At 68.0% G+C, this 93,341-nt stretch carries 80 protein-coding genes, 1 tRNA gene and 2 pseudogenes; 54 read left to right on the top strand and 29 right to left on the bottom strand.

The genetic code is table 11. The features are described 5' to 3' along the window. The 5 genes and pseudogenes from C492_RS01620 to C492_RS01600 all read left to right on the top strand — a co-directional run. Positions 1 to 653 (top strand): annotated as a pseudogene (locus C492_RS01620) (DUF354 domain-containing protein); the annotation flags it as partial. After that, positions 650 to 1,534 (top strand): polysaccharide deacetylase family protein, encoded by an 885-nt coding sequence (locus C492_RS01615; RefSeq protein WP_008419890.1) that lies wholly within the window; start codon positions 650 to 652, stop codon positions 1,532 to 1,534. The pseudogene C492_RS01620 and the gene C492_RS01615, both read left to right, overlap by 4 nt. Positions 1,535 to 1,693: 159 nt before the next feature. Next, entirely contained in the window at positions 1,694 to 2,065 is a 372-nt protein-coding gene (locus tag C492_RS01610) for an SHOCT domain-containing protein (RefSeq protein WP_008419888.1), read from the top strand. A 5-nt stretch (positions 2,066 to 2,070) separates the two neighbouring features. Then, positions 2,071 to 3,462, top strand: a complete 1,392-nt coding sequence (locus C492_RS01605; RefSeq protein WP_049892605.1) for a permease — start codon at positions 2,071 to 2,073, stop codon at positions 3,460 to 3,462. 143 nt (positions 3,463 to 3,605) lie between these two features. Then, positions 3,606 to 4,361: a sulfite exporter TauE/SafE family protein gene (locus C492_RS01600; RefSeq protein WP_008419883.1), complete on the top strand. Its 756-nt coding sequence runs from the start codon at positions 3,606 to 3,608 to the stop codon at positions 4,359 to 4,361. 3 nt (positions 4,362 to 4,364) lie between these two features. Here the strand turns inward: C492_RS01600 and C492_RS01595 are convergent, their stop codons facing one another. Then, on the bottom strand, positions 4,365 to 5,279 hold the full coding sequence (locus tag C492_RS01595) for a hypothetical protein (RefSeq protein WP_008419882.1): 915 nt from the start codon (positions 5,277 to 5,279) through the stop codon (positions 4,365 to 4,367). Between the two features lie 300 nt (positions 5,280 to 5,579). On the opposite strand from C492_RS01595, the gene C492_RS01590 reads away from it, so the two are divergent. Next, a complete protein-coding gene (locus C492_RS01590) occupies positions 5,580 to 6,797 on the top strand; it encodes a carboxylate--amine ligase (RefSeq protein WP_008419880.1) in 1,218 nt (405 codons plus the stop codon). Here C492_RS01590 and C492_RS01585 read toward each other — a convergent pair. Beyond that, on the bottom strand, positions 6,784 to 8,091 hold the full coding sequence (locus C492_RS01585; protein WP_008419878.1) for a twin-arginine translocation signal domain-containing protein: 1,308 nt from the start codon (positions 8,089 to 8,091) through the stop codon (positions 6,784 to 6,786). The two genes, C492_RS01590 and C492_RS01585, sit on opposite strands and share 14 nt — an antisense overlap. Positions 8,092 to 8,389: 298 nt before the next feature. Here C492_RS01585 and C492_RS01580 point away from each other — a divergent pair, with 298 nt between their 5' ends. From C492_RS01580 to C492_RS01565, 4 genes are all read left to right on the top strand, one after another. Beyond that, positions 8,390 to 10,270 (top strand): hypothetical protein, encoded by a 1,881-nt coding sequence (locus C492_RS01580; protein WP_008419876.1) that lies wholly within the window; start codon positions 8,390 to 8,392, stop codon positions 10,268 to 10,270. 245 nt (positions 10,271 to 10,515) lie between these two features. Continuing rightward, the gene (locus tag C492_RS01575) at positions 10,516 to 10,818 is read left to right on the top strand and encodes a hypothetical protein (RefSeq protein WP_049892610.1); all 303 of its coding nucleotides are present in this window, start codon (positions 10,516 to 10,518) and stop codon (positions 10,816 to 10,818) included. Then, entirely contained in the window at positions 10,819 to 11,844 is a 1,026-nt protein-coding gene (locus C492_RS01570; RefSeq protein WP_008419872.1) for a GNAT family N-acetyltransferase, read from the top strand. Between the two features lie 102 nt (positions 11,845 to 11,946). Then, positions 11,947 to 13,473 (top strand): lipopolysaccharide biosynthesis protein, encoded by a 1,527-nt coding sequence (locus tag C492_RS01565; protein WP_008419870.1) that lies wholly within the window; start codon positions 11,947 to 11,949, stop codon positions 13,471 to 13,473. 104 nt (positions 13,474 to 13,577) lie between these two features. Here C492_RS01565 and C492_RS01560 read toward each other — a convergent pair whose 3' ends face one another. Beyond that, complete coding sequence (locus C492_RS01560) at positions 13,578 to 14,453, bottom strand: hypothetical protein (protein ID WP_008419869.1); 876 nt, start codon at positions 14,451 to 14,453, stop codon at positions 13,578 to 13,580. Between the two features lie 352 nt (positions 14,454 to 14,805). Between C492_RS01560 and C492_RS01555 the strand changes: the two genes are divergently transcribed. Both C492_RS01555 and glmS read left to right on the top strand, forming a co-directional pair. Next, positions 14,806 to 15,741 (top strand): DUF1616 domain-containing protein, encoded by a 936-nt coding sequence (locus C492_RS01555; RefSeq protein WP_008419867.1) that lies wholly within the window; start codon positions 14,806 to 14,808, stop codon positions 15,739 to 15,741. A 257-nt stretch (positions 15,742 to 15,998) separates the two neighbouring features. Next, positions 15,999 to 17,795, top strand: a complete 1,797-nt coding sequence (gene glmS / locus C492_RS01550) for a glutamine--fructose-6-phosphate transaminase (isomerizing) (RefSeq protein ID WP_008419865.1) — start codon at positions 15,999 to 16,001, stop codon at positions 17,793 to 17,795. Here glmS and C492_RS01545 read toward each other — a convergent pair. The 3 genes from C492_RS01545 to cofD all read right to left on the bottom strand — a co-directional run bounded on the left by C492_RS01545 (position 17,782) and on the right by cofD (position 21,670). Continuing rightward, complete coding sequence (locus C492_RS01545) at positions 17,782 to 19,662, bottom strand: outer membrane protein assembly factor BamB family protein (protein WP_008419863.1); 1,881 nt, start codon at positions 19,660 to 19,662, stop codon at positions 17,782 to 17,784. The two genes, glmS and C492_RS01545, sit on opposite strands and share 14 nt — an antisense overlap. Before the next feature lie 264 nt (positions 19,663 to 19,926). Next, the gene (locus C492_RS01540) at positions 19,927 to 20,676 is read right to left on the bottom strand and encodes a tRNA-dihydrouridine synthase (protein ID WP_008419861.1); all 750 of its coding nucleotides are present in this window, start codon (positions 20,674 to 20,676) and stop codon (positions 19,927 to 19,929) included. A gap of 1 nt (position 20,677) precedes the next feature. Next, complete coding sequence (gene cofD / locus C492_RS01535; protein ID WP_008419859.1) at positions 20,678 to 21,670, bottom strand: 2-phospho-L-lactate transferase; 993 nt, start codon at positions 21,668 to 21,670, stop codon at positions 20,678 to 20,680. A gap of 288 nt (positions 21,671 to 21,958) precedes the next feature. Between cofD and C492_RS01530 the strand changes: the two genes are divergently transcribed. Then, a complete protein-coding gene (locus C492_RS01530) occupies positions 21,959 to 22,999 on the top strand; it encodes a zinc-binding dehydrogenase (RefSeq protein ID WP_008419858.1) in 1,041 nt (346 codons plus the stop codon). Positions 23,000 to 23,295: 296 nt separating this feature from the next. Here C492_RS01530 and C492_RS01525 read toward each other — a convergent pair whose 3' ends face one another. The 3 genes from C492_RS01525 to C492_RS01515 form a co-directional block, all read right to left on the bottom strand. After that, on the bottom strand, positions 23,296 to 24,096 hold the full coding sequence (locus tag C492_RS01525) for an aldo/keto reductase (protein ID WP_008419857.1): 801 nt from the start codon (positions 24,094 to 24,096) through the stop codon (positions 23,296 to 23,298). Positions 24,097 to 24,164: 68 nt separating this feature from the next. Beyond that, positions 24,165 to 24,668: a DsrE family protein gene (locus C492_RS01520; protein ID WP_008419856.1), complete on the bottom strand. Its 504-nt coding sequence runs from the start codon at positions 24,666 to 24,668 to the stop codon at positions 24,165 to 24,167. A 63-nt stretch (positions 24,669 to 24,731) separates the two neighbouring features. Beyond that, positions 24,732 to 26,294 carry a hypothetical protein gene (locus C492_RS01515; protein WP_008419855.1) on the bottom strand — a complete coding sequence of 521 codons (1,563 nt, stop codon included), beginning with the start codon at positions 26,292 to 26,294 and terminating at the stop codon, positions 24,732 to 24,734. 113 nt (positions 26,295 to 26,407) lie between these two features. On the opposite strand from C492_RS01515, the gene ligA reads away from it, so the two are divergent. Beyond that, entirely contained in the window at positions 26,408 to 28,204 is a 1,797-nt protein-coding gene (ligA, locus tag C492_RS01510; RefSeq protein WP_008419854.1) for an ATP-dependent DNA ligase LigA, read from the top strand. Between the two features lie 63 nt (positions 28,205 to 28,267). On the opposite strand, the gene C492_RS01505 is transcribed toward ligA, so the two are convergent. Together C492_RS01505 and C492_RS01500 are read right to left on the bottom strand one after the other, a co-directional pair. Then, the gene (locus tag C492_RS01505; protein ID WP_049892602.1) at positions 28,268 to 28,804 is read right to left on the bottom strand and encodes a DoxX family membrane protein; all 537 of its coding nucleotides are present in this window, start codon (positions 28,802 to 28,804) and stop codon (positions 28,268 to 28,270) included. A gap of 340 nt (positions 28,805 to 29,144) precedes the next feature. Continuing rightward, on the bottom strand, positions 29,145 to 29,810 hold the full coding sequence (locus tag C492_RS01500) for an FAD-dependent oxidoreductase (RefSeq protein WP_008419852.1): 666 nt from the start codon (positions 29,808 to 29,810) through the stop codon (positions 29,145 to 29,147). A gap of 134 nt (positions 29,811 to 29,944) precedes the next feature. On the opposite strand from C492_RS01500, the gene C492_RS01495 reads away from it, so the two are divergent. From C492_RS01495 to C492_RS01480, 4 genes are all read left to right on the top strand, one after another. Next, positions 29,945 to 31,702 (top strand): 2-oxoacid:acceptor oxidoreductase subunit alpha, encoded by a 1,758-nt coding sequence (locus C492_RS01495; RefSeq protein WP_008419850.1) that lies wholly within the window; start codon positions 29,945 to 29,947, stop codon positions 31,700 to 31,702. Then, positions 31,699 to 32,565 (top strand): 2-oxoacid:ferredoxin oxidoreductase subunit beta, encoded by an 867-nt coding sequence (locus C492_RS01490; protein ID WP_008419849.1) that lies wholly within the window; start codon positions 31,699 to 31,701, stop codon positions 32,563 to 32,565. Before C492_RS01495 ends, C492_RS01490 begins: the two co-directional genes overlap by 4 nt. Before the next feature lie 490 nt (positions 32,566 to 33,055). Further along, positions 33,056 to 36,076: a hypothetical protein gene (locus C492_RS01485; protein ID WP_008419847.1), complete on the top strand. Its 3,021-nt coding sequence runs from the start codon at positions 33,056 to 33,058 to the stop codon at positions 36,074 to 36,076. A gap of 102 nt (positions 36,077 to 36,178) precedes the next feature. Next, positions 36,179 to 37,861 (top strand): acyl-CoA mutase large subunit family protein, encoded by a 1,683-nt coding sequence (locus tag C492_RS01480; protein ID WP_008419846.1) that lies wholly within the window; start codon positions 36,179 to 36,181, stop codon positions 37,859 to 37,861. 15 nt (positions 37,862 to 37,876) lie between these two features. On the opposite strand, the gene C492_RS01475 is transcribed toward C492_RS01480, so the two are convergent. Further along, positions 37,877 to 38,320, bottom strand: a complete 444-nt coding sequence (locus tag C492_RS01475) for an NUDIX hydrolase (RefSeq protein ID WP_049892601.1) — start codon at positions 38,318 to 38,320, stop codon at positions 37,877 to 37,879. A gap of 218 nt (positions 38,321 to 38,538) precedes the next feature. Here C492_RS01475 and C492_RS01470 point away from each other — a divergent pair, with 218 nt between their 5' ends. Genes C492_RS01470 through mce form a run of 3 tightly spaced genes read left to right on the top strand, consistent with a single transcriptional unit; the run spans position 38,539 to position 42,519 of the window. Further along, positions 38,539 to 39,366, top strand: a complete 828-nt coding sequence (locus C492_RS01470; RefSeq protein WP_008419844.1) for an aldo/keto reductase — start codon at positions 38,539 to 38,541, stop codon at positions 39,364 to 39,366. A 44-nt stretch (positions 39,367 to 39,410) separates the two neighbouring features. After that, the gene (locus tag C492_RS01465; protein WP_008419843.1) at positions 39,411 to 42,101 is read left to right on the top strand and encodes a PAS domain S-box protein; all 2,691 of its coding nucleotides are present in this window, start codon (positions 39,411 to 39,413) and stop codon (positions 42,099 to 42,101) included. Between the two features lie 34 nt (positions 42,102 to 42,135). After that, positions 42,136 to 42,519 carry a methylmalonyl-CoA epimerase gene (gene mce / locus C492_RS01460; protein ID WP_008419842.1) on the top strand — a complete coding sequence of 128 codons (384 nt, stop codon included), beginning with the start codon at positions 42,136 to 42,138 and terminating at the stop codon, positions 42,517 to 42,519. Positions 42,520 to 42,558: 39 nt separating this feature from the next. Here the strand turns inward: mce and C492_RS01455 are convergent, their stop codons facing one another. Next, entirely contained in the window at positions 42,559 to 42,765 is a 207-nt protein-coding gene (locus tag C492_RS01455) for a hypothetical protein (RefSeq protein WP_008419841.1), read from the bottom strand. 155 nt (positions 42,766 to 42,920) lie between these two features. Here C492_RS01455 and C492_RS01450 point away from each other — a divergent pair, with 155 nt between their 5' ends. Beyond that, positions 42,921 to 45,092, top strand: a complete 2,172-nt coding sequence (locus C492_RS01450) for a glycoside hydrolase family 32 protein (protein ID WP_008419839.1) — start codon at positions 42,921 to 42,923, stop codon at positions 45,090 to 45,092. A 208-nt stretch (positions 45,093 to 45,300) separates the two neighbouring features. Next, positions 45,301 to 46,122 carry a DUF7344 domain-containing protein gene (locus C492_RS01445; RefSeq protein ID WP_008419837.1) on the top strand — a complete coding sequence of 274 codons (822 nt, stop codon included), beginning with the start codon at positions 45,301 to 45,303 and terminating at the stop codon, positions 46,120 to 46,122. A gap of 99 nt (positions 46,123 to 46,221) precedes the next feature. Here C492_RS01445 and C492_RS01440 read toward each other — a convergent pair whose 3' ends face one another. Next, on the bottom strand, positions 46,222 to 47,556 hold the full coding sequence (locus C492_RS01440) for a glycoside hydrolase family 68 protein (RefSeq protein ID WP_008419835.1): 1,335 nt from the start codon (positions 47,554 to 47,556) through the stop codon (positions 46,222 to 46,224). A gap of 57 nt (positions 47,557 to 47,613) precedes the next feature. After that, positions 47,614 to 48,765 carry an SPFH domain-containing protein gene (locus C492_RS01435; RefSeq protein WP_008419833.1) on the bottom strand — a complete coding sequence of 384 codons (1,152 nt, stop codon included), beginning with the start codon at positions 48,763 to 48,765 and terminating at the stop codon, positions 47,614 to 47,616. A 161-nt stretch (positions 48,766 to 48,926) separates the two neighbouring features. On the opposite strand from C492_RS01435, the gene hisC reads away from it, so the two are divergent. The 10 genes from hisC to C492_RS01385 all read left to right on the top strand — a co-directional run bounded on the left by hisC (position 48,927) and on the right by C492_RS01385 (position 56,251). Then, a complete protein-coding gene (gene hisC / locus C492_RS01430; RefSeq protein WP_008419831.1) occupies positions 48,927 to 50,051 on the top strand; it encodes a histidinol-phosphate transaminase in 1,125 nt (374 codons plus the stop codon). Next, a complete protein-coding gene (locus C492_RS01425) occupies positions 50,048 to 50,593 on the top strand; it encodes an adenylate kinase family protein (protein WP_008419829.1) in 546 nt (181 codons plus the stop codon). The genes hisC and C492_RS01425 overlap by 4 nt, the downstream gene beginning before the upstream one ends. Next, a complete protein-coding gene (locus C492_RS01420) occupies positions 50,590 to 51,201 on the top strand; it encodes a CDP-alcohol phosphatidyltransferase family protein (RefSeq protein WP_008419827.1) in 612 nt (203 codons plus the stop codon). Before C492_RS01425 ends, C492_RS01420 begins: the two co-directional genes overlap by 4 nt. A 96-nt stretch (positions 51,202 to 51,297) precedes the next feature. Continuing rightward, the gene (locus tag C492_RS01415) at positions 51,298 to 51,837 is read left to right on the top strand and encodes a multiprotein bridging factor aMBF1 (RefSeq protein WP_008419824.1); all 540 of its coding nucleotides are present in this window, start codon (positions 51,298 to 51,300) and stop codon (positions 51,835 to 51,837) included. Positions 51,838 to 51,894: 57 nt separating this feature from the next. Then, entirely contained in the window at positions 51,895 to 52,539 is a 645-nt protein-coding gene (gene tpiA, locus C492_RS01410; protein ID WP_008419823.1) for a triose-phosphate isomerase, read from the top strand. A 37-nt stretch (positions 52,540 to 52,576) separates the two neighbouring features. Continuing rightward, positions 52,577 to 52,963: a hypothetical protein gene (locus tag C492_RS01405; protein ID WP_008419821.1), complete on the top strand. Its 387-nt coding sequence runs from the start codon at positions 52,577 to 52,579 to the stop codon at positions 52,961 to 52,963. A gap of 63 nt (positions 52,964 to 53,026) precedes the next feature. Further along, positions 53,027 to 53,455, top strand: a complete 429-nt coding sequence (locus C492_RS01400; protein WP_008419819.1) for a DUF3054 domain-containing protein — start codon at positions 53,027 to 53,029, stop codon at positions 53,453 to 53,455. A gap of 353 nt (positions 53,456 to 53,808) precedes the next feature. Further along, complete coding sequence (locus C492_RS01395) at positions 53,809 to 54,024, top strand: hypothetical protein (RefSeq protein WP_049892608.1); 216 nt, start codon at positions 53,809 to 53,811, stop codon at positions 54,022 to 54,024. A 50-nt stretch (positions 54,025 to 54,074) separates the two neighbouring features. Then, a complete protein-coding gene (locus tag C492_RS01390) occupies positions 54,075 to 55,073 on the top strand; it encodes an ornithine cyclodeaminase family protein (RefSeq protein ID WP_008419816.1) in 999 nt (332 codons plus the stop codon). 170 nt (positions 55,074 to 55,243) lie between these two features. Further along, positions 55,244 to 56,251, top strand: a complete 1,008-nt coding sequence (locus C492_RS01385) for a DHH family phosphoesterase (protein ID WP_008419815.1) — start codon at positions 55,244 to 55,246, stop codon at positions 56,249 to 56,251. A 3-nt stretch (positions 56,252 to 56,254) separates the two neighbouring features. Here C492_RS01385 and C492_RS01380 read toward each other — a convergent pair whose 3' ends face one another. Continuing rightward, a complete protein-coding gene (locus C492_RS01380) occupies positions 56,255 to 56,707 on the bottom strand; it encodes an Hsp20/alpha crystallin family protein (RefSeq protein WP_008419814.1) in 453 nt (150 codons plus the stop codon). Positions 56,708 to 56,845: 138 nt separating this feature from the next. On the opposite strand from C492_RS01380, the gene C492_RS01375 reads away from it, so the two are divergent. The 5 genes from C492_RS01375 to C492_RS01360 all read left to right on the top strand — a co-directional run bounded on the left by C492_RS01375 (position 56,846) and on the right by C492_RS01360 (position 60,300). After that, the gene (locus C492_RS01375) at positions 56,846 to 57,526 is read left to right on the top strand and encodes a type 1 glutamine amidotransferase domain-containing protein (RefSeq protein WP_008419813.1); all 681 of its coding nucleotides are present in this window, start codon (positions 56,846 to 56,848) and stop codon (positions 57,524 to 57,526) included. A gap of 44 nt (positions 57,527 to 57,570) precedes the next feature. Then, positions 57,571 to 57,744, top strand: coding sequence for a hypothetical protein (locus C492_RS24400; RefSeq protein ID WP_008419812.1), 174 nt, complete (start codon positions 57,571 to 57,573; stop codon positions 57,742 to 57,744). An 87-nt stretch (positions 57,745 to 57,831) separates the two neighbouring features. Next, a complete protein-coding gene (locus C492_RS01370; protein ID WP_008419811.1) occupies positions 57,832 to 58,032 on the top strand; it encodes a hypothetical protein in 201 nt (66 codons plus the stop codon). 55 nt (positions 58,033 to 58,087) lie between these two features. Further along, positions 58,088 to 58,525: an RNA-binding protein gene (locus C492_RS01365; RefSeq protein WP_008419810.1), complete on the top strand. Its 438-nt coding sequence runs from the start codon at positions 58,088 to 58,090 to the stop codon at positions 58,523 to 58,525. Between the two features lie 41 nt (positions 58,526 to 58,566). After that, a complete protein-coding gene (locus C492_RS01360; RefSeq protein WP_008419809.1) occupies positions 58,567 to 60,300 on the top strand; it encodes a YcaO-like family protein in 1,734 nt (577 codons plus the stop codon). On the opposite strand, the gene C492_RS01355 is transcribed toward C492_RS01360, so the two are convergent. Then, positions 60,291 to 60,776: a hypothetical protein gene (locus tag C492_RS01355; RefSeq protein ID WP_152424783.1), complete on the bottom strand. Its 486-nt coding sequence runs from the start codon at positions 60,774 to 60,776 to the stop codon at positions 60,291 to 60,293. The genes C492_RS01360 and C492_RS01355 overlap by 10 nt on opposite strands. Before the next feature lie 308 nt (positions 60,777 to 61,084). On the opposite strand from C492_RS01355, the gene C492_RS01350 reads away from it, so the two are divergent. Genes C492_RS01350 through cmk form a run of 4 tightly spaced genes read left to right on the top strand, consistent with a single transcriptional unit; the run spans position 61,085 to position 64,305 of the window. Continuing rightward, positions 61,085 to 61,585 (top strand): hypothetical protein, encoded by a 501-nt coding sequence (locus tag C492_RS01350; protein WP_008419806.1) that lies wholly within the window; start codon positions 61,085 to 61,087, stop codon positions 61,583 to 61,585. After that, complete coding sequence (locus C492_RS01345; RefSeq protein ID WP_008419803.1) at positions 61,578 to 63,164, top strand: sodium/proline symporter; 1,587 nt, start codon at positions 61,578 to 61,580, stop codon at positions 63,162 to 63,164. Before C492_RS01350 ends, C492_RS01345 begins: the two co-directional genes overlap by 8 nt. Continuing rightward, a complete protein-coding gene (locus C492_RS01340; protein ID WP_008419801.1) occupies positions 63,161 to 63,634 on the top strand; it encodes a hypothetical protein in 474 nt (157 codons plus the stop codon). Before C492_RS01345 ends, C492_RS01340 begins: the two co-directional genes overlap by 4 nt. 59 nt (positions 63,635 to 63,693) lie before the next feature. Beyond that, entirely contained in the window at positions 63,694 to 64,305 is a 612-nt protein-coding gene (gene cmk / locus C492_RS01335; RefSeq protein ID WP_008419799.1) for a (d)CMP kinase, read from the top strand. A 93-nt stretch (positions 64,306 to 64,398) separates the two neighbouring features. Here the strand turns inward: cmk and C492_RS25485 are convergent, their stop codons facing one another. Then, entirely contained in the window at positions 64,399 to 64,524 is a 126-nt protein-coding gene (locus C492_RS25485) for a hypothetical protein (protein ID WP_275040314.1), read from the bottom strand. Between the two features lie 300 nt (positions 64,525 to 64,824). Here C492_RS25485 and C492_RS01330 point away from each other — a divergent pair, with 300 nt between their 5' ends. Beyond that, complete coding sequence (locus C492_RS01330) at positions 64,825 to 66,534, top strand: acyl-CoA synthetase (protein ID WP_008419797.1); 1,710 nt, start codon at positions 64,825 to 64,827, stop codon at positions 66,532 to 66,534. A 41-nt stretch (positions 66,535 to 66,575) separates the two neighbouring features. Here the strand turns inward: C492_RS01330 and guaB are convergent, their stop codons facing one another. Then, positions 66,576 to 68,075, bottom strand: coding sequence for an IMP dehydrogenase (guaB, locus tag C492_RS01325; RefSeq protein ID WP_008419794.1), 1,500 nt, complete (start codon positions 68,073 to 68,075; stop codon positions 66,576 to 66,578). A gap of 446 nt (positions 68,076 to 68,521) precedes the next feature. Here guaB and C492_RS01320 point away from each other — a divergent pair, with 446 nt between their 5' ends. Then, positions 68,522 to 69,526: a DUF5794 domain-containing protein gene (locus C492_RS01320; protein ID WP_008419792.1), complete on the top strand. Its 1,005-nt coding sequence runs from the start codon at positions 68,522 to 68,524 to the stop codon at positions 69,524 to 69,526. A 62-nt stretch (positions 69,527 to 69,588) separates the two neighbouring features. Then, positions 69,589 to 69,763 (top strand) — tRNA-Trp (locus C492_RS23390). Positions 69,764 to 70,224: 461 nt separating this feature from the next. Here the strand turns inward: C492_RS23390 and C492_RS23385 are convergent. Then, complete coding sequence (locus C492_RS23385) at positions 70,225 to 70,761, bottom strand: hypothetical protein (protein ID WP_152424782.1); 537 nt, start codon at positions 70,759 to 70,761, stop codon at positions 70,225 to 70,227. Positions 70,762 to 71,122: 361 nt separating this feature from the next. Between C492_RS23385 and C492_RS24395 the strand changes: the two genes are divergently transcribed. The 3 genes from C492_RS24395 (at position 71,123) to C492_RS24390 (ending at position 72,116) form a co-directional block, all read left to right on the top strand. Beyond that, the gene (locus tag C492_RS24395; protein ID WP_008419790.1) at positions 71,123 to 71,275 is read left to right on the top strand and encodes a hypothetical protein; all 153 of its coding nucleotides are present in this window, start codon (positions 71,123 to 71,125) and stop codon (positions 71,273 to 71,275) included. 247 nt (positions 71,276 to 71,522) lie between these two features. Then, positions 71,523 to 71,753, top strand: coding sequence for a hypothetical protein (locus C492_RS01315; RefSeq protein ID WP_008419788.1), 231 nt, complete (start codon positions 71,523 to 71,525; stop codon positions 71,751 to 71,753). Between the two features lie 210 nt (positions 71,754 to 71,963). Beyond that, entirely contained in the window at positions 71,964 to 72,116 is a 153-nt protein-coding gene (locus C492_RS24390) for a hypothetical protein (RefSeq protein WP_008419787.1), read from the top strand. A 402-nt stretch (positions 72,117 to 72,518) separates the two neighbouring features. Here C492_RS24390 and C492_RS01310 read toward each other — a convergent pair whose 3' ends face one another. The 4 genes from C492_RS01310 to C492_RS25770 form a co-directional block, all read right to left on the bottom strand. Beyond that, positions 72,519 to 73,286 (bottom strand): PKD domain-containing protein, encoded by a 768-nt coding sequence (locus tag C492_RS01310; protein ID WP_008419785.1) that lies wholly within the window; start codon positions 73,284 to 73,286, stop codon positions 72,519 to 72,521. A 5-nt stretch (positions 73,287 to 73,291) separates the two neighbouring features. Further along, positions 73,292 to 75,292, bottom strand: coding sequence for an FG-GAP repeat protein (locus C492_RS01305; RefSeq protein ID WP_049892597.1), 2,001 nt, complete (start codon positions 75,290 to 75,292; stop codon positions 73,292 to 73,294). Then, positions 75,289 to 78,039 carry a multicopper oxidase domain-containing protein gene (locus C492_RS01300; RefSeq protein WP_049892596.1) on the bottom strand — a complete coding sequence of 917 codons (2,751 nt, stop codon included), beginning with the start codon at positions 78,037 to 78,039 and terminating at the stop codon, positions 75,289 to 75,291. The genes C492_RS01305 and C492_RS01300 overlap by 4 nt, the downstream gene beginning before the upstream one ends. Before the next feature lie 132 nt (positions 78,040 to 78,171). Further along, on the bottom strand, positions 78,172 to 78,363 hold the full coding sequence (locus C492_RS25770; protein WP_008419784.1) for a twin-arginine translocation signal domain-containing protein: 192 nt from the start codon (positions 78,361 to 78,363) through the stop codon (positions 78,172 to 78,174). A gap of 1,517 nt (positions 78,364 to 79,880) precedes the next feature. Between C492_RS25770 and C492_RS01280 the strand changes: the two genes are divergently transcribed. From C492_RS01280 to C492_RS01270, 3 genes are all read left to right on the top strand, one after another. Next, complete coding sequence (locus C492_RS01280; RefSeq protein WP_008419778.1) at positions 79,881 to 82,319, top strand: ATP-binding protein; 2,439 nt, start codon at positions 79,881 to 79,883, stop codon at positions 82,317 to 82,319. A 45-nt stretch (positions 82,320 to 82,364) separates the two neighbouring features. After that, positions 82,365 to 83,144 (top strand): enoyl-CoA hydratase/isomerase family protein, encoded by a 780-nt coding sequence (locus tag C492_RS01275; protein WP_008419777.1) that lies wholly within the window; start codon positions 82,365 to 82,367, stop codon positions 83,142 to 83,144. A gap of 184 nt (positions 83,145 to 83,328) precedes the next feature. Beyond that, positions 83,329 to 85,593 carry a catalase gene (locus C492_RS01270; RefSeq protein ID WP_008419775.1) on the top strand — a complete coding sequence of 755 codons (2,265 nt, stop codon included), beginning with the start codon at positions 83,329 to 83,331 and terminating at the stop codon, positions 85,591 to 85,593. Between the two features lie 387 nt (positions 85,594 to 85,980). Here the strand turns inward: C492_RS01270 and C492_RS01265 are convergent, their stop codons facing one another. Beyond that, positions 85,981 to 86,430, bottom strand: coding sequence for a hypothetical protein (locus C492_RS01265; protein WP_008419772.1), 450 nt, complete (start codon positions 86,428 to 86,430; stop codon positions 85,981 to 85,983). Positions 86,431 to 86,580: 150 nt separating this feature from the next. On the opposite strand from C492_RS01265, the gene C492_RS01260 reads away from it, so the two are divergent. Both C492_RS01260 and C492_RS01255 read left to right on the top strand, forming a co-directional pair. Continuing rightward, positions 86,581 to 87,312 (top strand): GNAT family N-acetyltransferase, encoded by a 732-nt coding sequence (locus C492_RS01260; protein ID WP_008419771.1) that lies wholly within the window; start codon positions 86,581 to 86,583, stop codon positions 87,310 to 87,312. Positions 87,313 to 87,687: 375 nt separating this feature from the next. Then, positions 87,688 to 88,866, top strand: coding sequence for a redox-regulated ATPase YchF (locus C492_RS01255; RefSeq protein WP_008419770.1), 1,179 nt, complete (start codon positions 87,688 to 87,690; stop codon positions 88,864 to 88,866). 65 nt (positions 88,867 to 88,931) lie between these two features. Here the strand turns inward: C492_RS01255 and C492_RS01250 are convergent, their stop codons facing one another. The 4 genes and pseudogenes from C492_RS01250 to C492_RS01240 all read right to left on the bottom strand — a co-directional run bounded on the left by C492_RS01250 (position 88,932) and on the right by C492_RS01240 (position 91,208). Beyond that, on the bottom strand, positions 88,932 to 89,357 hold the full coding sequence (locus C492_RS01250; protein WP_008419769.1) for an EamA family transporter: 426 nt from the start codon (positions 89,355 to 89,357) through the stop codon (positions 88,932 to 88,934). A gap of 150 nt (positions 89,358 to 89,507) precedes the next feature. After that, positions 89,508 to 89,973: pseudogene (locus tag C492_RS01245) on the bottom strand (GNAT family N-acetyltransferase). Between the two features lie 92 nt (positions 89,974 to 90,065). Next, on the bottom strand, positions 90,066 to 90,239 hold the full coding sequence (locus C492_RS22015; protein ID WP_008419767.1) for a DUF1059 domain-containing protein: 174 nt from the start codon (positions 90,237 to 90,239) through the stop codon (positions 90,066 to 90,068). 108 nt (positions 90,240 to 90,347) lie between these two features. Then, a complete protein-coding gene (locus tag C492_RS01240; RefSeq protein ID WP_008419766.1) occupies positions 90,348 to 91,208 on the bottom strand; it encodes a UbiA family prenyltransferase in 861 nt (286 codons plus the stop codon). A gap of 156 nt (positions 91,209 to 91,364) precedes the next feature. Between C492_RS01240 and C492_RS01235 the strand changes: the two genes are divergently transcribed. Beyond that, entirely contained in the window at positions 91,365 to 93,056 is a 1,692-nt protein-coding gene (locus tag C492_RS01235; protein WP_008419764.1) for a thiamine pyrophosphate-binding protein, read from the top strand. The last annotated feature ends 285 nt before the right edge of the window (positions 93,057 to 93,341 follow it).

Genomic DNA, 93,341 nt, shown 5'->3' with positions numbered 1-93,341 from the left:
CCCACCACCGCCGGTACCCCGGCTACCACGAGCTGGCGTACCTCCACCCCGACCGGTTCGAACCCGACCCCGCGGTGCCGGCGGCGGTCGGCTCCGACGACGGTCCGCTGGTCGTGCTCCGGCTCGTCTCCTGGACGGCGGCCCACGACGTCGGCCGCGGCGGCGTGGGCGACCTCGAGCGGGTGATCGCCGGCCTCGAGCGCTTCGGCGCGACGGTTCGGATCTCCGCCGAGGGTCGGCTCCCGCCGGCGCTCGCGACGCGGCGCTTCGAGCTTCCGGCCCACCGGATTCACGACCTGCTCGCCCGCGCGGACCTGTTCCTCGGCGAGAGCGCGACGATGGCCGCCGAGAGCGCGCTGCTCGGGACCCCCGCGCTGTACGTCTCCGGGCTGCGAGCCGGCGTCCTCGAGGAACTCGAGCGTCGCTACCGCCTGCTCCGGTGGCTCTCCGAGGGGAGCCGCCCGGACGAGATCCTTTCGCACGCCCGCGAGCTCCTCGAGATTCGCGAGTCGACCCTGGCGAGCCGACGCCGTCGGCTCCTCGCCGAGCGCATCGACGCGACCGACCTCGTCGTCGCGGTCGTCGAGGACGCCGCCGGCGCCGCGGGGACGGCGACCCAGAAGCCGTCCGTCCCGGAGGTCGTCCGTCGGTGACCGACGCCTTCGAGGACCGCGAGTTCGCCCTCTGTCTCACCCACGACGTCGACCGCGTCTTCAAGACTTACCAGGCGCCGTACTACGCCGTCCGCGAGCGCGACCCTTCCCACCTCCGGTCGCTGGTCGCCGACGAGCGACCCTACTGGCAGTTCGAGGCGGTGATGGCCCTCGAGGACGACCTCGGCGTTCGCTCGTCGTGGTACGTCCTCAACGAGCGGTCGCTGCTGGAGCGCTCTCCCCGCGAGTGGCTCCGCCCCGAGAGCTGGACGCTCTACGCGGGACGGTACGACCCCACGGACCCGGAGCTGGTCGACGCCGTCCGCGCCCTCGAGCGGGGCGGCTGGGAGGTCGGCCTCCACGGCTCCTACGACTCCGCCGACGACCGGGAACGGCTCTGCTACGAGAAGCGCGTCCTCGAGGACGTCCTCGGCGAACCGATCGTCGGCGGTCGCCAGCACTACCTGAACCTCGTCGGGCGACGCACCTGGGAGCACCACCGCGCGATCGGACTGCGCTACGACGCCAGCTACGGCTCGAGCACGAACTACGGGTTCGACGGGCGCTACGACGTGCTCCGGCCGTTCGACGACGCCTTCGTCGTCTTCCCGCTGACGCTGATGGAGCGCGCGCTGGTCCCGTCGGCGCCCTCGCTCGAGTGGGCCTGGCGGGAGTGCCGACGGCTGCTCGAGGAGGCCCACGAGCACGACGCCGTGATGACCGTGCTCTGGCACCCCCGGTACTTCAACGAGGACGAGTTCCCGGGCTACCGCACGCTCTACGAACGGCTGATCCGCGAGGCGAAGGCGATGGGCGCCTGGATCGGCCCCTGCGGGGAGTGCTACGACCTGCTCGAGCGACGGCGGGAGGCGTCGTCGTGACGGTAGATCGATGTTCGGAATTACTCATGCAATGCCAAAGTAGATTGCATTTCAATGGTTGAGGAGGCATTAGCTTTGTCATCATAAGGGCAACGGCATTGAACGATGCTCCCGTAGCTATACCTGGGATCGCGTTTCGACGCAACTCGTAGGAAAATCATGACTACCGATACAACCGATCGGCAACTCGTCTGGGTCATCCTTGCAATCGCTGCTGCCCTCGTGGCCTTTCCTATGTTCGCCATGGGGTTCGGCATGATGGGGGCTGGACCGATGATGGACGGGACGTGGGGCACCGGCATGTGGGGTGTGGCTGGAGCGCCCGGATGGATGCTCATCGTCGGCGTTGGGATGCAGCTCCTCTTCCTCGCCGTCATCGTCGGGGCCGTCTACCTCGGCTATCGAGCGGTGACCGCGCAGGATGAAGCGTCTGACCCTGCACTCGAGGAGCTTCGGGCTGCCTATGCACGCGGCGACCTGAGCGACGAGGAATACGAACGACGGCGGGATCGACTCGAAACCGAACCGTAGTACCGATCGTGTTGGCGACACCGGGAACAGAGGTGTTCGAGGCCCTCCGGATTGGGATCGGCTTCCTCTGGACGGCGGCGTGGGCGATCATCACGGGGCTGGTGATCACCAGTTTCGTCCAGCTCTACGTCTCAAAAGAGCGAATGGCCGCCGTGCTCGGTGACGGCGACGTAGCCGGTATCACGAAGGCCACGCTGTTCGGCGCTGCCAGCAGCGGCTGTAGCTTCGGGGCCGTCGCCATCGGGAAAGGGCTGTTCAAGAAAGGTGCCCACGTCGTGAACTTTCTGGCGTTCATGTTTGCCTCGACGAACCTCATCGTCGAGCTCGGTTTGATGATCCTGATCCTGCTCGGCTGGGAGTTCCTCGTCGCCGAGTTACTGGGTGGCCTCGTCCTTATCGCCGTAATGGCGGTCATCGTCCATCTGACGCTTCCGGAGCCCCTCTTCGAGCAGGTTCGCGGCGAATTGAATCAGCGAGATCACGACCACGGCGTGACCGAGGATCCGACGTGCGGGATGGAAGGGAAAGACGAGTATTCGCTCGTCACAGGCGGCGGAGAAACGGTGAAGTTCTGTTCGAAGGGGTGTATGGAGACCTATCTTCAGGAGGCGGCCAGTAGCGGTGGCTGGCGGGACGAACTGCTGTCGTGGGGCGGCTGGTACAAGGTCGGCAACCAGTACCGCAAGGAGTGGTCGATGCTCTACAAGGATGTGATTGCGGGCTTCCTGATCTCAGGGTTCATCATCGTGTTCGTCCCACAGTGGATGTGGAACGCGCTCTTTCTCCAGGGAGACGGTTTGCTGGTCAGCGCCGAGAACGCGGTCATGGGCGTTGCCATCGCCATCATCAGTTTCGTCGGTAGCATGGGGAATGTCCCGTTCGCCGTCGCGCTCTGGGGTGGCGGTGTGAGTTTCGCTGGTGTCATCGCCTTCGTCTACGCCGACCTCATCACGATCCCGGTGCTCAACGTGTACCGGAAGTACTACGGCTGGAAGGTGATGCTGTACATTCTCGGCGTGTTCTTCGTGACGATGGCGTTCACGGGCTTTCTCATGGAACAGCTGTTCGACGTATTGGGGATCGTTCCCGATCTCGCCGGTGGCATGACTGCGAGCGAGCAGACCTATTTCGAACTGAACTACACGTTCTACCTCAACCTGATCGCGTTCTCGCTCTCGGGATTCCTCCTCTACGTGTACCGAAGCGGGCTGGGAGCTCCCGGCGAGTACCGGGATCCGGTCTGTGGGATGCGGACCGACGAGGGTGACCCAAGCGTCACTTACGATGACGATACGTACCACTTCTGTTCAGAGACCTGCAAGAGAACGTTCGAGAAAACGCCCGACGAGTTCGCTAGGATCGATCCGAACACCTCCGGTGCTCACGACAATCACTGACAGGTCGATGGCGCGAATCGTTTCGGAACCCGCCACCGCAGTGTGATCTCGTTGTCCGTCGACTCGCCCGAGCGAGTCGATCGACCGTTGACAGGCAAGGCCAACCCCTACCCGTCCCTGCAGAGTACGCCCGCTCGAGACACGTGGTCGTCGCTACCGAAGTGCTGATCGCGCTGGTCGTCCTGGCCTTCCTCGGCGGGATCGTCGTCGCCACGATCGGCCCCGGGGGCATCCTCATCGTCACCGGGCTCTACCTGCTGACCTCGCTGTCGGGCGCGGAGGTCGCGGGTACCTCGAGTGCCGTCTTCACGGTCGGCGCGGTGCTTGGCAGCCTCGTCTACGCGCGCTCGGGCGAGATCGACTGGTGGATCGCGGGCGTGGTCGGCGCCGCCGCCGCGGCGGGCACCTGGGTCGGCGTCCAGGCCAACGCCTACCTCTCGCGGGCGCTGTACGGGCTCGTGCTGGCGGCGCTGCTGGCCGTCGTCGGCGTCACGATCGTCTACCGCGAGCACCGCGACCTCGAGCCCCGCCTCGAGCTCGGCCGCGGCGGGTGGGACACCGCGGGGTTCGTCGCGGTCGGGCTCGTGATCGGCGTCGCGGGCGGCCTGCTGGGGATCGGCGGCGCGGCGCTGTCGGCCCCGGCGCTGGTGCTGGTCGGCGTGCCGATGCTCGCGACGATCGCGGTCACGCAGGTCGTCGTCGTGGCCACGGCGCTGTTTACGGCCGTCAACTACCTGCTGCTGGACGCGATCGTGACCTCGCTGTTCGTCCCGATCACGCTCGCCTACCTGGCCGGCGTCGGACTCGGCTGGTGGCTCGCCCACCGGGCCGAGCCGGGTCGGCTCAAGCTCGCGCTCGGCGTCGCGCTGATCGGGCTGGCGGGCTCGCTGGTCGTCTGAGTCCTACTCGAGCGCGCGCCGGGCTCGCTCGCGGCCCATCCCGAGGCCGATCTGGTGGTCGCCGTAGTAGAGCGCGCCGCCGCCGCTGCCGATCATGTAGCCGAGCGGACCGACGGCCTCGATGCGGTTGTCGTCGCTGGTGGTAAACCGCATCGACGCGTCCTCGAAGGCGAGCTCGCCGTTGACCCAGTAGCGCATCTCGCCGTCGGCCGCGGCCGTGCCGCCGTCGTAGGAGTTGGTGACGACGTGGCACTCGATCTCGTTCCAGGCGTCCATCTCCACGACGGCGTCGGTCATCTGGAAGTCGCTCGAGCCGTCCATGTGGTAGGCGTACGAGAAGAACTTGTACCCCTCCGGCGCGGGCGAGTCGTTCCGGTTGGCGAACCCGATGGCGTTCGACCAGCCGTTCTCGCCGGTGGCCGTGCCGCCGCCGGAGGAGCCCCCGCCGTTGGTCAGCGGCGCCCAGAACATCCGAACCGTGTCGTCGGCGCCCAGTTCGAACCCTTCGGGGTAGACGGTAAACCGGGTGTAGATCTCGTCCTGTTGCTCGCCGACGTGCTCGGGGAAGCGGTACTCGCAGTTCGCGATCTTCGAGTCGCCCGTGAACTCCGTCCGCAGCGACCGGTCGTGGCGCGTCGTCCGATCGGCGACGAACTCCGGGACGTACGACCCCCGAACGTCGTTGACGTCGTAGACCGCGTTCGGCTCGGCGTACTCGTCGTAGTCGACCCCGATCACCGACGAATCGGTCTCGGCCGCTGCGGTCGAGCTCGTTCCCGCGCCGACGCCCAGGGTGGCCAGCGCTCCCCCGGCCAGCCCCAGGTACGATCGCCGGCCGAGCGCGCGGTCGCTCCCCCCGCGAGCGCTCTCGGTGCGCGTCTCCTCGGATCGTCCTCGAGCCGGGTGCTGTCGTTCCATGCGCTCGGGAAACGGGCGACTACGTCTATAAATTTTCTCTTTCGATAGAATGTAAGAAAATCCGAAACTGATTCTGCCTGGCCGGATCCTGTGTAACGTTTGACCGGTGTGTCGGCCCAAATAGCTCGAGCGGAAACCTCTGATTACGAGGGCTCACCGCGCGGTTCACCGACCCAATCCGTCGTTACGAGCGCCGAGGGCTCGAGGGCGAGTCCGAGCGCGGCGGGCAACGTGCCGTTTCGCTCGGGCGGGCGGCGAGACGATCGCGATCCCTTTCCGCGGGGCCGTCGCCCTCGCGGTATGCGCTCGGAGCCGCGGGTGCTGGTGCTCGACGGCGACTACCCCACCTCGCTGGCGATCGCCCGGGAGCTCTCGGCGGATCTCGACGCGACGATCGTCGGCGCGGGGACCTCCCCCCACAGCCGACTCGCTCGCTCGCGGTACTGCGACGTCCCCGCCGCGATCCCGTCGCCGGACGATCCCCGCTACCTCGAGGGCGTCCGCGCCGTCCTCGAGGTCCACCGCCCCGACCTCGTGCTCCCCGTCGGCTACGGGTCCGCCGCCGCGCTCGAGTCGGCCCGCGGGGACCTCCCGGCGTTCGTCTCGACCTGTCTCCCCGATCCGGACGCCTTCGAGACCGCGGCCGACAAGCGGGAGACGGCGGAGCTGGCGACGGCGCTCGGGATCGACGTTCCCCGCGACCACTCGGAACTCGTCGCAACCCTCGATTCGGAGGGTCGGGAGCCGGGCGCGCTCGAGGCGCTCGCGTTCCCGGTCTTCTGCAAGGCCCGCCGGGAGGCCGGCGGCGGGGGCGAGACGACCGCGCGGGTCGCGGACCCGGAACGGTTCTGGACGGTCTACGACCGCCTCGCGGCCGCCTCGCCGACGGGGGAGGTGCTCGTTCAGGAGTCGATCGACGGCTCGGCGTCGACGTACGGCTGCGGGCTGTTCCGCCTGGACGGCGCGGTCGAACTCCGGATGGCCCACGAGGAGCTGCGGTCGGTCCCCCGCCGGGGCGGTAGCGGCACGCACCTCCGGCTGCGTCGGGATCCCCCCCTCGAGTCGGCGGCGACCGCGCTGCTCGGGGAACTCGAGTGGCGCGGGGTCGCCCTCGTCGAGTGCAAGCGCCGCGAGGACGGCGAGCTCGTCCTGATGGAGATCAACCCGAAGTTCTGGGCTTCCTACGCGCTGGCCAGCGCCCACGGCTACCGGTTCGCCTCGCGGCTGGTCGCGCGGACGCTCGGGCTCGAGGACCGCCTCCCCGACCGATCGCCCGAGCCGACGGGGGAGATGACGTTCCCGCTGCGGGAGCTGTACCACTACGCGCGACACCGCGAGGAGGAGCGACTGCTCGAGTGTCTGGGCGCGGTCGCGAGGCCGGGCGTCCCCTGGAACGTCGACCGATCGGACCTGGGGGCGTGGCTGACGCCGCCGGCTGCCGTCCTCGAGAAGCTACCGGGCGGGACCGCCGAGCCGAGCGACGCCGACCGCGAGGCGGTCGCGTTCACTCGTCGGTAGGCGACTCCGGGTAGTCGTCGGGGTCGACCTCGTCGCCGCCGACCCACAGCTCGTCGGGGGCGGGGTCGGCCTCGAGGGCGACGACCGCGCCGTCGAAGAGGTAGCCGTCGACGCTCTTCGGCGACGCGGTCGCCTCGGCGGTCGCGTACCCGCCCTCGGACTCGTCGGCCGGGACGATCTCGACGGTGTCGTTGTACGTCGCCTGGTGGTCGTCGGCGTTGCTCCAGTCGGTGTGGACGACCGCGCCGTCGACGAAGAGACGGTAGGTCGCGGGCTCCTCGCCGTTGACGTAGGTCACTCGCCCGTCGTAGTCGTCCATGTTCGCCGGGTCCTCGAAGTGAGGGTGGCGGTCGTAGGGCGGGATCTCCGGGACCTCCTCCGCGAGCAGCTCGTGCTCGTCGTAGTAGATCGCCAGGTCCGCCGGCGCGGTCTCGCCCCCGCCGTAGCGCACGAGCGCTCCGGCGTACTCGACGGCCTGTTCCTCGACCGTCGTCCACCGGAAGTCCGTTCGCTCGTAGGCCAGCTCGCCGTCGATCCAGCACCGGGCCTCGCCGTCGGGTACCGCCTCGCCGCCCTCGATCGAGTTCATCGCGACCGCGGTCTCGAGGGCGAACCACTCGTCGGCGGGCACCCGCGTCTCGGTCAGCTCGAACTCCCCGCTCGCGGACGGCTGATCGAGGTGGTAGGTGTAGGCCGCGAGCGCGTACCCGTCGGCCGACGGCTCCCCCCGGTTCGCGACCGCCAGCATGCTCGACCAGCCGTCGGTGCCCGAGGGCCGTCCGCGACCGCCCGAGCCCTGCACGCCGGCCTCCGTGTTCAGCCCGAGCGTCCAGAACCGACAGACGTCGTCCGTCCGCATCTCCCAACCGTCGCCGAGTCGAACCATCGCCCGCTGACGGACCGCACCGGGCTGGCCGTACCCGTTCTCGGGGAACCAGTAGGCGGCGTTGCTCCCGTTGTTCTCGCCGCGGGGAATCTCGCAGCGCAGCGCCTGTCCCCCGTCGAACGTGTGGTTGTCGACGAACGAGAACGACGCGGGGTCGCCCGTCCAGACGCGGTAGGCGTCGCTCGGCGTCTCGAGCCCGTCGTACTCGACGTCGACGAACGCGACGTCCTCGGCGTCGGCCCGATCCGCGAGCGAGTCGTCGAACCCGGTCGACCCGTCGTCCGCGGGCGGTTCCGACTCGTCGTCCCTCGGCTCCTCGGGATCCTCGTAGTCGCCCCTCGGACATCCCGCGAGCGCGATCGCCGCGGCGACGGCGCCGCCGGATTTCAGGACGGTTCGACGATCCACCCTCGGAGGCAGGGGACGACGGTGCTATAGCGTTCGCCACCGTCGCCGCGGGAAGTCAGAGATTGTCGTCGGCCGAGCGCGACGACGGCGCGATAACGCCGGGTTACCGCCGGCCCGACCCGAGGGCCGGACTCCGCGGACGGCGCCGTCCGTCGCGACGCAGCGACCGATTACCCGAGTCGGCGCCGTCGAACGTGCTGTACCATTTTTCGTCCCGGTTCGCGTAGCGGCGCCTCGATATGCGCCACCGTTCGGCGGCGTCGGCCGCGACGGCCCGCGGTCGGCCCCGGAGGGGACCGTGAGCCGACTCCCGCTCGAGCCGGTGCGCTCGCTCTCGATCGCGCTCGCGGGAACGGCCGCGCTGGGGGTCGGACTCCCCCTCGTTCTCGGGTTCCCGAACCTGTCGATCCTCGGGCTGTACGTCGCCGTTCCGATGATCGCCGCGCCCCTCGCGGTCCGTCGGTTGGGCGCCGATCGGCGGGATTTAGGAGAGTCGACGCCGACGGTTCGGGTCGACTGGCGGCTCTGGTCGACGGCGTTTCACCTTCTTGCGGGCGCGCTCGTGGTCGTGCTGGTCGCGACCGACGTCCGCCCCTACGGGTTCTACGCGGGCGTCGCCGCCCTCTACGGGCTCTGTTTCCTGCTGATCGTAACCGGGGACGGGCGGTCGCGCCGCGCGGTCGCGCTCTATCACCTGGTCGCCGTCCTCCTGCTGGTCGTCTACAGCGTCACGCTGAACTACGACTTCTTCGTCGGCCACACCGACCTCTCGGCCCACACCGCCATCGTGCGCTCGATCCTCGAGACCGGGCGGACGGCGACGGTGGTACCGATCTACGAGTCGTTTCAGCTCTGGCACGTCTACGCCGCGTTCGGGTCGCTCCTGCTGGGCGACGGCGTCGCCGCCCACACGACGGCGTACGTGCTCTCGGGCGGGCTGTTCGCGGCGGGTCTCGGGCTAATCGACGGGCTCGCTCGCCGGCTCCACCCGGACGAGACGTTCGGACTCCTCTCGGCGCTGGTCGCGGTCGCCTTTCCGCTGTACCTCTTCTACGGGATGTACTCGATCCCCCGCAGCGCGACGTCGATCTTCCTGCTGGCGCTGCTGGTCGCGCTCGCGAGCCGCCCGACCGCGGGCGTGCGCCTGTTGACCGTCGGGCTCGTCGTCGCCATCGTGATCGCCCACCCCGCCACGATTCCGTTCGTGCTGGCGGTCCTCGCCCTCGTCGCGCTGGCCGAGCGCGCGACCGCCCGCCCCGAACCGCTGGTCGACGCCTACGTCCTCGCCGTCTCCGTCCTCGCGACGGGACTGTACTGGCTGTACGCCGCCGAGGGCGTCGTCACCCGGCTCGCGGGAACGATCGAGGCGACGCTGTCCGGGGCCTCGGAGTCGGCCGTCCCCGAGGGCGTGGTCGCCAGCCCCTGGGTCGAGGTCGCGAACTACGTCCCCTACGGCTTCGCGCTCTTTTTCCTCCTGCTCGGGGTCCTCTTCCTGCTCGAGCGCCGAGGCCGAGGGGCGGATGCGACCGAGGACGCCCCGGACGCGGCCGTCGCCGGCGACGGCGGCCGACTCCGGAGCCCGCACCTGCTGACCGTCGGGCTCGTCGCGGTCGCGCTCGCGCCGCTGGTCTTTCCCGGCCCGCTGCTCTTGCTCGACGCGCTGGCCGGGGTCAACGTCGACCGGTTCGGCCACTACGCGTTCGCGTTCGTCGCGCTGACGGGCGGGTACGGCCTGTACGAACTCGTCGGGCGGGGCGGTCCCGCCGCGTTGCTCGCCGCGCTCGTGGTGCTCTCGCTGTTCGGGTTCGCCGCGGTCTCGAACGACTTCACCGCCTCCGACAACCCCGTCGTCGAGCGCCCGTTCTACACCTTCTACCTCGAGGACGAGGAGCGCGCCTCCTTCGAGGCGATCGACGACCGCTACCGCGGCGCCTTCGGCGCGGATCGGATCAGCTGTCGGTACCTGGGCGAACTCCACGGCGCGCGGTGCTCGGTGATCGACGCCGCCGCGGGCGAGGCCATGTTTGAGGCCCACGACGCCGTTCTCGTCCGCGAGGGCGAACTCGAGGATCGTCCGCTGCAGTTCTCGGCCTACGTCGAGGAGGCCGATCTGCCCCGGGAGGAACTCGAGGAGCGGGATCGGGTCTACGACTCGGGAACGGTGTCGTTCCACGCCTGATACGGATCGCTGTACCGGTGTCCCGGCGCAGCCGTCAGACGGTTCGCGGCTGCGCCGGAACTGACGTACAGTAAACGGTATGAGAGCGCCGTCGGGTCGGGGCCGCGAGGTCCGCGTCGGGATCGACGGTCCAGACGCCCCACCCGCTTCGCCTGCCGCCCCCGGGTGCACAACGCCGTATTACCGCACCCTCGAGCGCGAAATCGTCGGTCGGATTTACGTCCCCGGTCGTGGACGGCCGGGTGATGACGACCCCGCGTCGACGCCGATACCTCCGAGCGCAGCTGGCCTGGCTGCTCGCGGCCGCGCTCTGCCTCGCCGCCCTCGGGGCGTTCTCCCTCGGGGCGTACGTCCTGCTCGCGGTCCTCGGAAGCGTCGTCCTCGACGAGGTGTTGACCCCGGTGGCGGTCGAGCCGCGCTGGCGCCCCCGGTGGCTCCTCCCGGTCGGGCTCCTCGCGGCCGCGATCGTCGTCGTCCTCCGCACGCTCGAGTTGCTGTCGCTCGGGCTCTCGCCGGGGGCGCTCGCCGCTCCGGGGGTGGTGCCGTAGATGTCCCTCGAAGTCGAACGCGTGGACGGGATCCGGGAGGCGAACCGGAACCAGTGGAACCACGTCGTCGAGCACGCCGACCTGGGCTGTGTCTTCCACCGCTATGAGTGGCTCCGGGCGGTCGAGGACGGCATGGACCGCGAGCCCCGACACCTGCTGGTCTCGAAGAAGGGCAACCCGATCGCCGTCTACCCGAACGTCGTCGACGACCTCGGCCCCGTCGGCAGGCTGAAGTCGATCCACCCCGGTTTCGGCGGCCCGATCGCGGCGACCGACGAGGAGCGCGCGATCGAACTCCTCCTCGACGCCGTCGCCGAGCGTTGCGACGGGCGGATCCTGTTCAACCAGATCCGCCCCTACGACCAGGGGTTCGTCCGCTACCACGACCTCCTCCGGGAGCGGGGCTACAGGGTCGCCGTCCGCTCGAGCCGGTTCGTCCTCGATCTTACCCGGGGGTGGGAGCCGATCCTCGAAGGGATGGACGGCAAGCGCCGCCGCGGCATCCGGCGGGGTCACGAGGCCGACGTCGAGGTCGTCGAGGAGTCCGCGAGCGCGTCGGTGCTCGCCGACTTTCACGACGACTACGCGCGGGTGATGGACCGCGTCGGCCTGTCCGCGTTCCCGCGCTCGTTTCTCGCCGAACTCGGGCGGTTCGACGAGCGGATCGCGATCTTCTCGCTCCGGGTCGACGGACGGCGGCGAGGGATGTTCCTGTACGTCGTCGACGAGGAGCAGTCGGGATTACAACACCTCTACTCCGCGGTGACCGAGGAGCACTTCGAGCACCACGCGCCGGAGCTGCTCCACGAGCACGCGATCAACTGGGCGATCGATCGGGGGTACGACACCTACGAGCTCCGCGGCTCGGCGCCCGATTTCCGAAACGGCGTGTTCCGGTTCAAGGAGTACTTCGGCGCCCGGCCGATCCCGCTGTTGCTCTGGGAGCGCGGTCGGCCGGCGCCCGCGCTGTCGGCGCTGAACCTCGCCCGAACGCTCCACCGGCAGTTCGATCCGCCGTGGCCGTGAGCCGCCGCGGACGGGGGCGCCCGCGGGGCAAAGCGGGCGCTCGCCGCGGGTCGTTCGGGCGCGGCGGACGCGCACAGCCGACGCCACCGTCGGCGGATCCGCGTGGCTGACTCGCTGTCGTCGGCGGTGCGGTCGGTCGTCGGCGCGAAACTGTTCGTCGTCCTCGCGGGCGTGGTGTTCACGCCGGCGCTGGTCCGGCTGATCGGGCCGGCGGAGTACGGGCGGTACGCGCTCGTGCTCTCGATCTACGGGCTCGTCAACGTCGTCGTCATCGGCGGCGCCGGCGACGCGGTCCGCAAGTACATCTCCGAGCGGTCGGACCCGGTCTGGCGGGCCGCGGTCTACGGCTACGCGTTCCGCCCGGCGCTTATCCTCGGCGTCCTCGTCGCCGCCGCCTTCTGGCTGGCCGCGCGGTCCGGCCTCGCGGCCCGCCTGTTCGGCGCGCCCTTCACGTCGCTGTTTTACCTCCTCGGGGCGTACGCCGTCGCCAGCCAGCTCGCCTCGCACAACCTGCGGACGCTGATGGGCCTCGAGCGGGAGTCGCGTTCGGAGCCGCTGAAGGTCCTCGAGAAGGCGCTGTTCGTCGTCACCGCCCTGGGGCTGGCCGTCCTGGGCTTCGGCGTCGAGGGGGTACTGATCGGCCACGTCTTCGCCAGCGCGGCGGCGTTCGTCCTCGCGCTCCCGGTCATCGCGCGGTCGATCCCGCTGCGGGCGCTCGTCTCGCCCCCGGACGTCGACCTGCCGAAACGCGGGATCGTCCGCTACCTCGCGAGCACGGCCGTCTTTTTCCTGTTTCTGAACTCGCTGTACCACGTCGACGTCGTCCTCCTGCAGGCCTGGACGACCGACGAGACCGTCGGCTACTACCGCGGGGCGCTCTCGATCGCCGAGTTCCTCTGGCTGACCCCGATCGCGGTCCAGCTCGTGCTCCTCCAGCGCACCTCGAGTCTCTGGGCGACGGACGACCTCGCGGCGATCCAGCGCCGGGCCGAGCGGGCCACCCGGTACGTCCTTCTGCTGACCGTCCTGCTCGCGGTCGGCGTCGCCGCGCTGGCCGGGGCGTTCGTCCCGCTGTACCTCGGCCCGGCGTTCGAGCCGTCGGTCCGCCCGCTGTTGCTGTTGCTCCCCGGGGTCGTCGGGTTCGCGGTCGCGCGACCGACGCTGGCGATCAACCAGAGCCGGCGATCCCTGCGACCGCTGCTGGTCGCGACGGGCGCCTGCTCGCTGATCAACCTCGCGCTGAACCTGGCGCTGATCCCGGACTACGGGATGGCCGGCGCGGCGGTCGCGACCTCGATCGGCTACGGCAGCCTGGTCGGATTCCAGGCGCTGGCCGCCCGCCGGCTGGGCTACCGCCCGCTGGCGGGGCTTCGGTGGCGACCGATCCTCGCCTCGGCCGCGGGGACCGCCCTCGTCGTCGTCCCGATCGCGCTCCTGTCGCCCCCGCTGCTCGCGCTCGCGGTCGTTCCGCCGCTGGGGGGGCTGACCTACGCGGCGCTGGCGGTCGTTACGGGCGCGTTGACCCGCGAGGAGGTCGGCGAGGTGCTCGACGGGATCGGCGTCGTCCCACGGGGGCTCGAGCGGCGGCTGGTCGTCGCCGTCGATCGGCTGCCGAAGCTTCGGGAGTGAGAGACGGCGTCGTCCCGCGAGGGTCGTCCTCGGTCAGCCGACGGACACCGTCGAGGCTCCGGCGCCGGTCCCGCCGCTGACGAACCGCCGGGCGACGGGCGGGATCAGCCGTCGACGTCGCCCGCGTCGGCGTCGCCGTGGCTCGTCCCGTCGGGCTCCCATCGGCAGGTGACCCGTCGTTCGCCGGTCCGTTCCGCCAGCACGATCGTATCGACCGGGCGCTCGAGCCCGACCGCAAGCCCGACCCCCAGGATTGAGACGACGGGGTGGTCGAACCGGTCGACGGGACCGAAGACGCCAGCCGAAACCGCGACGTCGAGCCGCCCGTCCTCGGCGTCGACCGACGGGTCGGCCCGATCGCCGAGCTCGAAGCGATCGGTGAGCGCCTCGGTCAGCTGCTCGGCCAGCCGTTCGGGGTCGCCCGCCAGCCCGTCCTCGAGCGAGCGCTCGAGCTCGGCGACGAACGGGGCGCCGATCGGATCGAGCGACAGTGTCTCGCCCTCGGCCTCGCCCCCGTCCCCGATGGCGTCCGCCGATCGCGGGCGGTCGGCCGCGAGGGGGACGACCAGGCGAACGCCGCCGGGTCCGCCTCCGGCGACGGGCGCGTAGCGACGGTCGCCGGTGGCACCGACCGACTCAGCGAGCCGGGCGAGGTTCCGCGCGCTCGTCTCGTACGCCCGCGTCGCGTCCCGAGCCTCGATCGCGCGTTCGGGCTCGAGTTCGAACGCCAGCGCGGCGGCGAACCCGCCGATCCCGGCGAGCGCGAACAGGACCGCCCGGCCGTCGGGGAGGGCGAGCCCGGCGACGAACGCCAGCGCGCCGAGGGCGGCGAATCCCACCGACGGAGTCGGGACCCGCCCGTCGAAGCTACGGGCGTCCTCGCGACCGCGCGAGAACCGCTCGGCGTCGCTCGCGTTCGGTCGGGAGTCGTCCGACGAGCGCCGACGGACCGCCCGGCCGTCGGCGGGATCGGCCGTCACNGGCGACCGCCCCCCTCGAGCGGGCGCGGCGGCGCGGCTCGAGCCGAGGCGAGCGAGCCGGGCGAACGTTCGGGAACGTGACACGAGATGCTACCCGGCGAACGTACGGCGAAGGGGCGTTTGAAGCTGTGGGATCGAAACGTCGTATTTCCTCGCGTTCGGCCCGATAACGCCGAGTTTACCGGTGCTCGAGGGCGGGCGATCGCTCCCGGGTTACCGGCCCGCGGTTCGGGTCCGGCGGGGCCGTTCCGGCGGATCGAGGACGCGGCTCCAGTCCGTCGATCACACCCGAGAGACCGTTCGGAGCGACGACTAACGGGTTTTATGCGCCGACGGCTGAAGGTCCGGGCCGATGGGGTCGAACGGCGAATCCGGACCCGGCTGGCGACTCCCCGCCGACCTCGCCGCCGCGCTCGCGCTGACGGCGCTGGTAACCGTCGCTGCGTTCGCGCCCGCGGTTCGGGAGACGCCGGCTCGAGTCCCGCTCGGGCTCGCCTTCCTGCTTCTCGTGCCGGGCTACGTCGTCGTCGCCGCGCTGTTTCCGCGCCGAGACGACATCGACGGCGTCGATCGGCTCTCCCTGTCGGTCGTCGCGAGCGCGATCGCGGTGCCGGCCGTCGGGCTGGCGCTGAACGCGACGCCGTGGGGGATCCGGCTCGAGCCGATGCTGGTCGGGACGTCGCTGTTCACCGTCGCGGGCTGTGTCCTCGCGGCGCGGCGACGGCTGGCCGTGCGGCCCGACGAGCGCTTCCGGATCCCCTCCCGCGAGCGGGCGCGACGGGGGGTCGCGGCCGTTCGACCGAACGGGATCGTCGACCTCGCGCTGACGCTGTCGCTCGCGGTCGCCGTTGCCGTCGCGGTCGGCGCGGTCGGGTTCGCCGTCGCCGATCACTACGGCTACGGGCCCGTCGGCGAGGACGACGGCGCCGCGGCGATCTCGCTGCTCGACGACGACGGCGACCTGCTGACGAACGACTCGTCGCTCGAGCCCGGGTCGACGGTCGCGATCGGGGTCGACAACGGCGCCGCCGAGGACCGAACGTTCGCGGTCGTCGCGATAGGACGGACGCTCGAGGACGACGGATCCGTCGCCGGCGAGCGAGAACTCGAGCGGTTCGACGTCGCGGTCGGGGGCGGCGAGACCGAGATCGTCGAGCGCGACCTCGGGGCGACGGGGGAGACGGATCGGGTCGTCTGGCTGCTGTACTCCGGGGCGGTCCCGCCGGAGCCCGCGCCCGACTCCGCGGACGCGTACGTCTCGCTCTCGACGGAATCGGACGGCGCATAGCTCGCCGCGGCCGACGCGTCGGCGCTCCTCGCCGTTTCGGACGATCGGGAAGCGATCGGTCCGTCGCCGCGGACGGTTCGAGCGGTATATCCTCAGTTGGAGTGACGGGAGGGTCGACGGCAACCAAGGTGGTCGTTCTCGAGGGGCCTGGCGATGTCCGAACCCGTCGCGACCCCCGGCGAGGAGACGCCCCCGCCCGCTCCCGAGCGGCGCGGCCGCGGGACGACGACCCACGAGCGGGCGGAGGCGCGGTCGTAATGTGCGGTATCATCGGGTACGCGAGCGCCCGGGACGACCGCCCCGTCCTCGAGGTCCTCTCGAACGGGCTCTCGCGGCTCGAGTACCGCGGCTACGACTCGGCGGGGGTCGCCCTCGCCGCGTCCGAGGTGTCGGTCTACAAGCGCGAGGGCGAAGTCACAGCCCTCGAGGAGCAACTCCCCGACGCGCCCGTCGACGCTCTGGCGGGGATCGGCCACACCCGCTGGAGCACCCACGGCCCCCCGACCGACGAGAACGCCCACCCCCACACCGACTGCCGGGACCGCGTCGCCGTCGTCCACAACGGGATCGTCGAGAACTACCGGGAACTGCGCGCGGAACTCGAGGCGGCGGGCCACGCCTTCGATAGCGAGACCGACACCGAGGTCATCCCGCACCTGATCGGGGCGGCCCTCGAGGGCGGCGCCGACGCCGACGCCGCGTTCCGCCGGGCGATCGAACGCCTCGAGGGGAGCTACGCCGTGGCCGCGGTGTTTCGGGGCTGCGAGGCGGTGTACGCGACGCGATACCGGTCCCCGCTCGTGCTCGGCGTCGACGACCGCTGCGCGCTGCTGGCCAGCGACGTCCCCGCGTTCCTCGAGTACACCGACGAGGTCGTCTACCTCGAGGACGGCCAGTTCGCGACGATCGGACCGACCGGGGTCGAGGTGCGGGACCGACGGGGCGCGCCCGTCGACGTCTCGGTCGAGACCGTCGACTGGAACCCCGAGGACGCGGGCAAGAGCGGCTACGAGCACTACACGCTCAAGGAAATCCACGAGCAGCCCCGCGCGGTGCGCCAGTGTCTCCGCGGCCGCCCGCAACCGTTCGAGGGGTCGATCTCGATCGAGGAACTCGAGGACGTCCCCCGGCCGACCGAGGTGCAGTTCGCGGCCTGCGGAACGTCGTACCACGCGTCGCTGTACGCCGCCCGGCTGTTCCGCGAACGCGGCGTTCGCGCGACGGCCTTCCTCGCGAGCGAGTACGACGCCGCGGCGGTGCCGATCGACGAGGGGACACTCGTCGTCGGCGTCACCCAGAGCGGCGAGACCGCCGACACCCTGCGCGCGCTCCGGACCGCGAACGCGGTCGGCGCGCGGACCCTCGCCGTGACCAACGTCGTCGGCAGTTCGGCGGCCCGCGAAACCGACCGCGCGATGTACGTCCGCGCGGGGCCGGAGATCGGCGTCGCCGCCACGAAGACGTTCACTTCCCAGCAGGTCGCCCTGGCGATGCTCTCGAGCGCGCTCACCGACGACCGCTCCGGGGAGTTCGTCGCGGCGCTTCGGGCGCTGCCCGACCGGATCCAGTCGATCCTCGACGACTCCCGCGCGAGGGAGATCGCCGCGGAGTACGTCGGCTCGGACGCGTACTTCTTCGTCGGCCGCGGGCTGGCACACCCGGTCGCGCTCGAGGGTGCGCTGAAGACGAAAGAGCTCACCTACGAGCACGCCGAGGGGTTCGCCGCGGGCGAGCTCAAACACGGGCCGCTGGCGCTCGTGACCCCGGAGACGCCGGTGATCGCGCTGGTGAGCGGGCGGGCGAACACCGAGCGGATGCTCGGAACGATCACGGAGGTCCGGGCTCGCGGGGCGCCGGTCGTCGCCGTCACCGACGACCCCGAGTCGGTCGAACGCCGCGTCGATCGCGTCCTCCGGGTGCCCGAGACCCACCGGCGGTTCTTCCCGATCCTGGCGAACGTCCAGCTCCAGTTGCTCGCCTACTGGGTCGCGAACGGCCTCGGGCGGTCGATCGACAAGCCGCGCAACCTCGCGAAGAGCGTCACCGTTGAGTGATCGGACTACTCCGCGGCGTCCTCGTCGACGCTCGCGTACCGGCGGAGCCACTCGAGGCCCAGCGCGCCGCCGACGACGCCGACACCCGCCGTGAAACCGGGCATCCCGTCGGTGTCGGCAGCGGCGGTCTCGGCGTCCTCGCCGCCCANCCCGCCGTGAAACCGGGCATCCCGTCGGTGTCGGCAGCGGCGGTCTCGGCGTCCTCGCCGCCCTGATCGGTCGCGGAGCTGTTCTCGTCGACGCCCCGCGGGTCGTCGCTTCCGCCGTCGGCCGTCGATCCGTCGCTTCCGCCGTCGGTCCCGCCGGGGCCGTCGTCGGTCGCGTTCGCGTCGTCCCCCGCCTCCTCGCCGGCGTAGCCGTCGTCCGCGCCGTCGACGGTCCCGTCGACTCCGGGGTTGTCGCCGCCGTCCGATTCGCCCTCGCTCGATCCCTCGGCGTCGGCCGTCGTCCCGTCGACCGAACCGTCGCTCGAGGCGTCGTCGGACGAGTCGGTCCCGTCGGATTGGCTTCCGTCCTCGAGGTCCCCGTCCTCGACGTCGACGCTCGCGTTTTCGTCGTCGGTCTCGGCCGCCGTCTCGTCGGGTTCGGGATCGACCTCGTCGCTCTCGGAGTCGCCCTCCCCCGGCTCGTCCCCGGAGTCGCCGGCGTCATCCGTCTCGGCGTCCGGTTCGTTCCCCGCGTCGTCGTTCGACCGCTCCTCGGCGCCGTCGTCGGGATCGTCCCTCGGATCGTCCTCGGCGTCGTCGGTCGACGTCTCGTCCGCTCCGGACTCGTCGCCGTCCGCGCCCTCCTCGGACTCGTTCCCGTCGTTCGCCGCGGCGTCGCCCGCCCGAATCGCCACCAGCCGCTCGTCGCCCCCCGCCTCGCCCGCCGAGACGTAGATCGTATCCTCGCTGGCGGCGTACCGCTCCGACAGGTCGGCGACGTCGACGTCGGCGTGGGTGAACGTCCACCGTTCGGTTCCGTCCTCGAGGTCGAACCCGTACAGCGCGTTCACGGTCTCGTCGCCCGGGTAGTAGGGGACGACGACCGTCTCGCCGACGATCACGGGTCGACGCCAGGCGTCGGTGCCGCCGCGCTCGCGCCACCGCTCGGACTCCCCGTGGCCGGCGCTCGAGATCCCGTGGCGGTCGGTCGCGACCCGCGTCTCGTCGGTCATCGCCGGGGGGAACCTGACCGTGAGCCGCTCGAGTTCCGCGCCCGTCTCGGCGTCGAGCACGGGGTGGGTCTCCCCGTCGCTGATCGAACCCGTGTAGACCCGATCCCCGACGGCTATCACGTAGCCGTGGGGATCCCACCGCCAGGGCTCCCAGTAGGTCCACCGCGTCTCGCCGGTGGTCGCCTCGAGCGCGGCGAAACCCGCGGTGCCGTCGTACCCGGTCCCCTCGCCGACGGCCGCGTAGACGGTCCCGCCCGCGACCGCGACGGGCAGGGGCGCGAACCCGACGTCGGCGTCGTCGACGTCGACGTTCGCGGCCGACCGTTCGAGGGCGACCCGCTCCCGGCGCCAGGCCGTCGAGCCGTCGGCGGCGTCGACCGCGAGCAACTCCCCGTCCGCGTCGTCTACGGCGTGGACCTCGCTTCCGGTCCGGAGGTAGACCGCACCGTCGACGGCCGCGAGGTCGCCCGTCCGGTCGTAGGTCCAGGCGATCCCCTCCGGCTCCGGGAACGACCCCTCCGCGGGGACGAACGCGGTGTTGCCCGCGTTTCCGCGGGCGGACGACCACCCGCGTTCGTCTCCGGCGGTCGCTGCCTCGACGTTCGCTGTCGTCGCGTCCGCCCCTGCGGTTCCGACGGAGGCCAGCGTTGCCCCCGTCGCGAGCGCTACACCGGTCGACAGAACGGATCGACGGCGCCAGTGTGCCATGTTCCCTCGTTCGTCGGGAGGGGCATTGCTATCCGGTTGCTATCGGCGAATTTGTTCTATACACAACTGTTACAGTCAATTGTATCGTCCAGTATCCACTCAATATATTCCCGACCGTACCGAACACGGGACTCGGAACCTGCAGCGCCGTCGGTTGGGTTCGGGGATAGTAACCGACGACTAACTGGACGAAAAAATCGGGGTCCGAGCGCCGATCGGAGTCGCTCGTCGACGCCGGGCTCGCGCGGCTCCCGCCGCGAGCGGCTACGCCGTTCGGTCGGGGTCGAGACGGCGCTCGACCGCCTCGCTGACGCGCTCGAGCACCGCGGGGTCGTCGCTGGGGCGGCCGACGCTGACCGCGTCGGCGCCGTGAGCGGCGTACTCCCGGACCGTCTCGTCGCCGCGCACGCCGTTGTTCGCGATCACGTACAGGTCGGTCGCCGCGACGACGTCGGCGATCGTCGACTCGGTGTCCATCGCGTCGACGTGGAGGAACGAGGCGCCCGCGTCCTCGAGTGCGGTCGCGAGGGCCGGTAGGTCGACCCCCGGGATCTCCGCGCGGACCTTGACCCCGACGACGGCGCCCGTCCCGGCCGCGCGGGCGACGTACGCCGCGAGTCGATCGGCGTCGCGCAACAGGGTCTCGCCGCAGCCGACGGCACAGAGCTCGTCCTGGCGACAGTGGGCGTTGATCTCGAGGACGGCCCCCCGATCCCGACAGATCCGGGCCGCGTCGACGACCGGTTCCGGGGTCGCGCTGCGGACGTTGAAACCCGGGCGGATCGGGACGTCCTCGAGGGCGGCCAGTTGCGCGTCGACGAACGCAAGCGGGTCCGCGGGGAGGAACTCGTTACGGTCGCGGTCGGCGACCATCTCCCGGGCGGCGGCCCTCGAGTCCGCGTCGAGCGCGATTCCCCCGAGGAAAGCGGCGCCCGCGTAGTCGGCGCCGGCGCGGGCCCAGTCGGCGTCGGCCTCGCCGCTGAGGCTCGCCAGTGCGAGCGGCGGTTCGAACATCTCAGCGCACCCGCTCGAGGGCATCTGCGACCGCGCCGAGGACGCGCTCGGCGTCGCTCGGGTCGTCGATTCTGATGTCAGTCCGGGCCGTCGGTGCCTCGAGGCACGTCCCGTCGTCCGCGTCGAGCACGAACGCGTCGGCGAAGGGGTAGGCTTCGGCCAGGCCCGCGGTGCCGGGCTCGTAGCCGACGGCGTCCATCAGCTCCGCGGCGGGCCCCGAGAACGCCTCGTCGCCGAGGAACGGCGAGACGGCGACGACGGTCGTCTCCGCGAGCGCGTCGGCGATTCCCGGCACCGCCAGCATCGGCCCGACGCTGGTAACGGGGTTCGAGGGCCCGACGACGACGGGCTCGGACAGCGCCTCGAGCACGCCGGGGGCGGGGTCGGCGTCCTCGGCGCCGCGGAACTCGACGGTCTCGACGGTCGGCTCGCCGCGCTCGGCGACCCAGTACTCCTGGAAGTGCATCGGGCCGTCGGGGGTGTGGACGACGCTCGCAACGGGATCGTCGCTCATCGGCAGGAGGTCAATCTCGAGGTCGAACGCGTCGGCGAGGGTTTCGGTCGCCTCGCTCAGCGAGTGCCCCCGATCGAGGAGGCTCGTCCGGGTGATGTGGACCGCGCGGTCGCGGTCGCCGATCGTCATGAACTCCGCGATCCCCGAGAAGCGCCGCCAGCGCGCGATCTCTCGACCCGCGGTCTGTCTCTCGTCGGCGAGGTACTGCGGGCCCGTCGGTAGCGCCGCGGCGTCGGCCAGCGCGAACAGCTCGGCGTTGGTCTCGTGGGTGTCGCCCTCGATTCCCCACCACGTCTCGCGGTCGAGGACGTCCCCGCCCTGAAAGAGCACGGTGTCGACGTCCGGCGAGACGAACAGCCCCCCGAGCTCGATGTCGTCGCCCGTGTTAGCGACGACGGTCGTCTCCGCCGGCGTGAACGCGGCCCCGAGGCCGTCGAGCAGCTTCGGCGTCCCGGTGCCCCCGGAGAGAAACGTGACCATACGCGGAGTATCGAGCGAGGGCGCCTAATGCGTTGCGACCCCGCGTGGCCAGGGGCGTGAGGGCACCGTCGAACAGCACACAGACCCTCGCTGCGAGAACGATACGTACAGAGGATCGATGTAGCACGGACGTGTAATTATTTATTTGTTTCACACTAACTCAGCCGACCACCGGAATCAATCGTTGTCCGGAGTCGGAAATATCAACGGATTAACTGACTTTCCGCAAGCTATTTCGTCACTTGTCGATATATAGTTTTATGATTGACGAGCTGTTCGCCTCACGTGATGCAAGCAATCCAGTTCGAGAGTCACGGCGACCGCGACGTACTCGAATACGGCGAGTTCCCGGACCCTGAGGTCGGTCGGGATGAGGTACTGGTCGACGTGAAGGCCGCCGCGTTGAACCATCTCGACATCTGGACCCGACGCGGACTGCCGGGGATCGATCTCGAGATGCCCCACATTCCCGGAAGCGACGCGGCGGGCGTAGTCAGCGAGGTCGGCGAGGACGTCCACCGGTTCGAGGAGGGCGACCGGGTCGCGGTCATAGCGGGAAAAAGTGGTGGCGGCGACGAGTTCTCTCGGAAAGGTGATCCGACGCTCGCGCCGGATTTCCACATCATCGGTGAGCATGTCCGCGGCGTCCACAGCGAGTACGCCGCAGTACCGGCCGAGAACCTCACACCGGTGCCCGAAGGCGTCGACTGGGAGACGGCCGCGGCGTCGCCGCTCGTGTTCCAGACCGGGTGGCGGATGCTCAGAGATCGGGGCGACCTCAAGAGTGGTGAGTCGGTGCTCGTCCTCGGGGCCTCCGGCGGCGTCGGCCACGCAGCGGTCCAGATCGCCGACCACGCCGGCGCAGAGGTGTTCGCGACCGCAAGCAGCGAGGAGAAACTGGAGTACGCGGAGGAACTCGGTGCCGACCACACGATCAACTACGAGGAAGCGGACTTCGCGAGCGGGATCCGAGACCTGACCGACGGTCGCGGCGTCGACATGGTCGTCGACCACGTCGGCGCACAGACCTGGCAGTCCTCGCTGAAGAGCCTCGTGAAGGGGGGTCGCGTCGTCACCTGTGGCGCGACGACCGGTGGGAACCCAGAGACCGACCTCAACCGTATTTTCTGGAACCAGCTGTCGGTCATCGGGTCGACGATGGCCACGCCGGGACAGGCGGACGAGGTGCTGGAACTGGTGTGGGACGGCACGTTCGAGCCGCGCATCCGAGAGACGTTCCCGATGAGCGAGATCGCCGACGCCCACGAACTGCTCGAAGAGCGGGATGGCTTCGGGAAAGTCGTCGTCGTCCCCGACAGCGAGCTGTAGTAACCGTCGCCTGAACCGATTTCCAGATACGGGTGTGTGATTGGTTCTGAAATCATACCGAAATAACCCGTTCTGGCCGATCAAACACACTCGTTGTGCCTTTCTTTGATCTCTTGGTGTTCGTTCTCGACAATCCTCGTAACGTGGTGACTCTGTGTCCTGTATCTTGCACGACGAAGCGAACACCATCTATAACTGGTAGAAATGTCAGTGGTACATTCGCACTGCAGACGTATCGCCGGCTGTTCCTTTCACACGCGTACTGACCGACTGAGTCATCGAAATCGACAGCGTCGCTACCGGTTCCAGGCCGCCTCGTCGGGGTCGACCAGTCGCTCGCCCCGATCGAGGGCGGCGATGCGCTCGCGCTCGTCCTCGGTCAGTTCGATCTCGAGGGCCGAATAGTTCTCGCGGATGTGCTCGCCGGTTCCCTTCGGAATCGGGACGACGCCCTCCCGCCCGTAGTGCCAGGCCAGCGCGACCTGAACCGGGGTCGCGTCGTGGGCCTCGGCGATCTCCCGCAGTTCGTCAATCTCGTTGACCTCGGCCTTCGCGATGGGGCAGTACGCGACGGTCGTCACGTTCCGCTCGCGCGCGAAAGAGACGAGATCGTCCTGCTGGAGCCGCGGATGGAGTTCGACCTGGTTGGCGAGGACGGGGGCCTCGAGGATCTCGAGCGCCTCCTCGAGCAGGTCGGGCGTGAAGTTGCTGACGCCGACGTGGTCGGTCCAGCCGCGGTCGCGAACCTCGTCGAACGCCGGAAGGGTGTCCTCGGGGTCGTAGGCGCCGGTCGGCCAGTGGACGTACAGCAGGTCGACCGACTCGACGCCCAGGCGCTCGAGGCTCTCCGCGGTCGTCTCGAGGACGTCCTCGCGCGCGAGGTTCTCGGGGTGGACCTTCGTCGCGAGGAAGACCTCCTCGCGGTCGACGTCGCTGGCCTCGAGCGCGCGGCCGACGGCCCGCTCGTTGTCGTACATCTGTGCCGTATCGACGTGGCGGTAGCCGGCCTCGAGCGCCTCGACGACGGCGTCGGTACAGGCCTCGCCCTCGTGGCCGGACGTCCCCAGTCCCGGCTGCGGAATCGGATCGGATGACATACGCGGTCGTACGCCCGCCCGTCACTCGGTGGTGGGGAAAGCGGCAAGGCGGTTCTGGACGAGCCCCGCTACGGAACCTTGATGTAACCGTAGCCCTCGGCCTGCCGTTTGGCGAGTTCGCCGACCGCGGAGGGGACGGTATCCACGCCGGAGAGGAGGTCCGATTCCGAGACGCCGAGCCCGTCCATGGAGTTTTCGCACGCGGCGAACTCGATGCCCGACTCCGACAGCGACCGAACGCGGTCGGCGTGCTCGGACTCCCCGTCGACGAGAACGAAGATACCGCGCGAGTTGGCGACCAGTCGAACGACGTCGTTGTCGACGGTCGAGTCGTCCACGAGGTTCTCGGCGTTGTTCAGCGCTGTCCCGTGGTCCGACGGGTCGGCACTCGAGAGGTGCAGGAGCGTCCGGATCGGCGGTTCCTGGCCCTCCCCTTCGGTCTGCTCGGACCCCTTTTCGTCGGTCCCTTCGGGCTCCGCTTCGTCCTCGCTCGAGCGGCCGGCCGCGTAGCCGCCGACTGCGCCGACGCCGAATATCGAGCCGGCCCCCGCGAGATACTTTCTCCTGTCCATGTCTGATAGTACAGGTGCGTGAACAAAAGGATGGGAGATCTCTACGCGACGTTCGGGCCGCCGCTACTGATCGACGACCCAGTCGGCGAAACTCCCCTCGAGTAAGGTCTCGGACTGGTTGGCGACGTAGGTCTGTTGCATCGACTCGATCGCCTCGGCGAGGTCGGCGCCGTCCTCGAGTTCGGCGCGAACCCGTTCGCGCTTCCAGCTGGCGGGCGTGGTGTTCTGGCGGACGCGCCGACGGAGCGGGTAGAGGTACTTCGCGGCCTCCTCCTCGGTGAGCCCGCGGTTCGTGAGCCCGTCCTCGGCGTGGGCCAGCAGGTCCTCGTAGAGCTCGAGGCGGTCGGTCGTCTCCTTGCCGTCGTTTGTGATCCAGGTCAGCTCGGCGTCGAACCCCTCGCGCATCGCGGCGTAGAAGTTCTCGCGGGCGACCTCCCAGTCGAGTTCGACGACCGGGTGCTCGAGTCGGGTCAGGCTCTCGAGCAGGCCGGCGAAGGCCGCGAGAAACGAAATCGAGTCCCGGACGGTGGGCTGGGCGGCGACGGGACGGAACTCGATTCGGGCGTTGGCGGCCGAGCGGGTCGGCCCGCCGAAGACGGGGCGGACCCACCGCCAGTAGGTGCCGTGCTTTCGCCGGAAGTGCGAGAAGCCGTCGTCGAAGCGCTCGCCGGCCTCGACGGGCATCGGGACGATGGTGTCGTCGTCGGCGACGCGGTCGATCGCCTCGTCGACGCTCGCTAAGTCCTTCGGGAACCGGACCTTCCCCTCTCCCGTCGAGGGATCGTTGAGCACCGTCTCGAAGACGCTGATCCGGTGTTCCATCCAGCCGTCGGCGAGGACCTCCTCGGCCGTCGCCGACTCGTCGTACAGATCCGGCGGGAAAAACGGCGAGTTGACCCCCAGCGCGAGCAGCGGGCCGGCCGTCCGCAACGCGTAGTTGAAGTAGAGCGGCAGGTCGGAGGCGTGGGCCACCTGGTAGTGGGGCTGGATCGAGGTGATCAGGCTCTCGGGCATGACCGTGTCCGCCTGCAGGGAGACGTGGGGGGCCTCGATGCGCATCCCCGCAGTGTCGGCCCCGCTGGTGTTGGCCATCGCGTGGTAGCGACCCGAATCGCTCATGTTCGTCGCGATGCGGATCGTTCGCTCGGTGCCGTCGGGATCCGTGATCGTCTGCTCGATGCTGTCGGTAAGGTAGGTCGCCGCGTTCTCGCCCTCCGGCGGGATCGTCCACAGCGAGTCGCTCACCAGCCGCATCCCCTCCGACTGGGTGACCCGCAGCGCCGTCTGCAGCCGCGCCTTGATCTCGGCTTCCTGGGCGACCAGCCCGTACGCGCTCAGCGGCTGGGGGCTGGTCGTCATCTCGGCGTTGTGCAGCCCCAGTTCCTTCTCGAAGCCGATCAGCTCGAGCAGCCGTCGGGGGACCCGCCGCAGCGTGCAGTCGTCGGACTTGACCGCGTAGAACTCGTACTCGAAGCCGACGATCGCCTGCGGGTTGTCGAAGACGCCGTCCTCGACGGCGTCCTTGATCACCTCGGCGTCGTCCTCGGCCCGGCCGCGAAACTCGTCGGCGTCGACGGACAGCACGTCCGCGACCCGCGCCGCGAGCTCCGCCTCTCCTGATGACATACACCCGTGTCCGCGCCCGACTGTCTTGAAAGCACGCCCTCGAGTCGACGCCGGCGGCGCAGTACGGCCGATCTCCGAACCGTTTTACACCCGCCGACGGCTACACTCCCCCGATGGAGTTCGCCACGTTCGCCGACCGCGCCGCCGCGATCGAAGCCGAGCCCGCGGACCTCGAGACCGTCGCCCGCGTCGCGACCCTGCTCGAGGACGCGGCCGACGGAGACGGGGGCCGGACCGTCGCGGTCGTCGCCCGCTACGTTCAGGGCCGGGTCTTTCCCGCCTGGACCTCGAGAACGCTCGATATCGGACCCAGCGCCTGCTACGAGGCGATCGCCCGCGCGGCGGGGACGAACGTCTCCCCCGACGACGTCGAGGACCGACTCGCCGAGGTCGGCGAGATCGGTGACGTGGCCGCGAGCTACGACTTCGGCGGCCAGCGTGGACTGAGCGCGTTCGCGGGCGGCGACGACAGCGCGAACGGAGGCGGCGGCCTCACCGTCCCGGAGGTCGACGAGGCCCTGTACGAGCTCGCGGCCGCGGAGGGGTCGGGCAGCCAGGACCGCAAGGTCGACCTGCTCTTTGGCCTGTTCAATCGCTGTTCGAGCGACGAGGCCAGGTACCTCGCGCGGCTGGTCCTCTCGGAGATGCGCATCGGCGTCGGCGAGGGGACGGTCCGGAACGCGATCGGCGAGGCGTTCGACGTCCCCGTCGAGCGCGTCGAGCGCGCCCTGCAGGTGTCGAACGACTACGGCGAGGTCGCCCGCGTCGCTCGCGAGGACGGGCGCGAGGGCCTCGACGCGATGACCCTCGAGGTCGGCCGCCCCGTCCAGGCGATGCTCGCCCAGGCCGGCACCGTCACCGGAGCCCTCGAGGACTGGGACGAGGCCGGCGTGGAATGGAAGTACGACGGGGCCAGAGTCCAACTGCACTACGATCCGGGCGGCGTGGCGATCGACGGCGCGGACGCGACCGTCGCCGCCGACGACGCGGGCGAGATCCGCGTCTTCTCGCGGAACATGGAGGACGTCACCGACGCGCTCCCCGAGGTCGTCGAGTTCGCCGACGAGCACCTCGCCGAACCCGCCATCCTCGACGGCGAGGTCGTCGCGGTCGACGACGACGGCGAGCCGCTGCCGTTCCAGGAGGTGCTCAAGCGGTTCCGGCGCAAACACGACGTCGCGAAGGCCCGCGAGGACGTCGCGGTGCGCCCGGTCTTCTTCGACTGTCTCCACGCCGACGGCGAGGACCTGCTCGAGGAGCCGCTGACGACCCGCCACGAGCGCCTCGAGGCCGTCCTCCGCGAGGATTCCGAGCGGGAGCCCGACGAGGTCGAGGGGCTGTCCCTGCTGTGGCGCACCGACGATCCCGACGAGATCGAACGGATCGACGCCGACGCCCTCGAGGCGGGCCACGAGGGGCTCATGCTCAAGGATCCCGACTCGACGTACTCGCCGGGCCGTCGCGGGAAACACTGGCGCAAACGCAAGCCGGACGTCGAGACGCTCGATTGTGTCGTGACGGGCGCCGAGTGGGGCGAGGGTCGACGCGCGACGTTTCTGGGCACGTTCGAGCTGTCGGTGCGAGACGGCGACGGCGAGAAACGACGGTCCGCCGGCTCCGCGGTGGAACCGCGGAACCTCGAGACCGTCGGCAAGGTCGCGACCGGGATCACGGACGAGAAGCTCGCGGAGCTGACCGAGCTGCTCGAGCCCCACGTCGCGAGCGAGGACGGAACGCGCGTCGAGCTCGAGCCCGCTGTCGTCTTCGAGGTCGGCTACGAGGAGATCCAGACCTCGCCGACGTACTCGTCGGGCTACGCCCTGCGGTTCCCGCGGTTCGTCGGCGTGCGCTCGGACAAGGACCCCGCCGACGCCGACACCGTGGAGCGACTCGAGCGCCTCCGGGGGTGACCTCCGTCCGCGCGCCGGGAGGGCCGCGGAACGCGGCGGGCGCCGGGCGGAGCGGCTCCGAGGTCACCCGAGAACGGACCGCAGCCAGGGATGGCGCTGGACGACGTCGAGTCGCTCGAGGTACGCGTCCGCTCCGAACACCCGCCCGGCGCTGAACGCGGCGACGCTGAGGACGACGATCAGGTACTCGAACTCTCGAGTGACGACCACGCCGCTGGAGACGGTCCAGTTGCCGAGGTACACCATTCCCATCATGAAGGCACCCGACGCCGCCGCGAGCCGAGTGAACGCGCCGACGAGCAGCCCCAGACCGACGAGCAGTTCCCCCCACGGGATGGCGACGTTCACGAACTCGACCGCCAGCGGCGTCGCGCTCATCCAGTCGAACACGCCCGCGGCCGGACTCTCCGTCGATGCAGCCCCCGAGAGGTACCCCCCGGCGTCGAACGGGTCGGCGGCGGTGAGCTTCTCCCAGCCGGCGGTGAAGAACACGTATCCCATCAACAGCCTGAGAATAACGGCGAACAGTGATCTTATCGTATCTGTACGCAAGTTGATCGTAGAGTCGTCGATCCCACTCCCGAGTCGAATTTGGCTCATCGGAGCGCCGTATCCGCCGGGTAAACATAAGTTCGGTCATTTCGATTCGAGCCGTACGGGAGGGGATATGACTCATTCTATACGGTTTCGTTATAGTAACCGATCTAGATATGATATCTAATTTTTATAAGCCGAGATAACCCTTGAATCAGTCGATCGAGAAACAGATAGTCCGCGCTGCCGGCGAGCGGGTCGGTGCGCTCGAGTGCCACCGTCGGCGCGCGGACCGCGAATTCGCGGGCGGTCGTCGGTCTCTCGGAAACGTGATCGTCGCTCGAGACGCCGCGGGGACGCGTCGCTCTCGAAGTCGGAGAACGGAAGAAGTACGGCGAAGACGCGCTTACCCGAAGTTCTCGATCAGCGCCTCGTCGGAATCCCCGCCCGCGTCGTCGACCGTCTCGGCGACGACCGTGACGAAGTCGTGGAAGCCGAAGGCGTAGAGTTGACCATCCTCGAGATGATCCTCGATCGCCTCGCGCAGCCGTTCGTCGTCGTCCTCGTCGACGAGGACGACGGTCGCGCCCTCGTCCTCGAGGCGCTCGAGGCGGTCGACGTGGGCGGGCTCGTCGTCCCGGTAGACGACGACCGCGTCGTGGCCAGCGTCGCGGGCCGCCTCGGCGATCGAGACCGCGGGGCCGACGCCGGGGCCGCCCGCGACGGCGACGATATCCCGGTCGCGCTCGTAGGTGATCTCGCCGAACGGTCCCTCGACGTGGACGGTCGCGCCCGGCTCGAGGTCGGCGAGCCACGGCGAGAGGTCGCCGTCAGGGTCGACCCCGACGGTGAGTTCGAAGGTCTCGCCGACCAACGGCGAGGAGAGCGTGTAGTGGCGCGCGACGGCGTCGTCCTCGTCGGCGCCGCGCTGGTCGTCGGTCTCCGGAACCGCCCGGAGTAACACGAACTGTCCCGGCAACGGGTCGAAGTCCTCGGGTGTCTCGAGCTCGAGGGCGACGGTCCCGGGGCCGGCGTCGCGTACCGCGTCGACGGCAACTGGCGTCCCTTCCATGTGCCATCACTCCCGGGGCAGGGTCAAAAGCGGTTCCGTTCGCCCTGACCCCGACGAGGTACTCGGACTCGAGTAAGGCTCTAGGGGGGCTTTCAGAAGCCTTTTCATTTACTGGGGGCAAGGGTCTGCACAACATGGCAGAGGACCTCAACTGGGCGATCGGGGGCGAGGCCGGCGACGGCATCGACTCCACGGGCAAGATCTTCGCTCAGGCGCTCTCGCGTGCCGGGCGACACGTATTCACCTCGAAAGACTTCGCGTCTCGGATCCGCGGCGGATACACGGCCTACAAGATCCGAACGTCCGTCAACGAGGTCCAGAGCGTCGTCGACCGCCTCGACATCCTCGTCGCGCTGACCCAGCGAACGATCGACGAGAACCTGGACGAACTCCACGAGGGAAGCGCCATCATCTACGACGGCGAGCGCTCCTGGGACGCGGACATCCCCGAGGAGACCAAGGGGATCGACGTCCCGCTGAAGTCCCTGGCCGAGGACGCCGGCGGCGCGATCATGCGCAACATCGTCGCGCTGGGCGCGGCCTGCGAGATCACCGGGTTCGACGTCGAGTACCTCGACGAGTCCCTCGAGAAGCGCTTCGGCGGCAAGGGGACCCAGATCGTCGAGAACAACAAGGAGGCCGCCCGTCTGGGCCAGGAGTACGTCCAGGAGAACTACGACGTCGGCGACCTCGGCTACGACCTCGAGACCACCGACAACGACTACGTCCTGCTCAACGGCAACGAGGCGATCGGCATGGGTGCGATCGCCGCCGGCTGTCGGTTCTACGCGGGGTATCCGATCACGCCCGCGACCTCGATCATGGAGTACCTGACGGGCCGAATCGAGGACTACGGCGGCCACGTCGTCCAGGCCGAGGACGAGCTCTCCGCGATCAACATGTCGCTCGGTGCCGCCCGCGCGGGCGCGCGGTCCATGACGGCGACCTCGGGTGCGGGGATCGACCTCATGACCGAGACGTTCGGACTGGTCGCGACCAGCGAGACGCCGCTCGTCATCGCGGACGTCCAGCGCTCGGGTCCCTCGACGGGGATGCCGACCAAACAGGAGCAGGGCGACCTGAATATGGCGCTGTACGGCGGTCACGGCGAGGTGCCGCGGTTCGTCGTCGCGCCGACCTCGATCACGGAGTGTTTCTGGAAGACCGTCGAGGCGTTCAACCTCGCCGAGAAGTACCAGACGCCCGTGTTCCTCGTCTCCGACCTGGCGCTGTCGGTGACCGAGCAGACGTTCCCGCCCGAGGCGTTCGACATGGACGCGGTCGAGATCGACCGCGGGAAGCTCGTCGACGACGACGAGGTCGAGGAGTGGCTCGACGGCCAGGGTCGGTTCCGCGCCCACGCCGCGACCGAGGACGGCGTCAGCCCGCGCGCGATTCCCGGGATGACCGACGGCGCTCACATGTCCACCGGCCTCGAGCACGACGAACTCGGTCGCCGAACGGAGGAACAGGAGATCCGCGTCCAGCAGGTCGACAAGCGAAACCGCAAGGTCGAAACCGCGAAAGACGAGGAGACGTGGGACTACCGCGAGTTCGGCGACGAGAACGCGGACAACCTCGTCATCTCCTGGGGGTCGAACGAGGGTGCGCTCGTCGAAGCCCTCGAGTACCTCGAGGACGAAGGCGTCGACGTCCGCGTCATCTCGGTCCCCTACATCTTCCCGCGGCCCGACCTCACAGACGAGATCGAGGCCGCCGAGGAGACGATCGTCGTCGAGTGTAACGCGACCGGACAGTTCGCGGACGTGCTCGAACACGACGTGCTTACCCGGGTGAAACGCATCAACAAGTACACCGGCGTCCGCTTCAAGGCGGACGAACTCGCCGAAGAGATTACGACCAAACTCGCCGAGGAGGTTCCCGCACAATGAGCTCCGACGTCAGATTCACCGACTTCAAGTCCGACAAGCAGCCCACCTGGTGTCCCGGATGCGGCGACTTCGGGACGATGAACGGCATGATGAAAGCGCTGGCCGAAACCGGCAACGACCCCGACAACACGTTCGTCGTCGCCGGGATCGGCTGTTCCGGCAAGATCGGGACCTACATGCACAGCTACGCCCTTCACGGCGTCCACGGCCGTGCACTCCCGGTCGGACAGGGGGTCAAGATGTCCCGGCCCGACATCGAGGTGATGGTCGCCGGCGGGGACGGCGACGGCTACTCGATCGGCGCCGGCCACTTCGTCCACGCCGTCCGCCGGAACGTCGACATGACCTACGTCGTCATGGACAACCGCATCTACGGCCTGACGAAGGGGCAGGCCTCGCCGACCTCGCGGTCGGACTTCGAGACCTCGACGACCCCCGAGGGACCCAAACAGCCGCCGGTAAACCCGCTCGCGCTCGCGCTGGCCTCCGGGGCTTCGTTTATCGCCCAGTCCTTCGCCTCCGACGCCCTGCGCCACCAGGAGATCGTCCAGAAGGCCATCGAGCACGACGGGTTCGGCTTCGTCAACGTCTTCAGCCCCTGCGTCACGTTCAACGACGTCGACACCTACGACTACTTCCGGGACTCGCTGGTCGACCTCCAGGAGGACGAGGACCACGATCCGAACGACTACGAGGCCGCGAAGGAAGTCATCCTCGACGGCGAGAAGGAGTACCAGGGCGTGATGTACCAGGACGAAAACTCCGTTCCGTACCACGAACAACACGGCGTCACCGAGAACATGTCCGAGATTCCCGACGGCGCCCCCGAGGACGCGATGGACCTCGTCCGCGAGTTCTACTGACGCGTCGCCGTCGACCCACCTTTTCGCCGCCGCGATCGTTTCGAACGCGTCGAGACGCTGCCGCTCCATCAGCGGCGGCGCCGAACTCGTCCCGTCGATCGGCGATTCCCCCGCCGTCGGTCTCGAGTCGGGGTTTCTCGTCGTCGATCGGTTCGTCGACGGCCGCCCGACGGGGTCGTTCTCGAGGCGTTCGATCGAGGCGTTCTCCCGTCGAGAAATCGTCGACCACCCCAACGAGCGCGGTGTCAGACCGACGAACTGACGCATCCGTTTTCCCGTCCCCGGAGCGACGCCGAGACCACGGCTACCGGCGACGGACTGCTGACGTCGATCGTACTGTTATGATATCCTGAATATTTATGTTGCTGGAGTAATATTGTATCTAAAAAGACTAATCGGCGTCTGAAACCAGAAAGTACAGAATAAGATCAAGGGAAGGATAGAGATAAAAATTGCTGAGAGCAGTCAACGGAAGCGAAACAGCGAAACGGTGACACAACAAGTATACAACCGGATTACCGGGGACGGGATCGACGGCTCGCGCGAGGGAACGCTCGATCTCGACGACGACGACGAAGCGCAGCACAACCAGCGCAACCGATCGGGGTTCGCGGTCGTCCCGAAGCAAACGCTCGAGGGCGTCGCGTGTCGGATCTCGGCGAACAGCGAGGGACTGATCACGGCGTATCTGGCGACCGGGTCCGGAACCGTCCTGGAACGACAGACCGTCGCGGCGTTCGATCCCGGAGAGACGTTTACCTTCGAGAGTACACTCGAGGCCGACGAAACCTACTGGGTGCTGTGTGACGCCGTGGGCCGGCGGTTCGTTCGCGGCCGCGCCGAGGTCGAGTATCCGTTCGAAAACGACTTGCTGACGGTCACGCACGGGATCTTCGCGGGAGACGGTGCGGTATCGGACAGCTACCGGTACTGCATCGATCGGCTCGGACCGGTAGGCGGTTCGGAGCCGGCGGGCGCGATCGATCTCGGAAGCGACGATCAGGGACAGTCCTGGCGGACCCTGGTCGACCCCTCCGGCGTTCGCGTTCGCACCTCGGAGGCCGTCGACGGGCTTCGATGTCGGCTCTCCGATCGTACGGAGGACGTCTTTACGGGGTATCTGACAACCGACGAGGGCGACGTCCTGGAGCGACAGACCGTCGCGGCGTTCGACGGCGGCGACACGGTCGCGTTCGAAACCGAACTCGAGGCCGACGAAGCGTACCGGGTCGTCTTCGACGCCCGCGGACGGAGCTACGTTCGCGGACGTGCCGCGATCGAGTATCCCGTCGAGTCCGACCGCCTGAACGTCACGCACGGCATCTACGGCGGCGATGAGCGATCGGACGACTACCGCTACTGCATCGATCGGATCCTGCCCGGCGGCGCTCGAACCCGCTCGCCGAGCGGTTCCGGCGACGACGGGGAATCCGACGACGGGGACGCGGACACCCTCGAGCTCGGGGCCGACGAGGAGGCCCAGTCCTGGAACTCGCTGGCCGACCCCTCCGGCGTTCGGTTCCGAACCGACGCGGACGTCGGCGACGTAACCTGCCGGCTCTCGGCCGAAACCGGGGGCGTCACGACGGCGATGTTGACCGACGACGCCGGCGAGGTCCTCGAGGAGGTGTCGATCGCCGACCTCGAGGCCGGCGAGGCCTACCGCGTGGTCTGCGACGCCGACGGCGAGAGCTACGTTCGCGGGCGGACCGAGATCGAGTACCCGATCGGTAACGACCTTCTCGAGGCGACCCACGGCATCTACAGCACCGGCTACGAGTCCGAGAGCTACCGCTACTGCGCCGATCGGATCACCGCCGAGAGCGGCGAGGCGCCGTCCGACGGCGAAGGGGCCCCGGACGAACCCGCGGTGCCCGCACTGGAACTCGGGGACGACGAGGAGGGCCAGTCCTGGGGCTCGCTCGACGACCGCTCCGGCGTTCGCCTGCTCGCGACCGAGTCGACGGACGCCCTCGAGTGTCGCCTCTCCACGGAGACTGCGGGACTCACTACGGCGTATCTCACCGACGACGCCGGCGAGGTCCTCGCGGAGCGTTCGATCGTCGACCTCGAGGCCGGCGACACGTTCGTTCTCGTCGGCGATCTCGAAGCCGAGACGGCCTATCGCGTGGTCTGCGACGCCGACGGCGAGAGCTACGTTCGCGGACGGACCGAGATCGAGTACCCGATCGAAAGCGACGCGCTCGAGGCGACTCACGGCATCTACGGCGGCGATCTCGAGTCCGAGAGCTACCGCTACTGTCTCGACCGGATCGAGCCGACCGAACCGGTAGAGAGCGAGTCCGCGACCGAGCCCGTTCCGACGTCGTCCGCGTCGACCCACGGGCTCATGGCCGAGCTAACGACCCGACCCGACGACGTGACGACGGTCGACGTGACCGCAGAGCCGTCGATCGACGAGAACGGCGATCTATCCGCCGAGATCCTCGCCTTCCTCGATTCGCGAGATCGTGTCAACCACGAGTTCGTCCTGCCGATGGGGAGTTACACGTGGAACACCGAGTTCGTCGTCTTCGACCCGATCGAGTACCTCGAGATCAGGGGCGAACCGCGGGCGACCCTCGAGATCCGCGATCACGGCGTCGGTATCGCGTTCCTGTTCGGTCGGTGGGCGACCGACGACCCGCCGAAACACGTCGCCCTCCGGAACCTCGACGTCGACATCGACGACCGGAGCGAGCGCGACGCCGGGCTGATCAGCGCCCACGTCGGCCGGTGCCTGATCGACAACGTCGAACTCGTCGGCGAACGCTGGCGGCACGGACCGCAGGGCGGCGACCGCTACACCTGCATGATCAACACCCGCGATCCGGGCGCGCTCTCACTGATCCGCAACCTGGGGCTGCCCGACGGCGAGGTCGTCGACTCGAGCCAGCCGTCGGTCGGTCACTCGATCGGCTGCAGCGCCGACCCGCCTCACCAGGGGATCAACATCTGGGACCGGTGTTACATCGAGGACTACGTGGACAACGGCATCTACGTTCGAAACAGCGACGGCGATAACGTCGTCGAACACAGCATAACGGTCAACTGTGGCAACGGGAACATCCGGCTCGGTGCGGCCGATCAGGCCCGCGACTGTAAGATCCTCCTCGACCGCGGCTCCGACCGGACGTACCCCGGCGCAGGACTCTGGCTCAACGGCGGGAAAGCGATCGCCGAGCGGATCGAGATCGACGGCAGCGACGCCCAGAACGACGTCGTCCGAATCAACAGTGACGCCGACGGCGGACACATCAAGGGACTCGACCTGTTCTGCGGTCCGGACGTTCAGGCGCCCGCGATCCGCTGTACGGAGACGAGCACGACGACAAACCTCGGGCTGCTCATCGAGGACTTCGAGGTCGAAGACCTCTCCACCGCCGCCGGCGGGAGCGTTCGAGTCCAGCGGTCCGACGTCACGCTCAAGGACGGCGTCGTCGACGCGTCCTACCGCCCGGCGCTGACCGGCTACGACAACCCGGACCTCGAGGACGTCGACCTGTCCTGAACCGAGAACGCGTTCCGTACCGCTTCGTTCTCCGCCGCTCCGGTGGCCGTTTCGAGTGCGACTCGAAAAGGTTGAAGCCACCGCCGCCCGACGGTAATGATAATGTTCGATCCCGAGGAACTCGAGGAGATCCGCGAGAGCCGCGAGGAGTGGCACGAGGAGGAGGTCGAGCCGGTGCTCGAGCGCTTCGGCGAGCGCAAGGATCGGTTCACGACCGACACGGGCGGCCAGGAGGTCGACCGACTCTACACGCCCGCGGACGTCGATGGCCTCGACTACCAGGACGATCTGGGCAACCCCGGCCAGCCGCCGTACACCCGCGGGGTGTACTCGACGGGCTACCGCGGTCGGCTGTGGACGATGCGCCAGTACGCCGGGTTCTCGACGCCCGAGGACACCAACGAGCGCTACCACTACCTGCTCGATCAGGGCCAGACCGGGCTCTCGATGGCGTTCGACCTGCCGACCCAGATGGGCTACGACTCCGACGACGCGATGGCCGCCGGCGAGGTCGGGAAGGCGGGCGTCGCGATCGACTCGCTGGCCGACATGGAGACCGTCTTCGACGGCATCCCGTTAGACGAGGTCTCGACCTCGATGACGATCAACGCGCCCGCGTCCGTACTGCTGGCGATGTACATCGCGGTGGGCGACCAGCAAGGCGTCGACCGCGGGGAGCTTCGGGGGACGATCCAGAACGACCTCCTGAAGGAGTACATCGCGCGCAACACCTACATCTACCCGCCCGAGCCGTCGATGCGGATCATCACGGACATCTTCGAGTTCTGTGCCGAGGAAACCCCGAAGTTCAACACGATTTCGATCTCGGGATACCACATCCGCGAGGCCGGCTCCACCGCGGCCCAGGAGCTGGCCTTCACGCTGGGCAACGGTATCCAGTACGTCGAGGCCGCGCTCGAGGCCGGACTGGACGTCGACGACTTCGCTCCGCGCCTTTCCTTTTTCTTCAACGGCCACAACAACATCTTCGAGGAGGTCGCGAAGTTCCGGGCGGCCCGTCGGATGTGGCACGACATCATGGAGGAGCGATTCGACGCGGACGATCCGAAATCGAAACAGCTGAAGTTCCACACCCAGACCGCGGGCTCGATGCTGACCGCCCAGCAGATCGAGAACAACGTCGTTCGAGTGGCCTACCAGGCGCTCGCGGCCGTCCTCGGGGGTACCCAGTCGCTACACACCAACGGAAAGGACGAGGCGCTGGCCCTGCCGACCGAGGAGTCGGTCCGAACCGCGCTGCGGACCCAGCAGATCCTCGCCCACGAGTCCGGCGCCGCCGACACGATCGATCCGCTGGCGGGCAGCTACTACGTCGAGTCCCTGACCGACGAGGTCGAAGAAGACGCCTACGAGATCTTAGAGGAGGTCGACGACCGGGGCGGGATGCTCGAGGCCGTCGAACAGCAGTGGGTCCAACGCCAGATCCAGGACACCGCCTTCGAGCGCCAGCGCGAGATCGAGGAGAAAGAGCGCGTCATCGTCGGCGTCAACGAGTTCGAGGTCGACGAGGACCCCGAGATGGACGTCGAGGAGGTCACCGAGGAGGACGAACGCCGACAGGTCGACCACCTCGAGTCGGTCCGCGAGGATCGCGACGGCGAGGCCGTCGACGCCGCCCTCGAGGCGCTGCGGGACGCCGCGCGGGGCGAGCAGAACGTCATGCCGTACATCGTCGACGCGGTGAAGGTCTACGCGACGGTCGGCGAGATCTGTAACGTCTTCCGCGAGGAGTTCGGCGAGTACCAGCCCGGCAGCGCCGTGTAGCCGGGGTCGGGCGGGCTACTGGCGCGGTACGGTCGACTCGAGGCGATCGACGTAGTCGTCGAGCGAGAGGGCGAACTCCCGGCTCGCCGGGAGTTCCCGCCAGGCGTACTCGAACTCCATCCCCCGCTCCTCGCCCTCGCCGGTAACGACGTGGGTCCAGGCGTCGCGGTCCTCCTCGACGGAGACGCGAAAGAAGTGACGGCGGTAGAGCTTCGGCGGCGAGAGCCGACGCACCCAGACGTCCTCGGCCAGGCGCGTGATCGACCCCAACTCGGTGAGCCCGCTCTCCTCCGCGACCTCCCGGCGCAGCGCCTCGCGGGGCGACTCGCCGGGCTCGATCGTCCCCTTCGGGACCTGCAGGCCGTCGTGGCCGTCAGCCTCGAACGTGAGCAACTCGCGACCGTTTCTGGTGATGTACGCACAGACCTTGGGGACGCACGGCACCTCTGTTCCAACCATATCACGATTCTTTACGACCGTCCATAAAACTCTTTGGAGGTTTGAACCTAGACCACTATATATTCCTAAAGAGCTCCGATTAGGCTAGAGTCGCGGCAATAATTCGAATCAAGGATATCGAACGGCACGGAGTCGACACGGTCGAAGGGACGACGCCCGCGGCCGACCTTGCGGGCGAGCAGTGGAAACTGAAGCCCGTCGACGCCGAACGGGCGACCGTGATCGACAGCTCCACTATCGACGCCGGAAACGCGGCGATTCCGGCGCTCGGGTTCGGCACCGCGCGAATGACCGGCGAGGAGTGTCGCCGCGCGGTCGCGGCCGCGCTCGAGGCCGGCTACCGCCATCTCGACACCGCTCAGCTGTACGACAACGAGAACGCCGTCGGCGACGCGCTCGCGGCGAGCGACGTGCCCCGCGAGGACGTCTTCGTCGTGACCAAGCTCGATACGGACAACCTCGCTCGCGATGCCGTCCTCGAGTCGACCCGCCGAAGCTGCGAGCGGCTTGGACTCGAGACGATCGACCTCCTCCTGATCCACGCTCCGCGCGATCAGACGCCCCTCGAGGAGACGCTGGGAGCGATGAACGAACTGCAGGCGGGAGGACGGGTCGACCACGTCGGGGTCAGCAACTTCTCGGTCGAGCAACTCGAGCGCGCCCGGGAGCTGTCGGAAACGCCGATCGTCGCCAATCAGGTGAAGTACCATCCCTACAACCGCCAGGACGAGCTGGTGTCGTACTGTGCCGACAACGACGTCTGCCTGACCGCTTACAGCCCGCTGGCGGCGGGCGCCGTCGTCGGCGACGACCGCCTCGCCGAGATCGGCGAGCGCTACGGGAAGTCGGCGTCCCAGGTCGCGCTCCGCTGGCTGCTCCAACAACCCGCCGTGGCGGCGATCCCGAAGGCCGCGAGCCCCGAGCACGTCGCGGCCAACGCCGACGTCTTCGACTTCGAGCTCTCGCCGACGGAGATGCGGCGGGTGTTCGAGCTGACGGATCCGCGACTCACCGCCCGGATCGCGTCGCTGCTCGGGCTCGACTAACGATCGGACAAGCACTTATGCGGCTCACCCGTTACTGAACGGCTATGAGCGACGGTGTGGGGGGACCCGGCGACCGAACCCGGGACGACGCGTCCGGGGGATCGCTCGAGCAGTATCGAACGGTGATGAACGCGATCGACGACGGGATCTACCGACTCGACGCCGACGGTCGAATCGTCGCGGTCAACGACGCCGTCCTCGAGCAGACGGGATACGACCGCCGGGACCTGCTCGGCGAACACCTCTCGGTCCTCGTCGGCGAGGACGACGTCGCCCGCCTCGAGCGGGAACTGGACGAGCGCCTCGAGACGGGCGTCGATCGGGACGCGACGTTCGACCTGGCGATCGAGACAGCCGACGGCGATCGCATCCCCTGCGAGGTTCGGTTCAGCGTCCTCGAGGCCGACGGCGAGTTCGACGGCGTCATCGCCGTCGCCCGGGACGTCGACGAGGAGACCGAACGGGACCGACTGGACTCGATCTGGGAGACCTACGAGTCGATCTCGTCGGTCATCGACGAGGCCGACGTCGGCGTGTTCGTCCTCGACGAGTCGTCCGACGTCGTCTGGGCCGACGAGACCGTCGAAACGTACTTCGGCGTGGATCGCGGCGACGTTATCGGCCGGGACAAACGGGCCGTCGTCGAGGAGACGATTCGCGACCGTCTCGCGGATCCCGAGGAGTTCGCGGAGACCGTACTGGCGACCGACGACGACGCGGCCGTCGAACAGTTCGAGTTTCGGGTCGCGGACGGCCCCGACCGGGAGGCGCGCTGGCTCGAGCACCGGAGCAAGCCGATCGAGTCCGGACGGTACGCCGGCGGCCGCGTCGAGCTGTACTACGACGTCACCGACCGAAAGCGGTCCGAGCAGGCACACCAGGAGAGCGAACAGCGGTTCCGGTCGCTCGTCGACGCGGTCGACGAGTACGCGATCTTCAGGCTCGACGCCGACGGGCGCGTCGTCAGCTGGAACGAGGGGGCGAAACGGATCAAGGGGTACGAGTCGTCGGCGATCGTCGGCGAGCACTTCTCGACGTTCTACACCGACGGCGACAGGGCCGACGGCGTCCCCGAGCGAAACCTCGAGCGGGCGAGAGCCGAGGGAACCGCCGAGGACGAGGGGTGGCGGGTCCGCGCGGACGGCTCGCGGTTCTGGGCGAACGTGACGATCACGGCGATCAGGGAGGACGGCGAGCTCCGAGGGTACGCGAAGGTGACCCGCGACATGACCGAGCGCCGGGAGCGCGAACAGCAGCTCCAACGCGAGCGGGACCTGACCGAACGGATCCTCGAGACGAGCCCGGTCGGGATCGCGGTCGTCGACCCCGACGGGGTGACCAGTCGGGCCAACGAACGGATGACGGCCCTGCTCGGCATCTCGCCGGACGAGTCCTCGGGAGACGCCGCGGGCCAGCGAGAGATGTACGACGCCGAGGGGCGACCGCTCCCGGTCGAGGAGCGGCCGGCAGCCCGAGTCTTCGAGACCGGCGAGCCCGTCTACGACCGAGAGATCCGCCTGGATCGGGCCGACGGATCGCGGCGGTGGCTGTCGATAAACGCCGCGCCGATCGACACCGACGGGAAACCGGTCGAGCAGGTCGTCGTCACCGCGACGGAGATCACCGACCTGAAGGAGCTGGCCAAGCGCCGCAAGCAGGAACTCGAGGATCGGGAGAGCGAGCTGGCGGCCGTCCGGCTCGCGACGAACCTGCTCGAGACCGGCGACCGCCCCGTCGACGAGCTGCTCGCGGAGTTCGTCTCGGAGCTGCCTCGGGCGTTTCGGTACGCCGACCGAATCGCGACGCAAGTCTCGGTCGGCGATCACGAGGCGGTCACGGACGGCCGCGACTCCTTCGAACGCCGGATTACCACCCGCACTAGCACGGCGAGCGGAACGCCGATTCGGATCGACGTCGGCTTCGTCGAACCCCCGCCGGAGGACGAGCCGGAGCCGTTCATCGACGAGGAGCGGGACCTGATCGACACGCTCGCGACGTTGATGAAGTTTCACTTCGAGCGACGGGAGTACATCGACGAGCTCCGGGCGGAGACCCGACGCCTCGAGCAGTTCGCGTACGCGGCCTCCCACGATCTTCAGGAGCCCCTGCGGATGGTCTCCAGCTACCTCCAGCTCGTCGATCGGCGCTACGCCGACGCGCTCGACGACGACGGTCGGGAGTTCCTCGGGTTCGCCCTCGAGGGCGCCGAGCGCATGCGCGAGATGATCGACGGGCTGCTCGCCTACGCCAGGGTCAAGACGCGGGGTGGTCCGCTGGAACGGGTCGACCTCGACGCCGTCTTCGAGGACGTCTGTTCGGACCTCGAGATGCGCATCGCGGCCACGAACGCCGACGTCTCCGCGGAGCCGCTGCCGGCGGTCGCGGGCGACGAGAGCCAGCTCCGACAGCTGTTCCAGAACCTGCTCGAGAACGCGATCGAGTACAGCGACGACACCCCCCGAATCCGCGTCTCGGCCGAGCGACGCGAGTCGGAGTGGGTCGTTTCGGTCAGCGACGACGGGATCGGGATCGAGCCCGAGGAGCGCGACCAGATCTTCGAGATGTTCCAGCGGCTCCACAGCCGCGAGGATCACGACGGCGCCGGGATCGGGCTCGCGCTCTGCGAGCGGATCGTCGAGCGCCACGGCGGCGAGATCTGGGTCGACTCCGAGCCTGACGAGGGGTCGACGTTCTCGTTTACGCTGCCGGCGGTCGACGCCTCGCCGGAAGAGTAACACTCTCCGTCCGGCGGGCCGAACCCCCCGCTCGATGCACATCGACCACGCGGGGATCGCGACCGACGACGCCGCGGGGCTGGCGGCGCTGTACGGCGACCTGTTCGGCCTCGAGATCGCCCACGAGGAGGAGTTCGACGGAATGAACGTCGTCTTTCTCGACTGCGGGAACTGCTACCTCGAGCTGCTCGAGCCCCTCGAGGGCGGCACGATCGCCCGGTATCTCGAGGACGGCGGCGCGGGGATCCACCACCTCGCGCTCGCGACCGACGACATCGACGCCGCGCTCGAGACCGCCCGCGAGCACGACGTCGCCCTCGTCGACGAGGAACCTCGACCCGGCGCGTGGGGACACTCGGTCGCCTTCCTCCACCCGAAGGACACGGGCGGGATCCTGATCGAGTTCGTCGAGCACTGAGGCGACGACGTTCGGTTCGACGCGGACGATCGACCCGGCCTACCGGAGTCGGCGGACCACGCGCAACAGAAGCGACGTCGCGGTTCCGATCCCGGGGACGCGCGTCGACAGCGCCGCGGCCGCGAGCAACAGCAGTCCGCTCTTGGGTCGCCCGCGGGCGAACGCCAGCCCCGCGTCGATCACCGTCGAGACGATACTGAGCTTGTTCGCCGACGAGCCGCCGGATCCTGCGTTAGTAGTCGACATCGTAGCCGTCCTAGGCGAGCCGCAAAGAAATACTCCACCCTTGCTGCCCGACCGGAACTCGAGCCGCGGGTCGTCGACGCGGCCGCCCTCGTCGACCGACGCCGATCGGGTCCACGTCGGCAGTCCTATTACGATCCGACGACGCGTTTCGGGGGATGAGCGAATCAGCGGAGACCGTGGGGTTCCTGGTCGCCGGCGAGCCCTCCCCGGAGCAGCGCGTCGCACTCGAGCGGTGCGAGGCGGCCGGAATCGACGTCGAGACGATCGCGCTCGCCGCCGTCGACGACGCCCGGCTCTCGGGGTACGACGCCCTCTGGTGGCACCGCGCGGAGCCGCTCGAGGCGGTCGGGGTCGGGGCGATCGAGGACGTCCGCGCCCCGCTCGAGGCACACCTCGCGGACGGCGGCGGCCTGTTGCTCTCGCTGCGGGCGCTCGAGGCCGTTCCGGCCCTCGGGATCGACCCCGTCGAGCCCGACGTCGCGGGCCTCGAGGCGGAGCCCCCCGCCGGACTGCTCTGCAGGTCGGCGTTCGCCGACCGCCCGGTCTTCGACGGGTTCGATGAGCTGCGGGTCGCAACCCGGGCGCCCGAGGGCGAGCAGCCCTGCGCACGCTACGAGCGCGTCCTGCCCGAACGGGGCGCCGTCCTCGCGAGCACGCTCCGCGCCGACCGCGAGGCGCCCGCCGAGCCCGCCCTGTTCGGCTGGCGGGTCGGCGACGGCGACGTCGCCGGGCTCGGAACCGGAATCCAGTTCGACGGTCCCGCACCCGAGGCGGCCACACGCAATCGGGAGCGACTCCTCGAGAACCTGCTCGGGGTTCTGGCCGCGGACGACGAGCGCCTGCTCGAGCACGAACCCAAGAGCGCGGCCGCGCTGTCGGCCGCCCGCGAGCGACTCGCGGACGACCACCACCGGCCCCGGTACCACGTCTCGCCGCCCGAGAACTGGCTCAACGACCCGAACGGGCTCCTCGAGTGGAACGGGACCTACCACGTCTTCTACCAGTACAACCCCGCGGGACCACACCACGGGACGATCCACTGGGGCCACGCGGTCAGCGACGACCTGGTGACCTGGGAGGACCGCCCGATCGCGCTGACGCCCTCGCCCGACGGCCCCGACCGGGACGGCTGCTGGTCGGGCTGTGCGGTCGACGTCGACGGCACCGCGAAGATCGTGTACACGGGCGGACACGGCGACGTCCAGTTGCCGTGTCTGGCGACCGCAACCGACGACGACCTCGTCGACTGGGAGAAACACCCCGAAAACCCGGTCATCAGGTCGGTCCCCGTCGACCCGCCGCTGCGCTCGACCGAGCACTGGCGGGCCGAGTTCCGCGATCACAACGTCTGGCGCGAGGACGGCATCTGGCACCACCTCATCGGCTCCGGGATCGAGGACGGGGGCGGGACGGCGCTGTTGTACACCAGCGAGGGCGACGAGATGGTCGACTGGACCTACCGGGGGCCGATCCTGACCGGCGAGCCCGATCGCGACGGCGCCATGTGGGAGTGTCCGGAGCTGCTCGACCTCGGCGAGAAGCAGCTGCTGCACGTCTCGAACTACGAGGAGGTGCGGTACTACCTCGGCGAGTACGCCGACCGATCGTTCGACGTCGAGCGAGACGGGCTCCTCGACCACGGCGCGTTCTACGCCCCGCAGTCGCTGCGTGACGACGGCGACGACCGGTGGCTCACCTGGGGCTGGATCAAACCCGACCGCAGTCCGGCGGCCCAGTGGGACGCCGGCTGGGCCGGCACCCTGTCGCTCCCGAGACGGATCGACCTCGACGACGAGGGGCGGCTCCGACAGCGACCCGCCGCCGAGCTGACGGCGCTTCGCGAGGACCGGGCGTACGCGGACTCGCCGACCCTCGCGGACGAACGGCGGGAGCTGGCGTTCGCCGGGCGCTCGTTCGAGCTCCGGGCCGAGATCCGCCTCGAGGACGCCGCGGAGTGTGGCCTGGCGGTTCGGCGCTCGCCCGACGGCGAGGAGGAGACGCTGCTGCGGTACACCCGCGAGAGCGACCTCGTCGTCGACCGCGCGGCGTCGACGACCGATCACCGCGCCTCGAGCGACCCGATCTCGATGCCCGTCACCCCGGTCGACGAGAGCCTGTCCCTGCGCCTGTTCGTCGACGGCTCCGTCCTCGAGGTCTTCGCGAACGAGCGCCACTGCCTGTCGACCCGGATCTTCCCGACCCGATCCGACAGCGACGGCGTCTCGCTGTACGCCGCCGACGGGCGAGCCGTCTTCGAGGACCTCGAGTGCTGGACGATGGGGTCGGCCTGGCCGGCGGTGGGCGACTCGAGTCCGGAACGAAACTGAACACAGGGCTCGAGCGTGGGTCGGTGGCAGTCCGAATCCGGAGTCGCCGTCTCGAGTGTGGGTCGGTCGATCCGGTACCTCGACGGACTTATTGAGCATTGAGGGGAGATAAGATAACTACTACCGAACATTGATAGACTACAATTCAATAATCGTACGTTTGGAATGAGGCCTCCTATTTATTGCCACCTAGGAGTATTCACTGGTAATGGACTCGCAGGACGAAGAGTTGATTCGCCTCCTTACAGATAGCACGAACCGAGCGATTTTGACCGTTCTCAACGAGGCCTCTCACGGGCTCTCTGTGACGGAGGTTGCTACCCGCCTCATCTCGGAGAACGGAAAAGAGCTCGAGCAGATGACCATCTCACTCCATCACAACTATCTTCCCCGGCTTGTGGAGGCAGGGCTGATCACGTACGACCGCGGTGAAAACATCGTCACTGAGAGGAACGGTACGACAAGTACCGCCGAGTGGATGGACACAGACGTCCTCAACGAACTGATCTCACGGTTTCGGACGGGACACAGGACAGACGAAAGTACCGTTGGACGCCTCGAAGGTCGCGAAGATGTGTACGACTACTGCCGAGGGTTGGCCGAGAGAGCCGAAGACGAACTGTTTCTGATTTACGCCTCCGACGAACTGCTCGATAAGGAGTGTCTCCCGTATGCGGAGAGGGCTATTGAGCGGGGTGTCGAGTTTCACGCCGGGACGAAAAACGAAGATGCACGGGAGTTCTTTCGAGAGTATCTGCCAGAAGCGACGATCTGGGACCCACAGATGGATTGGATGTACCAACAGGCGAGCTACCCCAAGGTAAGCCGTCTGATTGTCGCTGATCGGGAGAAAGTCGCGGTCGGCCTCTGGAACGAAGATGCAGATGGAACGAGAACGGAGATCGCGATGGTCGGCGAGGGAAAGACCAATCCGCTGGTAGTCCTTATCCGTGAACTGCTTGGTCCTCGATTGGATCATCTCGATTACCAGAGTGACGAGTTCCTCGAAGGTCTACCGTTCGAAACCTAACCACCCGTCTCTACTGTGGGAGAGGAATCGATACTATCTTCACCAGTATGCAACGGCCGTTTCACATCCCTCTCGGATCCCCGAAACCGCCACGGCCGACTACTGATACCCGCCCGCGTCGGCGTCGACCCGATACGACGACAGCAGCGGCGGGAGCGCTTCGCGAGGCAGCGGCAGGTGGCCGTGATCGAGCGCGCCCAGCACCCGCGTCTCGGTGCCGTCGACGCCCAGCCGGACCGTCGGCGCGAGGGTGCCACCGAACCGGCGCTGCTGTTCCTCGTCGGGGAGTCCCGCCACGTCGTCGAGCGAGAGCCCGCGCAGGTCGTAGTAGTTGAAGAAGCTGGTGACCAGCACCTCCTCGTCGTGGGGGTAGGCCAGCCAGGAGTAGGTCTGGAACGGCGCGCTCTCGGGGTTGGTCAGCACGAGTCCCGATTCGTTCAGGGGGACGTACTCGCCGCGCAGCGAGTCCGCGACGAAGCCGTAGAGCGCGTCGTACCCCTCGAGCCCCTCGGCGAAGGTGTGCTCGTGACTCGAGAGGAAGAGGTAGTACCGGCCGTCCCGGACGACGACGTGGGGCCGTTCGAGCTCCTGGTTGGTGCCGACGCCCTCGAGGATCGGCGACTCGAGCTCCCAGTCGGTCGGATCGCCCGACGGCGAGACGGCCAGTCCGACGCTGCCGTTGAACTCGAGGTGTTCGGGGTCGCCCTCGAAGCGCTCCTCGCGTTCGGGGTCGGGGATCGGCGTGTTGGCCTCGAACAGCAGGCAGGTCTCGCCCGTCGCCGGATCCTCGAAGAACCAGGGGTCGCGGAAGGTGTAGATCATCCCCCGGGACTGCTCCTCGCGCTCGTACTCGGCGCCGTCGGGCTCGAGCAACACCTCGTGGTCGAACGGCCCCGAGATCTCGAGGCCGTCGCCGTCGGTCTCGACGGCGCCGCCGGCGCCGACCGCGATCCGCTGAGTGTAGGTCAACTCCGTCTCGCCGCGGGCGCCCGAGGCGGTGTAGTAGAGGTAGAGTCGACCGTCCTCGCCGTCCTCTGCCGCGGCCCCGCTGCGGTCGTAGAGCGCCGAGCCGGCCCACTGGCGCGAGCCGAACGCGGCGCCCTCCTCGAAGACCCTGCCGCCGCAGGTCCACTCGCGGCCGTCCCGCGAATAGAAGTACCGGATCGTCGCCACGTCGTGGCGTTTGCCCGGCAGCAACTCGGCGGGGGCCGTCAGCGAGAGAATAACGCGGTAGCCGTCGATCTCGGCGACCGAGCCGTCCCGATCACGGAGGAACCACGTGTCCCAGACGTGGAGGTCCGGATCGACGTCTTCCGCGGGCGGGTAGACGACCGGCGCCACCGCCCTCTCGCCGCGCCGGATCGCGGCCGCCTGCGATCGCGTCCACCGCGAGATCGACCGCCCCGGTCGATCGTTCCCTGGATCGTCGTGCATGCCGTAGCGTCCGCAACTGCACAAGAAAAGCGGTTCGGCTTCGGAGCCGGGTCGCGGTCAGTCTCCGCTCGAGCCCTCGTCGGGGGCGACGTCGAGTTCGGGGTCGGCCTCCCCGGCGCCGTCGGCCGTCGGTCCCACGTCCTCGCCCTCCTTGATCGCCTGGGCCTCCCGTTCCATCGCCTCGACGTCCACGTCGGCTTCCGCGTCGATCTCGCCGATGATCTCGGCGATGTCGTCGAGGCCGATCAGTTCGCGGGTTTCCTCGTCGAACTCGAGGCTCTCGAGTTGGCCGTCGCCCTCGGCGACGTCGCTGCCCGAGAGGTGCTTGCCGTAACGGCCGACCATCGAGGTGAGCTCCTGGGGGAGGACGAACGTGGTCGACTCGCTCTGCCCGATGTTCTCGAGGGCGTCCATCCCCTTGTCGATCACGGCGCGCTCGCCCATCGATTCGGCCGAACGGGCGCGCAGAACCGTCGAGATCGCGTCACCCTGGGCCTCGAGGATCTGGCTTTGCTTTTCACCCTGGGCGCGGATGATGTTCGACTGCTTTTGACCCTCGGCCTTCTCGACGGCGCTGCGGCGTTCACCCTGGGCCTCGAGGATCATCGCGCGCCGTTTGCGTTCGGCGGAGGTCTGCTGTTCCATCGCGCCCTTGACGTCCCGCGAGGGGGTGACCTCGCGGACCTCGACGCTCTCGACGCGGATGCCCCACTCGTCGGTGGGTTCGTCCAGCTCCTTGCGGATTCGCTCGTTGATCATCTCGCGGCGGCTGAGGGTGTCGTCCAGTTCCATGTCGCCGAGCACCGCCCGCAGGGTCGTCTGGGCGAGGTTCGAGACCGCCGTCTTGTAGTCGTCGACCTCGAGGAAGGCCCGCTTGGCGTCCATCACGCGGATGTAGACGACCGCGTCGGCCGTAACGGGGGAGTTGTCCCGCGTGATCGCCTCCTGGGTCGGCACGTCGATCGTCTGTGTTCGCATATCGAACGTGTAGACCCGCGAGACGTACGGCGGGACGACGTTCAACCCCGGCTGGAGCAGCTTGCGGTACTCCCCGAAGACCGTCAGCGCGCCCCGGTTGTAGGCGTCGACGATCTCGACCATCTGCCAGACCGTGACGATCGCGACGACCAACACCAGCGCCCCGATGTACAGCAGCGGATCGATCCCCGGGTCCTCGAGTTGGAGGACTGTCGCTACCAGCGCGTTCATACTCGAGTCAGGGCTTCCGACCGAATAACTCTTCGTTCAGGAATGTGTGAGTGTGTGTCGAGCACGGTTCCGGCTCCCGCGACTCGGGGAACGGCCGACCGAGGGCGTCGCGGCGAGCGGAGGTAAGCACCCTTAAGAGCCGCCGGAAACAGGGTTCGCGTATGCAACCGCGCGACCTGTCCGACCACGTCGCCTACGAGGCGGGTCGAGGCATCGAGGAGGTCGCCCGCGAACTCGGGCGCGACCCCTCGGAGTTCGTCAAGCTCGCCTCGAACGAGAACCCCCACGGCCCCTCCCCCGCGGCCGCCGACGCCGTCCGGGAGGCCGCGGGGAGCGTCAGCTCCTACCCGAAGTCCGCACACACCGACCTCACCGACGCCGTCGCCGACCGCTGGGCGGTCGATCCCTCGCAGGTGTGGCTCGCCAACGGCGGCGACGGCGCGATCGACTACCTCTCCCGGGCGACGCTCGAGCCCGGCGACGACGTCCTCGTCCCCTCGCCGGGCTTTGCCTACTACGGGATGAGCGCCCGCTTTCACCACGGTGGGGTTCGGGAGTACGACCTCGAGCGCGACGCGGACTTCGCCCAGACGCCCGAGACGGTGCTGTCGGCCTACGACGGCGAGCGGATCGTCTACCTCACGAGCCCGCACAACCCCTCGGGGTCGACGATCGAACTCGCGGACGTCGAACGGATCGCCGCGGAAACCGACGCGGAGACGCTGGTCGTCGTCGACGAGGCCTACGGCGAGTTCGCCGACGTCGACAGCGCCGTTTCCCTGCTCGAGGGTCGGGACGGCTTCGAGGCGCGCGACGATATCGCCGTCCTGCGGACGTTCTCGAAGGCCTACGGCCTCGCGGGCGTCCGCCTGGGGTATGCGATCGTCCCCGGCGAGTGGGCCGACGCCTACGCCCGCGTGAACACTCCCTTCGCCGCCAGCGAGATCGCCTGCCGGGCCGGACTCGCGGCCATCGACGACGACGAGCACGTCGAGCGAACCGTCGGGACGGCCCGCGACTCTCGCGAATACATGCGCGAGCACCTCGACGCGCGGGTCTGGCCCAGCGAGGGCAACTTCGTGCTCGCGGCGGTCGGGGACGCGACGGCCGTCGCCGAGGCCCTCCGAGAGCGAGGCGTCATCGTTCGGGACTGCTCGAGTTTCGGCCTGCCGGGCTGTATCCGGATCACCTGCGGCACCGACGCGGAGACCGAACGCGCCGTCGAGGCGGTAAACGCCGTCCTCGCGGAGCGCTCGACCGAGCCCGAGGAGGTGACCGACGCGTGAGGGTCGCGGTGACGGGCACCCCCGGAACGGGGAAGACGACGGCGACGGAGCGACTCGAGGCGGCGGCGGAGACCGACGGAGCCGGCGAGGACGGCGACGCCCTCGAGGTCGTCCACCTCAACGAGGTCCTCGAGGAGGAGGCGCTGTACACCGAGATCGACGCCGACCGCGGGAGCAAGGTCGCCGACCTCGACGCGCTCGCGGAGCGACTCGCCGACTACGAGGACGCGGTGATCGAGTCCCACCTCGCCCACCGCTTCGACGCCGACCGCGTCGCGGTGCTTCGCTGCGAGCCCGAACGGCTCGAGCAGCGCCTGCTCGAGCGCGGCGAGAGCGAGGCAAAGGCCCGGGAGAACGCCGAGAGCGAGGCCCTCGACGTCGTGCTCGCCGAGGCGGCCGAGGAGCACGGCCTCGAGTCGGTCTACGAGATCGACACGACCGACCGCGACCCCGATGCGGTCGCCGAAGCGCTCGCGGCCGTGATCGCCGGCGATCGGGAGCCAAGCGCGGGCGAGGTCGACTTCGTGGGGTATCTCGAATGACCCTCGATCAGCTTCGCCCGTACGTCTCGGACCTTCTGGACCCGTTCGTCAGCGGGTTCGATCGGCTCGGGATGACGCCCAACGGGGTCAGCCTGCTGGCGTTCGGGGTGGCGGTGCTGGCGGCGGGCGCCTTCCTGCTCGGGGGGCGGGGGGCTCCGGTCTGGTTCGCCGCGGCCGCCGTCCTGGTCTTCCTGAACGGCTGGCTCGACGTGATCGACGGCGCGCTCGCCCGCGAGCAAAACGTCGCCTCCACCGGTGGGGACCTGCTCGATCACGTCCTCGACCGCTACGCCGACATCGTCATCATCGCCGGGCTGGCCGCCGGAATCGAGCACTACCTCCTCGGGTTCCTGGCGGTGACGGGCGTGGTGATGACATCCTACCTGGGCACGCAGGCCCAGGCGGTCGGTCTCGATCGGGTCTACGGCGGGCTCATCGGCCGCGCGGACCGGCTGGTGATCATCGGTCTCGTCGGGTTCCTCGCGTACCCGCTCTCGGGAACGTACGGCGGGCTGACGCTGGTCGGGTGGCTGCTGGTCTTTCTGGCGGTCGTCGGCCACGTCACCGCGCTCCAGCGGTTCTACTACGCCTGGGCCGCCCTCGAGTGATCGCGCGGACGCCCTCGAACGGGCTCGCTCCCCGCGGTCTCGCGGCTCTGGGACCGCGCCGCATGGTTTATGGCGTCCCGGGATATAGGTTCGCCCATGGTCCAATGCGAGATGTGTGGCACCGAGACGTCGTCTCCGAAGACGATCAAGGTGGAGGGTGCGAAGTTAGACGTGTGCTCGAACTGCACGGAGTTCGGGACCGAGGTGAAACAGACCGGGAGCTCGAGCTCGTCGACGAAGTACTCGACCGGGTCGAGCGCCTCGAGCTCGAACTCGAGTTCGGGCGGTTCGACGTCTTCGGGCTCGAGTTCGAGTTCGGGCGGCTCGCGCCGTCAGGACATGTTCGACGACATGGACGAGCTGGCGACCGACTACGACGACCGCGTCCGTAACGCCCGCGAGGAGAAGGGACTGAGCCAGTCCGAGCTGGCCAACGAGTTAAACGAGAAGGCGAGTCTCATCCGGAAGATCGAACGGGGCGATACGCTTCCCAGCGACCGGGTGCAGTCGAAACTCGAGAGCTTCCTCGGGATCGAGCTGAGCGCCGAGGGCGGCTCCGCCGAGGACTCGGAGTGGTCGGGCGGCTCGGCGACGGGCAGCTACACGCTCGGCGACGTCGTCAAGCGGAAGGACTGAGCGAGCGCCACGCCCCGACTCGCAAGCTATTTCTTTCCCGGGACGGGCGTCTCTCGTATGTTCGTTCTCGTCAACCTCAAGACCTACCCGTGCGATCCGATCGAGGTCGCGGAGGCCGTCAGCGACGTCGACGACCGGACCGACGCCCGCCTGGCGGTCGCTCCCCAGGCCGCTCACCTCGAGCGCGTCGCCGAGACCGGTGTCGAGACCTGGGCCCAGCACGTCGATCCGATCGAGCACGGCAGCAACACCGGCCACGCGCTCGCGGAGTCGGTCGCCGACGCGGGTGCCGACGGGACCCTGCTCAACCACTCCGAGCGGCGCCTGAAGCTCGCCGATATCGACGGCGCGGTTCGCGCGGCCGAGCGGGCGGGCCTCGAGACCGTCGTCTGCGCGAACAACCCGGCCCAGATCGGGGCCGCGGCGGCGCTGGGTCCCGACGCCGTCGCCGTCGAGCCGCCGGAACTCATCGGCACCGGCACGCCCGTCAGCCAGGCCGATCCCGACGTCGTCGAGGACGCCGTCGACGCCGCTGCGGGCGTCGACGAGGACGTCTCGGTGCTGTGCGGTGCGGGCATCAGCACCGGCGACGACGTCGTCGCCGCGGGCGAGCTCGGCGCCGAGGGCGTGTTGCTGGCGAGCGGCGTCGCGAAGGCCGACGACCCGGCTGCCGCGCTCGAGGACCTGGTCGACCCGCTCTGAGCTAACCGTTTTCCCGGTGCCGACCCAACTCGCGGGTATGGGTTCGGACCACGCCGTCGAGACCGCACTCGAGAACCGCCTGATGAGCAACGGCATCTACGTCACCGACGTCTCCTGGCCCGACGGCGACGAGGCACCCGCCGACGGCGCGGCGATCGACCTCGAGTACGAGACCGTCGCCGAGGCGCCGGTCGTGACGACCGACGAGGTCAGCGCCGTCGTCCGCATGCTACTGGCGGTCGCCGAGGAACGGGGGTGGACGCCGGGCCGGCTCGAGGTTACCTCGCTGTCGACCGACGGCGAGCTCCGGGGTCGCTGGCACGTCGAGGACGACTGGTTCGCCGGCCTCGGCGTGGAACTCTCGGAGGTGGAGTTCTCCCAGCGGGTCCTCGAGACGGTGAATCGACCCTCGGAGGTCGAGTAGCACCCGCATCCTCGAGGCGGCGAAACCGGGACACCGATATGGGCGCGGTCGCCAACGTCGGGTATGGACGCTCCAGTCCGCTCGTCGGAGTCCGCGGGAGCGCTCGGCGGGAGGGACCTCGCGCTCGGCGCGATCGATCTCGCCCTGCTCGCCGCGATCATCACCGCCGGCCAGCTGAGCCACGGCGTCGACCCCCTCGCGGAACCGCTGGCCGCCCTCGAGACGATCGCCCCGTTCGCCGTCGGCTGGCTCGTCATGGCGCCGCTTTCGGGCCTCTACGCACCGGGCGTCGGGAAGTCGCTCGTCCGTTCGGTTCGCGCGACGACGGTGGCGTGGGTCGCGGCGGCGAACGTCGGGTTGATCCTGCGGGCGTCGCCGCTGTTCGACGGCACCGCGACCTGGCCGTTCCCGCTCGTGATAACCGGGTTCGGTCTCCTGGCGCTGGTCGGCTGGCGCGGAGCCTACGCGGCGTACGCTCGCTCCGGCCGGTAGCGTTTCCGCGGCCGCCCGCGGGACCTCGGTCGAACTCCTATCGGATCCGACATGGCAGTTCAGCGACACATCTGGGAGAGAATATAACGGTCAAGAGTTACTCCATTGTCGAGCGAGACCTCGCTCGAGGGAAGCCGCCCTCGTGCGATTTTCGTACGAGCACCGGTTCGTTTCGGCTGCACTGTGTTTATAAACCTCCCCCGATCCGTCTCGACCGACGGAGAGTACAATTGATAAAACCACTCTATAAGTTATAGGTATTCAACCCCTCCAATACGCGTTAGAAACGGGTGCGCTATCGGCCTATTATGGGAAACACTTATACCGTTATTCCGCATAGTATAGAATACATTATGACTGGATATTACGACATTGTTCTTGGCCTCATCCCGGTCGCACTGCTCGGCATCACCGCCGCACTGACGTTCGTCGGCCTGTCAGTGACGACGGCGATACCGGCTGGCGCGTTCGTCTCGATGGCGCTTATCGGCCACGCAATGTTCGTCAACGCCCCGGTCGATTCGGCCGAGGACGTCCAGTCGACCCGCCAGCCACTCAACGCGGACTGATCGACGCCTCGACCGGTATTCCTTTCTCATCTCCCGGCGTTTTTTCGCTCGTGACCGAGACTCTATTTCTGACCAGCGACGACGTCGACGGGCTCGCGACGCCGGCCGAGTACGTCGACGCCGTCCGCGAAGGGTACCGACAGCGCGGGACGGGCGCGCCGGCCCAGCCCCGCTCGAAACTCGGCCGCGAGGATCCGGCGGGGATGCTCACCGGCTACGCCGCAATCTTCCCCGACGACGGGGTCATGGGCGCGTACACCTACACCGCGGGGTTCGGCGCCGAGGACGCCTGGTTCGTGCTGTCGCTGTTCGACGCCGACAGCGGTGAGCCGCTGGCGCTGTTCGACGGCGCGAGCCTGAACCCGTTCAAAACCGGCGCGGCCGGCGCCGTCGGCGTCGACGCGCTGGCCCACGAGGACGCGACGACCCTGGGAATCGTCGGCAGCGGCGCCCAGGCCCGCGGTCAGCTGCGCGCGACCGCGACCGTCCGCGACCTGACCGACGTCCGGGTCTACTCGCCGACCGCCGAGAACCGCGAGGCGTTCGCCGCCGACTTCGCCGCCGACCTCGAGGCCGACGTCCGGGCGGTCGCCTCGAGCGCCGACGCGGTCGCCGACGCAGATATCGTGATCACGGCGACGCGGGCGAGCGAGCCGGTCTTCGACGGCGACGACCTCGAGCCCGGAACCCACGTGACGGCGATGGGCCAGTACGGCACCGACGGCCGCGAGCTGGATACGACGACGATCGAGCGGGCGACGTACGTGCCCGACCTGCGAGAGCGGGCGACTCACGACGCCGGCGCCTTCCTCGCGGCGCTCGAGGACGGCGTCGTCGCCGAGGACCACGTCCGCGCCGAACTCGGCGAGGTCGTCGCCGGGGTCGAACCCGGCCGAACGAGCGACGGAGAGATCACCGTCTTCGACAGCGGCGGCACCGGAATCGAGACCGTCGCCGCGGCGGGGATGCTCTACGAGCGGGCCCGCGAGGCGGGGCTCGGGACCGAACTCCCGTTCGCGCCGGCGAGCGAGGCGCTGACGGGCGACTGACCGCCCGTCGCCGAGGCTCCGAAGCCGTCGGATAGCGGCGGATTACGAATCCGTCGCCGACGGCAACCGCACGATACGGCGTCGGTACGCCGAACTAACGTTTAATTTCCAGTGTAATTCCTTCGAAAGCGTAGGGGCGTTCAAACCCTTCGGCTCCCTCCCTCCGATCCATGTCCCGCGCGGCCGAGCTCGTCGCGGCCCTCGAGGACCGCGACTCGCTGGCGATCGTCTGCCACGACAACCCCGATCCCGACTGCCTGGCCAGCGCGCTCGCGCTCGAGGCCATCGCCCGCGAGGCCGGCGTCGACGAGGTGGCGATCGCCTACGGCGGCGAGATCTCCCACCAGCAGAACCGGGCGTTCGTCGCCCTGCTGGAGGTGTCGCTGCGGGCGCTCGCGGAGATCGACGTCGACGACTACGACGCGGTCGCGTTCGTCGACCACTCCCGACCCGGCGCCAACACCGAACTCCCGGCGACGGTTCGACCCGAGGTCGTGGTCGACCACCACCCCGGCGACCCCGTCGAGGGCGAGTTCGTCGACCTCCGCGTCGACTACGGCGCGACCGCGACGATCTTCGTCGACTACCTCGAGGACCTCGGGCTCGAGCCGACCTCGCGGCTGGCCTCGGCGCTACTCTTCGCCCTGCACCGCGAACGCCTCGACTTCGTTCGCAACCCGAGCGCCCGCGAGTACGAGGCGGCCCTCGACGTCTTCCCGAACGCCGACCTCGAGGTCCTCAACCAGCTGTACGGCAGCGCCTTCTCCGCGGCGACGCTGGACGCGATCGGGCGGGCGATCGCGACCCGACAGCGGCGGGAGTCCTCGATGGTCGCGACCGTTGGCCGAACCCCCGAGACCGACGCCCTGCCCCAGGCCGCGGACTACCTGCTCAACCTCGAGGGGGTGGACACGGTGCTGGTCTACGGCGTCGTCGACGACGGGATCCGGCTGAGCGCCCGCTCGATCGATCCCGCGATCCACATCGGCGAGGCGCTGGCCGACGGGTTCGACGACCTCGGCTCGGCGGGCGGCCACCACGACATGGCCGGCGGTCGGATCGAGCTGTCGACGGTCGCCCCCGACGTCGCCCCGGACGCCAGGGACCTGCTGACGGTCGTCGGCAGTCGGCTGCCCGAGCGGTTCTTCGCCGCGCTCGAGCCCGAAGACGAGGAGTGACCGTCACTCGATGTCGATCGTGCGCGAGCCCTCGCCGGGCTCGAGCTTGGGGAGCCGGATCGTCAACACGCCGTTGTTGACCGTCGCCTCGATCCCGTCGGCGTCGACGGGGTCGGGAAGGGTCACCCGCCGGCTGAACGACTCGAATTCGCGCTCGCGCCGGAGGTAGTCGTCTCGCCCGTCGGTCGCCTCCCGTTCGCGCTCGCCGCTGATAAACAGGGTCTCGCCCGAGAGCCTGCTCTCGAGATCCGCGGACTCGTAGCCGGGGACGTCGACGGTGACGACGAACTCGTCGTCGCGATCGGCCAGATCCAGGCTCGTTCCGCCGGCGGCGAACGCGAACCGGTCGCCGTCCCCGGTCTCGTCCTCCCAGTTCCGGGTGGCCTCCTCGAACTGGCGGTTCAGTCGGTCGAACAGCTCCTCGAGGTGGTCGAAGGGGTTTCGTCGACTGGCCATTGCAGTTCGGGTCTACGCCGTCCCGCTCGAAAAAGCCATCTCCGAGCGTCGGGACTGTCACCGGCGCGGACGTATCGGACTGCGAACGCGGCAACGTCCTGCCCGCCCGTTTTCCGTCTTCCGACCCTACCGTCGGGTATGACGAAAGCGCTGTTCGTCGTCAGTGAGGAAGGGTACTGGGGAGAGGAGTGCGTCGAGCCCCTCGAGACACTTTCAGAGGCGGGCGTCGAGATCACCGTCGCGACGCCGTCGGGCGGCCCGCCCGAGCTCGACGAGACCTCGGCCGACCCCGACGAGGTCGGCGAGGAGACCGCCGAGCACGTTCGGGAGGTCCACGAGAGCGACGAGCGACTGAACGATCCGATTCCGACCGCGCGGGCCGACGCCGAGGCCTACGACGCCGTCGTCTTCCCGGGCGGACACGGCACCGAGTGGGACGTCAACCAGGACAGCGACGCCCGCCGACTCCTGCGAGAGGCCGTCGAGGGCGAGGACGGGAAGGCGCTCGTGGTCTGTCACGCCGTCGGGATGCTCGGGTTCGCCCGCGACAGCCAGGGCGCGTTCGTCGTCAACGGCCGCCAGGTCACCGGGTTCCCCAACGAGTGGGAAGAAGAGATCGTCGACGAGAACGACGTGATGCCCGACGGCCGCAAGCTCCCCTACTGGGTCGCCGACGAGGTCGAGGCCGCCGGCGGCGAGTTCGACCCCGAACTCGACGCCGCGACGAGCGTTACCGTCGACGGCGACCTGCTCACCGCGCGGGGGCCGGAGTCCTCGAGCGCCGCCGCCGACCGGCTGTGCGAGGAACTCGACCTGTAGCGCGGAACCGGGCCAGTTATCCCTCCGGGTTGCCGAGTCCCGGTGTGACCGCCGACCCGTCCCCGCCCGAGCGAACCATCGATCTTCAGAGCCGGAGCTACCGGATAACCGTCGACGACGGCCGGGAGTCGTTCTTCGCGCTGAGTATCGAAGACGCCGCGAACGACGACGCGTGGCTGATGTCCGACACCGTCCGCGCGCTCGAGTCGATGCGCTAGCTCCGGCCGTTCGAACCGCGAGCGAGCGACGCCGTCGGCTCCGCAGGGAATCAGTCCCTTTTTACCTCGCGCCGGGGAACGCCAACTATGAGCTTCGAGGAAGACGACCGCGTCGTCCTGCACGACGAGCACAGCGAGTTCGACGGCGAGACCGGCACCGTCACCCAGACGATGGAGTCGATGTTCGGCGACGTCACCTACACGATCAGCTTCGAGGACGGCCAGGAGACCGGCGTCCCCGAGGACGCCCTCGAGGAAGCCGACGACGCCGACGTCGACGAGGAGTAATCCGACCGAGCGGTCCGGATATCGGACCCACCCGCCACCGGCGCTGCACCCGAAGATGCCACAGATTCCGCTTCACTACGTCGACCTGCGGGCGTTCTGTTACGCCACCGAGGACGAGAAACGCGTCGAGCAGGCGCTTCGAACCTTCCTCCCCGAGGAGTTCGAGATCGACCGCGCCGAGAGCGAGGGCCACTACGGCGACCGCATCCTGGTGCTGTCGGCCCGCGTCGAGAACGCCGACGACGTGCGCCACGTCCTCTCGCGGCTCGCCGACCTCGAGAACCTCGACGGCCTGCTCGGCGAGCTCGACGATCGGGTCACCGACAACACCGAACTCTTCTTGCGACTGGACAAGCAGGCCGCCTTCGGCGAGGAGGTCCGCCTCGGCGAGGGGATCACGTTCCGCGCGAAAGTCGAGGCCTACCCCGCCAAGAAGGACAAAGCCGTCGAGAACGCCGAGGAGGTCCTCGAGCGCCTGCGCGACGAGGACTGATCGAGCGCGGCGTTTTTCACCGCCCGCTGTGACGATCAGGTATGCACGTTTCCGTCGTCGGAGAGGACCCCGTCCGCGACGCCGTCGAGACCGCGCTCGCAGACGTCGACGTTTCGGTTCGGTCGGCCGCGCCGACAGACCTCGAGGACGCCCGCTTCGCCGTGGTCAGCGACGTCGCCGGCGCGGCGACGTTCGAGCGAGCAAACGAGGCGGCTCTGACGGGGGGGACCCCCTGGATCGCCGTCGAGATCGGCGGCGTCGGGGGCCGTCCGCTCGCCGACCTCGACGCCGCAGTCTCGGGCTTCGCCCCCGCTACCAGCTGCTTCGAGTGCCTGCGGGCTCGCGTCGACTCCCACCTCGAGTCGGCCGCCGACGGGCCCCGCGCCGACTCGAGCGCGGCTCGCTTCGCCGGCGCGCTCGCGGGCCGGGAGTGCGTGCGGGTGCTGTCGGGCGAGGAGCGGTCGGTCATCGGCCACGTCCTCGAGGTTCCCCACCGCCGACGGCGGTTCCTGCCCGTTCCGGGCTGTGACTGTGGCGGCGGGCGCGACCGGAGCCTCGACCGGGACGACGACGGCCTCGGGCTCGAGGCGGCCGTCGAGCGCGCCGAGGGGGCGATCGACGACCGGGTCGGCATCGTCGAGTCGATCGGGGAGGTCGAGTCCTTTCCCGCGCCGTACTACCTCGCGACGACGGCCGACACGAGCGGGTTCAGCGACGTCAGCGCGGCCAACCAGGCCGCGGGCGTCGACCCCGACTGGAACGCGGCGCTGATGAAAGCCGTCGGCGAGGGGCTCGAGCGCTACTGCGCGGGCGTCTACCGCGACGCCGATTTCGTCCATGCGAGCGAGGCCGACCTCGAGCGGGCGGTCTCGCCGACCGACCTCGTCCGTCCCGACGACGCGCCCGACTACGACCCCGGGGCGAAACGTCGCTGGGTCGAGGGCGAGACGCTCCGGACCGGGGAGGGGATCTACCTGCCGGCGGCGGCCGTCCAGTTCCCCCAGCCCGGCGAGGCGCTCGTGCCCGCGATCACGACGGGACTCGGCCTGGGCTCGTCGACGGTCGACGCCCTGTTGTCGGGGCTGACGGAGGTCCTCGAGCGGGACGCGACGATGCTTTCCTGGTACTCGACGTTCGAGCCCCTCGGGCTCGCGGTCGAGAGCGAGACGTTCGCCGCCCTCGAGCGTCGCGCGGCCAGCGAGGGACTGGACGTGACGGCGCTGCTGGTGACCCAGGACGTCGACGTTCCCGTCGTCGCGGCGGCGGTTCACCGCGGATCCGAGGGCGGCGAGGCGGAGTGGCCCGCGTTCGCCGCGGGCTCGGCGGCCGGCCTCGACGCCACCGAGGCGGCGACGGCGGCGCTGGCGGAGGCGCTACAGAACTGGATGGAGCTGCGGGGGCTCGGCCCCGACGAGGCCGAATCGGCCTCGGCGGCGATCGGAGAGTACGCCTCGTTCCCCGAGCCGGCCCGCGCGTTCGTCGACGTCGAGCGGACGGTGCCGGCGGCCAGCGTCGGTCCCGATCCGGCGCCGACCGGGCGCGACGCGCTCGAGGCGATCCTCGAACGGACGAACGACGCCGGACTGGAGCCCCACGCGGCGCGGTTGACGACCCGCGACGTCGCGGGACTGGGCTTCGAGACGGTGCGGGTCGTCGTCCCCGGCGCCCAGCCGCTGTTCACCCGCGAGCCCTTCTTCGGCGAGCGCGCCCGGGAGGTGCCGGCCGAACTCGGGTTCGAGCCCGCGCTCGAGGGGCCGTTCCACCCCTATCCCTGAGTCGCGTTGTCGCCGTCGCTTCCGTTGGTCTCGTTGGAATCTCCTTCGGCCGCCTCTCGCTCCTGTTCGGCCTCCGCCTCGTCCTCGATGATCTCGAGGTCGACCGCGTCGTCGGTGATGGTGATCAACACGAGGCTCGTCTCTTCGGTGATCGTGCCCGTCTCGACGAGGTTCTCGATCTCGTCGCCGTCGCCGTGGCGGATGACGCGGAACTGCTGTTCGGACCCCTCGAGGTGGGGCGGTGCGACGCGCTCGCCCGGCGTTATCGTGTAACTCTCCTCGTAGGTCTGGCGGTCCTGGCCCCGGGCGGTGGCGTCGAGGCTGATGTTGTACGACCGCTCGCCCTCGTTGGTGATCTCGACGGGAACCGGGCTCTCGAGGCCCCCCGTGAAGTGTTCCTCGACGGCGTCGACACAGCCCGCGAGGCTCGCGACCGCGACGACGCCCGCGGACCGGAGTACCGTACGGCGGTTCACGATCGGCCCTCGGGCCCGAGCGACCGTCAGTATTGCCATTCCGACCCGCGGTCCGATCCCGGCTCGAGGCGCTCTCGACGGCCGGGACGATCCGCTCGAGACCGCCGAGCCCGGCCCCGAGACGGCGACGGCTCGACGGCCCGACGGCGGACGTTGATATGTTAACGGGTACCTTCTCGGCCACTTACTGTGTGTAATAGGACGATGATTCGTGATAGAACGCCGCGAGTCGGCCACGCGCGGCCGACCTCGATGGCGATCGGCGGGGGAGCGGGGATCGAACGGCGACTGCAGGGGGTGAGCGACCGGTGACCCGAAACGCGACGATGGCCGCGGTCGGCGTCCTCTCGGTGCTCGCGCTCGTCACCGCGGCGCTGGGATTGTACCGGGTGTTTTCGTTCGTCGCCGCGGCGACCATTCTGTCGGTGTTCGCCGTCGCGACGATCGAGCGAAGCGGGAGCGAGTTCGACCTCGCGCCGTACGCCGGACTGATCGGGCTCCTCGGCGCGTTCTTCCTCGCCGGACTCGCCGGCATCTGGCTGACGTGGGCGCCCGGCGCCGCCGACTACAGCTACGCGCTGGGGCTGCCGATCCCGACGCTGCTTTACTTCGGGTTCATCTGGCTGCTCCCGCTTACCGCCGCGATCTACTACGCGTTCCTCTTCGATCGCGTCGCGGGCGAGGAGATCGTCGAGAGTGTCCTCGAGGACGCCCGCGAGGCCCAGCGGCGCGAGTCGTTCCCGCTGGCACCCGATCGGTCCGAACGCCCCCTCGAGGCGACCGACGGAGGTGAGCGGGCGGATGAGTAGCGCCGTCGGCCTCGCCGTCGCCCCGCTCCAGCAGGGCGGGATCCCCGTCGCCGACGATCCGATCATTCTCGGGTTCGGCGCGGCGTACCTGCTGATCGTCCTGCTGATCGGCGTCTGGGGCTGGATGCGAACGGACACGACCAGCGACTTCCTGATCACGGGCAAGAGCATCGGCACGTGGGTGCTCGCGATGACGGCCTTCTCGGTGATCCAGTCGGGCTTCGGGTTCGTCGGGGGGCCCGAACTCGTCTACGAGTTCGGGACGACGGCGCTGTGGATCTTCTTTACGGCGCCGCTCGGCTTCCTGCTGACGTGGGTCGTCCTCGCGAAGCGACTGCGCCTGCTCGCCGACATCAGGAGCGTCCTCACGCTCGCGGACGCGACCTACGTGCGCTACGAGAGCGAGTGGGTCCGGGGCCTGACGGGCGTAGCCGTCGCGCTCGGCGTCGTCGCCTACCTGGCGGTCAACCTGGCCGCGCTGCAGTTCGTCATGCGGGCGATCTTCGGCATCCCCGTGCTGTGGGGGCTGTTCGGCGGCGCGTTGATCCTGCTGTTGTACAGCATGCTCGGCGGGATGATCGCCGGCGTCTGGACCGACTTCCTGCAGGCGATCACCATGATCGTCGGCGCCGGGTTCGTCTTCGCGTACGCGGTCTCGTTCGGCGGCGGCATGGAGACCATCTCGCGGAACTTAGCGAGCGCGGACCCGAACCTGATCTCCCCGTTCGGCGCGATGGGCGGCGCGACCACCGCCGTCCTCGTCGGGATCGCCTGGTGGATCCTCTTTTCGGTCGGCGCGGCCGGCCAACCCCACCTGATCACGAAGTTCTACATGAGCCGCAACATGACGATCCTCAAGTGGGGCGCGCCGATCGCCGCGATCTCCTACGCGATCTCGAGCCTGATCGCCTTCTCCGCGGGGCTGTCGATGCGCGCGATGGTCGAGGCGGGCGAGCGCGCGGAGACGTTCTCGGCCTCCGAGGTCGGCCCCGTCTTCGTCCTCGATCACACCGGCAGCGTCGTCGCCGGGTTGATCCTCGCCGCCCTGCTGGCGGCGATCATGTCCACGAGCGACTCGTTCCTGAACATCGGCGCCGCCGCGATCTCGCGGGACGTTCCGCGCGCGCTCGGTCGCCCGATCACGGACACGACGACCGAGCTTCGGGTCACGCAGGGCGCCCTGGCCGGACTGACGGTCCTCTCGACGGGGGTCGTCTACTACTCTGACGCGCTGGTCGGTATCCTCGGGGCGATCAGCTGGGGCTTCTTCGCCGCCGCGTTCGTCCCCGTCGTCGTCTTCGGACTGAACTGGAAGGGGGCAACGAAGGAGGGAGCCATCGCCGCGCTCGTCGTCGGGATCGGCTTCAACGTCGTCTACAACGTCGTCCCGCAGGCGGCGGCCGTCACCGGTACAGAGTGGCTCAACGAGGCCGTCATGGCGATCTACCCGTACCCGCCCGAGGTGCCGGCAGAGGCGATCTCGCTGCTCGTGACGATGGCCGTCTTCGTCTTCGTCTCGATGGCCACCCAGCGCGGCCAGAAACTCCCGGCCGACCTGCATCCCCTCTTCGAACGATGATGACCACGGCCGAAGAACCGATCGCCCGCCTCACGCGCTGGATCCGCCAGCGACCGAACTCGATCGAGTTCTGGGAGCTGGTGCTCACCGACGAGCGCCTGCTCTGTTGTTTCGTCGGCGAATCCTACCGCTCGATGCTGCTTCGGGCCGACACGGGCGAGCGCGACCGCGCGCTGGTCGACGACGGCGCGATCGCGGAACTGGAGTCCCTCGACGAGCGGAACGTCTCGGTTCCCCTCGAGGCCCTCGAGTCGATCCGCCTCGTCGACGGGACGCGGCTCAGGCGGGCCGCACTCGAGATCGAGTGGGCCGACGACCCCGGGGGAGGATCACGCCCCGAGGGCGGCCTGGAGCTGTACGCCGCCCGCGGCGCCGACCCCCAACGCGAGCGCGTCGCCGCCCTCGCCGACGAGCCCGCGCTCGAGGGGGTCGACGTCGCGGTCGAGTCGCGGCGCCTGCCGTTTCTCTGAATTCCCGACGTCCGGGTCGACGCGGACGATTTTTCACGGAGAAGAATGAGGGATCAACTATGCCCACGGGAGCGACCACGACCGTCGAGATCGACACTACGCTGTTCATCACCGTCTCCGGACCGCCGGGCTGTGGCGCGACGACGCTGTGCGAGCGACTCGCCGACGCCGTCGGCTGCCCGTACGTCTCGGGCGGCGACATCTTCCGGGAACTCGCCGAGGACCGCGACCTGAGTCTCAACCAGTTGACGGCCAAAGCCGAGGCCTCCGACGAGATCGACCGCGCCCTCGATCGGCGGCTGCAGTCGATCGCCGAGAAGTGGGGCACCGCGAACAAACCCTTCATCCTCGAGTCCCGCCTGGCGGGCTGGATCGCCGGCGATCGCGCGGACCTGCGGATCTGGCTCGACGCTCCCGAGGACGTCCGCCTCGAGCGCATCGAGGATCGCGTCGAGACCGAAGCCGAGATGCGGGTCCGGGAGGTCAGCGAGGCCGGCCGGTACGAATCGTACTACGAGATCGACATCGACGAGCGGGGGTTCTACGACCTCCAGCTCAACACCGCCCGCTGGGGGAAGGAGGGCGTGTTCCAGGTCGTCCGGGCCGCTCTCGAGGAGTACGACCCCGACGCGGATACGGGGGCGTTCTCGACGCCGGATCTGGACCCGTAATCGCTCCTTCGCCCTTCCAGGCGTTCCGGACGCGGACGAGCTCTCCGATCGAGAAAAAGCAACTGCGGGCGCGAGTGGAAAGCCGACAACCGCTCACCCCGGCGTGGGTGCGCCGGGACCGGTCGGCTTTTCGTCGCCGTCACGGTCGTCGCGGTGAAGGATCGCATCGCGGACGCGGTCGAACGCCGATCGATCCGTGCGGACAACGGGTGCGTACATGACCCGTGCCAGTGTTATCTCCTGACACACTTGGACCTGGCGGGAGCGATCGTCAGGCGATCGAACCGGAGTGACACTCTCCGTAGCGACGCCTCGAGAACGGGCACCCGCCGACGTCGGACGTCCCGGGCCCCCCGAGCCGACTCGATCACTGGCGGGTTCGCAAGCAGCGTTTCCGCGCCCACTGGTAGCGCGACCCGACGCCCCGCTCGGCCGTCCTCGCGCGAGTGCGTCGGCGTCGAATCGACGACATCCGTTCGGCGGTAACTCTTTCATGCTATCCGATCACGTACAGCACGAATGACGTACTTCGTCACGCTCGAGGGGGAGACCGACGAGGAGGCCCGCGAGTCGTTCTCGTGGGACGTCCCCGAGGGGTTCAACGCGGCCGTCGATCTGGTGGGCAAACACGACGACGGCGAACGGACCGCCCTCCACCAGGCCTACCCTGACGGACGTCGCGAGCGCTACAGTTTCGACGACCTCGATCGGCGCTCGAGCGCCGTCGCAAACGCTCTCGGGTCGCTGGGGCTGGGGTTCGGCGACCGGGTCGCGGTCGTCGTCCCGCAGAAACCCGCGAACGTCCTGACCCACCTCGCCTGCTGGAAGCTCGGTGCGGTCTCGCTGCCGCTGTCGGTACTGTTCGGCACCGACGCGCTACGCTACCGGCTGACCGACAGCGAGGCCAGGATCGCGGTCGTCGACACCTCCCAGTGGGAGACGATCCGGGAGGTCGCGCCCGACTGTCCCGATCTCGAGGCCGTACTGGTGGTCGACGGCGAGCCCGAGATCGAAGGCGGGACCGTCGGCGACGCGTCGGTCTCGCGGTTCGAGACGGCGATCGACTGGGGGGACGACCACTACGACGTCGCCGAGACTGACGCCGACACGCCCGCCATCGTCATGTACACCAGCGGGAGCACCGGGAAACCGAAGGGGGTGCTCCACACCCACGGCATCTGGCTGGGCCACTGTCCCGCCTTTTCGATGTACTTCGAGCGCGACCTCGAGGGCGCGTACTGGACGCCCGCCGACTGGGCCTGGATCGGCGCGCTGGGCGATCTGGTCTTCCCGGCCTGGCACTACGGCCAGCCCGTCGTCGGCTACCCGATGGGGTCGTTCGACCCCGAGACCGCGTTCGAACTCGTGGCGGAGTTCGACGTCACCGGTTCCTTCCTCCCGCCGACGGCGATCCGGATGCTGATGGACGTCGACGACCCCAGCGACCGCTACGAGCTCTCCCTGCGGGCGATCTGCTCCGGCGGGGAACCGCTTACCCCGGAGATCCTCGAGTGGGCCGAGGCCGAACTCGAGGGAACGGTCGTCAACGAGCTGTACGGCCAGACGGAGGCGAACCTCCTGGTGACGAACTGCCGGGAGTGGTTCCCCGCGCGTGCGGGCAGTATGGGGAAACCGGTCCCCGGTCACGAGGTCGCGGTGCTCGACCCCGAGACGGGCGAGCGAGTTCAGACCGACGAGATCGGCGAGATCGCGGTCCGGCGAGGCGACGACCCCGTCGTCTTCACGGAGTACTGGAACGAACCCGAGAAGACCGCAGCTGCGACCCTCGAACGAGGAGACGGCGGCGAGCGAAGCGGCGCGGTGCGATCGGCATCTGAAGTCCAGTCAGACGGCGAGAGCTGGCACCTGACCGGCGATCTCGCCGAGCGCGACGCCGAGGGCTACCTGTGGTTCAAATCGCGGGGCGACGACCTCATCATCACCAGCGGCTACCGTGTCGGTCCTCGCGAGGTCGAGGAGGCGATCCTCGAGCACCCGTCGGTCGCCCAGGTCGGCGTCGTCGGAGTCCCCGACGACCGGCGCGGCGAGATCATCAAGGCCGTCGTCCAGCCCGCGGCGGACGCGGAGGGCTCCGAGGAGCTGCGCGGCGAGATCCGCGAGCTGGTCCGGGATCGACTGGCCGAGTACGAGTACCCACGCGAGATCGAGTTCCGCGAGGAGTTACCGCAGACGACGACGGGAAAGATTCGGCGGTCCGAACTCGGGTGAGGACGGCCGTTCGCTCGAGGAAGTCACGTCCGGCCCGAAGGTCACTCGTCGGGCGAGTAGTTCGGCGCCTCGTCGGTGATGACGACGTCGTGGGCGTGGCTCTCGGCCTGGCCGGCCGAGGAGACCCGGACGAACTCGCTGCGCTCTTTGAACTCGGGGATCGTCGGGGCGCCGACGTAGCCCATGCCGGACTGCATCCCGCCCGCGAGCTGGTGGAGTTCGGACTTGAGCGTGCCCTTGTACGGCGTCGCGGCCTCGACGCCTTCGGGGACGTAGTCGTCGTCCTCCTCGGGCTCTTCTTTGAGGTAGCGGTCGCTGTCGCCGGATTTCATCGCGCCGACCGATCCCATGCCGCGGTACTGCTTGTACTTCTTGCCGTTCATCGTGACGACGCGGCCGGGAGCCTCGTCGGTGCCGGCGAAATAGGAGCCGAGCATCACGGCGTCGGCGCCGGCGGCGATCGCCTTGATCGCGTCGCCGGAGTAGCGAATGCCGCCGTCGGCGATGACGGGCACGTCGTGCTCGCTCGCGACGTCGGCGACCTGCGCGACCGCGGTGATCTGGGGCATGCCCGCGCCGGAGACCACGCGCGTGGTACAGATCGAGCCGGGGCCGATGCCGACCTTGATCCCGTCGGCGAACTCGACCAGTTCCGCGGCGGCCTCGCGGGTGCCGACGTTACCGACGACGACGTCGGCGTCGACGGAGTCGCTGATCTCGCGGGCGCCCTCGATGACGTTGCGGTTGTGCGCGTGTGCGGTGTCGATAAAGAGGATGTCGGCGCCGGCCTCGGCGGCGGCCTCGGCGCGCTCGCGCTCGAAGGGACTGACGGCGACGCCACAGCGCAGCCGCCCGTCCTCGTCGCGGACGGCCTCCTTGTACTCGCGCCGTTGAAGGATGCCCTGCATCGTGACCAGTCCCACGAGGAGGTTCTCGTCGTCGACGACCGGGACGCGCTCGATCTTGTGCTCGTACATCAGGTCGAACGCCTCGCGGGGGTCGACGTCCTCGTGGACCGTGATGACCTCGTCGGTCATCGCCTCGGTGACGGGGTCGTCCTCGTTGACCTCGAGGTGCGGACGGATGTCGGTGCTCGAGATGATCCCCAGCACCTCCCCGCGCGTGTTGACGACGGGGGCGCCGCCGACGCCCTCGCGGGCCATCCGCTCGTCGATCGCGCGGACGCTCATCTCGGGGTCGGCCGTGACGACGTCCTCGTAGGGGATGACGAGTTCGTCGGCGCGTTTGACGCGGCCGACCTCCTCGACCATCTCGTCGACGTTCATGTTCCGGTGGATGACGCCGAGCCCGCCGTGGCGGGCCATCGCGACGGCCATGTCGCTCTCGGTGACGGTGTCCATCGCGGCCGAGAGGATCGGGATCGAGAGCTCGACCGAGCGGGAGACGTGCGAGGAGAGATCCGCGTCGTCGGGTTCGACGCGGCTCTCCTTCGGTCGGAGGAGGACGTCGTCGAACGTTAGCGCTTCCGGTACCTGCAGTTTCGAAGAGTAGGGCTCGTGCTCGGGAGCGTCGTTCGCCATGTCAACCGTCCGGAAGCGCCAGCAAAAAGCGTTGCGAGACGGGCGGAGGTTGCGAACCGGTCTCGGGGGCGATCGCGGCGGATCACCGAGCGCGGCCCGACCATAACGGATAATCAGGATGGTACGGGAACGTTCACCGCAGTTCCAAATGAGTGCATCTTTGTCAGCATCTGGCCGTTATGGGCTGAGATACACCGAGTTGTGTAACCGCTTCTCACGCAACGTTTATTGATCGGCCAGTAGACCGTACGTGTATGAACGCTGTGAGTTTCAGCGACTCCCGAACTGCCGGCCAGACGAGCGCTGCTGCCGTCGCTGCCACTATTTTCGGGAAATTCACATTCAAACTCACAGCGCGGGGCCTCCCGTTCGAGTGGCTCGCGGCGTGGCGCTCCCACTCGTCCCATCACCCATCGGCCTCGGGTCACGGCCATCGTCCCTGAGCGATGAGCACGTCCCAGCACCCGGTCGCCCTCCGGCTCGAGAGCCTGGTGGGCGGCGACACCAGGCTGTTAGCGCTCGTGATGATGCTTCCGCTGATCGACGGGATCTTCCCGGCGCTGATCCTGGCGGGAGCCCTGAACGATCCCCTGAGCGCCGTCCAGGTCGGTCTGCTGATCTTCGGGGGGAGCGCCACCGTCGCGGTCATCCTCGCCGAGATGAACGGCACGCCCCGCGAGCAGATCAAGGTGGTCCTGCTCGTCGGCGTGCCCCTGATCGCGCTCGCGGCCGTCCAGGCGGCGCTCGCTCCCGCGATCGACACCGTGCTCAACGAGGCGATCTTCGAGCGGTTCGCGGCGATCGTCATCCTCGCGATCGCGGCCAAGACCGCCAGCGCGACGATCGGCGAGTACCTGCCCAGCCCCGCCGTCATCGTCGGACTGGGCCTGCTGGCCAGCCTCGAGCCCTCGGGCGCGGCGTTGGTCGTGATGGACGACCCCGCGCTGGTCGCGAACGCGACGCTGGCGGCGGTCGTCGGCGTCGCCTTCGCGCTCTCGATCGCCATCAGCGGTCCGTACCTGCGCGAGTACATGGACATCGACCGGTTCCGGTTCGGCAGCGCCGTCGCGCTGGGCCTGCTGCCGCTGTCGCTGGTGGGGATGGCCTTCGGCCAGGCCCCGCTGGCGGCGCTGCTCGTCGCGGCCGTCTTCGCCGTCGACATCCCCCTCGAGCGCGGCGAGGACGAGGACGTCTCCGCGCGGTCGCAGTCGACCGAGCGCTCGCCGCGGTTCTCGACGCCGTCCCCGTCGCCCTCGTCGTCGGCGGAGTCGGCGCCCGCGGTCGGCACGGGCCCGCTGTTCGACCCCGGCGGCTCGCGTCCGAGCTCGAGTTCGGGGTCGTCGGCGTCGACCGACGGCGGACAGGACGAACTCGAGGACGACGCCGACGCGGAGGGCTCGAGCGACGAGGCCCTCGGCGAGGACGACGAGGAACGCGCACCCTGGCTGTGAATCGCGAGACGGAGCGTCCGAATCGAAACCACTTTAGGGCGGATCCCCCAACGTAGACTCGAGGGGTCGTGGCCAAGCCAGGCATGGCGACTGACTCCAGAGGCACCGCGCCCGGGACGACACTCCAGACTGATATACTGATCGGGCACCTGATCAGTGTCCGTGTGATGACCCTCTGGAGTTCCGAGGCGCGCCGGAGATATCAGTCGATCGGGGGTTCAAATCCCTCCGACCCCATTCCTCTGCCGCGAGCAAATTCGCGAGCGGCAGGTATGGACGAGGAGGGATTTGAACGAGACCGAGGTTCTGCGAACGCAGTGAGCAGGTTCTCGGGCGTGGTTCAAATCCCTCCGACCCTATTTAGCTCAAGAGGGGCTTTTTCAAGTTCTCGGTACACCTTACAACGATCTACCGACTGATTGAAGATTTTAGAGATTCTTCTTTCTTGTTTTTCAATATTTACGGATTCTGTGTTTTTGTTGAAAGCGTTGGATGGATACTTAAGAACGGTATTGTCGCGCTACACGTGAGGTCTAGGGGAGAGAGATATCTCAGACGGGACAACGCTAAAGAACTATAGTTACTGGCCTATTTCCGAGCCAAAACTCCAGCTAAAGCTCGCAAAACCAGATGGTTAGTGCCTATATTTCCCTCAAGCAATTAATTAGGATGTTGATAAATATAAATTCATATTATAATTAGATTGATTTCATTTCTACTTCTATACTAATTTCTTTGAGTTTCTCCATAGCATTATAGGCTCTTTTGATATTTGCTTTTTCTGTTTCAATATCATCAATTATCCTATGGTCCTGGCTATGGGCAAATTCATTTCGCCGCTTGCGAACTTTTGCCAATTCGCCTTTTAATCCAGAATCAATCAAACCCAGATAATATATCATATCCTCCCTATCTTTCTGTCTCAGATTATAAAGGAAATCTAATGATCCTTCTCTATCAAGTCCAAAATTGAATGAATATGCGTTGATGATGAGTGCACTCTCTGATTCAATAGCTGCAGCCGTTGTTATGTAGAAGGACAAGAGTTCATTTGCATCATTTGGTTTTAGTAGATAATGCTCTGTTGTTTGAATATCTCCGAGGTTATCACCAACATTCTTTCGCTCGAGAATATCCTCTTCTTCATAATCCTCTAATCTTTTCTCTAATCTTCGGTACTGTTTCTCGATACGTTTTTGCAAAGGTTCTAATCGGTGAGTTTGATCGGAGTCCATTGGGCCAATTTCTCTTTCTACCAAGAAAATATGATGGGATTGCTTTTCGGATAGATTCATACTAGTTTCTATTTGATAAATACAGTTCTCTAAGTATGCATATAAGGCATTAACCGCTGTATGTATTTCTCGGGTTGGCCTGTTACCTGGGTTATAATTCTTCTACGATCAGCTGGTTTTGGGCCGAAATAGGCTGTCTAGTGAGTAGAAAACCTATGAATCGCCTTAAAGAGGACTCTGAAGGCGACGGAGAGATCGACGTGAGATCAAAATAGTGGCCAACTGCTTGGATCCGAATATCTACAGTCGTTCTGTTCGAATCACCAGCAACCATTTGCGACCAGCGGTGGAATCGGGGACCATGGCCCTCACGGTCGAGGATTTCGCTGAGTTCATAACCGGCGATCCAGAGGACGACGAAACGGTTCCGCTGGGGGATGCCCTCAGCGAGCTGGCCGTCGATGTCGAAGCTGATGCCGTCGAAGACGCCCGAGATGTCCGAAAGCAGCTGTGAAGCTCTTTCTCGAGACGAACGCGGTTGTATACCTGCGACACTATCTTTCGTCGTATCTCGTAGCCCTGCCTGTCGGTCCCGCTCGCAACTGATGAGAACTCGTCGCCGTTGGATAGCTTCAACCGCTGACTGCCTTCGAGCGAAGTGCCATCTCGCTCCCAAATTTGCCCTCGAGCGATACCGACCAAAACCACCCTTCGAGCACACAACCCAAAACACTGAACATACCCACCACCAGCAAACAGGCATGAGCTGGGAGGTCGACTACGAGAACGCGGACTCGATCGCACTGGCCCACGAGGACGGCTTCGTGCTTTTCGCCAAGCGGGGGAGGGACCAGGGCGATCACACGAACTGGACCCTCGAGCTGACCGACACCGACGACGGCACCGAACTCGTCTCCGAGACCCACCGGATCTCCAACGAGCAACACCTGTGGTCGGTCATCGAGAAGTACACCGACCTGTATCCCGCCTAGGGACGACTCTCGAGCCCGGCGGACGAACAACCAAAACTCTCCGTGGTGCGCTTTGCCGATCGCTTTTCGCGAGCGACAGACGCGACGCTCGTCGACCGAGTGATCCGACAGTCGTACCGTCTCGAGTGAAACCGAGCTCCAGTATGATGTCTGAGAATCCCCATTCCAACCACCAGCAGCCTTTTGCAACCAGCGGCGCCATCACAGGATATGAGCCTCACCGCCGACGACTTCGCCGAGTTCATGGCCAAGGACCCGGAGGACGACGAGGAGGTTCCGCTGGGGGATGCCCTCGAGGAGTTGGCCGTTAACGTCGAGGCCGACGCCGTGGAGGACGTCCGGGACGTTCGCGAGCGACTATGAAGCTATTTCTCGAGGCCGTCTCCCTCGGGCGGTCCGACTGCGGAGGAAGCGGCGTCGCTCGAGCGCCGAAGTCGAGTTGTGTCCAGAACGAGTTCCTCGAAGCGTCTCCGCGTGACGACGAGTAGCCGCCCGTCGTTCGCGAGTCGCGTCGCGTGTGACAGACCGCGATGCAGTTGGAGGGCGTCGGCGTCCCGCGGACGGCGGTTCGTCGCGAACGCTCTCGGCCGGGACGGCGGGTGGTGGCCGTCCGTTCGCCGAGAACGCCGACGATCACTCAGGATGTCTCGCGGTCGCCGGTAGCCAGCGGCGACCGGATTGCCTCGCCGATTCGGGATCGGGTCATCGGCGGGCGGTCGTCGGCTGGCGAACGCGGGCGTCGAGACGCGAACTCGAGCCGTCGGATCAGCGCCGGGAGCGAGCGACGCGAACGCCCCCGATCCCGACGGCGGCGAGTGCGATCGCCAGCCCCGCGAGGGCGGCGCCGCCCTCGAGGCTAGCGAGGGAGGCGACGCTCGACTCCTCGGGTTCGGCGACCTCGACCGTCGCCGACGCGGTGTCGGACTGGCCCGCCGCGTCGACGGTCGTGACGGTCACCTCGTGAGCGCCCGCCTCCTCGAAGGCGTGTTCCAGTTCGGGCGATTCGGTCGTCTCGTCGACTTCACCGTCCCCGGTCAGGTCCCACTCGTAGGTTTCGACGCACTGGTCGTCGATCGAGTCGCTCGCGTTGAGTCCGACCGTCGCGTCGACCTGCGTCGAGGCGGGCGCCGTCAGGTGGGCGACCGGCGCCGACGTGACGGTGACGAGGTTCGTCACCGCCCGTCGCTCGTCGTTCTCGTCGGTGACGATCAGCGTCGCGGTGTGGGGTCCCTCCTCCTCGAAGGTGTGGGTCGTCTCCGCGTCGTGACAGGTTCCGTTCTCGTCGAAGCGCCAGCAGACCTCGGCCACGTCGTCGCGGTCGGCGAGGGCGCTCGCGTCGGCCGTGAACGATTCGTTCGGACCGACGGCGGTCGGCACCGACGCGCTCTCGAGGTCGTCCTCGAGGGACGCGGCCGACGCCTGCGTCGAGGCGGTATCGCCGACGGCCGCCGCGGGGGCCGCGCCGATCGTCAGGACCGCGACGAGTGCGAGTACCGCGCCGATACGGACTGGGTGTCGTTGTGGTGTCGTCATCGGGATCACTCGAGGGAGGTTTTCTGGTGGGCGTCTCCGAGCGACATCGCCCCGTGGGGGAGGTCGTCGCCGAACTGGACGTACCGCGTGCCGTCACAGGTGTCGATCGTGATCATCCCCCGCTGGATCGAGACCGCCGAGCCGGCCTTGTCGCCGACCCGTTCGCCCTCGAGGACGGCGTCGGCGTCGCCCAGATCGGTGATGTCCTCCCGGGAGACGGGGCCGTAGAACAGGTACACCGCGCCGGCGTTCGCGCAGGCGCGGTCGCTGTTGGGCACGCCGATCAGGACGTCGTCGGTCCCGTCGTTGGTGTAGTCGCCGGTGTCGACGGTCCAGCCGGGTCGGTCCTCGAGCGGGACCGTTTTCGCCCGGTCGGGGAGTGGCTGAGCACAGTCGCGCTCTCGGGTGCGTTTTTTCTTGCCGTCGCGCTTGTGGGGCGGGTCGTCGACGCGGAAGATCCCCCAGGCGCCCGCCTCGAGGCGGCGGCGCTCTTTCATCTCCTTGTAAATGAAGTCGCCGGTGTCGCCGAGCGGACCGCCGGCGCCGTTCTCCAGCTCGAAGGTGAGCCCCTTTCCGGGGGAGAACCGGGCGTCGGTGCTGACCATCGGCGCGTTCTCGACCTCCGCGTTGAACCGCGGCCACAGGTGGTTCGCGAGGTTCCACGAGAACCCGCGGGAGGTGTCGGCGACCTGCGTGACGTGGAATCGGACCGGATCGTCGCGGTGGGCGTTGAAGATCGGCGTCGCGGGATCGCCGTGGACGTCCGAGTCGAAGACCCGTTCCTGGCGGTCGTCGTTCAGTTCGAAGCGCCGCCAGAACGGCTCCGCGCGGTTGTTGAACGACAGGTATCCCTGATCCTCCGCGTCGCCGTGCTGGTTACACGGATCGTCCGCGTCTACTTCGTCGTCTTCGGTATCGAACGGCACGACGCAGCTGTCGAGTTCGTCGTTGACGATGTACCGACCGTCGCTCATCGAGAGGGCGAACTCGCGGAAGTCGTCCTCATCGTGGTCGGTGATGATCGCCTCGCGGCTCGTCCGCGTCGGCTCGCCGGTGCAGCCGTCGAGCCACGTCGATCCCTCGGGTTCGACGATCAGGTTCGCGTGCGCGCCGTGGTGGCGGTTGCTCCGCAGGTCCGCCATGTCCCACAGCGAGACCGGCGGCGTCTCCTGGCCGGCGTACCAGCGGTAGGTGATCGACTCGCCAGGCGCGATCGTCTGGTCGTAGTTGAATCCGACGGTCGCGCCGTCGGAACCGTTCGCGTCGTACCGAAGCTGGTTGGGGTGCAGCGAGATCCGGTTCGATCGCTCCCAGTCGCCCAGGTCTCCCTCCGGCGTTCGCATCCGTGGATGGTCGTCGTGGTCGTCCGGATCCTCCGGGAGGCAGTTCGTCAGGGTCACCTCGATGCAGTCGTTTACGTTCGCCCGCAACAGCAGGGGGTCCGTCTCGCGGTTCCCCTTGCGGACGTCCTCGACGTATTCGTCGAGCTCGAAGACGATGCCGTGGGGGTCGTGGTCGCCGTACTCGTTGAAGTCGAGCCGCGTCTGCAGCGCGGAGACGTCGTACTCGAGGGTTCGTGCGGCGTCGGGACAGGGATCGCCCGGGTCGGGCGCCTGCGGCGGCGGGTTCCCGTCGATGCACTCGTTTCGGCGGCGCGGACGGTCCGGGGGATGGGTGGGGTCGTTCGTCGGCTCGTCGTAGAGCAGTGTCGCCCTGTGACCGAGTTCCGCGCGCCGGTCGAACGCGGCGGGGTGACCGACTTCCCGAAGTTCCTCCTCAATGATCTTTCCTTCCGGCGGTTCAGTGCCGGGCACCGGAAACAGGTGGTCGACCTCGGCCTCGAACATTCGGTGGATCCCCCACATGCCGTCCCAGACGTCGTGGGAGATCATCGACCCGTACAGGTAGTCCCGGAACGGGAGTCCCGCGGCGTTTTCCAGGTGCTCGAAGTCGTGACTGTCGTCCTCGTGGATGGTGAAGCTGAACTGCTCCGAGGAACCGGTCATCTGAGAGACCCCGTCCTCGATGCCGAGCCGGAACTCGTCGACCTGGTGTTCGTGCAGGACGAAGTTGTGCTGTTCCTCGTAGGGGCGTGGACGAGTCGAATGACGGTCTGTTCATCGGGGTACGCCTCGAGCGTCGGCGTCTCGGGATCGCCGTGGACGAACGAACTGTGGACGTAAGCTGGATCGGGGTCGGGCCCGCGGCGGTAGTACGGCGAGTTGCGGAAGTTGATCGCGCCGACGCCGGCGTTGACGCCGTGTTGCTCGTTCGGGTTGACGAACGCGTCGTCGTCGGGATCGTCGGGCTGAGTATCCAGCCCGTCGCCATCTTTATCGGGATCGATCAGCGGCGCGAAGTCGTGGTACTCGAGGCAGAACTCCCGGAACGCCTCGTCGTCGGGCGGGTTGATGATCGCCTTCGACCCGTGGCGGATCGGCTCGCCGGTGTGGGGGTCGAGCCACTCCGAGCCCTCGGGCTCGACGGTGAGCGCGCCGAACTCGCCGTGCATAATTTCACCGATCCCGCGCATGTGATCGTGGAGGAAGATGATCCCCTCCTCGTCGGCGAACCAGCGGTAGGTCATCGTGTCGCCCGAGTCGGTCGACGAGTCGTAGTTGTAGCCGACCATCGTCGAGTCCGACCCCAGCTGGTCGAAGCCGACGAAGTGGACGTGCGCCGAGGTCGGTCCCTCGAGCTCGTTGCGCATGTTGATCTCGATACAGTCGCCGACGTTCGCCCGTAGGAACAGCGGCTCGGGCATCATCTCACCGTCGCGGACGGCGTCGACGTCCTCCTCGAGGACGAACACCTTGCCGTCGGGGTCGTAGTCGCCGTGGTCGTTGTAGACGAGCTTCGCCTCGATCGCGACGATGTCGTAGACGATGTCGGGTTCGACCTCCGTCGGATCGGGCTGCATTGGGTCAGCGCCTGGCTCGGCGTCCTCGACCTCGCACGGGTCGGTGTACGGCGCGCCGGGGACCAGCGCCGGCAGCGCCTCCTCCTCTTCGGGAGTCGGTTGTCGCGGGTCGTTGGGCTGGGACAGCGGCGGTTTCGGCGGGATCTCCCCCTCTTCAGCCGGGATGAAGTCCGGGAATCCGAGGATATCCGAATCGAGCGGCAGCGTCGGCTCGTTGTTCGGCAGCGGCTGCAGGTGGAGCTGTTGCTGGTTGTGAACCCGCATGAACCCGTTCATCCCCTCGCCGTAGTGGGGGAACATGTGGCAGTGGAACAGCAAGTCGCCGACGCCGCCGTGGAAGCCGCCCGCACCGAAGGAGAACGACTCCTCGAAGTTCAGATCCGGCCGAATGGATCGACTACCGGATGCGACGGTGAGGTACTGGCGGTACCCCTCGCCCATGCCGAGGTTCTGGGAGTCGAGCGTCGCGCTATTGTTGTTGAAGGGGATCTGTTCCCACCGATGTTCGTGGAGGTGGTGGACGTGGTTCTCCTCGGAGTTCGCGCCGACGATGACGAACTTGACCGGGTCGCCCTGGTAGGCCTCGAAGACGTTGTCGCCGCCGCCGGGGTCGCCGTGAACCCACGAGCTGTAGAACGTCCGCCCCTCCTCGCCGGTCTCGCCGATCCGTTCGCTGGTTCGGTCGGCCCGGTAGTTGATCGCGTGGAGCATCTGTTCGACGTCGGTTCCGGGAACGTTCAGCCCGTCCGGCCGAACGACGCCGTGGTCGTGGTAGATCGGGACGAACTCGCGGTGGTCGGGGAACTCAGGATGGTGGATGTCCGCACGAACGCCGCTGCGAAGCGGTGCGCCGGTACAGGGATCGGTCCAGGTCGCTTTCGGCGGTTGGACCACGAGCGCACCGAAGAGTCCGCGGGACATCGAGTTGATCTCCTCGTTGTTCCCGTCGTCGGGGATGGAGTCCCAGGCCTGATAGGCGCCGTCCTGGAAGAAGTACGCGCCCTGTTCGTCGGCGTGCCACGTGTAGGTGATCGACTCCCCGGATTCGACGACCGTGTTCTCGTTGAACCCGACCGCCATCCCGTCGGCGTCGTCGACCTCGTAGGCGACGCCCGTGGGGTGGATCGACGCCGGCCGCTTCTCGAAGTCGTCGCGCTCGGGGTGACAGCCGAGGCTGTTGACGAACTCGATTTCGACCGTGTCACCCTGATTCGCCCGGAGCACGAGCGGTTCGATCACCGACGTGTCGACGTCCGACGTTCCCGGCGGGACCCCCTCGGCCTCGCGGACGGCCTCGAGGTTCTCCTCGAGGACGTACATCGCGCCCTTCGGGTTGTTCGTGCCGAAGCTGTTGTAGGTGATCTCGACGTCGATCGCGTGAACGGTGAACTTGCGGGTCTTCCCGTCCTTCTCGCGTTCGTCCGCGGGCTTGGCTTTGAACCCGATCCCGAAGTGGCCCTCCTCGGCTTTCGCGCCCTCGGGTACCTCCCACTCGAGTTCGAAGTGGTGGGTCGTTCGCTCGTCGAACGGGCCGTACTCGCCGTAGCTGCGGTTGCCGTCGAGCACGATCCCGCCTTTCAGCGCGGACAGGACCTCCGCCATCGAACCCTGGCAGATCGTTGCGTCGACGTCCTCCGGGCAATCCCGGTATCGGAGGGTGGCGTCGATCCGATCCAGGCAGGGCTGATCGACGTTCTCCCGGTCGGTTCCCTTCACTTTGAGCTTCAGGGGCTTCTCGAGGACGTGGACGCCGAACCGGAGCGAGCCGCAGGTACCCGGGACGAGCTCGGAGAACTCGAGTGTGGGATCGGTGTCGGCGTCGTGAAACTGCATGCTGAACGCGCGGTCGACGGACTTGCGATCCGGGTCGGAGAGCGCGGTGTACCCGGTTTCGTGGTGTTCGGCCGCGATCTTCTCGCGCGTCTGGACGCCCTTGTCTCGGTGGGCGACTCTCGCGCTCGCGCCCTAGTGGTCGTACACGCACGACCAATCGAGATGGTAGAGTCGTTCGTCGTCCCGATGGGACCACCCGCCGGCCAGGAGGCCGGACGAGGCCAACCCCGTTCCGGCACCGATGCCGCCGAGAAACTGGCGCCGCGTCGTTTCGATCTCGTTCGTGAGCGATTCGTTCGTCGATGGAAGTTCTTCCTGTGACATTCTCTGAGTGAGCGTCGCGGGGGGCTACCGCCCGCGTGATCTGGTCTGTCTCGTTGTTCGTGGGCCGTCTCGAGCACCACCACCCGGATGCCGCGACTCGAGTTCGGACTGGTCTTCGCCAGCCCGACGCCATCGAGGTCCGCCCGGATTCCGCGCCGCCGCGCCGACGGGCGATCATCCGCGTTCGAGTGCGAATCGAACGGTCGTCGGTGATCGCGGAACCGGAGAGCCTCGGTGTCTGGTACCGATCCGGCCGTGTCCAACCCGTCAGGAATTGTGGTATTAGGTATGGACAGACTGTAACCGTAGTGATACTATCCGAAAGAAATGACGGGTAGGATACTGGTCCGTTCTATTATACGTAATATATGGAAAGCGTGTATTCACGTAATAGAGAGTATACGGGTAACGAGAAAATACCGGTCCGAATGAACCCGTCGCAGTCACCGTATTTTGAGTCTATAGAACGGTAGCGAAACGATACGAACCGGAAAGATCCTCCTAGAAACATCATATTTCAGTAACGAGGTCGCGCGGTCGAAGGGCGTCCGGAACCCGCGCCGCGGCAGCCACAGGCACGTGCTAACTATCAGCACGATCCGTCTCCTCGAGCGTCGGTCCGCGAACGTCCTCGGTACCGACCGCTCGAGCGACGCCGACGACCGCGCCGTCGGCGCGACCTCGCATCGGTGAATTTCGCGGTGGTGAGCCGACCAGCGGGCCGACTGCGCCGGTTGGTCGGACGAACGCGGAACCGAGCGCGGGCCTCGGGCACCGGACGGCGCGGCGCTTTCGCTGCGAGAACTGTCGCGGCGACGCCGTTAGGCGGAGGCTACCGGTCGAACGGGCGGGCGTTCGCTCGTTCTGGTACCGTTCGGCGAGTGTCAGTTTCGTCGACAGTCGGGTTCCGAGCCACGGTCGAATCGACGGAAACTCGACCCGCGCCGCGTTCGAACGGTCCCCGTCGAGTGGCGGACGGATTCGAGGTCGAGCAGCGCGGATCGGACGGCTCGAAACCGATCCCCGCCGAACCCGTCGTCTCGAGGCGGATGGAATCCGTCACCCGTCCGCGGGACGCGAGTCCGGTATCGGTGCCGGACGAAGAAAGGAGTCGGTCGGTGGAACGGCGTCCGCGAGGCCCGTCTCGAGCGACGTCGGCGTATCGCGCTACGCGGCGTCGACCGAGACGCGAGTGACGTTCGACGAACCGCAGACCGAACAGCGCTGCTCGGGCGACTCGGTGAGGCTGGCGCCGCAGTCAGTGCACGTCCCCCGGGTCGTGTCGCCGATTCCGGACCCGCAGAGCGAACAGACGCGATTGGTTCCGCGGAAGTGCGCCCCGCAGTCCTGACATTCGTAGACACTTCGCATGAGTTACCGTTTGCGCCCGGATCACAAGGTCGTTTCGCCCGTCGCTCACGTACCCACTATATTCTTTGTTTCCTATTACTTCAAATTTTATAGATAGGTGAAAATTGCAGAGGGTTTATGTTTACTCCGATGGAATTACTCGTGAGATGGCGCCATCAACTCGTCGGGGGAGCGAACCGACGGCCGCCGCCGGACGGTACGAGATCGTCGCCGATCTCGCCCAGCAAGCCCTCGCTGACGGGGACGTCGAATCCCTCCTGCAGTCGGCGGCGAGCGACGTCGCGACCGCGATCGACGCGCGGTCGCTGGCGATCCTCGAACGACTCCCGGGGGACGAGCACGCGACCGTCCGCTGTCACGTCGGCCGCCACGCCGCCCGCGGCGAGGGGGGAACGGTCGCCGCGACGTCCGATAGCTGGATCGGGGCCGTCCTCGCGCGGACCGAGCCCGTCGTTCTCGACCCCTCGAGCGACGCCCCGGCGCCCGCGGACGGAGCCGAACACAGCGTCGGCGTCCGGATCGACGTCGACGGCGAGCCGTGGGGACTCGTCGAGGCCCACGCGAGCGAGCCCGGGTTTACCGACGACGACGTCGCCTTTCTCGAGCGGGTCGCCGACGTCCTCGAAAGCGCGCTCGAGCCCGCGCCGGAGACGACCGACGACGCGGTCTCGCCCGCCGAGGAAACGGACAGCCTCCGGCGCGCCGTCGAGACCGCCCGCGAGGGGATCGCCGTCCTCGAGCCCGGCGGCGAGTTCGCCTACGTCAACGAGGCCTACGCCGCGCTGTACGAGTACGAGCCCGCGGAGATGCTGGGACTGCACTGGGAGCGGATCCACCCGCCGGGGATGATCACGCGGATCTACCGGGAGGTGTTCCCCCAGCTCTCGACAACCGGCACCTGGTCGGGCAAGACGATCGGACTGCGGAGGGACGGGACGCGGTTTCTCAAGGAGCACACCCTCTCGGCGACGGTCGAGGGAGGAATGGTGAGCGTCGTTCGGGACGTGGCCGAACGCCGACGGCTGGAGTCCGACCTCGAGGAGATCTACAGCCGGATCACGGACGCGGTCGTCGGCCTCGACGCGGACTGGACGTTCACCCACGTCAACGACCGCGCCGCGGAGCTGATCGGGCTCGAGGACCGGGAGGTGCTGGGTCGGTCGTTCCGGACGGTGTTTCCCGACGTCGGGGAAACCGTCGAGGCGGAGTTCCGGACCGCGATGGCGACCCAGGAGCCGACCGCCGTCGAGGAGTACGTCCCCGCCCTCGAGTCGTGGCTCGAGGTCAACGTCTACCCCTCCGAAACCGGGCTCTCGGTCTACCTGCGGGACGTCACCGAGCGAAAGACCGTCGAGCGCGAGCTCCGGGAGAGCAACTGGGCGCTGCGCCGGCTCTACGAGATCACCGCCGACCCGGAGCGGTCGTTCGAGGAGAAGGTGGCTCGGCTGCTCGAACTGGGCCGGGAACGGCTCGGGCTCGAGGTCGGGTTCGTCGCCGACGTCGATCCGGAGACGGATCGCTTCGAGGTCGTCCACGCGACGGCCGACGGCGGGGTCAGCCCGGGGGCATCCGCCCCGCTGTCCGAGACGTACTGCCGCCAGACCGTCGAGGCGACGGAGCCGCTCGTGGTCACGGACGCGCCCGCCCAGGGCTGGGCCGACGATCCCGCCTACGAGCGGTGGGGATTCGACACCTACGTCGGCTGCGAGATCCCGGCGGGCGACGGCACTCGAACCGTCTGTTTCGCGGACGAGAACCCGCGAACGGAGCCGCTGACGCCCGCCGAGCGGGGGTTCGTCGAGCTCGCGGCGCAGTGGCTCAGCTACGAGCTCGAGCGCCGCCACTACCGGGACGAACTCGAGGAACTCGTCGGCGAGCTGGAGGCCTCGAACGAACGCCTCGAGCAGTTCGCCTACGCGGCCTCCCACGACCTCCAGGAGCCCCTGCGGATGGTCACGAGCTACCTCCGACTGATCGAGGACCGCTACGGCGACGACCTCGACGCCGACGGCGAGGAGTTTCTCGAGTACGCGGTCGACGGCGCCGACCGGATGCGCGAGATGATCGAGGGGCTGCTCGAGTACTCCCGGGTCGACACCCGCGGGGACTCGTTCGAGCCCGTCGACCTCGAGAAAGTCCTCGAGGCGGTGCGGTCCGACATCCGCGTCCGGATCCGGGAGACCGGGGCCGAGATCGACGCCTCGCGGCTGCCGTGCGTGCGCGGGGACGCCGGCCAGCTCCGCCAGCTCTTCCAGAACCTGCTCGAGAACGCGATCAAGTACTCCGGGGAGGAGCCGCCGCGAATCGAGGTCTCGGCCGAGCGCTCGCGAGCCGACGGCTACTGGCGGATCGCCGTCAGCGACGACGGCGTCGGGATCGATCCCGCGGAGAGCGAGCGGATCTTCGACGTCTTCCAGCGTCTGCACGGTCGCGACGAGCCGGGGGCCGGAATCGGGCTCGCGCTCTGTCGGCGGATCGTCGAACGCCACGGCGGCGAGATCGGGGTCGACTCCGCACCCGGCGACGGGTCGACGTTTACCGTTACGCTGCCGCCGGCGAACGACGCGACAGCCGTCGAAGTGTAACCGACCGTCGCCGGGTTTTTATCGTGGTTCGTCGAACGCGAAGCTATGAGCCGAGACACCGTTCGACTCAGCTGGAACGAGGACGAGACCGTCGCGACGCTGACCGTCGACCGACCCGAGGCGCTCAACGCCCTGAACGTCGCGACCCTCGAGGGGATCGGCGACGCCGTCGCGGAGGCCGAGGACGAAAACGCGCGGGCGCTCGTGCTCACCGGCGCCGGCGACGACGCGTTCATCGCGGGCGCGGACATCGACTACATGCAGGACCTCTCGAGCCCGGCGGCCCAGGCGTGGGGCGAGCTCGGCCACTCCGTCGCCGACGCCCTCGAGGCGTTCCCGGCGCCGACGATCGCGGCGATCAACGGCTACGCCTTCGGCGGGGGCTGCGAGCTGGCGCTGGCCTGCGATCTGCGGGTCGCGAGCGAGTCGGCGCTGATCGGTAACACCGAGATCGACCTCGGGATCATCCCGGGCTGGGGCGGCACCCAGCGCCTGCCCCGACTCGTCGGCGACGAGACGGCGCGGCGCCTGATCTTCCTCGGCGAGCGCCTCGACGCCGAGAGCGCGGCCGAGGCCGGGCTCGTCGGCGAGGTCGTTCCCGACGACGAACTCGAGGCGGTCGTCACGGAGCTGGCCGACCGCCTCGCGGCGAAACCCGCCGACGCGATGCAGGCGGCCAAGCAGTCGCTCAACCAGTTCGGCGAGGGGTCGCGCTCGAGCGGGCTGGCCTACGAGCAGCGGGCGTTCGCCAGCCTCTTCGGCACCCCCGACCAGCGCGAGGGGATGGCGGCGTTCCTCGAGGACCGGGAGCCCGAGTTCCAGTAACGGCCGGGCGCGAACTCGAGGCGTCGCGACGGCGGAGCCGTCGCGGGCGGTGCAGTGAGTTTCGTCCCCGATCCGGAGCCGTGCAAGCATACGACTGGGTGACGCTTACACGACTGTTCGTTGACGGTGGAAACGGCGACCGACCTGAACGCGAACGTCCGTCGTTTCGGTCCCGTTTCCTACCATGACAGCAGACGACTCTCCCGACGATCGAGAACCGAAGGCGACCGACTCCGACGCCGACCGAGCGCCTCGAACCGACGGCTCGGGAACCGACTCCGGATCGGCGGGGACGAGCGACGACGCCGACGGTGAGATCGATTCGGACAGCAAACACGAACAGCTCGAGGAGGTGCGGGAAAACGCCGAGGGCGAGTACCTGACGACCGACCACGGGGTGCGGGTTACCGACACGGACAACTCCCTGAAGGCGGGCGAGCGGGGTCCGACGATCATGGAGGACTTCCACTTCCGGGAGAAGATGACCCAGTTCGATCACGAGTCGATCCCCGAACGGGTCGTCCACGCCCGCGGCACCGGCGCCCACGGCTACTTCCAGCCCTACGAGGACCCCGACCTCGGCGAGTACGACGACGTCTCCGAGCTGACGAAGGCCTCGTTCCTGCAGGATCCCGACCAGAAGACGCCCGTGTTCACCCGCTTTTCGACGGTCGTCGGCTCCCGGGGATCGGCCGACACCGTCCGGGACGTTCGCGGGTTCGCGACGAAGTTCTACACCGAGGACGGCAACTGGGACCTCGTCGGCAACAACATGCCGCCTTTCTTCATCCAGGACGCGATGGAGTTCCCCGACCTGGTTCACGCGATCAAGCCCGAACCCGACGACGCGATCCCGCAGGCAGCCTCCGCCCACGACACGTTCTGGGATTTCGCCTCGCTGAAACCCGAGACCACGCACATGCTCATGTGGCTGCTCTCGGGACGGGCGCTGCCTCGAGCCTTCCGAATGATGCAGGGCTTCGGCGTCCACACCTTCCGGCTGGTCAACGAGGAGGGCGAGTCGCGGTTCGTCAAGTTCCACTGGACCCCCAAGCTCGGCACGAACCAGCTCGTCTGGGACGAGACCCAGAAGATCGCCGGCAACAACCCCGATTTCAACCGCGAGGACCTCTACGACGTCATCGACGAGGGGTACGCGCCCGAGTGGGAACTCGGCGTCCAGATCGTCGAGGAGGACGAGGCCGATCGGTTCGACTTCGACCTGCTCGACCCGACGAAGATCATCCCCGAGACGGAGGTTCCGGTCCGCCCGATCGGCAAGATGGTCCTGAACGAGCGGCCCGACAACTTCTTTGCGGAGGTCGAACAGGTCGCGTTCCACCCCGGCAACGTCGTGCCGGGCATCGACTTCTCGAACGACCCGCTCCTGCAGGGGCGGCTGTTCTCCTACCAGGACACGCAGCTCAACCGTTTCGGCAGCGCCAACTGGGACGAGATCCCGATCAACCGCCCGATCGCCGAACGGCACAACAACCAGCGCGCCGGCTTCATGCGCCAGGAGATCAACGAGGGGAAAGCCTCCTACAAGCCGAACTCGATCGGCGACGACGATCCGCAGGAGGCCACCGAAGCCGAAGGCGGCTACGAGCACCGCGCCGAGCGGGTCGACGGGAGGAAGATCCGGAACCGAAGCGAGAGCTTTCAGGAACACTTCAGCCAGGCGCGACTGTTCTGGAACAGCATGACCGAACCCGAGAAGCAACACATCGTCGAGGCGGCCCGCTTCGAACTCGGGAAGGTCGAACGCACGGAAATCCGCGAGCGGACCGTCTACGACCTCTTCAACAACGTCGACCACGAGTTCGCCAAACGCGTCGCGGAGGGGATCGGCGTCGAACCGCCCGAGGAGCCGGGCGACGAGATGCCGACCCACGACCGGGAGGATCCGTCGCTCAGCATGGAAAACCGAACGCCGGAGACGATCGAAACCCGAAAGATCGCCGTCCTCCTCGACGACGGCTTCGAGGACGACCACGTCTCGCGAACGGTCTCGGCGCTCGAGGAGGAAAACGCCCGCGTGAAGATCGTCGCGCCGGCATTCGGCGAGCGGGAGGGCGCGGACGGCGAGACCGTCGAGGCCGACGAGAGCCTGTCGACGGCCGAGTCGGTGCTGTTCGACGCCGTCCTCGTTCCGGGCGGTGGCGACAGCGTCGACGCCCTCGAGAAGCAAGGGGACGTTAGACACTTCGTCGAAGAGGCGTTCAAGCACAAGAAGCCGATCGGCGCGCTCGGCGAGGGGACCGAGCTGCTCGAGAGCGTCGACCTCCCCGACGTCGACGTCGCCGGCGACGGCGAGGGACCGACCGAGCCAACGGGAGTCGTCACTTGCCGCGACGACGGCGAACTGGACGCGTTCCTCGAGGAGTTCGTCGACGCAATCGCCGAGCACCGCCACTGGGAGCGCGATTCGACGGACGTCTCGGCCTGACGATTTCGTCCGGGCCGACGGCGCATTTCTGACCCGGACCCCACCGGTAGCCGCCCCCTTCCACACCGACGAGTGACGATACTCGATGCGCGTCCGAAAGGATCAGGAGCGGAGGGTATTTCGACCGATAGTGGATGTTCGTCCACTGCAGACGGGAATCGGTACGGATATCGCGTCAACAAGTAGCTTTAATACTTGACAGGAAAACGAACGAACGTCGGCTTCGGCGCCGACCGACAGCGCGCTCGGCAGTGAGTGCCGGTGGATGACTCATGCTCAACTCGCCGTCGGCGATCACTCGTGGCTGTGTGATCGCGTTGTCGCGCGACCGGACCGCGGCTCCGTCCCGACCGCGGCCCGTCGTCGCTCGCTGTTCCTCCCGAACGATCAGTCTGTCCGAGAGCTGCGAGGATCGTACTCCTCGAGCGAATCGCGAAGCGCTCGGTGGGCGTGAAAGGCGACGGAGAAGTCCCGGGGACTGGGGATCGCACAGGCGAGCCAGCCGACCGTCGCCGCGGTGACGACGGGCGGCCCCTCGGTGGCATAGCCCGTCGCGACGAGGCCGAGCGCCGGCACCGCGAGCGCCAGCGGCGCCAGCGCCGCGGCGCGGAGGATCCACGGGGGCTCCGTTCCGGTGGGATGGGGTCTGACGACGGCCCACGGACGGCTTCGGAGCGACCCGAGGAGACCGCCCCCGCGGTTCGGGAGGTACGAGATGGTGTACTCGACCGCGCCGAACCGGAGGACGAACGTGTGGGCCCACTCGTGGGCGAGCAGGCCGAACGCGAGCGTGACGGCGAGAACGACGCAGACGACGAGGAGTTCCGTCCCAATCATTCGCCTATCGCAGCCGCGACGGCCCGCGAGCGTTCGAGGCGGCGGTCGCTTCGGTCGGTCTCCGTGGCGTCTCGGTGATCGAATCCATCTCTCGGCGTGGGCGTAGCAGGTCAGACAAACGTTAAGTGTTTTGGGGTGGTGTACGTTACCATGCCACTCCGCGAACCCCTCGAGTTCGGCCACGCCGACCGGAAACGGATCTACGAACACGTCGAGCGCCACGGGGCCGTCGATCCCGAGGCCGTCCGGTCCGAGCTCGGGATCGAATCGGGCGGGTTCCGCCACCACGTGGCGATCTTAAAGCGGGACGGTCGCCTCGAGGAGAAAGACGGGACCCTCCGGGTGACGATCGACGCCGGCGCGGAGGAGGAGTACCGTTCCGAGGACCTCGAGTTCCACATCCGCCCCGCCAGGCAGGAGGACCTGGCCGGGATCGTCGGCGCGATCCGGCAGGTCGCGGAGGAACGGACCTACATCGAGGCCGAGAGCGTCGCCGACGAGATCGACCACCAGGAGGCGCTGCTCAGGCACAACGAGCTCGAATCTCGGATGTTCTTCGTCGCGACCGTCGACCGCGAGGTCGTCGGCTGGGTCCACCTGCACGCCCCGGAACTCGAGAAGCTCTCCCACACCGCCGAGCTTACCGTCGGCGTCCTCGACGGCTACCGCGGCCACGGGATCGGCTCGCACCTGCTCGCCCGCGGGCTCGAGTGGGCGGCGACGAACGGCTACGAGAAGGTCTACCAGAGCGTCCCTTCGAGCAACGAGGAGGCGATCGCGTTCCTCGAGGGCCACGACTGGGAGACCGAGGCGATCCGCGAGGATCACTACAAGCTCGACGGCCGCTACGTCGACGAGGTGATGATGGCCGTCGAGCTCTGAGCGCGACGGGTCGGTCGATCCCGATCAGGCCGGACCGCTGTTGCTTTCAGCGATCTCGAAGAGGTCGTCGTACCCCTCGTCGGTCGGCAGTTGCGTCTCGACGTCCTCGAGGGTCCCCGATTACCGCCTCCTCGAGGAACCGGGCGAGTTCGTCGGGCAGTTGGCGGCCAGGTTCCGGGATCGATGCGCTCGGAGAGGGTCGTCAGCGTCGCCCGGGAGACGCTCAGCGCGACCTCTCGGGAGTCGTGCTGCGCTCGTCGCTGGACCTCGCCGATGAGGTCGTCGTACTGCATATCCGCGGGCTGATCGGCCGTCGGACCAGACGGAGGGTCCCGAATCGAAAGACAGTTTGAACGGACGGTGCTACGGAGAGGCATGCTCTCGATCGCGCTTGCCGGGAAGCCAAACGCCGGCAAGTCCACGTTCTACACCGCGGCGACGATGGCGGAGGTCGACGTCGCCAACTACCCCTTCACGACGATCGACGCCAACCGCGGGGTGAGCTCCGTTCGGACGGAGTGTCCCTGCCTCGAGCGCGACGAGCGCTGTAACGCCGACGACTGCGAGGACGGCAAGCGCTACGTCCCGATCGAGCTGATCGACGTCGCCGGGCTCGTTCCCGGCGCCCACGAGGGGAAGGGACTGGGCAACCAGTTTCTGGACGAACTCACCAACGCCGACGCGATCGTCAACGTGATCGACGCCTCCGGCGGGACCAACGAGAAGGGCGAACCCGTCGACGTCGGCGAGCACGACCCCCTCGAGGACATCGACTTCGTCGAGGAGGAGATGGACCTCTGGCTGGCCGACATCGTCGAGCGCAACTGGGAGTCGATCGAGCGCCAGTCCCGCTCGCCCGACTTCGACGTCGACGACGCGCTCGCGGAGATGCTCACCGGGTTCGGCGCCTCGCCGACCGACGTCGCCCGAACCCTGCGGGAGATCGAGTATCCCGACGATCCTCGCGAGTGGACCGACGACCACCGCGAGGCGCTGGCCCGCGAGATCCGCCAGCGAACCAAGCCGATCGTCGTCGCGGCGAACAAGATCGACATCGCCCCCGAGGAGAACGTCGAGAAACTGCTCGAACTCGACAAACCCGTCATCCCCACCACCGCGGAGGGCGAACTCGCCTTGCGCCGGGCCGCCGACAACGGCCTCGTCGACTACGACTCCGGCGACGAGACCCTCGAGATCGGCGCCGACGTCAGCGACGCCCAGCGCGAGGCCCTCGAGGGCCTCGCGGAGACGATGGCCGAGTACGACGGTACCGGCGTCCAGGGGGCGCTGGATTACGCCGTCTACGACCTGCTCGAGCACCTCACCGCCTACCCCGTCGAGGACGCCGCGAAGTGGTCCGACGGCAGCGGCAACGTGCTCCCCGACGCCTTCTTACTCCCGCAGGGGTCGACCCCGGTCGATCTGGCCTACGCCGTCCACTCCGACATCGGCGACGGCTACCTCCACGCCGTCGACGCGAAATCGAGCCGCGAGGTGGGTGAGGGGTACGAACTCGAGGAGGGCGACGTGATCAAGATCGTGAGTACGAACTGAGAAACCGAGTCGTAGTGCGTTACTCGTCTTCGAGCGCGTCGTAGCTGTCTCGATTTGCGTTCCGGTCACTGGGTAACCAGGGCGACCCCGATAACTGCGAACGCGATCCCGGCGAGTCTCGTGATCGTAACCTCGTCTCCGAGAACGACCATCCCGATGACGGCCGCGACGACGAAGTACATCGCACCGAGCGTAGAGACGATCGTCGTTGACCCGCCGGAGAGGCCGACGTACATCGAAATCAGGCCGATTCCCGTGAACAGTCCGGCCGTGCCGGCGAGCAGCCCTCCCCTCGCGGTGATGGCGAGCGATGCGTCCGAAACGAGGATGAATCCGAGTGCGAGGGGTCCCGCAACGAGATAGGAGATCGCGGCGGCCGTCCTCGGGTCGATGGACTCCGAGGCGGCGTTGCCCAGGACTACCCAGATCCCCCACGTGACCATCGTAATCGACCCGAAGAACACGGCCGAATCTATCTCGAGGAAATCCATTGGTGTGCGAGTCGTCCCACTACTGAAAAATACCTCAGCCTTCACTATACGCGGTTCTTAAATAAGAGCGTTCGCGACACCGGCTTCGAGACGATCCGGCGTGGAGTGATCCGTCTCCGGCAGCGCGCGTACTCGGCTGTGGTTCGTAACTCACTCGAGCGGTCGTGCGTACTCGACCTGCTTCGGCTGGAAGCCCGCGTCGCGGTAGAACCGACGTGCGTCCTCGTTGTGCCACTCGCAGGAGACCTCGAGGTGGTCACAGCCGCGCTCGCGAGCGAGTTCTTTCGCGCGCTCGAGGACCGCCGTACCGTGGCCTCGATCCCGGTAGTCCTCGTCGATGGCGAGGTTGACGATGCGGAGGGACGTCGAGTACCGCCGGGAGGGATGCTGACCCTCGCGGAGCGTGACGAAGCCGATGCGCTCGCCGTCGCGAACGACGAGGTAGTCCGTGACGTCCTCGCTATCGAGGTGAGCGCGGAAGCCGTCGTCGGAGACCTCGCGAACGTCGCCGTAGGCGAGTTCGTTCAGTTCGGAGTATCTCCATCTCCCGTGCGAGGTCGTACCAGCGGTCGACGAGCGCGTCGAGGTCGTCTGCGGTAGCTTCCACGAGTTCCATACGGGTTCTCCTCGACGCTCGTTCGTCAAGTCCCGGACGGTGTGTCGTATTTTGGCACGCCCATCGTCTCAGGGATTGGCACGGGTCGTAAGTTACACCACCTGGAGGTATTCTTCCCGGAGTTCGTCGTCCGAGAGCTCCCTCTCGTGGACGTCCCGCATATGGCTTTTCGCCAGTTCGACCGCCTCGCCTTCGTCCTCGGACTGGACGACGAACCGGCAGTCGGACTCGGCCGCCTCGCAGTCGAGTTTGTGTGCATCTACCATGGTTCTCCGTGTCAGTCTACTCCGATTCGGTACTTAGCGCTTTTCGGCGAGGACCCGTCATGTCGGATCGGTGACGGCGTCGGCCGACCCGGATGCTCGAGCGCGTCCTCACCCGAGCCGGGCCAGCGGCTCGAACCAGACGGCCGCGACCAGCACGGCCAGGAAGACGTACGACGCCCGGATGAGCAGCATGGTCGCCAGTTTCGGGGGCGCCCGGCGGGCGACGGCGGCCACCGCGGCAAAGGCGAGCGCGGCCACCACCGTTCCGGGCGGGAAGATCCCCGCGGCGGCCAGCGCGACCACGACGAGCAGGGCCGCGATCATCAGGCTGTAGGCGACGGCGGCGGCGCGGTCGGGGCCGACGGCGACGGCGACGGTCCGCTTGCGAATCGAGCGGTCGTAGTCGTAGTCCGTGGCGTCGTCGATCACCTTGATCCCCGAGAGCAACGCGAGAAAGACGGCCGCGAAGCCGACGGGAACCGCGGCGAGGGCCTCGGCCTGGACGTAAAACCCCCCGAGAAGCGAGAGCGCGATCCCCAGCGGGTAGCCCGTCGTCGCCGTCACGGGATTCGTGTCGAGCTGGGGAGCGTGGTAGTAGGCGATCAGCCACGTCGGAACGGTGAGCGCGGCGGCGGCCCAGTCGACGAGGACGAACAGGGCGAGCGCACAGACGGCAAACGCCGTCGTCGAGGCCGCCAGCCCGAGCCGACAGCCCCGCTCGGTCAGCGGGTGGTCGTCGTCCTCGTCCCGCAGGTAGAAGTCGACGTACCCGTCCTTGACGTGGGCCGTGTACACCGCGGCGAACATCGCGACGAGGTGCAGCGCCGCGACCCCCGGGGCGAACCTCCCGGCGAGCACCGCGCCGAACAGCGAGGCGGCCAGCGGCGGGAGCATGAACACCGGATGAACCTGCGACCAGAAGGCTCGCGCCGTCGCCCCGACGCCGGCCCCGTGTCTGGCGAGCGACATAGTTCTGGCCACGACGGACCGACGTAAAATACCGCGGGTAGCGGGAGTTTGCGTGGGTCTCGTCGCTCGGCGACGCCGACCGCTCGCCGGCGACGGGTCGCGGTTCGGGTCGCCGGGGGACACAGATTCATAGTCGGTCACGTCTCACGAGAGAGCATGACAGACGGAGACACCGGCGCCGACCTCTTCGTCGACGCCCTCGAGTCCTACGGGGTCGACTACGTTTTCGGCAACCCGGGAACGACGGAGTTGCCGATCATCGACGCGATCGGGCGGAGCGACCTCGAGTACGTCCTCGGACTCCACGAGGACGTCGCGGTCGGGATGGCCTCGGGGTACGCCCAGACCAGACGGTACCACGCCCACGGCGACGACTCGATCACCCCCGTCGGTGTGGCGAACCTCCACATCGCGCCGGGGCTGGCCCACGGGCTCGGAAACCTCTACGCCGCGAAGGTCGCGGGCGCGCCCGTCGTCGTCACCGCGGGCAACCACAGCACCGACTTCCGCCACGAGGAGCCGATTCTGAGCGGCGAGCTCGCCGAGATGGCCGAGGGGTTCTGCAAGTGGTCCGACGAAGTCTTAGACGTCGCGGCGCTGCCGACGATGCTCCGGCGTGCCTTCCGCGTCGCGCTGACGCCGCCGACCGGACCCGTTTTCCTCGCCCTGCCGCTCGACGTCACCCTCGCGGAGACCGACGCCGAGCCCGAGCGGCTCGGCCCGATTCCCAACGCCGGAAGCGGCGACCCGGTCCAGCTCGAGCGTGCGGCCGACCTGCTCGCCGAGGCCGACGACCCGGTGATGATCGTCGGCGACGAGGTCGCCCGCTCCGGTACTGACGCCGTCTCGGCCGCGGTCGAACTCGCCGAAGCCGCGGGAACCCGGGTCTACGGCGAGATCATGGCCTGTGAGATCGACTACCCGACCGACCACGACCAGTGGGTCTCCTACATCCCGCCGGACGAGGACCTCGCCGCGATGCTGATGGACGGCGACACCCTGCTGTTCGTCGGCTGCTCGACGAACACGACGCTGACCCGCCACGAGGAGGCGCTGGTCGACCCGGAGACGACCTGCATCCACGTCGGTCCCGACCCCTGGCAGCTCGGCAAGAATCAGCCGGCCGACGCCGCGGTTATCGGCGATCCCGGGCTCGCGATGGAGGGGCTCGCCGAGCGCGTTCGGAAGCGCCTCTCCGAGGCCGACGTCGAGGAGCGCCTCGAGCGCGTCGGCGCGGTCACGGAGATGGTCGAGGCGAAAATCGGCGCGATGGGCGAGGGCGAAGCAACCGACGATCCCCGCGCCTCGAAGGCCCGCCTCGTCGATGCGGTGGAACGGGTCGCAGGCGACGCCTACGTCGTCGACGAGGGCGTGACCTCGAAGTACACCATGCTCACACGCTGGGATCTCGCGCCCGAGCAGTACATCTCGAACAAGGGCGGGGGACTCGGCTACGGGCTGCCCGCCTCGGTGGGCGCGGCGCTGGCCGAGAGCCAACGCGACCAGCCCCGCGACGTGGTTGGCTTCATCGGGGACGGCTCCTACCTCTACTACTCCAACGCCGTCTACAGCGCGGCCCGGTACGACCTCGACCTCACCGTCGTCGTCCCCGACAACCGCAACTACCGGATCCTGAAGGACAACACGCTCAAGATCATGGGCGGCGATGAGGAGGACTACGAGTTCACCGGGATGGACTTCGAGCCGCCCGTGGACATTCCGAAAAACGCCGAGAGCCACGGCGCCCGCGGCCGCCTCGTCGAGACGCCCGACGAGATCGAGGCGGCGCTCGAGGAGGCTCTCGAGCGGGACGGCCCGGACGTCCTCGACGTGTTAGTCCACGACTGACTCCGCGTTGCGAGACGTTCGGTCGGTATCGGTCTCGAGGCGCTCGATCGGTACCTGGAGAGTGCGAACCCAACGCTGGGTCCTCTAGTAGCTATCAGATATGTTGACAGAACCGTGCAGAATACACAGCACGGCTCTTGCAAGATCAAACAAATCTGCGCCTGTCTTACTCGCCGGCAGCTACCGAGTCTCCAGAGCGGTCGGAGACTGTCACCCAGCCGTCCGCCTCGACGCTTATTTTGTAGCCGTTATACCGAAATTCGACCGTCGAGTCCGTGCCGTTTC

It is taken from the genome of Natronococcus jeotgali DSM 18795 (genome assembly GCF_000337695.1).
GTDB lineage: Archaea > Halobacteriota > Halobacteria > Halobacteriales > Natrialbaceae > Natronococcus > Natronococcus jeotgali.
This window is presented reverse-complemented; position numbering and strand designations above follow the sequence as displayed.

Coding starts and splice junctions, on each gene's coding strand:
- C492_RS01275 (WP_008419777.1), top strand. CDS start 82,365: ATGAGCCGAGACACCGTTCGACTCAGCTGGAACGAGGACGAGACCGTC.
- C492_RS01305 (WP_049892597.1), bottom strand. CDS start 75,292: ATGACCGGTTCCTCGGAGCAGTTCAGCTTCACCATCCACGAGGACGAC.
- C492_RS01310 (WP_008419785.1), bottom strand. CDS start 73,286: ATGACGACACCACAACGACACCCAGTCCGTATCGGCGCGGTACTCGCA.
- C492_RS01595 (WP_008419882.1), bottom strand. CDS start 5,279: ATGGAACGACAGCACCCGGCTCGAGGACGATCCGAGGAGACGCGCACC.
- C492_RS01385 (WP_008419815.1), top strand. CDS start 55,244: ATGTCCCGCGCGGCCGAGCTCGTCGCGGCCCTCGAGGACCGCGACTCG.
- C492_RS01240 (WP_008419766.1), bottom strand. CDS start 91,208: ATGTCGCTCGCCAGACACGGGGCCGGCGTCGGGGCGACGGCGCGAGCC.
- C492_RS01280 (WP_008419778.1), top strand. CDS start 79,881: ATGGCGCCATCAACTCGTCGGGGGAGCGAACCGACGGCCGCCGCCGGA.
- C492_RS01320 (WP_008419792.1), top strand. CDS start 68,522: ATGAGCACGTCCCAGCACCCGGTCGCCCTCCGGCTCGAGAGCCTGGTG.
- C492_RS01420 (WP_008419827.1), top strand. CDS start 50,590: ATGACCCTCGATCAGCTTCGCCCGTACGTCTCGGACCTTCTGGACCCG.
- C492_RS01530 (WP_008419858.1), top strand. CDS start 21,959: ATGCAAGCAATCCAGTTCGAGAGTCACGGCGACCGCGACGTACTCGAA.
- C492_RS01440 (WP_008419835.1), bottom strand. CDS start 47,556: ATGCACGACGATCCAGGGAACGATCGACCGGGGCGGTCGATCTCGCGG.
- C492_RS01505 (WP_049892602.1), bottom strand. CDS start 28,804: ATGAGCCAAATTCGACTCGGGAGTGGGATCGACGACTCTACGATCAAC.
- C492_RS01455 (WP_008419841.1), bottom strand. CDS start 42,765: ATGTCGACTACTAACGCAGGATCCGGCGGCTCGTCGGCGAACAAGCTC.
- C492_RS01575 (WP_049892610.1), top strand. CDS start 10,516: ATGACGACCCCGCGTCGACGCCGATACCTCCGAGCGCAGCTGGCCTGG.
- C492_RS01610 (WP_008419888.1), top strand. CDS start 1,694: ATGACTACCGATACAACCGATCGGCAACTCGTCTGGGTCATCCTTGCA.
- C492_RS01525 (WP_008419857.1), bottom strand. CDS start 24,096: ATGTCATCCGATCCGATTCCGCAGCCGGGACTGGGGACGTCCGGCCAC.
- C492_RS01315 (WP_008419788.1), top strand. CDS start 71,523: ATGAGCTGGGAGGTCGACTACGAGAACGCGGACTCGATCGCACTGGCC.
- ligA (WP_008419854.1), top strand. CDS start 26,408: ATGGAGTTCGCCACGTTCGCCGACCGCGCCGCCGCGATCGAAGCCGAG.
- C492_RS01445 (WP_008419837.1), top strand. CDS start 45,301: ATGGACTCGCAGGACGAAGAGTTGATTCGCCTCCTTACAGATAGCACG.
- C492_RS01340 (WP_008419801.1), top strand. CDS start 63,161: ATGATGACCACGGCCGAAGAACCGATCGCCCGCCTCACGCGCTGGATC.
- C492_RS01255 (WP_008419770.1), top strand. CDS start 87,688: ATGCTCTCGATCGCGCTTGCCGGGAAGCCAAACGCCGGCAAGTCCACG.
- mce (WP_008419842.1), top strand. CDS start 42,136: ATGCACATCGACCACGCGGGGATCGCGACCGACGACGCCGCGGGGCTG.
- C492_RS01435 (WP_008419833.1), bottom strand. CDS start 48,765: ATGAACGCGCTGGTAGCGACAGTCCTCCAACTCGAGGACCCGGGGATC.
- C492_RS01370 (WP_008419811.1), top strand. CDS start 57,832: ATGAGCTTCGAGGAAGACGACCGCGTCGTCCTGCACGACGAGCACAGC.
- hisC (WP_008419831.1), top strand. CDS start 48,927: ATGCAACCGCGCGACCTGTCCGACCACGTCGCCTACGAGGCGGGTCGA.
- C492_RS25770 (WP_008419784.1), bottom strand. CDS start 78,363: ATGTCACAGGAAGAACTTCCATCGACGAACGAATCGCTCACGAACGAG.
- cmk (WP_008419799.1), top strand. CDS start 63,694: ATGCCCACGGGAGCGACCACGACCGTCGAGATCGACACTACGCTGTTC.
- C492_RS01515 (WP_008419855.1), bottom strand. CDS start 26,294: ATGTCATCAGGAGAGGCGGAGCTCGCGGCGCGGGTCGCGGACGTGCTG.
- C492_RS01360 (WP_008419809.1), top strand. CDS start 58,567: ATGCACGTTTCCGTCGTCGGAGAGGACCCCGTCCGCGACGCCGTCGAG.
- C492_RS01590 (WP_008419880.1), top strand. CDS start 5,580: ATGCGCTCGGAGCCGCGGGTGCTGGTGCTCGACGGCGACTACCCCACC.
- C492_RS23385 (WP_152424782.1), bottom strand. CDS start 70,761: ATGGACTCCGATCAAACTCACCGATTAGAACCTTTGCAAAAACGTATC.
- C492_RS01250 (WP_008419769.1), bottom strand. CDS start 89,357: ATGGATTTCCTCGAGATAGATTCGGCCGTGTTCTTCGGGTCGATTACG.
- C492_RS01520 (WP_008419856.1), bottom strand. CDS start 24,668: ATGGACAGGAGAAAGTATCTCGCGGGGGCCGGCTCGATATTCGGCGTC.
- C492_RS22015 (WP_008419767.1), bottom strand. CDS start 90,239: ATGGTAGATGCACACAAACTCGACTGCGAGGCGGCCGAGTCCGACTGC.
- C492_RS01235 (WP_008419764.1), top strand. CDS start 91,365: ATGACAGACGGAGACACCGGCGCCGACCTCTTCGTCGACGCCCTCGAG.
- C492_RS01400 (WP_008419819.1), top strand. CDS start 53,027: ATGGACGCTCCAGTCCGCTCGTCGGAGTCCGCGGGAGCGCTCGGCGGG.
- C492_RS01380 (WP_008419814.1), bottom strand. CDS start 56,707: ATGGCCAGTCGACGAAACCCCTTCGACCACCTCGAGGAGCTGTTCGAC.
- C492_RS01270 (WP_008419775.1), top strand. CDS start 83,329: ATGACAGCAGACGACTCTCCCGACGATCGAGAACCGAAGGCGACCGAC.
- C492_RS24390 (WP_008419787.1), top strand. CDS start 71,964: ATGAGCCTCACCGCCGACGACTTCGCCGAGTTCATGGCCAAGGACCCG.
- C492_RS01490 (WP_008419849.1), top strand. CDS start 31,699: ATGAGCTCCGACGTCAGATTCACCGACTTCAAGTCCGACAAGCAGCCC.
- C492_RS01365 (WP_008419810.1), top strand. CDS start 58,088: ATGCCACAGATTCCGCTTCACTACGTCGACCTGCGGGCGTTCTGTTAC.
- C492_RS25485 (WP_275040314.1), bottom strand. CDS start 64,524: ATGTACGCACCCGTTGTCCGCACGGATCGATCGGCGTTCGACCGCGTC.
- C492_RS01260 (WP_008419771.1), top strand. CDS start 86,581: ATGCCACTCCGCGAACCCCTCGAGTTCGGCCACGCCGACCGGAAACGG.
- C492_RS01375 (WP_008419813.1), top strand. CDS start 56,846: ATGACGAAAGCGCTGTTCGTCGTCAGTGAGGAAGGGTACTGGGGAGAG.
- C492_RS01300 (WP_049892596.1), bottom strand. CDS start 78,039: ATGCAGTTTCACGACGCCGACACCGATCCCACACTCGAGTTCTCCGAG.
- C492_RS01450 (WP_008419839.1), top strand. CDS start 42,921: ATGAGCGAATCAGCGGAGACCGTGGGGTTCCTGGTCGCCGGCGAGCCC.
- cofD (WP_008419859.1), bottom strand. CDS start 21,670: ATGGTCACGTTTCTCTCCGGGGGCACCGGGACGCCGAAGCTGCTCGAC.
- C492_RS01555 (WP_008419867.1), top strand. CDS start 14,806: ATGGGGTCGAACGGCGAATCCGGACCCGGCTGGCGACTCCCCGCCGAC.
- C492_RS01395 (WP_049892608.1), top strand. CDS start 53,809: ATGACTGGATATTACGACATTGTTCTTGGCCTCATCCCGGTCGCACTG.
- C492_RS01570 (WP_008419872.1), top strand. CDS start 10,819: ATGTCCCTCGAAGTCGAACGCGTGGACGGGATCCGGGAGGCGAACCGG.
- C492_RS01465 (WP_008419843.1), top strand. CDS start 39,411: ATGAGCGACGGTGTGGGGGGACCCGGCGACCGAACCCGGGACGACGCG.
- C492_RS01405 (WP_008419821.1), top strand. CDS start 52,577: ATGGGTTCGGACCACGCCGTCGAGACCGCACTCGAGAACCGCCTGATG.
- guaB (WP_008419794.1), bottom strand. CDS start 68,075: ATGGCGAACGACGCTCCCGAGCACGAGCCCTACTCTTCGAAACTGCAG.
- C492_RS01475 (WP_049892601.1), bottom strand. CDS start 38,320: ATGGTTGGAACAGAGGTGCCGTGCGTCCCCAAGGTCTGTGCGTACATC.
- C492_RS24395 (WP_008419790.1), top strand. CDS start 71,123: ATGGCCCTCACGGTCGAGGATTTCGCTGAGTTCATAACCGGCGATCCA.
- C492_RS01480 (WP_008419846.1), top strand. CDS start 36,179: ATGTTCGATCCCGAGGAACTCGAGGAGATCCGCGAGAGCCGCGAGGAG.
- C492_RS01495 (WP_008419850.1), top strand. CDS start 29,945: ATGGCAGAGGACCTCAACTGGGCGATCGGGGGCGAGGCCGGCGACGGC.
- C492_RS01345 (WP_008419803.1), top strand. CDS start 61,578: ATGAGTAGCGCCGTCGGCCTCGCCGTCGCCCCGCTCCAGCAGGGCGGG.
- C492_RS01415 (WP_008419824.1), top strand. CDS start 51,298: ATGGTCCAATGCGAGATGTGTGGCACCGAGACGTCGTCTCCGAAGACG.
- C492_RS01330 (WP_008419797.1), top strand. CDS start 64,825: ATGACGTACTTCGTCACGCTCGAGGGGGAGACCGACGAGGAGGCCCGC.
- tpiA (WP_008419823.1), top strand. CDS start 51,895: ATGTTCGTTCTCGTCAACCTCAAGACCTACCCGTGCGATCCGATCGAG.
- C492_RS01540 (WP_008419861.1), bottom strand. CDS start 20,676: ATGTTCGAACCGCCGCTCGCACTGGCGAGCCTCAGCGGCGAGGCCGAC.
- glmS (WP_008419865.1), top strand. CDS start 15,999: ATGTGCGGTATCATCGGGTACGCGAGCGCCCGGGACGACCGCCCCGTC.
- C492_RS01500 (WP_008419852.1), bottom strand. CDS start 29,810: ATGGAAGGGACGCCAGTTGCCGTCGACGCGGTACGCGACGCCGGCCCC.
- C492_RS01265 (WP_008419772.1), bottom strand. CDS start 86,430: ATGATTGGGACGGAACTCCTCGTCGTCTGCGTCGTTCTCGCCGTCACG.